At 60.5% G+C, this 115343-nt stretch carries 81 protein-coding genes and 1 tRNA gene (1 of these 82 only partly in view); 52 read left to right on the plus strand and 30 right to left on the minus strand.

Going from position 1 to position 115343, the window contains the following annotated elements; all coding sequences use genetic code 11:
• The 4 genes from NG895_RS07175 to NG895_RS07190 form a co-directional block, all read right to left on the minus strand.
• Window positions 1-2200, minus strand: partial view of a PEP-CTERM sorting domain-containing protein gene (locus NG895_RS07175; protein WP_252851790.1) — the 5' portion only. It extends 2108 nt beyond the left edge of the window; 2200 of the gene's 4308 nt are visible here — the first part of the coding sequence; its start codon is at window positions 2198-2200; its stop codon lies off the left edge, out of view.
• Window positions 2201-2313: 113 nt separating this feature from the next.
• Window positions 2314-3654 carry an alkaline phosphatase family protein gene (locus NG895_RS07180; RefSeq protein ID WP_252851791.1) on the minus strand — a complete coding sequence of 447 codons (1341 nt, stop codon included), beginning with the start codon at window positions 3652-3654 and terminating at the stop codon, window positions 2314-2316.
• Between the two features lie 365 nt (window positions 3655-4019).
• Entirely contained in the window at window positions 4020-4427 is a 408-nt protein-coding gene (locus NG895_RS07185; protein ID WP_252851792.1) for a tetratricopeptide repeat protein, read from the minus strand.
• A gap of 62 nt (window positions 4428-4489) precedes the next feature.
• Window positions 4490-5554, minus strand: a complete 1065-nt coding sequence (locus tag NG895_RS07190) for a DUF1559 domain-containing protein (RefSeq protein WP_252851793.1) — start codon at window positions 5552-5554, stop codon at window positions 4490-4492.
• A 1139-nt stretch (window positions 5555-6693) separates the two neighbouring features.
• Between NG895_RS07190 and NG895_RS07195 the strand changes: the two genes are divergently transcribed.
• The 9 genes from NG895_RS07195 (at window position 6694) to NG895_RS07235 (ending at window position 21588) form a co-directional block, all read left to right on the plus strand.
• The gene (locus NG895_RS07195; RefSeq protein WP_252851794.1) at window positions 6694-6855 is read left to right on the plus strand and encodes a hypothetical protein; all 162 of its coding nucleotides are present in this window, start codon (window positions 6694-6696) and stop codon (window positions 6853-6855) included.
• Window positions 6856-6874: 19 nt separating this feature from the next.
• A complete protein-coding gene (locus NG895_RS07200; protein WP_252851795.1) occupies window positions 6875-9556 on the plus strand; it encodes a beta-L-arabinofuranosidase domain-containing protein in 2682 nt (893 codons plus the stop codon).
• Window positions 9557-9566: 10 nt separating this feature from the next.
• Window positions 9567-10454: a dockerin type I domain-containing protein gene (locus tag NG895_RS07205; RefSeq protein ID WP_252851796.1), complete on the plus strand. Its 888-nt coding sequence runs from the start codon at window positions 9567-9569 to the stop codon at window positions 10452-10454.
• 330 nt (window positions 10455-10784) lie between these two features.
• Window positions 10785-13727 (plus strand): DNA translocase FtsK, encoded by a 2943-nt coding sequence (locus NG895_RS07210; RefSeq protein ID WP_252851797.1) that lies wholly within the window; start codon window positions 10785-10787, stop codon window positions 13725-13727.
• Between the two features lie 303 nt (window positions 13728-14030).
• On the plus strand, window positions 14031-14567 hold the full coding sequence (locus NG895_RS07215; RefSeq protein WP_252851798.1) for a hypothetical protein: 537 nt from the start codon (window positions 14031-14033) through the stop codon (window positions 14565-14567).
• Window positions 14568-14851: 284 nt separating this feature from the next.
• Entirely contained in the window at window positions 14852-15241 is a 390-nt protein-coding gene (locus NG895_RS07220) for a four helix bundle protein (protein WP_252851799.1), read from the plus strand.
• 16 nt (window positions 15242-15257) lie between these two features.
• Window positions 15258-16829 carry a citramalate synthase gene (gene cimA, locus NG895_RS07225; RefSeq protein ID WP_252851800.1) on the plus strand — a complete coding sequence of 524 codons (1572 nt, stop codon included), beginning with the start codon at window positions 15258-15260 and terminating at the stop codon, window positions 16827-16829.
• 57 nt (window positions 16830-16886) lie between these two features.
• Window positions 16887-18248, plus strand: a complete 1362-nt coding sequence (locus NG895_RS07230; protein WP_252851801.1) for an alkaline phosphatase D family protein — start codon at window positions 16887-16889, stop codon at window positions 18246-18248.
• 160 nt (window positions 18249-18408) lie between these two features.
• The gene (locus NG895_RS07235) at window positions 18409-21588 is read left to right on the plus strand and encodes a valine--tRNA ligase (protein WP_252851802.1); all 3180 of its coding nucleotides are present in this window, start codon (window positions 18409-18411) and stop codon (window positions 21586-21588) included.
• A gap of 73 nt (window positions 21589-21661) precedes the next feature.
• Here NG895_RS07235 and NG895_RS07240 read toward each other — a convergent pair whose 3' ends face one another.
• Window positions 21662-22933, minus strand: a complete 1272-nt coding sequence (locus NG895_RS07240; RefSeq protein WP_252851803.1) for a radical SAM/SPASM domain-containing protein — start codon at window positions 22931-22933, stop codon at window positions 21662-21664.
• A gap of 298 nt (window positions 22934-23231) precedes the next feature.
• Between NG895_RS07240 and NG895_RS07245 the strand changes: the two genes are divergently transcribed.
• The 3 genes from NG895_RS07245 (at window position 23232) to NG895_RS07255 (ending at window position 25063) form a co-directional block, all read left to right on the plus strand.
• Window positions 23232-23708, plus strand: coding sequence for a YybH family protein (locus NG895_RS07245; protein WP_252851804.1), 477 nt, complete (start codon window positions 23232-23234; stop codon window positions 23706-23708).
• 99 nt (window positions 23709-23807) lie between these two features.
• A complete protein-coding gene (locus tag NG895_RS07250; RefSeq protein ID WP_252851805.1) occupies window positions 23808-24215 on the plus strand; it encodes a bifunctional nuclease family protein in 408 nt (135 codons plus the stop codon).
• A gap of 17 nt (window positions 24216-24232) precedes the next feature.
• On the plus strand, window positions 24233-25063 hold the full coding sequence (locus NG895_RS07255; protein WP_252851806.1) for a hypothetical protein: 831 nt from the start codon (window positions 24233-24235) through the stop codon (window positions 25061-25063).
• Between the two features lie 2 nt (window positions 25064-25065).
• On the opposite strand, the gene NG895_RS07260 is transcribed toward NG895_RS07255, so the two are convergent.
• From NG895_RS07260 to NG895_RS07290, 7 genes are all read right to left on the minus strand, one after another.
• Window positions 25066-26331, minus strand: a complete 1266-nt coding sequence (locus NG895_RS07260; protein ID WP_252851807.1) for a protein kinase domain-containing protein — start codon at window positions 26329-26331, stop codon at window positions 25066-25068.
• Between the two features lie 33 nt (window positions 26332-26364).
• Entirely contained in the window at window positions 26365-29172 is a 2808-nt protein-coding gene (locus NG895_RS07265; protein ID WP_252851808.1) for a hybrid sensor histidine kinase/response regulator, read from the minus strand.
• 881 nt (window positions 29173-30053) lie between these two features.
• Window positions 30054-31850, minus strand: a complete 1797-nt coding sequence (locus NG895_RS07270; RefSeq protein WP_252851809.1) for an aspartate kinase — start codon at window positions 31848-31850, stop codon at window positions 30054-30056.
• A 47-nt stretch (window positions 31851-31897) separates the two neighbouring features.
• Window positions 31898-32287, minus strand: coding sequence for a GxxExxY protein (locus NG895_RS07275; RefSeq protein WP_252851810.1), 390 nt, complete (start codon window positions 32285-32287; stop codon window positions 31898-31900).
• Between the two features lie 35 nt (window positions 32288-32322).
• Window positions 32323-33555, minus strand: a complete 1233-nt coding sequence (locus tag NG895_RS07280) for a cofactor-independent phosphoglycerate mutase (protein ID WP_252851811.1) — start codon at window positions 33553-33555, stop codon at window positions 32323-32325.
• A gap of 58 nt (window positions 33556-33613) precedes the next feature.
• A complete protein-coding gene (locus NG895_RS07285) occupies window positions 33614-34018 on the minus strand; it encodes a GxxExxY protein (protein ID WP_252851812.1) in 405 nt (134 codons plus the stop codon).
• Between the two features lie 47 nt (window positions 34019-34065).
• A complete protein-coding gene (locus NG895_RS07290; protein ID WP_252852055.1) occupies window positions 34066-35358 on the minus strand; it encodes a homoserine dehydrogenase in 1293 nt (430 codons plus the stop codon).
• A 235-nt stretch (window positions 35359-35593) separates the two neighbouring features.
• Between NG895_RS07290 and leuS the strand changes: the two genes are divergently transcribed.
• The 9 genes from leuS (at window position 35594) to NG895_RS07335 (ending at window position 51609) form a co-directional block, all read left to right on the plus strand.
• Window positions 35594-38242 (plus strand): leucine--tRNA ligase, encoded by a 2649-nt coding sequence (leuS, locus tag NG895_RS07295; RefSeq protein ID WP_252851813.1) that lies wholly within the window; start codon window positions 35594-35596, stop codon window positions 38240-38242.
• A 41-nt stretch (window positions 38243-38283) separates the two neighbouring features.
• Complete coding sequence (locus NG895_RS07300) at window positions 38284-39585, plus strand: glucose-1-phosphate adenylyltransferase (RefSeq protein WP_252851814.1); 1302 nt, start codon at window positions 38284-38286, stop codon at window positions 39583-39585.
• A 185-nt stretch (window positions 39586-39770) separates the two neighbouring features.
• Window positions 39771-40640 (plus strand): toxin-antitoxin system YwqK family antitoxin, encoded by an 870-nt coding sequence (locus NG895_RS07305; protein ID WP_252851815.1) that lies wholly within the window; start codon window positions 39771-39773, stop codon window positions 40638-40640.
• A gap of 197 nt (window positions 40641-40837) precedes the next feature.
• The gene (gene ftsH, locus NG895_RS07310) at window positions 40838-43171 is read left to right on the plus strand and encodes an ATP-dependent zinc metalloprotease FtsH (protein WP_252851816.1); all 2334 of its coding nucleotides are present in this window, start codon (window positions 40838-40840) and stop codon (window positions 43169-43171) included.
• A 23-nt stretch (window positions 43172-43194) separates the two neighbouring features.
• Complete coding sequence (locus NG895_RS07315; RefSeq protein WP_252851817.1) at window positions 43195-43521, plus strand: Dabb family protein; 327 nt, start codon at window positions 43195-43197, stop codon at window positions 43519-43521.
• 343 nt (window positions 43522-43864) lie between these two features.
• Window positions 43865-46075 carry a polyphosphate kinase 1 gene (gene ppk1 / locus NG895_RS07320; RefSeq protein WP_252851818.1) on the plus strand — a complete coding sequence of 737 codons (2211 nt, stop codon included), beginning with the start codon at window positions 43865-43867 and terminating at the stop codon, window positions 46073-46075.
• Window positions 46076-46482: 407 nt separating this feature from the next.
• The gene (locus NG895_RS07325; RefSeq protein ID WP_252851819.1) at window positions 46483-47058 is read left to right on the plus strand and encodes an ECF-type sigma factor; all 576 of its coding nucleotides are present in this window, start codon (window positions 46483-46485) and stop codon (window positions 47056-47058) included.
• Window positions 47059-47220: 162 nt separating this feature from the next.
• Window positions 47221-49845 (plus strand): serine/threonine protein kinase, encoded by a 2625-nt coding sequence (locus NG895_RS07330; RefSeq protein WP_252851820.1) that lies wholly within the window; start codon window positions 47221-47223, stop codon window positions 49843-49845.
• A gap of 123 nt (window positions 49846-49968) precedes the next feature.
• Window positions 49969-51609 (plus strand): hypothetical protein, encoded by a 1641-nt coding sequence (locus NG895_RS07335; RefSeq protein WP_252851821.1) that lies wholly within the window; start codon window positions 49969-49971, stop codon window positions 51607-51609.
• Between the two features lie 400 nt (window positions 51610-52009).
• Here NG895_RS07335 and NG895_RS07340 read toward each other — a convergent pair whose 3' ends face one another.
• The 3 genes from NG895_RS07340 to NG895_RS07350 form a co-directional block, all read right to left on the minus strand.
• Window positions 52010-53341, minus strand: coding sequence for a tRNA modification GTPase (locus NG895_RS07340; protein WP_252851822.1), 1332 nt, complete (start codon window positions 53339-53341; stop codon window positions 52010-52012).
• 9 nt (window positions 53342-53350) lie between these two features.
• Entirely contained in the window at window positions 53351-55756 is a 2406-nt protein-coding gene (locus NG895_RS07345; protein ID WP_252851823.1) for a YidC/Oxa1 family insertase periplasmic-domain containing protein, read from the minus strand.
• Between the two features lie 135 nt (window positions 55757-55891).
• Window positions 55892-56644: a metallophosphoesterase family protein gene (locus NG895_RS07350; protein WP_252851824.1), complete on the minus strand. Its 753-nt coding sequence runs from the start codon at window positions 56642-56644 to the stop codon at window positions 55892-55894.
• 232 nt (window positions 56645-56876) lie between these two features.
• Here NG895_RS07350 and tsaB point away from each other — a divergent pair, with 232 nt between their 5' ends.
• Window positions 56877-57587: a tRNA (adenosine(37)-N6)-threonylcarbamoyltransferase complex dimerization subunit type 1 TsaB gene (tsaB, locus tag NG895_RS07355; protein WP_252851825.1), complete on the plus strand. Its 711-nt coding sequence runs from the start codon at window positions 56877-56879 to the stop codon at window positions 57585-57587.
• 5 nt (window positions 57588-57592) lie between these two features.
• Here the strand turns inward: tsaB and hemL are convergent, their stop codons facing one another.
• The 3 genes from hemL to NG895_RS07370 form a co-directional block, all read right to left on the minus strand.
• Complete coding sequence (hemL, locus tag NG895_RS07360) at window positions 57593-58888, minus strand: glutamate-1-semialdehyde 2,1-aminomutase (RefSeq protein ID WP_252851826.1); 1296 nt, start codon at window positions 58886-58888, stop codon at window positions 57593-57595.
• Window positions 58889-58914: 26 nt separating this feature from the next.
• Window positions 58915-59193: a nitrilase-related carbon-nitrogen hydrolase gene (locus tag NG895_RS07365; protein WP_252851827.1), complete on the minus strand. Its 279-nt coding sequence runs from the start codon at window positions 59191-59193 to the stop codon at window positions 58915-58917.
• A 181-nt stretch (window positions 59194-59374) separates the two neighbouring features.
• Window positions 59375-61168, minus strand: coding sequence for a serine/threonine-protein kinase (locus NG895_RS07370; RefSeq protein WP_252851828.1), 1794 nt, complete (start codon window positions 61166-61168; stop codon window positions 59375-59377).
• Window positions 61169-61362: 194 nt separating this feature from the next.
• Between NG895_RS07370 and NG895_RS07375 the strand changes: the two genes are divergently transcribed.
• The gene (locus NG895_RS07375) at window positions 61363-62622 is read left to right on the plus strand and encodes an SH3 domain-containing protein (RefSeq protein ID WP_252851829.1); all 1260 of its coding nucleotides are present in this window, start codon (window positions 61363-61365) and stop codon (window positions 62620-62622) included.
• A gap of 110 nt (window positions 62623-62732) precedes the next feature.
• On the opposite strand, the gene NG895_RS07380 is transcribed toward NG895_RS07375, so the two are convergent.
• Window positions 62733-63998 (minus strand): hypothetical protein, encoded by a 1266-nt coding sequence (locus NG895_RS07380; RefSeq protein ID WP_252851830.1) that lies wholly within the window; start codon window positions 63996-63998, stop codon window positions 62733-62735.
• Between the two features lie 309 nt (window positions 63999-64307).
• Between NG895_RS07380 and NG895_RS07385 the strand changes: the two genes are divergently transcribed.
• Both NG895_RS07385 and NG895_RS07390 read left to right on the plus strand, forming a co-directional pair.
• Complete coding sequence (locus tag NG895_RS07385) at window positions 64308-65189, plus strand: hypothetical protein (protein ID WP_252851831.1); 882 nt, start codon at window positions 64308-64310, stop codon at window positions 65187-65189.
• Between the two features lie 285 nt (window positions 65190-65474).
• On the plus strand, window positions 65475-66050 hold the full coding sequence (locus NG895_RS07390) for a response regulator (protein ID WP_252851832.1): 576 nt from the start codon (window positions 65475-65477) through the stop codon (window positions 66048-66050).
• Here NG895_RS07390 and NG895_RS07395 read toward each other — a convergent pair.
• Window positions 66013-67464, minus strand: a complete 1452-nt coding sequence (locus NG895_RS07395; RefSeq protein ID WP_252851833.1) for a two-component system sensor histidine kinase NtrB — start codon at window positions 67462-67464, stop codon at window positions 66013-66015. The two genes, NG895_RS07390 and NG895_RS07395, sit on opposite strands and share 38 nt — an antisense overlap.
• Window positions 67465-67963: 499 nt before the next feature.
• Between NG895_RS07395 and NG895_RS07400 the strand changes: the two genes are divergently transcribed.
• Window positions 67964-69991, plus strand: a complete 2028-nt coding sequence (locus NG895_RS07400) for a hypothetical protein (RefSeq protein WP_252851834.1) — start codon at window positions 67964-67966, stop codon at window positions 69989-69991.
• Between the two features lie 298 nt (window positions 69992-70289).
• Here the strand turns inward: NG895_RS07400 and NG895_RS07405 are convergent, their stop codons facing one another.
• Window positions 70290-71669, minus strand: a complete 1380-nt coding sequence (locus NG895_RS07405; RefSeq protein WP_252851835.1) for a diguanylate cyclase domain-containing protein — start codon at window positions 71667-71669, stop codon at window positions 70290-70292.
• A 184-nt stretch (window positions 71670-71853) separates the two neighbouring features.
• On the opposite strand from NG895_RS07405, the gene NG895_RS07410 reads away from it, so the two are divergent.
• From NG895_RS07410 to NG895_RS07430, 5 genes are all read left to right on the plus strand, one after another.
• Entirely contained in the window at window positions 71854-72978 is a 1125-nt protein-coding gene (locus NG895_RS07410; RefSeq protein WP_252851836.1) for an FHA domain-containing protein, read from the plus strand.
• Between the two features lie 46 nt (window positions 72979-73024).
• On the plus strand, window positions 73025-75382 hold the full coding sequence (locus tag NG895_RS07415) for a protein kinase domain-containing protein (protein ID WP_252851837.1): 2358 nt from the start codon (window positions 73025-73027) through the stop codon (window positions 75380-75382).
• A 619-nt stretch (window positions 75383-76001) separates the two neighbouring features.
• Window positions 76002-77543: a hypothetical protein gene (locus NG895_RS07420; protein ID WP_252851838.1), complete on the plus strand. Its 1542-nt coding sequence runs from the start codon at window positions 76002-76004 to the stop codon at window positions 77541-77543.
• A 477-nt stretch (window positions 77544-78020) separates the two neighbouring features.
• Window positions 78021-79268, plus strand: a complete 1248-nt coding sequence (locus NG895_RS07425; protein ID WP_252851839.1) for an ADP-ribosylglycohydrolase family protein — start codon at window positions 78021-78023, stop codon at window positions 79266-79268.
• Window positions 79269-79510: 242 nt separating this feature from the next.
• Window positions 79511-80443, plus strand: a complete 933-nt coding sequence (locus NG895_RS07430; RefSeq protein ID WP_252851840.1) for a hypothetical protein — start codon at window positions 79511-79513, stop codon at window positions 80441-80443.
• Between the two features lie 58 nt (window positions 80444-80501).
• On the opposite strand, the gene NG895_RS07435 is transcribed toward NG895_RS07430, so the two are convergent.
• Both NG895_RS07435 and trxA read right to left on the minus strand, forming a co-directional pair.
• Window positions 80502-82001: a coiled-coil domain-containing protein gene (locus tag NG895_RS07435; RefSeq protein WP_252851841.1), complete on the minus strand. Its 1500-nt coding sequence runs from the start codon at window positions 81999-82001 to the stop codon at window positions 80502-80504.
• A gap of 197 nt (window positions 82002-82198) precedes the next feature.
• The gene (gene trxA, locus NG895_RS07440) at window positions 82199-82522 is read right to left on the minus strand and encodes a thioredoxin (RefSeq protein ID WP_252851842.1); all 324 of its coding nucleotides are present in this window, start codon (window positions 82520-82522) and stop codon (window positions 82199-82201) included.
• A 249-nt stretch (window positions 82523-82771) separates the two neighbouring features.
• On the opposite strand from trxA, the gene NG895_RS07445 reads away from it, so the two are divergent.
• Window positions 82772-83350: a thioredoxin family protein gene (locus tag NG895_RS07445; RefSeq protein ID WP_252851843.1), complete on the plus strand. Its 579-nt coding sequence runs from the start codon at window positions 82772-82774 to the stop codon at window positions 83348-83350.
• A 129-nt stretch (window positions 83351-83479) separates the two neighbouring features.
• On the plus strand, window positions 83480-84232 hold the full coding sequence (locus NG895_RS07450) for a hypothetical protein (RefSeq protein ID WP_252851844.1): 753 nt from the start codon (window positions 83480-83482) through the stop codon (window positions 84230-84232).
• Between the two features lie 394 nt (window positions 84233-84626).
• Here the strand turns inward: NG895_RS07450 and ilvE are convergent, their stop codons facing one another.
• From ilvE to NG895_RS07470, 4 genes are all read right to left on the minus strand, one after another.
• Window positions 84627-85484, minus strand: coding sequence for a branched-chain-amino-acid transaminase (ilvE, locus tag NG895_RS07455; RefSeq protein ID WP_252851845.1), 858 nt, complete (start codon window positions 85482-85484; stop codon window positions 84627-84629).
• A gap of 604 nt (window positions 85485-86088) precedes the next feature.
• Window positions 86089-87105 (minus strand): AAA family ATPase, encoded by a 1017-nt coding sequence (locus NG895_RS07460; protein WP_252851846.1) that lies wholly within the window; start codon window positions 87103-87105, stop codon window positions 86089-86091.
• A gap of 147 nt (window positions 87106-87252) precedes the next feature.
• Complete coding sequence (locus NG895_RS07465) at window positions 87253-90333, minus strand: VWA domain-containing protein (protein WP_252851847.1); 3081 nt, start codon at window positions 90331-90333, stop codon at window positions 87253-87255.
• Between the two features lie 70 nt (window positions 90334-90403).
• Window positions 90404-91300, minus strand: coding sequence for an NHL repeat-containing protein (locus NG895_RS07470; RefSeq protein WP_252851848.1), 897 nt, complete (start codon window positions 91298-91300; stop codon window positions 90404-90406).
• Between the two features lie 224 nt (window positions 91301-91524).
• On the opposite strand from NG895_RS07470, the gene NG895_RS07475 reads away from it, so the two are divergent.
• From NG895_RS07475 to NG895_RS07485, 3 genes are all read left to right on the plus strand, one after another.
• Entirely contained in the window at window positions 91525-92670 is a 1146-nt protein-coding gene (locus NG895_RS07475; protein WP_252851849.1) for an L-threonylcarbamoyladenylate synthase, read from the plus strand.
• A 167-nt stretch (window positions 92671-92837) separates the two neighbouring features.
• Window positions 92838-93290, plus strand: coding sequence for a ribose 5-phosphate isomerase B (rpiB, locus tag NG895_RS07480; RefSeq protein ID WP_252851850.1), 453 nt, complete (start codon window positions 92838-92840; stop codon window positions 93288-93290).
• Window positions 93291-93353: 63 nt separating this feature from the next.
• A complete protein-coding gene (locus NG895_RS07485) occupies window positions 93354-94727 on the plus strand; it encodes a glycerate kinase type-2 family protein (protein ID WP_252851851.1) in 1374 nt (457 codons plus the stop codon).
• Here NG895_RS07485 and NG895_RS07490 read toward each other — a convergent pair.
• Complete coding sequence (locus tag NG895_RS07490; RefSeq protein WP_252851852.1) at window positions 94724-95632, minus strand: cation diffusion facilitator family transporter; 909 nt, start codon at window positions 95630-95632, stop codon at window positions 94724-94726. The genes NG895_RS07485 and NG895_RS07490 overlap by 4 nt on opposite strands.
• A 322-nt stretch (window positions 95633-95954) precedes the next feature.
• On the opposite strand from NG895_RS07490, the gene NG895_RS07495 reads away from it, so the two are divergent.
• Together NG895_RS07495 and NG895_RS07500 are read left to right on the plus strand one after the other, a co-directional pair.
• On the plus strand, window positions 95955-97109 hold the full coding sequence (locus NG895_RS07495) for a prenyltransferase/squalene oxidase repeat-containing protein (protein WP_252851853.1): 1155 nt from the start codon (window positions 95955-95957) through the stop codon (window positions 97107-97109).
• Entirely contained in the window at window positions 97072-97851 is a 780-nt protein-coding gene (locus NG895_RS07500; RefSeq protein ID WP_252851854.1) for a hypothetical protein, read from the plus strand. Before NG895_RS07495 ends, NG895_RS07500 begins: the two co-directional genes overlap by 38 nt.
• A gap of 217 nt (window positions 97852-98068) precedes the next feature.
• Here NG895_RS07500 and NG895_RS07505 read toward each other — a convergent pair whose 3' ends face one another.
• Complete coding sequence (locus NG895_RS07505) at window positions 98069-99574, minus strand: DUF1598 domain-containing protein (RefSeq protein WP_252851855.1); 1506 nt, start codon at window positions 99572-99574, stop codon at window positions 98069-98071.
• A 431-nt stretch (window positions 99575-100005) separates the two neighbouring features.
• Here NG895_RS07505 and NG895_RS07510 point away from each other — a divergent pair, with 431 nt between their 5' ends.
• Window positions 100006-102492 carry a DUF11 domain-containing protein gene (locus NG895_RS07510; RefSeq protein WP_252851856.1) on the plus strand — a complete coding sequence of 829 codons (2487 nt, stop codon included), beginning with the start codon at window positions 100006-100008 and terminating at the stop codon, window positions 102490-102492.
• An 81-nt stretch (window positions 102493-102573) separates the two neighbouring features.
• The gene (locus tag NG895_RS07515) at window positions 102574-102951 is read left to right on the plus strand and encodes a DNA polymerase ligase N-terminal domain-containing protein (RefSeq protein ID WP_252851857.1); all 378 of its coding nucleotides are present in this window, start codon (window positions 102574-102576) and stop codon (window positions 102949-102951) included.
• Between the two features lie 27 nt (window positions 102952-102978).
• Here NG895_RS07515 and NG895_RS07520 read toward each other — a convergent pair whose 3' ends face one another.
• The gene (locus tag NG895_RS07520) at window positions 102979-103743 is read right to left on the minus strand and encodes a hypothetical protein (RefSeq protein WP_252851858.1); all 765 of its coding nucleotides are present in this window, start codon (window positions 103741-103743) and stop codon (window positions 102979-102981) included.
• A 304-nt stretch (window positions 103744-104047) separates the two neighbouring features.
• On the opposite strand from NG895_RS07520, the gene lysS reads away from it, so the two are divergent.
• From lysS to NG895_RS07580, 12 genes are all read left to right on the plus strand, one after another.
• Window positions 104048-105652, plus strand: a complete 1605-nt coding sequence (gene lysS, locus NG895_RS07525; protein WP_252851859.1) for a lysine--tRNA ligase — start codon at window positions 104048-104050, stop codon at window positions 105650-105652.
• Window positions 105652-105987 (plus strand): hypothetical protein, encoded by a 336-nt coding sequence (locus NG895_RS07530; RefSeq protein ID WP_252851860.1) that lies wholly within the window; start codon window positions 105652-105654, stop codon window positions 105985-105987. Before lysS ends, NG895_RS07530 begins: the two co-directional genes overlap by 1 nt.
• Before the next feature lie 113 nt (window positions 105988-106100).
• On the plus strand, window positions 106101-106499 hold the full coding sequence (locus tag NG895_RS07535; RefSeq protein WP_252851861.1) for a DoxX family protein: 399 nt from the start codon (window positions 106101-106103) through the stop codon (window positions 106497-106499).
• Window positions 106500-106639: 140 nt separating this feature from the next.
• A complete protein-coding gene (locus NG895_RS07540; protein ID WP_252851862.1) occupies window positions 106640-108163 on the plus strand; it encodes an ABC transporter permease in 1524 nt (507 codons plus the stop codon).
• A gap of 66 nt (window positions 108164-108229) precedes the next feature.
• Complete coding sequence (locus NG895_RS07545; protein WP_252851863.1) at window positions 108230-108955, plus strand: ABC transporter ATP-binding protein; 726 nt, start codon at window positions 108230-108232, stop codon at window positions 108953-108955.
• A 252-nt stretch (window positions 108956-109207) separates the two neighbouring features.
• Window positions 109208-109387 (plus strand): hypothetical protein, encoded by a 180-nt coding sequence (locus tag NG895_RS07550; protein WP_252851864.1) that lies wholly within the window; start codon window positions 109208-109210, stop codon window positions 109385-109387.
• Between the two features lie 64 nt (window positions 109388-109451).
• A complete protein-coding gene (locus NG895_RS07555; RefSeq protein WP_252851865.1) occupies window positions 109452-110345 on the plus strand; it encodes a DUF58 domain-containing protein in 894 nt (297 codons plus the stop codon).
• A gap of 85 nt (window positions 110346-110430) precedes the next feature.
• A complete protein-coding gene (locus NG895_RS07560) occupies window positions 110431-110838 on the plus strand; it encodes a hypothetical protein (RefSeq protein ID WP_252851866.1) in 408 nt (135 codons plus the stop codon).
• A 55-nt stretch (window positions 110839-110893) separates the two neighbouring features.
• Window positions 110894-113068, plus strand: a complete 2175-nt coding sequence (locus NG895_RS07565) for a vWA domain-containing protein (protein WP_252851867.1) — start codon at window positions 110894-110896, stop codon at window positions 113066-113068.
• 227 nt (window positions 113069-113295) lie between these two features.
• Entirely contained in the window at window positions 113296-114639 is a 1344-nt protein-coding gene (locus tag NG895_RS07570; RefSeq protein ID WP_252851868.1) for a Gfo/Idh/MocA family protein, read from the plus strand.
• Window positions 114640-114732: 93 nt separating this feature from the next.
• A tRNA-Leu gene (locus tag NG895_RS07575) sits at window positions 114733-114814 on the plus strand.
• Between the two features lie 87 nt (window positions 114815-114901).
• A complete protein-coding gene (locus NG895_RS07580) occupies window positions 114902-115330 on the plus strand; it encodes a hypothetical protein (protein ID WP_252851869.1) in 429 nt (142 codons plus the stop codon).
• The last annotated feature ends 13 nt before the right edge of the window (window positions 115331-115343 follow it).

A 115343-nucleotide genomic window follows, 5' to 3' on the forward strand; every position in this document is an offset into this window, starting at 1 on the left:
GGACATAGGAGATCGGGTCTCCGGGGCCGCCCAGAAAACCAACTTGGAAGGATTTTAGGGGCTCGTCGAAGATGGCCAGCGTCGAGACGTGGACCTCATTGTCCTCACCGTTCTCGTCGGCAAAGAAGTGGACGAGATTCTCATTCGCCGTGGAATAGAGCGAATGCCGTCCGTCGAGACCCTGCTCGAGATGATCGAACGACCAGCTAGTACCGCCGCCATCGATCACGGTCGTAGTAAACGAAGATTCCGACGTACCAATGTCCGCCGCGAACACGAGACGATACCACGCGCCCTCTGAGACTGTTTGAGTCGTATACCCAATCTCCGCCACGCCGAGCCTGTTACTGGTCGAAACGAAGTAATCGCCGTCGTTGGTATTTCCCAGGTTCGTCTGGAAAAGTGAACGCCACGTGCTATCAGTCGATGCGGGCAAGTAAACGTCGTAAACGAAAGTGTATTCATTGACGTAATCGCTGCTTCCGCCATTGGGCGCGATATCGTGATTAGCAGTGAAATAGTCTCCTACACCAACCGAGAATGCCCCGTCTGCCCCATCAACACCTGCGGTGCTTACAATCGTACCGTTGGTGTTGTTCACGACCAGGTTGTTGCCGATAGTTGCTTGCCCCGGATTGGCAGCGTTGCCAAACTCCCAGAGACCTACCAGTTGTGCATTAGCAATTGACGTGCAGGCGACGACACAGAGGGCAACAACTGCTGCGCCCAACCGGCGCCGCATGGAGACCAGGGCCAAGCCCGCCATCGCGAGAATGGCGAGGGACGAGGGCTCTGGCACTGGAGAGCCGGCTAGCATGGCCTGAAATGATCCCGCACCATTGGCAGCATCGAACATCGACTTGAATGCGATGAAGTCGGCGTGATTATTGACGCCATCGCTGTTGAAATCTCCCTGACGGTAAGCCAGGGCGTCTGATAGTTCGCTGAAACGGGTGCCAAGATCCGCAACATAGGTATTCCAATCCAACCCGTCGACGGCGCCGTCGAAGTTCAGGTCGCCAGCAGGATACGGCACGGTTTGAGTGGTGCCAGTGAACAGTACATCGCCTTTGATCAGCTCATTGTTCTCATTGAGATACTCGAAGCTGATGTCGCTCTCGTCGAAGTACTTGAGCCAAGCGCCGTTGCTTCCATTGTCGAGCATGACTGGTGTCTCCGAGGGAATCGAACCCGTTGTGAGATGGGCCTCGCTCAGGTTGTCCGTGGCGCCGGAGGCCGTCAATTGCACCCAGCTCGAATCGCTATCGGCCAAGGGAACAAAATTGCTTTCCAAAAGAGCTCCTGCTGATGAGCGGATCGAATAGCCCTTGATGCCCTGGGCGGTGGAAAGTGGGTTGCTGATGGAAATCGCCCCCGAATCTCGATTGATCTCGACAGCGAGTACAGGATTGGGAGTAAACGCGATCGGATCTCCAGGTACGCCTAAGGCCTCCACTTGGAACGAACTCAACGGCCGGTCGAAAATGGCCAGGTTCGAGACATGAAGTTCAGCGTCGTCGCCGTCATTGTCCGCGAAGAAGTTCACGATATTCTCATTGGCCGTGGAATAAAGTGCGTGTCGACCGTCGAGCCCTTGGGCTCCGTGATCGAATGACCAGCTGGTGCCGCTTGCGTCGGTAACCGTTGTCGTGAACGACGATGGCGATGCGCCAATATCGGCCGAAAAAACAATGCGGTACCAATCTCCTGCAGAAATGGTCTGCGAGCTGTAACCGATGGCGGCTACACCAATCGTGTTGCTAGTAGAGATAAAGTAATCCCCGTCATTGGAGTTGTCGTCGCTCGTTTGAAACAAGGTTCGCCAGCTACTGTCACTGGAGACGGGAAGATACACATCGTAGACGAATGTGTACTCGTTAACATAACTGCCGCTTCCGCCGTTGGGGGGAATATCGTGATTCGCGCTGAAGTAGTCGCCAATTCCCACAGCCACGGCTCCATCCGAGCCGTCGATGCCCGCCACGCCGGCAATTGTGGCGTTGGTGTTGTTGACGATCAGGTCGTTGCCGATGGTAGCTCCGCCAGGATCGCTGGCGTTTTCAAACTCCCACAGTCCAACCAGCTGCGCATCAGCGGCGCGGCCCACGCCGAAAAACAGGGCAATGCCCAATAATACAACTCTGATGACACGTGGCCCAAAAACACCGGCGACGGAGCGACGCGTTCCAATAGTAAACATGGGCTTCAATTCCTTGATGTGACTATAAGGGCAGACACTAGTGCGGTGAATCATCCGGACCGTTTGCGGGTCGTGCGCCTTAGGAAAATCATCAGTAAACTAACAGAAAAGTATTAAGGCTCGGCGAAGAATCGCTTCGTGAGCTGGACAGACAAGCGAGGCGAGCGACTCCGGTAGAACCATTCGGATGCCAGGAAACCCAACAAGCAGATACTAAATGAAACCGCCATAGCGGGTTCTGGTACTGGATTACCGCTCAGAGCACGCGCAATGGCGAGTCCCATCGCAGGGTCCTTGGCGTTCAATATCGCCCAGTCGCCCAGGTCCGCGATGCCGTCCAGGTTCAGGTCAGCAGGGTTTGGGTTGTCCAGGCTATTTGGCAATAGCCAGAACGAGACGAATGCGGTGACGTCGTCGTGTTCAAATAGTCCAGTGCCATTGCCCGAAATCAGGCCGTCGCCATTAATATCGGCGCTGACAACGATACTGCCGTCGGCCCGCGATACCCCAGCATAGTAATCGGGGATTTCTACACCAAAGTGATCGAGGATTGTGGGCGCTGTGTCGGCATGGGAAACTTCCAATGGAAAGATCGGGAGATTGCCCTGGGTGAGGTTCTTGCTGGCGACGATGAACGGAATGGTCCGCTCCAGTGTGGATTGCCCTCCATGGCCGCCCGTGGCGAGGTGCCCATGATCGGACGTAACGACAATCTGCCAGTCCTCGTTAGCAAAGTTCGGCCGTGACGCAATGGCACTGAGTGCCTGCCCCACGTAGAAGTCCGCCGTTTCCACGGCTTGACGGTATCCGATACTGGAACTCCCACCAGCATGGCCAGCTGCATCGACCAGATCGACGGAGATGAACACGGCATCCGGGTCCAACCCGTCTGCGTCGGCAATCGCAGATGCAGCGGCGCCCACCGCATTGGCATCGTTCATGTACGACAGATGGAAGTCTACGTCATTAGTCGAGTCTGCATCCTCGTCAGGTGCGCTGACGATGTAGTCATCAATCGGCGGCCAATAGACGTAGCTTGCAGTTGTGAGCGCAGGCAGGCTCTCTTTCAGCGTCGCCAAATAGGGGGGATTGTTTGCGAAATCGCCGTTCGCGAAAGTCGAACCGTTGCCTGTGACACCGTGGCGATCGTTCCATACTCCCGTAAGCATCGTACTCCAGCCGGGGCCGGAGACCGTGATTTGCTGAGTTTCAGTCCCCAGGATCCCTCCCGCAAAGGCCGATCCGGAATACGCCCCACGGTAGCCCGCCTGCCAAGTGCCGTTGATCAAGCTTTCCATATTCGGTGTATTGGCTACACCGAAGCCCTGCTCGCCGTAACCCAGCCCATCGATGCCAAACAGCAACGACTTCTTCACTTGGGCCTGCGTATCTTGCACTATCCCCAGCAAGAACAAAAGGACCAACCACTTAAAGATTTTGGAGATGCGAGACATGTAGGATGCTGGCTTCACAGGGGATCATCTACAAACCGACTCGACTCTACCATCGGGAGGTTGGTGGCTTCCGAGGAAGGATCTCCACGTCATCGCCAGGAAACCGCCGGTAGCTGCTGGAAGGATGACCGCCCACCTAAACCGAGGAAAAGTACCTACTGTTTATAGTCGATTGGTCCGACAAGTTCAAAGAAACCGAGCTTTTTTATTTGAGATGCTCGGCAAATTGCGCATGTGTGCATGCACAGCCAGTCCCCAATGTCGCTCGGCGCGGCGGGGCTGGCAATGGCCACACCCCCTGGAGGAATGTATGGCAGGCTGATTTGGACCACGATAGCATGTGGGGCCTGCGCCGCGAGTTTCAACTACTTTTTCGCGCTTGGCGGCTGGGCAAACTTCCCCTTGAAGCGGTCGTTCGCGGGCTTTTTTGCCTCCGCAAGCAACCACTTGAAGTCTTCATTCTTGGGCTCGATGGCTAGCCCCGCTTCACAATCGGCGATGGCCGCTTCGTCGTTCCCCTGGTCGAGGTACAACTTGGCGCGTTCCATATACGCCCAGCCATTCGGCTTGGCATCGATCGAAGCTGTGAAGGATCGGATAGCGGCCTCTTTGTCGCCCTTGGCGAGCGCCTCCTGAGCGGCCAAAAAGTGCCGAGTCGCGGGCTGCTGTTCGGGACTATTTCGCTGGCCGCATCCAGCCAGTGACAGGACGATGAGGCAAAGGGCAGCAAGAATTGGTGCTTCTATGCAAATCGTCAATCGTTCATGAAACAAGGCACAAACTCCAGGTGGTTGGCGTTTGGTGCTTCAATCCGCCGATCTTAACAGCGAAATTCTCAACGTGGACCACGGGGGCCGCCCGTCGAGCCAGGCACCTGACTGGCTCGTGTCGCCAAATCGCGGTAGGCGACAGCATCCATATTCTCCTGGAAGAAATCAACGGACCCGTCAACCCTCACCCCCTGCATTCCACCAGGGTGCTCGCTACCAAAAGCTAGCTGCAACTTCTGGCAATAGGGATGGGATGGACTACTGCATGGATCCTGGTCCCGCACTTCGTTCTGGTAGTTTATGGGGACACCGGTGGAGCCCACGGCTTCGGACATGTCGTTGCCATCCCAACTATCGATGTCGTCGCTGCCTATGTACCAATGGTCCTTCCTGCTCCCCAGACGGTCTTCTCCCTCCAGGCCGTGGTCCTCAAGGGCCTGCGTATCGTGGACCGCCTCAGCAATTAGCAGCGTATTGGAGGTTCCGTCCGTGATTTGTCGCATGCTGATATCGCTCAGTCCAAAAAGAACCCCGTCCAGCCCCGTCATCGGCAGGGTACCATCTGGACCAGGCAGATTCTGATTGACGGAGATGCCGGTTGCCGATCCGAGATAAGAGCCAGGTACGCGCCGCATCACAATCCAGGGCGGGCTCCAGCTAGAAGCATCCCACTGATGCGCCAACAGGCGAGCAGAAGGGCAGCGGAAGACTGAAACCACTGTTTCGCACGCGATAATGTTGGCTTTCGTTGGATCGCCGGCAATTTGCTCATGGGTATAGGGACTGGGGTTTGCCCACTGGAAATTCCCAGACCCGTTCTCACCAATGTGCATGAATGCCTGGGTATTGGTTTCCTCCAGGAACGGAAGGATGTAATACGTCCACATCGACCCTTCCCGGTTCATTGCCCCGGACGGGAGGGCCTTGTAAGTATCGTGGTGCATCTGTAAAGCCAAGCCAAGCTGCTTCAGATTGTTCTGGCAACTCGACCGGCGGGCGGCTTCGCGGGCAGCTTGGACTGCCGGCAGAAGCAGGGCCACCAATATGCCGATGATGGCAATCACCACAAGTAGCTCAACCAGCGTGAATCCGCTGCGTTTACGTCTTGCCCGCGTTTCAACAGTATTCATGGTACTTCGGAACGCCTTCGGAGGTCTCGAATGTGCTACAGACAAAGAAAAGATGACGTCACACCCCACAAGCCCTGACAGAGAATTGGAACCGGCACCCGCCCCCTGAACTTCAGGCCTAAGGAGATTGCGCCTGCCGTCGCGCCGTTCCAAGTGGCGCGTGGAATTATGGTGCACTTTGATCCATTAGTCAAGCTTATTGCATCCTCCATACCCGCTATTCAAGAGATCGTTCCCACCAATGTTGCGGAACTAGGCATCACTTCAGGGAGGTCAGGTGTGCTCACGGAGTCTACTTCTGCCACACTGCCCTGGTCCCACAAAATTGCCCCTTAGCTGGGCTGTTTTGGCGGACCTTTCGCTGCTTTTTTGCCTGCCTGACAGGTCCGTGAACTAGGCCCAAGCCGACTTCAGAGGAAGAGCCAACCGGACTCCCCGGCCAATTACCGCACATGCATTCGCAGCGATGCGGTGGAGATCTAAATAAGCTATCGGGAGCAACACGTTGGCGGCATTCGGAGCGGATAGGTAGCCAATTCCAGTGCCAATGTCCCCGGCTCTTCGGGAGCGAGTTTGGCGGCTGCCAGACTGAGCATCTTCCGCTACCTACTTCCCGCCCGGGCTTGCATCTCCTGCGACACTGTCTACCGTCCATTAACTGCCGCTGATGTACGTCACTGCGACCAAGCGTCGCGTATTTCAATGCCTCGCCCGCATTTATTGCTCTGCTCTGCCGACGCGTCCGGACGTACGTACATGAACGCATCCGGTTCCTCAACCAATAGTTTCGCCGCGCACTCGAGTTCTTGATTCCCGACCATTCAGATCGACCGGCTACCACCTTTCGCATCGGAGATTTGAAGGTGGTGCGGCAGGCGATCATCGAGTCGGTTGTAAGCCGCGCTACGGCAAGCAGGTACACGAATCGCATTCATTGCGCGTTCAAGTGGGCGGCTCCCAATAAACTTGTTCCCGCCTCGGTCCCTGCGTCTCTGGCACTGCTGCTCCTGCAGTTGAACGAGCAGGTCGGCTAGCAGGTGTGTCTCTAAAGCTCGGGTTGCAGCTTCTGCATCGCAGGAGGCGGCGCGGACAGCCTCATCGCAAGCGATGGCGGCCATTCCTTTCATCGAATGGGCCGCTTGACGGACTGCAGCGAGTTCGCAATGCGGCGCCGCTTCGACAACCTCTTTCAGACGCACCTGAATGTCTCTCACGAACGTCTGCAGCGCGTCACCGGCGAACTGATGGTCGCCCCCGCCGCGCCCGACTTCGCGCTGCCGGCGGCAGCCGCTTATACTTGAAGTTGAAAGGAGCCTCTCCATGTTTAGCAGCAATCTGCGGGCGCATGCCCTGGGCCGAATGGTCTTGTTCTTCTCTTTTTGTTTGGCACCGATGACAACGTCGACCTGTGTGGCGGGCAAGGAACCAAGGAATCTGGCAATCGTTGCGCAGCCTTCCAGTTCGTTCACTTCGCACGACACGACCGTCAACGCACTGAACGACGGGTACGCACCGGCCTCTTCGTACGAGTGGTCGCACGGTACCTATGGAAATTATAACCGCCGGGGTACGCAGTGGGTGGAGTACCAGTGGGATGCGCCGATCACCACTTCACGAATCGAAGTGTACTGGTGGGACGACAATCGTGGCATCGACCTGCCGGCCAGCGCTCGCCTGCTGTACTGGAAAGATGGCGAGTACCGTGCCGTGCCTGGCGGCGAGCAAGTGGGAGTGACCGGCGACAAGTTCAATGTGGTCGAATTCGACATAATCACGACACCTCGGCTGCGACTGGAGATCGACTCCGATGGAGAGCATTCCACCGGCATTCTGGAGTGGCGCGTGCTCGACAATGGCGAGTCGCCCGCCTTTCCGCCGCGAGTTGTCGGCGATGCTGACCGCATCGTGATGCTGGACAGCAAGACTTATTTGCACGGGAACATCATCTCGCTGGACGATACAGCCGAGTTGCAGGTCCGCTGGTCAAAGCTATCGGGACCGGGCGACGTGCAGTTCGAAGATGCGCAGGCGCTGACCACGACGGCCCGATTCTCGGACCTCGGCTCCTATCAACTGCAACTGACCGTCGGTAATGACGCTGGCGAAATGTCGGCGATCGTGAACGTCGAAGTGGAGCAACCACCGACCGAAGAGCCGCTCGAAGTGGTCTACACCACGCCTTACAAGATCGATAGTCCTTTGTGGGACGGTCGTTTGCACGCGGTGATTACCAACTGGATTCCCCATTGCATCGACCTGATCGAGGATCCCGAATTGAAAGAAGGAGGGCTGAACAATTTCGCCGAAGCAGCCAAAAAGCTACAAGGCGAGCAGGCGTCCGCTCACCGGGGGTATGTGTTTAGCAACGCCTGGGTACACCAGACCGTGGAGTCGATTTGCCTGGCACTGATGGTCGATCCGAACGGAGACCAAGAGATGATCGACGCGCAAACAGACATGAAGGCGACGCTCGAGGATTGGATTCCTCAGATCCTCGCCGCCCAGGAACCCGATGGCTACCTGCAGACTGCCTTTACCCTGAACGACCGTATGGATCGCTGGCAGCCTGCCCACCGTACCGGGCACGAGGGGTACGTAGCGGGATATTTTCTTGAGTCCGCCATTGCGCACTACCAACTTACCGATGGTACTGACCGGCGGCTGTACAATGCGGCCAAGAAACTCGCCGACTGCTGGGCAACGAACATCGGCCCTGGCAAACAACAGCAGTTATGGTGGGACGAGCATCAGGAGATGGAACAAGCACTGGTGCGGTTTGGAGTGTTCGTCAACAAGGTGGATGGCCCCGGGGCCGGCGACAAGTACATTGCTCTGGCCAAGTTCCTGCTCGACTGTCGGCAGGAGGGCAGTAAGTACTCGCAGAGCCACTTGCCGGTGCAGCAGCAGTACGAAGCAGTGGGCCATGCAGTGCGGGCCGTCTATCTATACTCGGGTATGGCTGATATCGCGACGGAAATGGGCGACGCGGAGTATCGCTCGGCCGTCAAGTCGCTGTGGGACAATCTGGTTAACAAGAAGTACTACGTGACCGGCGGCATCGGTAGCGGCGAGTCGTCCGAAGGCTTTGGCGCCAACTACTCGCTGCCCAACAATGCTTACTGTGAGTCATGCTCCAGTTGCGGCATGCTGTTCCTCGAGCAGAAGATGAATCGCGCCTATCACGACGCGAAGTACATCGACCTGCTGGAAGAGACACTGTACAACGCCCTGCTCGGCTCGCTCGATTTGCCGGGGGAGAACTTCTACTACCAGAATCCGCTGGTCTCGTGGAATGGTCGCTACCCCTGGCATGTCTGTCCCTGTTGCGTGGGGAACATACCCCGCACGCTGTTAATGTTACCGAGTTGGGCGTTCGCCACGAACGACGACAATCTGTACGTGCAACTTTTCGTCGGTGGTACGTTCGATGTCGGTAAGGTGGCTGGCACCGAAGTGGAAGTTGTTCAAGAGACTCGCTATCCGTGGGACGGCAACGTGAAGATCGTGATCAACCCGCAGGAGGAGAAGGAGTTTGCCGTGCGGGTTCGCATTCCGCAACGCGACGTGAGCACGCTTTACTCCAGCACGCCCGCCGAGTTGGGCTATGATTCACTCACCGTCAACGGCGAGAGGGTGCCGACCAACATCGAACAAGGTTACGCCGTGGTGCGCCGCGTTTGGAAACCGGGCGACACGCTGGAGCTGGTACTCCCACTGCCGGTGCAACGCGTGAAGTGCGACGACCGTGTTCAGGCGAATCGCGGCCGCGTGGCGTTACGCCGAGGTCCGCTGGTATACAACATCGAAAGCGTCGACGGCAACAAAATGGATGGTGTGCTCGATGCGAGTACGGAACTCACAACCGAGTGGCGCGACGATCTGCTGGGTGGCGTAATGGTAATCCGTGGCAAATTTGCCGACGGTTCCGCACTGCTGGCCATTCCCAACTACGCCCGCAACAACCGTGGTGGAGCGTCGCAGGTTTGGATCCGCTCGCAATGACCTCAGACCGTTGTCCCTAGTTCCAGCCGACACGACGTTTGAGTTGAGCGATAGCGACAGCCGCATTCGCGGCAACTTTCTATTGCCGCTGCCGCTGCATGGTGAGTATTCGGGCCGCTACGCAGCGGTTCGTTTCACTGCCTCGCCGGGTTCGGAGCCAACCAACGAGATCGGTGGGCACGAGTTTCGATTTCTGGAGGGCCCCTCTGATCTGGTGCTCGAAATCGATCGCGCCGATGGCAGTATGACGATGCACAACAACGGCGCGACCAACGACTCCAACTCGCCCGAAAGCCTGCAGATCCGCGGTTACTCGATCAGCAGTCCTTCGGAGGCGTTGGACGACGCCAACTTTAGTGGTCTGGCCGGCAACTCGGGATTTCCGACTGGCACGGGCAGTGGGTCCGGCTGGGAGGTTGCCGGTGGATCGAACGGCGAGCAGATCATCGACGCCTACTATGGTGGCTTTCCTACCAGCTCTACCATCTCGGCCGGGGCAACCGGCCTCGATTTGGGAGAAGGCTACGACATCTACTCCTTCAGCGAGGATGTTTCCTTCATCTGGACCGATGCCATGGGACGCAAGTTTGACGGGCGCGTGGTTTACGTAGGTGATGCACCTACCGACGTGCCGGGCGACTACAACGGTGACGGCGCCGTCGACCTTGCCGATTACACTGTCTGGCGAAACACGCTCGGCGCCGCCGGTGCGGGGCTATCGGCCGACGGCAACGGTGACAACGTGGTGGACGCCGACGATTATGGCGTGTGGAAACAATACTTCGGCCGCAGCACCGCTGGCACCGTCAGTTCGGTCAGCAGTGCGGCCGTCCCCGAACCCTCAACGTTCGTACTGGCAGCGACGTGCATCGGCCTCCTGGCCGCCCGTCGCCGCTAGCGGCACAACGCTCCAGCGAACTTGAGCGATTGGCGCCGAGAGTGATTTCACCGTACCAGGGGGTCGGCTGGATCACTCTCTGGCACACACCTTAGCAGCCCGCGGTCTTCGGATCGCGGGCTATTTTTATTGGATTGCGGCTGTTGTAACCGGTATACGCGTTGTAAGCATTCTGCCGGCGGCGGAATTGCTAGCGACCGCTGCGACGAACCTCATCGCGAACCAGTTGGCTGGTCGATGCCACTGATGACTGGATGCTATTGCGCTGAGGGACCGGCGCCAACGCGACTGTTATAATCCGCCCCCCCGTTTCAAGTCGGTCCACGGTTGATGTTCGAAAACCGCAATCGCCAATTGGACATAGCTGCGCTGCTGCTGGCCGCCGTCACCCTGCTGACCGGCCTGTCTCTGTTTACGTACCATCGGGCTGACCCCGTGGCGCTGACCGATTCGTCAGCTGGCATGGTCTACCCAGTACCCGAGTCAACGCAAAACGCCTGTGGGCGGCTGGGTGCGGTGCTGTCTCACTATCTGCTACAGACCCTGGGCATTGGCGCTTTTGTGGCCTTGGCCTCGCTGGCGGTGCTCACGATATTGTTGTTCCGGCAGCGCACGATCAACCAGCCGACGCTGAGGCTGGCCGGCTGGGCTCTGGCGATGCTGGCCATCTGCACCTTGGCTTCCCTGTTGCTACCCCGCTGGACCCCAGGCCCGATGATCGGCGCCGGCGGCTACGTTGGCGCGCTGGGGCGGGCGTGGCTGGAGTCGAACTTCGCCCACGCCGGCTCGTTCATTTTCGCTCTAAGCGTGCTGGTGGCGGGTGTACTGCTTACCACCGACTATCTGATGTTCCAGGTCGCCGCCGCCACGACCCGTGTCTCGGGCCGAGGCCTGGCCAACCTGAGCCGCGCAACAAACAGCCTCCGCCCCAAAACGGACGTGGAAGACCCCATCGACCTTGGCGAAGAAGAGGAAGAGTACGAGTCGGACGAATACGAGTACGAAGACGACGAGGCCTGGGAGGAGGATTACGAAGAGGAAGACGACGAGGACGGTGCTGGGCTCACCGTTCGCACGCCTGGAGCCAAAGCGACAGACGAAGTAACCGAAGTCGAGGAAAAGGCGGCCGATTCGGCCAAGAAGAGTCCACTAGGCCGTATGGCAAAGCGACTTACCGCTGCGCTGAAAGGCGATACCGAAGATGAATCAGCCGAGGAGGAGAGCGAAACACCCGCAACAGAAGTTGCCGAACAGGCACCTCCGCCAGCCGAACCTGCTCCCCGCTTCAAGAAACCCAAGCCCAGGAGCGAGCGAGACGAGATTATCGAGCAACTCGAAGCCGCCGACCAGGACGGCACTCCATCGCTGGACTACGAATTGCCATCGGTCGAACTGCTCGATCCGCCCGAGGACGTGTCGTACGAGGAACACGAGAAGGAGGTTCGCCGTAAAGCCAAAGTGCTGGAACGGACCTTCAAGAACTTCGGCTTCAACGTTCGCGTGGTCGAAATCGAAACCGGCCCGGTCATTGCCCAGTACGAGGTGCAACTCGAAGCGGGGCTCCGACTGTCGAAGATTACCGGTCTGGCCGACGACGTGGCCATCGCGCTGCGAGTGCCGAGCGTGCGCATTGTGGCCCCCATCCCGGGCAAGAACACCGTGGGCATCGAAGTGCCCAACGAGACTCGTCAGTTGGTCCGATTGCGTGAAGTGATCGAAGAGACCGACAACAAGGCCTCGCGGATGAAGATTCCCATCTACCTGGGCAAGGACGTCGCCGGCAATCCCATGGCGGTCGACCTGGCTGCGCTGCCACACTTGTTGATTGCTGGTCGTACGGGTACCGGTAAGAGTGTGTGTTTGAACTCGATCATCGTGTCGATGCTGATGACCCGTGGCCCCGACGAAGTGCGGATGCTGATGATCGACCCCAAGATGGTCGAGCTATCCGGCTATCGCAAGCTGCCGCACCTGATGCACCCGGTAGTGACCGATATGAAGAAGGCCGAGGCCATCCTGGCTTGGGCGGTCGACAAGATGGAAGAGCGCTACACTCTGCTGGCCCGCGCCGGCGTGCGACACGTTAGTGTGTACAACCAGTTGGGCGAGGAAGAGCTGCGCGATCGCATTCAGCCCGCCAGCGAAGCCGAATGGGAAGAAGTGCCCAAGCAGCTTCCGTTCATCGTAATCGTGGCCGACGAAATGGCCGATCTGATGATGACCGCGGGCAAGGATGTCGAGCAACACATCATTCGCCTCGCCCAGAAAAGTCGTGCCGTCGGTATCCATCTGATCCTCGCGACCCAGAAGCCAACGGTCGACGTCATTACCGGTTTGATCAAGAGTAACCTGCCGGCACGCATTGCGTTCCAGGTTGCCAGCCGTACCGACAGCCGCGTGGTGCTCGACGAAATGGGCGCCGACAAACTGCTGGGCAACGGCGATATGTTGTTCCTCTCGCCCGGTACCAGCATGCTGTTGCGTGGCCAGGGAACGTTCCTTTCGGACGACGAGATCACCCGTGTGGTCGATTGTATTGGCACCGACGAACCGCAGTTTGCCGGCGAGTTGATGCAACTGAAGACCAAGGAAGAGGTGGAAGCCACCGCGGGCAGCTTGAAGAATCGAGACGAACTGTACGAAGCGGCTATCGAAGTGGTGGTGCGCGAAGGCCGCGGCAGTGTATCACTACTGCAACGGGCACTTGGCATCGGCTACGGCCGCGCCGCGCGGTTGATCGACTTCATGGCCGAAGACGGCATCGTCGGCCAGTACAACGGTTCGCAAGCCCGCGAAGTGACCATCACCATGGCCGAATGGGAAGCCATGCGTGATGGCGAAGGGGGTGGCGCCACGGACTCTGAGGGAAGCAGCGCAGCCGATAACGGCGGCGGCCAGAATGCCCCTCCGCCCACGACGCTGCTGGACGAACCTAAGCCCAAACGGTCGAACCGCATCGCCTATCAGTCGGAGTCGGAAGAGGAGCAAGACGACGAGGAGGATGAAACGGCCCCTTGGGAAGACTCCGATACCGACCAGTCGACTGAAGACGCCGAGCAACCAGAGGAAGAGTACGAGGAAGCCTACGAGGAGGAGTACGAAGAAGAGGAAGAGGAAGACTACGAACCGGACGCAGAAGCCGAGGAAGAGTACGAAGAAGAATACGACGAGTCGTACGGCGAAGATGGCGTGTGGGACGAGGAAGACGACACCGAAGAGGCTGAAGAGGAGTGGGACGAAGCAGAGGAAGACGAGCGAGAAACCGTCGCTTGATGACACGTCGCACTGCGATCGCCCGGCTCCTGTAAAAAGCATAAAAGCACTTAAAACAGGCTGCTTGCGGAGGTTCTCACCGCAAATTACTTGTTACTCCAAAAGTACGAATTAGACTGAAAGTGGGATTCCGAATCGCGGGGAGAAGGCGGCTTCTCATCGCCTGCAAAGCCCACCCCAATTCGTCCTGCCTACTGAATTCTGCTTCTGGAGTTGCTGATGTTCTTGGAAAACCAAATGGGGCGAGGTGCGCTTATAGGGCGTGCTTTTTCTTCTTGGTTGGCTCTCTTCTTTATAGCCACATTGCTGAGTTTCTCTCCGAGTGCCCACGCGGGAATGATTGTCGGAACCGGCGGAGGTAACGGCGGAAACGATACCATTGGCGACGTGATGGACGTCATTGACGACTACAACGCCAACAACGACCCCGCACTATCGACCGATATCATGTTCTTGGCGAAGTCGGACGAGGTCAGTTTCGACTACGGCATGGGCAGCGACTTCATGTTCTTTGAAGACGCCGACGGATTGAATGCCGTCACGAGCGCCAGCGAGTTGACCAGTCTCGACATGGCCTATTTCAAGTACACCGGCGAGGAGAACCTCTTGTTCTATTCGGTGAAGGGCCCCAGTCAGGCAGGATTCACCCTGTATACGTATATGCCGGTTATGCTCAATCTGATGGACCTCTCAAACAGCTCCGCCGAAATTTCCCACGTATCGTTCTGGAAGGGACCGGGGGGAATCGATCCGTTCGGCAACTCCATTCCCGAACCCTCCGCACTGGCCCTTCTGGGGACCATACTGGCCGCGGCCCGCGGGTATCGCCGGCTGGCTTGACCCTCGGCGATCAGCAGCTAGACTTAAGCTGTTGAATTTGCCCATTCTCCCCTGGAAACTGCCGAAACACCCCAGTCATGATTCACCAGCCCACCAACTTCGGCGTGCGAATCATTATTATTGCGGGACAACGGCGGTCTTAGGGCGGTTCGACCAAATCCGGTACAATCTCGACCCTGAGGCCAAAAGCCTCGGGGTTTTTTTGTTTACCGAGGGTCCAGGGGTGAGGATTCGGGGGTCAGGGAGGCAACGAATACAGACGGAACACCAGGCGGGCTAAGATAGTGAAAATTGAAAGCTTTAAGGACTTGAAGGTTTGGCAGCTCGGGATGGAGCTGTCCGAGCGGGTTTACAACATGACCAAGACATTTCCCGATGAGGAAAAGTTTGGGCTAACCAGCCAAATGCGCCGGGCGGTAGTGTCTGTTCCCGCGAACATCGCAGAAGGTCATGCCCGAAATTCAACGAAAGAATACATGAGGTTCCTTTCAATCGCAGTTGGTTCCTTGGCCGAAGTCGAGACTTTTGTCGAGCTTTCCATCCGGCTGTCGTATGTCACTGCAGAACGAACTTCCCAGTTGCTCGAATCCATTGCCGAACAGCGCAGAATGCTGAGAGGACTCCAACGCTCCCTCTCGGATAAGAATAACGAATCCCTGACCCCCGACCCCTGATCCCCGAATCCTTCCAATGAAAATCGAACTTTACGACACCACTCTTCGCGACGGCGCCCAAGGCGAGGGCGTGAATTTTTCGTTGGAAGACAAGGTAATGATCGCGCGGCGGTTGGACGAAATGGGGTTCGACTACGTCGAAGGGGGCTACCCGCTCTCGAATCCCAAGGATGCCGAGTTCTTCCAAAGACTGGCAGCCGAACCGCTGAAATACAGCAAGGTCTGTGCGTTCGGCATGACCCGCCGCAAGGGAGTGGCACCAGCGGACGACCCCGGTATGAAGGCCTTGGTCGAGTCCCAGGCACCCGTCATCACCATCGTTGGAAAGACCAGCGACTTCCACGTGCACGAAGTGCTCCGCGTATCGCTGGAAGAGAACTTGGCGATGATCGGCGAAACCGTGGAGTACTTTGTGAAGCTCGGCCGCCAGGTGGTGTACGACGCCGAACACTTCTTCGACGGCTGGAAGGCCAACCCCGAGTACGCCGCCCAGACCATTCAGGCTGCTTCACAGGCCGGTGCATCGCACATCGTGATGTGCGACACCAACGGCGGCAGCATGCCCGAGGAAGTTGTCCGCATCGTCAAAGAGGCGGCCGCCAAGGTCACTACGCCGCTGGGCATTCACACGCACAACGACTGCGACCTGGCGGTGGCTAACTCGCTGGCCGCCGTCGACGCCGGCGCGGTGCAGGTGCAGGGCACCATTAACGGTCTGGGCGAGCGATGCGGCAATGCCGACCTGGTCTCGGTCACAGCAAATCTGGCCATCAAGAAGCAAGGTTACGAGGTGCTGGAGCGGGGCGAGCTCGAACACCTGACCGAGCTGTCGCGGTACGTGTACGAAATCGCCAACATGAGCTACCGCATCAATCAGCCATTCGTCGGACCGAGTGCGTTCGCCCACAAAGGTGGCATGCACGTGCACGCCGTGAACCGCGTGGCCGAAAGTTACGAGCACATCGCGCCCGAGAGCGTGGGCAACGAACGCCGGGTGCTGGTAAGCGAACTGTCAGGGCGATCGAACATCATCGCCATGACCACCAAACACGACATCGCCGAAGACAAGCAGTTGATGGACAGCATCCTCCGCGAGGTGGTCGACAAGGAGAATAAGGGCTATCAGTTCGAGGCGGCCGAGGCGTCGTTCGATTTGTTGGTTAAGCGAGCAGCAGGCAGCTTCACACCCCACTTCGAGTTGGTAAAGTTTCACACCTCGGTCGAAAGCCGCGGCGGCCAACCAGTCACCGAGGCCACTGTCAAACTGCTCGTGGGCGACGAAGTGCGTCACGAAGTGGCCGAAGGCGATGGCCCGGTGAACGCTCTGGACGCCGCGCTCCGTAAGGCGCTCAACGGGTTGTTCCCGAACCTCCGTGGCATGCATCTGGTCGATTACAAGGTGCGCGTTATCAACAGCGAGGCCGCCACGGCGGCCAGTGTCCGCGTGGTGATCGAAAGCCGCGACTCGGACGGCGAGGTCTGGGGCACCGTGGGCGTAGACGAGAACGTAATCCAAGCCAGCTGGGACGCCCTGGTCGACAGCATCGAGTACAAGCTGTGCAAAGACGAAGGAAATCCGGCCAGCTAACGGCGGATGCGGCCGCTGCCCCCACCGACACATATCTCGGAGGCTCCGATCAATCGAATGTGCACCACCAGTCAAGTTCCAACGGCACTGGCAGCTTTTGTCGCCGTCGCCATGCCAGCACTGGTCGCTGAAGCGGCGACCAGTGCGGAGCAGCCGGTCTGCATGAATACTGGCATCAAGATCGCGGAGTTGAGCGACTCGTCGGTCGTCGTGTGGACGCGGACCACTGATTCAAACGGTCATGCCCAAGCAGCCCAGGTTCAGGTCGCTTGGCGTGAATCGGGCACGGACCAGCCGTGGAACACCACGAAGTGGGTCTCTACCACTTCGGAGAGCGACGCCATCCATCAGGCGAGGCTGGAGGGACTATCGTCTGGCACCGGATACCAGCTTGAAGTTAGAAGCCGCTCGACTGCTGGCCAGGCGGGGCAAACGATCGAATCGGTATTTCGCACCCATCCCGAGACAACTACGCCGAGTGACGTCACTTTGGTGATTGCCAATTGTCAGCAGTACGAAGATCGCGACGATCGGGAGAACGGATTTCGGATCTATCAGACGATGTTAGGCCTGCAACCAACTTTCTTTGTTCACACTGGCGACGTTGTGTACTACGACAAGCCGCCGCTACTTGGCAAGAACGTTGCTAACGCGCGGGAAAAATGGCGTCGCATCTACTCGATGCCTTGGCAGGTTGAGTTTCACAATCGTGTGCCGGCTTACTTTTTGAAGGACGACCACGACATCTTGAAGGACGACTGCTGGCCCGGCCAAACCTATGGCGAATTGACCTTTGATCAGGGTGTGTCGATCTTCCGCGAACAAACAGCCGCTCCGCCAGTTCCCTACCGAACCATCCGGTACGGCCGCGATCTGCAACTGTGGCTGCTCGATGGTCGCGAGTTTCGGTCGCCCAACACGATGGAGGATGGCCCCCAAAAGACCATCCTGGGCCGGGAGCAATGGGAGTGGCTAGAGAGAACGCTGGCCGACTCGGAGGCGACGTTCAAGCTGGTGATCAGTCCGACGCCGATCGTCGGCCCGGACCGCGAAAACAAGCACGACAATCTTGCGAACAAGGACTTCCAGCATGAAGGGCAGCGATTGCGTGAGTTGCTCTCCGGCCACAAAAACTTGTGGGTGATTTGCGGTGACCGGCACTGGCAGTACGTTTCGGTCGATCCTGAGTCGAAGTTGCGAGAGTATTCGTGCGGTCCCGCCTCGGACCAACATGCCCAGGGTTGGAAGAAGGATGAATTTGTGGAGGGAATGCATCGATATCTGCGCGTGGCCGGGGGATTCATGTCGGTGGTGCTGAGTGATTCCGCCACCACTCCGCAGCTGGCTATTCGGCATCATGCCGTCGATGGCGAGGTCAAGCACGAGGAAATCTGGCCGTCCAGGACCGAATTGCCGTAGACATTCGCCTTCGCGGATCGCCCACGATCACCCTTTGCGCACCGGCTGATTTGCGGGAAAATCGTCTGTTTGGTGAACTCGCTCGCCACTTGCCATTCGTCACTACCTCCGACCGACCAGGGGCCTCACGGACCCCGCTCGCCTAGCCCCAGCCGCATTTATGAAATCTCTCTCCGCCCAGTACGATCACGCCGCCGCGCAGGACAAGTGGTATCCGTTTTGGGAGAAGCAGGGGTATTTCCACGCCGACCCCAAGCTGTCGCAGACGGTCGACGGGAAGCCGCCCTACACGATCGTCATCCCCCCGCCCAACGTGACCGGGGCCCTGCACCTGGGGCACGCCCTGAACAACACGCTGCAGGACATTCTGATCCGCATGAAGCGGATGCAGGGCTACAACACGCTATGGATGCCCGGCACCGACCATGCTGGCATCGCCACGCAGGCGGTGGTCGAGCGACGGCTATTGGCCGAGGAGAAGGTCTCCCGTCACGACCTGGGCCGCGAGGGCCTGGTCGACCGCATCTGGCAGTGGAAAGAGCAATACGAGAAGCGGATCCTCGGCCAGCTCAAGCAGCTCGGCTGCAGCTGCGATTGGGAGCGGACCCGCTTCACGCTCGACGACACCTGCGCCCGGGCGGTCCGCGAGACGTTCTTCAAGCTGTTCAGTGATGGCAAGATCTATCGCGGCAAGCGGCTGGTGAACTGGGACACCTACCTGCAGACGGCCGTGAGCGACGACGAGGTGTTCCACGAAGTGGTGAAGGGACACTTTTGGCATTTCCGCTACCCGGTGATCGACGCGAAGCCGGGCGAGCCAACGCATGTGACAATTGCCACCACGCGTCCCGAGACGATGCTCGGCGACACGGCCGTGGCGGTGCATCCGCAGCCGGCCACTCAGCTGGCCAAGGTGAAGAAAGAACTCGAAGAACGCCTAGCCGCCGCACCGGCCAAGGAGAAGCCACCGATCGAAGCGCAACTCGAAGCGCTGGCCGAGCGGGAGAAGACCAAGCTCGACGAGTTGCAAACGCTCGCCGAAATGGCCGCCCGTGGCGTGATGCTGAAGTTGCCACTCACCGGACGGAAAATCCCCCTCATCGCCGACATCTGGGCGAAGCCTGAACTCGGCTCGGGCTGCGTGAAGATCACGCCCGCGCACGACGCCAACGACTACGAAGTATGGCAGCGCAACCAAGAGATTGGAGCAATCAACATTCTCAACCCCGAGGGGACGCTGAACGAAAACGTGCCCGAGAAATACCGCGGCCTTACCATGAAGAAGGCTCGCGAAGCGGTGGTCGAGGATCTGGTGGAGCTCGGCCTGCACGATCCCGAGACCGATCGCGAAGACCGCGAGATCGACCTGGCGCACAGCGACCGCTCGAAGACCCCGATCGAGCCCTACCTGGCCGACCAGTGGTTCGTGAAGATGGACCAGCTGGCCCAAACCGCCATGGACGCTGTGTCCAGCGGCAAGGTGAGAATCGTCCCCGAACGTTACATCAAGACCTACCTCGACTGGCTGAGCGAGAAACGCGACTGGCCGGTGGGGCGACAGCTTTGGTGGGGTCATCGGATACCCGTTTGGACTCGACAATCCACATTTGATGGTTTTCCCGAGGGAGCACTAGGCCCAATTATCGCTACAGCGGAAAAGGGCGTGTCCACTCACTTTGCCTCCGACAAGAAAAGCCATTTGACTCCGCAGAATCACTCGGTTCGGTATGAAGTGAATGAGGCTGAACGCACGGTGAAGACGTATGTCAGCGTTAGTCCTGGCAATCCCAAGGCCGAAGAGCAGCTTGAATCTCCATCGTGGGGCTACAAGCAAGACGAAGAAGTCCTCGATACCTGGTTCAGCTCTGCCCTCTGGCCGCACTCCACCTTGGGTTGGCCTGAGGAGACGGACGAGCTGCATGCGTTCTATCCGACTACCACGCTCATCACGTCGCGCGACATCATTACGCTGTGGGTCGCCCGCATGGTGTTGATGGGCGAGTACAACATGGGCGAGGTGCCATTCCACGAGGTGTACATCCACCCTAAGATCCTCGACGGCTTCGGCGAGACGATGTCGAAGTCCAAGGGCAACGGTATCGACCCCTTGGACGTGATCCAGAAATTCGGCGCGGACGCCCTGCGGTTTGGCATCGCGTACCTCACGACCGAGACGCAAGACGTCCGCATGCCGGTGGAGTTCGAGTGCCCGCACTGCGATGCGTTGATCAAGCAAACCAAGAAGAACCGCATCCTGCCGCGGATCGAGTGCGACAAGTGCCACGAGCCGTTCAGCACGCAGTGGGCCGAAAAGGACGAGGACAAAGCGCTCAAGCGTGGGGCGGTGGTCAGCGACCGCTTCGAGCTGGGCCGCAACTTCTGCAACAAGGTGTGGAACGCCTCGCGGTTTTCGCTTTCGAACCTGGAAGATTACACGCCAGGCGAAGTGAAGACTGAGGAGCTGTTGCTCGAAGACCGCTGGCTGCTGTCGCGGCTGGCGACCGTGACGCGGCAGGTGACCCACGCCCTGAATACCTACCGCTATGCCGACGCCGCGCGGACGCTGTATGACTTCGCGTGGGATGAGTTCTGCAGCTTCTACATCGAAATGACCAAGGCCCGCTTCGATGTACCCGAGCAACGAGCTACCGCCCAGCGGGTGTTGGCTCACGCACTCGACACGCTGCTGCGGCTGCTGCATCCGATTACGCCGTTCTTGACCGAAGAGATCTGGCAGCTCTTGAACGAAGTGGCCCCAGTTCGCTCGCTCACAAACCCCGACCGCGAAGCGACTGAGAGCATCTGCATCTCGCCCTGGCCCGAGTGGCACGATGGGCACGTCGATTCAAATATCGAATCGCAGTTTGCCGAGTTCCAGGCCGTGCTGGGTGCGGTGCGGGAGATTCGCAGCCGCCAGAACATCACGATGAAAGAAGAACTGTCGTTCAACGTGAAGTGCCCCACCGAGGTTGCCAAACGGCTCGAAGCGATGCAGCCGTACTTCGCCAAGATGGCCAACGCCACGGCGGCCGAATTGGGTCCCACGATCGCCCCGCCTGACATGGCCGCCAGCATTCCGCTGGCCGGCGACCTGGTGGGCATCGAGGTGCACGTGGACGTCAGCAAGTACATCGACGTCGACGCCGAGAAGAAGCGGCTCACGAACGAAGAGGAAAAGCTCACAAAGTACGAGCGTTCGATCGAGGGCAAGCTGAAGAACGAAAAGTTCGTCGCCAACGCCCCCGCCGAAGTGGTCGAGGCCGAACGCGACAAGCTGGCCGATGCCAAGAAGCAGCTGGTCAGCATCCGCGCAGCACTCCAGAAGCTCGCTGAGCTGTAGCTTCGATGGCAAGCGTCCCCTCTCCCGGGGCCTCAAGTGGGTGAGGGCCTGGGAGAGGGGACGCACGCAACGCTCAGGCTACCTGCAAATCGCTGAAGAAGCGGGGCAGCTCGCCGCCGCTGCAACCTGCGCACAGGTCGGCCGCCTCGTCGCCCACCAGCGGCAGGGCCTTGCCCTGCAGCTGCTTGGCTACCGTCCGCGCCAGGCACGTGGTCCGCGGTGCTTTCGCGATGCAGTTCATCTTGCGGTACAGTTCGGCGACCGGTTGTTCGAGCACGTTACCGAACGACGCCGGCACGAAGTCGCACGGCCACAGCTCTCCCGTCGAGCTGATGTAGGAGTGCATCACCCCTGCCCCGCAGCCAAACTTGTCGGGTCCTTCGGTGTAGGTGAACGAACTGACCTTCGGCAGGTCGGGACGGCCCTCGTTCACCTCGAACTGCAGGTAGTACAGCATCTTGATGTCGTCAGGCGTGTAGAAAACCTCTGTGTGCTCCGCCGGATCGGCCAGTTCGCCACTCGGCACCGGCTGATGGATGCGGACCTCGTGAGCGCCGTGCTCCTTCGCGGTCTTGAACAGCTTCACCAGATTCTCACGCGTTAGCAGTCGCTTCAGCACCACGGCCGACACGATGGTGTAGAGCCCCGCCTGCGAGGAGTTACGAATGGCCGTAAGGGCGTGCTCGAAAGCGCGCGGGTTGCGGCGGAAACGGTTGTGCTCCAACTCGTCGGGCGAGTCGAGACTCACCGCCAGGTAGAAAAGCCCCGCCCGCTTGAGCGACGCCGCCCGCTCGGGCGTGAGCGCCCGGCCGTTGGTGAACAAGAGTGTCGTGCTGCGATCGTCGATCGACGCGAGGATGTCCTCCAGGTCGCGCCGCAACAGGGGCTCGCCTCCCGAGATGCCAAAGTAAGCCACACCCAGGTCCTGCAGATCGGCAAACACCTGCTGCCACTGCTCGAGCGACAATTCGCTGCACTTATCGGGCGTGGTGGCGCCACAGTGTTCGCAGCGATACTGGCAACGGGTCGTGATGCAAACATGCGTGGAAAGTGGTGCCGAACGTTGCCCTGCGGAAAGGTCGGAGTACATCTGTTCCTTCGACTTGGCTCCTTCGAGAAATGTCTTGAAGGCGTTCGATGGCATCGGTGGAAAGAACGAGCTCACGACGTACTTGTCTTCGAACGGAATGATCCGCTCGCCACGTGCAGCGCCTTGCAGAATCTTGATCTGGTTGCGCGATCTGTAGGCAGGATCGCTGCGAAGTTGGCGATCCATCTCGACGACAAACTTCAAGTACTTCGGATCGGTGAGCATCTTCTGCACGTCTTGACGGTGGGTAGGCATCGCTACTACTCCTGAATCGTTAGTAGGTTCTCGGCAGGCAGATCACGTTGTCGTTTCATCACGAGAAAGCTTGTTCGACGATGGTCTTCGCCAACAGTTTCTTGTGTGATTATCGGGAGTGGCGCTATAGAAATCGATACCTTTCGCACAATCCTAACCGGTCGAAATACGTGCGTCAGAACCGCACACTGGCGACATTCACCATGGGGACACTTTGCACCGATTGGATGCGACATGGTAGACTGCTGGCGTGCCTCGACTGTGCCGCATCGCACGCTTGCTTTAGGGAGAAAAAATTATGGCTCCGCGTCTGAATTCGGTTTTAGTGGTCCTGACGATCGCCTGTGTGGCGGCCACTTTGCCCGCCCGTTCGGCCGAGGAATCGGACCCCAATGAAGCGTTGACCAAGCAGATTACTGTGCTCCTTGAGGAGCAAAAGGAGTACTGGAACGCCGGCGACATCGATGGCTTCATGCGCTACTATTGGAAGTCGGACGACTTGACCTTCAGTTCAGGCGGCACGACCCGTCGCGGTTGGGGCAGCACCTTGCGTCGTTACCGCGAACAGTACCCTACGCCTGAGAAGATGGGTAAGCTCGCCTTTTCGGACTTAGAGGTGCGCCCCATCGGTAGTGCGGCCGCCCTGGTGCTGGGCCGCTGGGCGCTGGAGCGGGAACCCGATCCGGTGGGTGGAAACTTCACCTTGGTGCTCGAGCGACACTCGGGTAGGTGGCTCATCATCCACGACCATACTTCGCGGTTGGCCGACGAGTAGGCCTGCTGTCCCGCCACACGCAGCGTGATTACAATAGAATGGGTGAAGACGTTTCGACCTTCGGCTCATCCCCGGAACTGCATCAGAAGGAATCGCGGCATGCCCGTCGCTATGGAGCTTTCGCGGATTATCATCAGCGAGATCAATGATAGTCAGGTGATCTACCTCAAGGAGATCGATGGCACACGGACGTTTCCCATCCTGATCGGCATCTTCGAAGCGACCAGCATCGATCGCCGAGTGAAACACATCGAAACGCCACGCCCACTGACCCACGACCTGCTGGTCGGCGTGGCCGAGGCATTGGGCGGCGAGTTTCAGGACGTGGTGATCAGCGCGCTGAAGGACCACACCTACTACGCTCAACTCCGCATCCGGCAGGAAGGCGAACTGGTGGAAATCGACGCCCGGCCGTCCGACGCCATCGCCGTGGCGGTAACCTGCGAACCACCGCTGCCCATCTACGTGGCCGAGGACGTGCTGACCGATCTGGCTAACGAACAGTAATTCCGGAGTCTAAGGTCATGGACGATTGCCCACGGTTCACCACCGAACAGGTACTGCGCGGGATTCAGGCGTACGTGGATAAGCAGTTCGGGCATGAGTTTCCGCTCGACCCCGATGCTTCGGTAAGCGTCTATTACGAGACGGTGCAGAAGGAGATGGGGTGCTCGCTGGAGTTCCTGACGGAGATCGGTCACTACTTCGGCCTGCGATGGGATCATCGGCGGTGGCAGGTATGGTTGCGTTTGCCGCGTGAGAAACGAGGAGAGAAGATATCGTCGGCACAGGGTCGGCAGCTTTGGCAGGAGTGGCTCACGGAAACGAGTCAGCCGCTCACCATCCGCAAACTTGCCGAGTTCATTGCTCGCCACGCCCACGGCGCTCCCATGAATCCGACGACAGTCTTTGGTGTTCCATGTGCACCGGCCGGAGCGTTTCGCGGGCTCTGCCAACTGCCAGAAGTGCGGGGGCGTCGAATTGCTCCCTCCACCAAACTTCGAGATGTACTACGCGGTGGCAGATTGAGGGCATTTTGGAGCAGGTCAACGTGGGCCAGCGGTATAGAGTTACCGTTGCTTTCGCCGACGAAGGCCGAAACTTGGCTCGGGCGATCTTATGGCGCCGCCCTATTTGCCGGGCTAGCGCTCGCTACCATGACTGGTGGTATGATTCTGGGCGACTGGAATTTATCAGCACTGTGCCCCGCGTTCATTGCTGCCATCGCGTTGCCCAGCGTCTTGTTCTGCTTTACAGCGGCCGCCCTGGACTGCGTGCGAGATCCCCTGCCCGATGGCGTCAGGACGTTCGGTGACCTGGCAAGATTGATTGCCAACGCTCAAACCGGCGCGTAGGGCTACGCTTCGCTTTCTTTCTTCCGCCGCTGCGATTCCAGCCGGCCTTTGAGGAACTTGCGGATCGCGGCGCCGAATTCCCCCGCCGTGGCGTAGCGATCTTCTGGCTTGTGAGCCAAAGCCTTCATCAGAATCTGCTCGACCTCGCTGTTGAACTTGGGGGTAAGTTCCTTGGGGCTCCGCGCCTGTCCCTCGGCGATCTCGCGAATGGTCTCCCAACGGTCGCTGTGATTCACCTTATGAGGGTGTTTGCGAAGCAGCATCACGTACAGAATGATTCCCAGGGCGTAGATGTCTGAACGGCCGTCGAGCGCTTCGACATCGCCGCGAGCCTGCTCGGGCGACATGAACAGTGGCGTGCCGATCACGGTGCCTTCCATCGAGCATAAGGCCGAGCCCGACTCCGTGGTTTTAAACATCGAGCGAGCCAGACCAAAGTCCACCAGTTTCGGCTCGCGATCCTTGGTGAGCATAATGTTCGAAGGCTTCAGGTCGCGGTGAATCACTCCTTGGCGATGGGCATAGTCCAGGGCATCGCACACCTTGGCCGTCATCAACAGTAACAGCGCCGGCTTGGGCGAGTGCCGCTTGACGTACTGTTCGAGCGTCCCCCCTTCGAGCAATTCGACCGCGTAGTAGGCCAATTTCTTGTCGATTTGGCTATCGAGTATCCGGGCGATGTTCGGATGATCAAGCTTCTCCATCAGTTCGATCTCACGGGCAAATCGACCGAATACCTCGTCGGTCGCCAGGTCGACTCGGATGATCTTCAGCGCCACGATCTCGCCTGTCGCTTGTCGTTTGGCGCGCCACACCGTGGCGAAGACACCTTTGCCAAGCATCTCCTGGACTTCGTAGCCTTCGATTCTCGGAACGGCCCATTCCTTGGGGGGAACCAGCTTGACGATACGCTCCGCGGCGCTCAGTCGGCTATGCAGCACCTTGGGATCAATGGGCTTGGTCAGGTAGTCGTCGGCCCCAGCGTCGAGCCCCGTCACCATGTCCTCCTGCGCATCGCGGCTGGTGAGCATGATTACGTAGGTGAAAGGATGCTCCGGATCCCGCTTCACACTGCGGCACACATCAATGCCATCCAACCCGGGCATCTGCCAATCGAGTATCACCAACCGCGGCGAGCCTTCCTCGTTCAACGCCTTTAGCGCCTGCAGGCCATCTTCGACGGCCACTGGTTCATGTCCCCACGACTCGACGTTGCTACACAACACCTTGCGGTACATCACATTGTCTTCAGCGATTAAAACCTTCATTTCGCGCTCCATGCACCTTCGGTGGGAAGGCCTTTAACCGATTTTTGCTTTGAGAGCCCTCAAGGCATCGAGCAAATCTTCCACCAGTGATATAAGTTGCTTCCACTGTACCGGGAATTCATCGAGCACGCCGTCGCGCCCCATGTACTCGATGCGTTTGGCTACCGCTGCTGCCGAGTCGGCCGCAAACAAGCCCACCGTGCTCTTTAGGGTGTGGGCCGAACGCATTACCATCTCGCAATCGCCAGCCTGGTAGGCTTCTTCGATGTCGGACATTTGCTTCGGACACTCAACCTCGAACAGGTTGATCATCTCCAGCAACAGAGCCTCTCCTCCACCAACGTTCTCCAACGCCCGCTCGTAATCGAAAGACGGAGGCGCGGGTTTAGTGATGGTGATGGACTCGGTGGTCTTCGGCGAGGTAAGTTCGGCTTCCCCGCTGGCCTCACCTGCCGGCACGTTCTCGACGGCCGCAAACAGTTCCTGCGGGCGGAACGGTTTTGCCACGTAGTCGTCCATGCCTGCTGCCATGCACCGCTCGCGGTCGCCTTTCATGGCATGGGCTGTCATCGCAATGATGGGGGTGTGTCGGCCGGAAGTTTTTTCCCACGCGCGAATGGCGGCCGTGGCGTCGAACCCATCGAGCACCGGCATCTGGACGTCCATCAGAATCAGGTCGAACTCGCTCTGCCGCGCCGCTTCGACGGCCAACTGACCATTCTCCACAGCGGTTACCGTGTGGCCCCGCTTCTCGAGCAGGCTAGTCGCCACTTGGCGATTGACGACGCCGTCTTCGGCCAGCAGGATGCGACGGCTAACAAATTTCTGCCCCCGCCGAGCGATCACGCTGTCGGAGGGAGATTCGTCGGCTCGGGCGATCCCCACGGCAATGGTCACCGCGTTGAGCAGGTTGGATTGGGTAACCGGCTTCGTCATACAGCGGGCGATGCTTAACCCCTTGGCACGCTGCTTGTCTTCAGGCCTATCGGCCGAGGTGAGCATAATGATCGGCATGTTTTGCGTATCGGCGCGCTCGCGCAAGCGGCTCACGAACTCGAACCCATCCATGTTGGGCATCATCACGTCGACCAGGGCCAGACGGAACGGTGTGCCGAGCCGCGCCCTTCGTTCGCACTCTTCCAAACCCCGCTGGCCACTCTCGACGACCAAGGGGCTCATGCCCCAGTTGTTCAGCATCTCTTCGCAGATAATGCGATTGGTGCGATTGTCGTCCACCACTAGCACCGGCAGTTGATGCAACGTGGCCAGGTGACTGGCAGGGACCTCGGGGGTGAGCTGTGCGCGCTCGAACTCGACTGTGAAGTGGAACTCGCTTCCTTGACCATGCTCGCTCTCCACGTCGAGCTGCCCGCCCATCAATCGAACTAGCTGGGCGGAGATGGTAAGCCCCAGTCCCGAGCCACCATACTGGCGGGTGGTCGATGCATCGGCCTGGGTGAACGATTCAAAAATCTTCTCTTGCTGGTCCGGCGTGATTCCGATGCCGGTATCGCTAACGGCAAGGCGCAATTTCGCCCGGTCCGGCGACAGTTCTACCGGCGCCACCCGCACGACAATCTCCCCATCATGCGTGAACTTAATGGCGTTGCTCACCAGATTGACGACAATCTGCCGCAGGCGACTGGCATCGCCCATGAGGTCGTCCGGCACGTCAGACAGAATGTGCACCGCGAGTTCAATCCCTTTCTTTGCCGCCCTTGTCGCCAGGGTGTGTAGCGTATTGCCCAACGTGTCGCGCAGCTTGAAGGGCAAATCTTCGAGTTCGAGCTTGCCAGCCTCGATCTTGGAAAAGTCAAGAATATCGTTCAGCAAAGCCAACAGCGCTTCGGCCGAACTCTGAACCAGAAGCTGGTACTCACGCTGTTCTTCGCTGAGTTGTGTGTTGAGCAGCAACTCGGTCATACCGAGGATGCCATTCATAGGCGTGCGGATTTCGTGGCTCATGTTCGCCAGAAAATCGCTCTTCGCACGACTGGCCGATTCCGCCTGATCGCGGGCTTCGGTCAGCTCGTTCTGCATTCGCTTCAGCTCCGTGACATCTCGCGAGATGCCAAACGTGCCGACGATCTCGCCATCGCTGTTCTTCAGCGGCATCTTGGTGGTCGAGACCCAACTGTCTTCGCGATTCTCCCAGGTCTCTTTTTCTACCTGAGCCACCAACGGAACGCCCGTCCGCATGATTCGCTTCTCGTCTTCCAGCGCCTGCTCAGCGTGCTCGGACGAGAACATGTCGGAGTCGGTCTTACCGATCGCATCCGAGGCGTTCTCGAGTCCGAACTTCTCCGCCTGCGAATGACTGACTCGCAAAAAGCGGCTCGCGCGATCCTTGAAATACACCGCGTCGGGAATGTTCTCCATTAGCGACCGCATCAGATCGCGTTCCAGGTCGAGTGCTTCCACGGCCTGGACCTGCTCGGTGATGTCCCAGAAAATCACCACCACGCCGACGATCTCGCCGGCATCGTTGCGAAGGGGACCTTTGATCCGTTCCACTCGCACCGTGCGACCATCGGCCGTGGTGCGTACCTCGGTACCTCGCAGTTGCTCGCCGGTCCGCAACACGTGGAGGTCGTCCTCGCGGTACTTCTCGGCAATTTCTGCGGGAAAGATATCGAAGTCGGTCTTGCCGCTAATGGCCTGAAAGTCGGACTCAAGCGACGCCAAATAGTGCCGGTTGGCGTAGACGCGTTTGCCCTGAGTGTCCTTGATCACCAGACTGAGCGGTAGCAAGTCGATCAGCGAGCCAACTACCGATGCCGCGGTGCCCGTGGTTTGTTCCTCCGAACCGTGACCTGTGCATCGACCACAAAGTATGGACAACCACAGGTCCAAAGTAGAACCACCCGAGGACATCAGCAAGCCTCGCAACGAACAGACAATTGATGAGAAATGCACCGCCTCCGCGGCCTAATGCTCCTGAGAGCCACTGTCATTATTACCAATTACGCTCCAAAGGCCAAAACAATTCGCCGAGCTTCGAGGAGTTGCACACATCCGCCGGGCAGGAAGGCCGTTGTGACTGGTGAAGCCGTAACTTTATCCAGGGTCAGCGCGATCGGTTGACTTTGCCAACCGATCCGCGTTGCCATGCTGGCAGGTGACGGTGCGCAAAAACCGCCTGAACCAGGCTCCGGCAACGGGGTGATGCCGAGTGCTGCGTGCCTCGGTTGCTACTTCTGAGCAGACTGTTATTCCCCTGCCTGACGGGGTCTATGCTCAATATCTTCCCCAATGCATGTAGCTATTTGACACTCGTTGAGGGAAAATGCGGAGTTCGGAGGAGTGGCGAGAACAATTCATCTTAGCCACCGTCCGCCCAATGGCGGGCAACTGGGGGAGAAGCGTTCTCGCCGAGGACGCCATAGGCCGTTCAAACTCTGGAGGAGCGTGGCTACGGGAAGACGGGTGCTGGATCGCGGAGCGACTTGTCACGATTGGAGTTTTGACACAACTCCATGAACAGCTGTAGAACAACTCAGAGGGTTTTGGGCCAATGCAATTCAAATCCATTCGAAGAACACAGATGCTTTTTGCGCCCAGGGGGACAAAACTCCAGGAGTTTTGGGCCCATATATCAACTGGGGAAGAAGGGTGGCAATACCCCAGTTTTGGGCCCACCAACTGTATTCACGGACATCCGGACCAGACGGAGGCCCGCCCATGATCTGGAGCACAAGCTGCTGTGGCTGAGTGGTTTCGCTCTAGCTCTCCAGGACGTCGGCGAACGCCTGTTTGAGGGCCGCCAGGCCGGCGTCGCCCTTTTCGGCGTCGACCACGACGTTCACGCGGACTTCGCTGGTCGAGATCATCTCGACATTGATCCCCGCGGCGTTCAGGGCCTGGAACATCCGTGTGCCGACGCCGGTATGGCTGCGGATGCCGACCCCAGTAACCGTGAGGATAGCGATCTTGTTGGTGCTGTTGACTTCGCCACCGACCCGGTCGATCAGCTCGGTCACAGTGGTCGTGGCTTTGGCCAGGTCGTCCTGTGGAACGGTAAAGCTGAGGTTGGTGTGCCCCTCTTCGCCGACGCTCTGCACGATCATATCGACCAGCACCCCCTCGCGCGCCACAGCCTCGAACACCTCGGCAGCGATGCCGGGCGTGTCGGTCACGTTCGTAAGCGCAACACGAGCCTGCGACGGGTCGAGCTCGATGCCGTGGATGGTGAGCTCTTCCATCTGCTGCAGCCGATCGACCACGTCGACGGCACTGTGCACCCGGACCGGCGAGTTCGCGACGGGCTCGCCAAACGTCGAACGCTCGTGTGGGGGTCGGTCGAGTTCGAACTCGCGATGCACCGCACGCAGGGCGTCGGTCATGCGGGGACGTTCGACCAACACCGAGACCTTGATATCGCTGGTGGTGATGGCGGTGATGTTGATGCTTTCCTCGGCGAGCGCACGGAACATGCGATCGGCCACGCCGCTCTGCGTGGCCATGCCCAGCCCCACGATAGAGACTTTCGCCACGTTCGAATCATGCGAGACATCGCCTCCGCCCAGTTCGGCCACCGCCGATTCCACCGCGGCCACGGCTCGCTTCAGGTCGCCCTCGGGCACCGTGAAACTGATATCCGCGGTACCACCGGCACCAACGTTCTGCACAATCATGTCGACCGCCACATTCTTGGCCGCCAGGCTCGAAAAGATGCCGAAGCTGGTACCAGGTTGGTCGGGCACGTTGCGAACGGTGATGCGAGCTTCGTCCTTGGTGAGCGCGGCACCGCTTACCGGCCGGTCTACCGACTCGCTGTCGGGGCCAATCACCGTGCCGGGTTCGTCGGTGAACACCGCGCTGTTCTTCACATGGATGGGCACGTTGAACTTCTTGCCGAACTCAATCGAACGGCTGTGCATCACACCCGCTCCGAGGCTGGCGAGCTCGAGCATTTCGTCGTGACTTACACGGTCCATCTTGCGAGCCTCGGCCACCAGGCGTGGATCGGTGGTGAACACGCCGTCGACGTCGGTGTAGATCTCGCACTGGTCGGCGCCCAGCACTGCGGCCAGGGCCACGGCCGAAGTGTCGCTGCCGCCACGCCCGAGTGTGGTAATGTTCCAGTCATCGTCGATGCCCTGGAATCCGCAGGCGATCACGATGTTGCCATCGTCCAGCAGCTTCTTCATCCGCTCGGTGGAGATCGAGCGGATGCGGGCCTTGGTGTGCGAGCTGTCGGTGCGAATGCCAATCTGTCCGCCGGTCAGGCTCACGGCCTTGGCGCCCAGGTCGTGAATGGCCATCGCCATCAGGGCGACGGATACTTGCTCGCCTGTGGAGAGCAGCATGTCCATCTCACGGGCCGCGGGCTCAGCGCCGCCGGCACAAACCTGGTTGGCCAGGTCGACCAGGATGTCTGTGTTCTTGCCCATGGCACTGACAACCATCACCACCTGGTTACCGGCCTGATGAGCCCGAATCGCCCGCCGCGCGGCCGTGCGAATCTTCTCCGCATCCGCCACGCTTGTACCACCGAATTTCTGAACAATGAGTGACATAGTTTCTTGATTTCGAACCGCCAAGGACGCCAGGAGCGCCAAGGACATTAAGTTGACACAATGCGTTTGATTCCGCCGTCTTTCAGTTTCAACACGTTGAAGTTTATTGGGAGGCCGAGCGTGTGACCGGTTGCTTTTAAGTAGTTGATAACTTGAGCTTGATGTATCGGATGGATCGCTTCTACAGCTTTCAATTCAACGACAAGGATTCCACCTACCAGAAAGTCGAGCCTCGCCTCACCGACATTTTGTCCCTTGTATTCCAGAGCGATTGGTGCCTGTCGCACAAATGAAATTCCACGCTCCAGGAACTCGATTGCCAGTGCTTGCTCATACACCGACTCGAGAAATCCGGCGCCCAGCAATCGATGCACCTCGATCGCAGCACCGATTACCTGATGTGCAAGTTCATCAACTTCCGAGGACGGTTCCTTCATGGCGATTTCTTAGCGTTCTTGGCGTCCTTGGCGGTCTAATCGTCCGCTACGAACCACTGCATGGCGTCCCAGCCTTGGTCGAAGGCGAGCTCCGACTCCGCGGCGTTGGTATCGCCATAGGCGGTGAAGTTGTCGGCTTCGATGCCGGCGCCGGCCATCGCCACGGGGACGTAGCCGTGCGTGTGTTTCTTGGTGCTGAGGAACGTCGGGTGGTCGGGGCTGATCATCATCCGCCAATCGCCCCGCTTGGCGAGCGCCTCGTGCAGCGGGCCAACGATGTCGCGGTCGATCGCCTCGATAGCTTTCACCTTCTCGTCGCCGCGCCCCTCGTGCGATGCTTCATCGGGGGCTTCGACGTGAACGCAGACCATATCGTACTTATCCAGGGCGTCGATTGCATAGCGGCCCTTGGCGGCATAATCGGTGTCCAGGTAGCCCGTGGCGCCCGGCACCTCGATGCGGTCCCAGCCGACCAGGGCGGCGATCCCCCGCAGCAGGTCGACCGCGGTAATCATCGCCCCGCGGGGGCCGTATTTTTCGGCAAACGGCGTAAGGCTCGGTGCCCCGCCCTGCCCCCACAGCCAGACATTGGTCGCCAACCGCCGGCCGGCTTGTTTGCGAGCGAGGTTCGTCGGGTGGTGGGCGAATAGTTTGGCCGAGGCGGTCATCAGTTCGTCGAGTATGTCGCTCCCTGGGCCTCGGGGAAACGCATCGGCAATCGGCAGGTCGGTCCAGTCGTGCGGTGCCTCGGTGCGGGTCTCGGCAGTGAACGGCGCCGGCAGTTTGTCACCCCGCCAGATCAAGAGGTTGCGATAGCTGACACCCGGCACAAACTCCAGCGCCCCGTTGAACTTGGGATCGGTGGCCACCTGTTCTTGCAGCGTCTTGAGTAGCGAGGTCGACTCCTCGGTCGCAACATGATCGGCGGTGAAGTCGATCATGATCTGCCCATCAGTTGTCTCGCCCACGGTGACAACGTTACAGCGGATGGCCCAGTCATTCGGCGCCAGCTGGATGCCCTGGGCGGCGGCCTCCATCGGCGCGCGGCCGGTGAAGTGCTCGAACGGGTTGTACCCCAGCAGGCTGAGGTTACCGATTTCCGAGCCCGCGGGAAGCTCATCCGGCGTGTGACAAGCCCGGGCGACCACGCCCTCACTGGCGATGGCGTCCATGTTAGGCGTCGCGGCCGCTTCGAGGGGAGTCTTTCCACCAAGGGATTCTTGAGCCTCGTCCGCGGCCCCGTCGGGGATGATGATGACGTATTTCATAGTTCTATATCAGCTAAGAGTTAACCACGACGAAACGACGGAACTACGTATTGATGTGTTAACGGACGATTCGCCTAATACCCTCTTTGAGCAGAGGAACGTCGAAGTTTATGAGGAAACCCAACCTGTTTTGGGTAAGTTTCAGATAAGTAAATATCTGAGCTTCATGAACCGGCAGCAATTGCTCAACCGCCTTGATCTCCACGATGACTTTTCCTTCAACCAACATATCCAGACGCAAGCCCGCGTCGATCGTATGTCCATCGTAGGCAATGGGCAGGACCACCTGTGTCTCGACGGATAGACCGCGCTTTCGAACTTCGTAACTTAGGCACCTTTCGTAGACGGACTCTAGTAGTCCTGGTCCCAACTCTCGATGCACCTGGAATGCGGCATCTAAAACCAACGTGGCTAGTTGTTCCACTTCGGCAGGAACGGGGTCAAAAGCCTGCTTTTCGTCCATCTTTGTTCCGTCGTTCCGTTGTGGTTCACCATTTATGCATTTGAAGATCAATCCCGGACCCACATTCTCACTGGGGCGCCGCTTACGCATTTCAGCGATGCGATCGCTTCGCACGCTTTGGCCGCCGCGCCTTCGGTCGTGGCGTGCGTCATCACGACTAGCGGGATGTCGTCGCCGGGCGTGGTGGCTTCGTGCTGCAGGACGGACGAAATGGAGATCTCCTGGTCGCCCAGCGCCTTGGTGATCTGAGCCAGCACGCCGGGGTGGTCTTCCACGTCCACGCGGAGGTAGAACCGGCCGCGGGCGTTGGCGTAGTCGGCGGCCGACACGCGGGCCGGGCGATTCGACCACAGTTCGAGCGTCTGGAAGGTGAGCTTGGTGCGGCCAACGGCCGTGTCGATCATGTCGGCCACGACGGCGCTGGCCGTGGGCATTTGCCCCGCGCCCGGACCGTAGAACATCAGTCGGCCTACGGCGTCGGCATCGACCCGCACGGCGTTGAACGGACCACTTACCTCGGCCATCGGGCTGCCAGCCTTCAGCAGCGTGGGCGAGACATGCAGCTCGAGCCCACCATCGACCAGTTCGGCCACGGCCAGCAGTTTGATCTTGTAGCCCATCTCGCCAGCGTACTCGACGTCGGTCACGTCCAGCGTGTCGATACCCGTGCAGGGTATGTCCTTCCAGTGCGCCCGGGCGCCAAACGCTAGGTGGGCCAGGATCGACAGTTTCTGCGCGGCGTCGGTGCCGTCAACGTCCATCGTGGGATCAGCCTCGGCGTACCCGAGACGCTGGGCCTCGGCCACGGCAGCGGCGTAGTCGTCGCCTTCTTGCATCCGCGACAGGATGAAGTTGCTGGTGCCGTTCAGGATACCGTGCAGTGAGCTGACCTGATTGGCGCTGAGGCACTGGCCGATGTTCGCGATGATCGGGATGCCGCCTGCCACCGAGGCCTCGAACGCCACGCTACGGCCCAGTTCGCGGGCGGCGTCGAATATCTCCGCGCCGTGCTCAGCCAGCAGGGCCTTGTTGGCCGTGACGACGTCCTTGCCCGCCTTGAGCAGCCTGAGCATGATGGTCCGCGCCGGCTCGATGCCACCAATCAGTTGGGCGACAACCTGGATCTCGGGGTCGTTAATCACCTCGTCGACGTTGTCGGTCAGAATGCCCTGGGGCAGGTCGCAGTCGCGGTGCTTCTTGAGATCGCGGACCACTGCCTTCTCGAGCCACAGCACTCGCCCCGCGTGCCGGGCGGTGCGGTCGCCATGGTCCAACAGCAGCTGTGCCACGCCGGTGCCAACGGTGCCGAGTCCAATGATGCCAACTTTGGTCTTTTCCACGATGGTCGCCAAGGTCTGAGGAGTGGGAATCGCCGAGCGTGTAGGTGCTCTCCGGTGGCCCGCGAGCAGCCCTGTATAGTAGTTGGCCCGTCGCCCGAACGTCAACGGGCGCGGCGGTTTGCGCTCAGGGGGCGAACCGGTAGAATCGGTGGATTGTCGATAGTGTTCCGACGAAGCGTAGATCGTCGGCCAGGCGAATACCCGCATTCCCAACTCCGCTTTCCGCACTGCATCCATGCCCCGCTACAACCCTGCTGTCATCGAGCCCAAGTGGCAAGCCTTTTGGGACCAAAACAAGACGTTTGCCGCGCCCACCAAGCCAGCCGAGGGGCAAGCGAAGTTTTACGCCCTCGACATGTTCCCCTACCCCAGCGGTAACGGGCTGCACGTCGGCCACCCGGAAGGGTACACGGCGACCGACATCATGTGCCGCGCGGCCCGCATGCAGGGTAAGGCCGTGATGCACCCGATGGGGTTCGACTCGTTCGGCCTGCCCGCCGAAGAGCACGCCATTAAGACGGGCGAGCACCCCCGTGTGCAGACCGAGCAAAACATCGATACCTTCCGTCGGCAGCTTAAGATGCTCGGTTTCAGCTACGACTGGGACCGCGAGATCGCCACCACGGACGTCGAGTACTTCCGCTGGACGCAGTGGATCTTCCTGCAACTGTACGACACGTGGTTCGACGAACGAGAGCAGCGAGGCCGCTCGATTGGAGAGCTCGAAGTGCCGGAGCACGTCGCCGAGATGGGGGACGACTTCGCCCGCACGTGGGTCGACGAGCAGCGACTCGCATTTCAGAGCGAAGCACCGGTGAACTGGTGTCCGGCGCTGGGGACGGTGCTGGCCAACGAGGAAGTGATCGACGGCAAGAGCGAACGGGGTGGCCACCCCGTGGTCCGCATGCCGCTGCGGCAATGGATGCTCCGCATCACGGCCTACGCCGAGCGGTTGGAAAAAGACCTCGAACTGCTCGATTGGTCCGAAGGCATCAAGGCGCTGCAGCGAAACTGGATTGGCAAGAGCACCGGCGCCGAGGTCGACTTCTTCATCGGCGACGACTTCGAAGCGTGGAAGACCTCCCGCGCGAAGTCCGGATACCCCAAGAAAGCCGGCGCAGACGTCCTCCGCATCTACACCACGCGGCCCGACACGCTGTACGGGGCGACCTACATGGTGATCGCGCCGGAGCATCCGTACGTGGAACGTCTCACCACGTCAGAGAATGCCGAGGAGGTTGGCAAGTACTGCGAGGCGGCGGCGATGAAGAGCGACCTCGACCGCACCGAGCTCGCTAAAGACAAGACGGGCGTCTTCACCGGCAGCTACGCCGTGAACCCGGTGAACGGCGAGCAAGTGCCGATTTGGGTCGCCGACTACGTGCTGATCAGCTACGGCACGGGAGCCATTATGGCAGTGCCGGCGCATGATGAACGCGACTTCGAGTTCGCCGAGAAGTTCGACATCCCTATCCAAGCGGTCATCCAACCGGGGAAACATATTGCGGACGAAGACGCCAAGAAGATCCTTGCCGGCAAGGTGGTCTACACCGAGCCGGGCGTGGCCATTAACTCCGGCGAGTATGATGGGCTTAAGACCGACGGGTTCAAGAAGAAGATTGCAGCTGATCTGTCCGCAGGTGGCCTCGGCCGCGAAGCGGTGAATTACAAGCTCCGCGACTGGCTGTTCAGCCGGCAGCGGTTCTGGGGCGAGCCGTTCCCGATCCTGCACGAGCTGGACGAGGACGGTAACAAGACCGGCCATGTGATCGCCGTCGACGAGAGCGACCTGCCGGTCGACTTGCCGCACCTCGAAGATTTCAAACCGCACGGCCGACCCGAGCCACCGTTGGACAAAGCGCCCGAGGAGTGGCTGTACCCCGTGATCGACGGGGTAAAGTACAAGCGCGAGACGAACACCATGCCGCAATGGGCCGGCAGCTGCTGGTACTACTTGCGGTTCCTCGACCCCAAGAACGGCGAAGCGGCTGTCGATCCAGAAATCGAGAAGGCGTGGATGCCGGTCGACCTGTACGTCGGCGGGGCCGAGCACGCCGTGCTGCATTTGCTGTACGCCCGCTTCTGGCACAAGGTGCTGTACGACCGCGGCGTGGTCTCCATGCCCGAGCCGTTCCAGAAACTGGTGAACCAGGGCATGATCCTCGGTGAGAACAACGAGAAGATGTCCAAGAGCCGCGGCAACGTCATCAATCCCGACGACGTGGTGAAGGAATACGGCGCCGACTCGCTCCGGTTGTATGAAATGTTCATGGGGCCGCTTGAAGCGACCAAACCGTGGAATATGCAGGGTGTTTCGGGTGTGTACAACTTCCTTGGTCGCGCGTGGCGCTTGGTGGTTGACGAACGAGCAGACAAGTTGGCTCTGGCCGGGAATATCACGGATGCCGAGCCCACTGATGCGCAGGCACGCACATTGCATAAGACTATCAAGGCAGTGACCGAGGACATCGCCGGGTTGTCGTTCAACACTGCGATTGCCCGCATGATGGAATTTGTGAACTTCTTCACCAAACAAAAGGAAGTACCGCGAGCTTGCGTCGAGCCGTTCGTGCTGCTGTTGTCTCCTTTTGCCCCCCACATTGCTGAAGAACTGTGGCACGTGCTCGGGCATCGAGATACACTAGCCTATGAAGCGTGGCCGGCGTTTGAGGCGTCGCTCGCCCAAGACGAGTCGGTAGAGATTCCCGTTCAGGTGAACGGTAAAGTCAAAGCCAAGGTCAGCGTGCCGGCGGGGGCGGATAAAGACGCAACCGAGTCGGCGGCGCGATCCGACGCCAAGGTGGCCGAATTGATCGGCGGGAAGGACCTGGTGAAGCTGATCGTCGTGCCCGGCAAACTCGTCAACTTTGTAGTAAAAGGCTAGCCGCAGGCAGTCCCTGCAGCCAGTCAGGAAGGATACCAACGATGAGAAGCATCGCTGCAGTTATATTAGGTGGTGGGCGGGGAACGCGATTGCAACCGCTCACTACGCATCGCTCGAAGCCCGCCGTACCGCTGGCGGGCAAGTACCGCCTGATCGATATTCCGATCTCCAATTGCATTAACAGTGGCATCAATCGCTGCTTTGTGCTCACGCAGTTCCTGTCGGTCAGCCTGCATAGTCACATCCGCGGCACCTATCGCTTCGATGCCTTCAGCGGGGGCCTGGTGGAGATTCTCGCCGCTCAGCAAACGCTGGCCACCGAGGACCACACCAGCTGGTATCAAGGCACCGCCGATGCGGTGCGGAAGAATATTCGCTATTTCACCGACCATAACACAAAGTACGTACTCATCTTGTCGGGCGACCAGCTCTATCGCATGGACTTCAGCGAGATGCTGAAGACGCACCAGGAGAGCGGCGCGGCCATCACCATTGCCGCCAAGCCAGTGCACCGCCACGAAGCCACCGGGCTGGGCATCATGAAAGTGGATGAGACGGGCCGGATTAATGGTTTCGTCGAAAAACCAACCACCGACGCCCAATTGGACGAGGTGGCCATGGATCCCAGTTGGATCGACTCGTTAGGCGTTACGGCCAATGGCCGCGAGTGCATGGCCAGCATGGGAATCTACCTGTTTTCGGTGGATGTGCTGGTCGAGGCGCTCAATGCGACGTCCGACTCCGATTTTGGCAAAGAACTGCTGCCGCGCGCCATCGCCGAACAGCACGTGCAACTGCATCCGTTCGATGGCTATTGGGAAGACATTGGGACGATCGGCTCATTCTACGACGCCAATTTGGCCCTTTGCCGCCCAGATGCTCCATTCTTCCTGGGCGAAGCGGATGCCCCAATCTACAGCCGGCCACGCTTCCTGCCCCCCACACGGGCCGATGGGGCCGAGATCAAAGGCAGCCTGATTGCCGATGGTTGCACCATTCATCCGGGGGCGAAGATTGAGAACAGCATCATCGGCTTGCGGTGCCAGATTGGCTCGAATGTGACGATCCGCGACTCCATCGTGATGGGTGCCGACTACTTTGAAACACCCGACCAGGTCGCTCAAAACGCTACTCGAGGCGGCACCTGGCTCGGCATCGGCGAAGGGGCTGTGGTCGAGCGGGCCATCGTTGATAAGAATTGCCGCATCGGGGCGGGCGCCAAGGTCGCGTGTAACAGCACCGAGGACATCGATGTGGACCAAGGCTGCTGCGTCCGCGACGGCATCCTGGTGGTGCCCAAGGAAACGGTCATTCCTCCCGGCTGGATCGCCAAAAGTGTCTGAGACGCCCACCGGCTGGCCGCACAATCGTTGCAAAAGTCCTAAAACCTACTTGTTCGACTCGAACGTGGACGCCTCGTGGCACGTATGGCATATTAGAGATTAGCCCGGTGGCCCCGCGTTCGAGGTGCGCCGCTGCGGCCGGCCCTTTTCGACAAACTGCCTCCCCGTACGAGACACGAAACACTATGCGTATTGAGTTGTTAACGCTGTTGCGACAGGCTCCCAAGGCGAGCTTGCTGACCATGCTGCTCGCCGCGATTCTGGCCGGCTCGCTGGCTTCCGCTCAGGCCCCCTCCGAAGAGGAGGGCACGAAGGACGATACCCCCGAGATCGTTCCTCAGCGGGAGAGTGTGAACATCGAACCCTACAAAGGTCCGCCTATCTTCCTGCCCGAACCGCCCGAGCCGCCCCCCGCCACGCGGGTTGAAGCGAAGGCGATCACCGACTACTACGATCCCGACACGAAAGAAAAGCCGTACGTTGTCCGCAACGTGGTGCGTTTTTCGGACGACAGCATCAAGAGCGATGGCGCCTATAAGGAGTACTATCCTGACGGGCAGTTGTTCGTGGAGGGGCAGTACCGATTGGGTGCCCCGACCGGGGAGTGGAAGTACTACCACCCCGATGGAAAGACCGCGAAGACCGTGAATTTCGACGATGGCCAGCCGGAAGGCGTCGTCGAGGTGCATCAGGCCGATGGTACGATTAAGGCCAAGCGTGAATACGCGGACGGGCGACGTCAGGGCGAGTGGGTCGTATACGGCGACGACGGGGAGCAGAAACTGCTCGAAAGTCACTATGTCGATGGCAAACGAGACGGCGTCTGGCAGATGTGGTACCCCAACGGACAACAGCGGACCCAGATTCCCTTCGTCGACGGCAAACGAGACGGCACCGTGATTGAATGGGATCAAGAGGGTAACAAACGGACCGAGATTGCCTTCGAGCAGGGCCTGCGAGACGGCATCACGCACATCTGGTCCAAAGATGGGCGTCAATTCGAGCGAGAATACCGGGAAGGCAAGATGGTTTCGAGCAAGGAAGTAAAGAACTAACTTCCGTCGCATTCCTGCTTGTCGCCCCAAAATGGCCAAATTAGGTAGACTCGCCCGGTATACTCCACGGGCCCTCCAGCGCTACAATACAGCGGCCCAAGGCGAATAGCCTGGGCCGCGTGTTTTTTAGCGGCCAGCCGAAGTCGCTTCTATCACGAGCCCCGTGTATTTCATTTCCCCGAGTTACTGACTGATCCATGCCGGAAAAGCCCAACGCCCCTGCCCCCAAGCCCGGTGGACCCCGTCCGGCCGGCCAGAAGCCCGAGGCGAAGGGTCCCGGCCGCACTACGCCGCCACCCAGTTGGCTGCTGATTATTCTGGTGCTGGCCAGCATCCTGCTTCTGCTCAACCCGCTGGGCTCGACCCGCTCGGAAATTACCTACCAGTTCTTCCACGAACAGGTGCAGAAGAACAATGTCCGCTCGCTGGAAGTGCGGGGACAGCAGGCCATCGGCCAGTTCCGCATTCCCCCGCTGAAGTCGGAACTCGAAGCTTCCAAAGCCCAACAGGCGGCCGGGACCGAGCAACAGGAGCAATCGCCCAGCGACCAGGTCTCCACGTCGGACGAGAAACCATCCGACCAACCTGCAAGTGGCGAATCAGATCCTTCGACCTCGGAGGCAGGTGAATCGACAGAGACTCCTTCGGAGGAGCCCGCTGCGAACGAGGACGAGGCACCCTCCGAGGCGTCGACGACCCCCAATGAAGAAGATCCGCAGCAGGATTCCGCGAAGCCCGAGTCGGAGGCAACGGATACTAAGCAGTCCACAGACTCGCAGACCAAAGGCGATTCGCCCTCCGACACTTCAAAGGAACCTGAGGACGGCGAGGAGCGACTGGAGAAGGAATTCGTCGTCACGCTTCTGAACCCCTACATCGAGCACGACGTGGCCCAGTTCTGGTTGGATCACGGCGTCGATGTGCGTGCCGAACAACCCACCGACTATGGCGCCCTGCTGTATGCCATTTGGTTCGCTGTGTTCATCGCGTTCATGGTAGGCATGTGGTTCTTCATGCGACGCACACGCGATCAAATGATGGGCGGCGGCATGCTGGGCAACGTCACCCGCAGCCCGGCCAAGCGATACGAGATTGGCGAAGGCCCCCAGATTACCTTTGACGACGTCGCCGGACTGGATGGCGTGAAACGCGACTTGGAAGAAGTGGTCGACTTCCTCAAGGATCCCGAACGATTTCAACGCCTGGGCGCCCGCGTGCCCAAGGGCGTGCTGCTGATGGGCCCCCCAGGCACTGGCAAGACGTTACTGGCCAAGGCCGTGGCCGGCGAAGCCGGGGTGCCGTTCTTCTCGATCAGTGGCTCGGAGTTCATTCAACTGTTCGTGGGCGTCGGTGCCAGCCGGGTTCGCGATCTGTTCAAGACGGCCAAAGCGGCCTCGCCGGCCATCCTGTTCATCGACGAAATCGACGCCGTGGGCCGCCAACGTGGCGCCGGCTTGGGCGGCGGACACGACGAGCGGGAACAGACGCTCAATCAGATACTCAGCGAAATGGACGGCTTCACGCCCACCACCAGCGTGATCGTCATGGCGGCCACCAACCGCCCCGATGTACTCGATCCCGCGCTCCTGCGTCCGGGCCGGTTCGATCGCCACATTGCGGTCGATCGCCCTTCCCTGGAGGCTCGCCGCGAGTTGTTCCGAGTGCACACCCGTGAATTCCCGCTGGCCGAGGACGTCGACTTCGACCGCCTGGCTCGGGCTACGGTGGGGCTAACCGGCGCCGACATTCGCAACCTGTCGAACGAGGCTGCCCTGTGGGCCACCCGGCACAACAAGAACCATGTGAGCATGGATGACTTCGAGTTCGCCCGCGACAAGGTGCTGATGGGGGCCCCCCGCGACGACGTGCTTACCGACGACGAAAAGCGGATCACAGCCTACCACGAGGCGGGACATACGGTGGTCGCCTGGAAGGTGCCGGGGAACGATCGGGTGCATAAAGTCACCATCATCCCGCGAGGCCGCGCACTGGGCGTTACGCAACTGGTGCCGCAGGCCGATCGCCACAACATGAGCGAATCGTCCATGTATGCCATCCTGGCCATGGCCCTGGGTGGACGGACAGCCGAGAAGATTACGTTCGACGAATACAGCGCCGGTGCCGAGAACGACCTGAAACGAGCCACTGAACTCGCCCGCCGTATGGTGACCCTGTGGGGCATGAGCGAGCGTTTGGGCCCCGTGGCGTTCCAGCAAAGCGGCGACAACCCCTTCCTCGGTCGCGAGATCGTCCAGGAACACCGACACTACAGCGAGCACACCGCGCAGGTAATTGACGAAGAGGTGGCGAAGATTCTGCACAACGCTGCCGACCGTGCAAAACGGTGCCTGACGGAATATCACGATCAGCTTGTTGAGTTGTCTGAAGCGCTATTGGATCGCGAAGTGTTGGACGAGTACGAAATCGCTTCCATACTGGGACCTTCCCCCAACAGCGATCAAGGCGCCGAGCGGACCGTCGAAATCCAGCCTCCTGCGCCCGCACCGGCTACTACCCACGAGCAAACCTAAACCTTCAACCTCTCCATCCCACGATGTCCGACACCGCCCAGCGTCCCGTCAGCCACTGCGTCTACTTCAAACTCAAAGACCGCTCGACCGAAGCGGTGGAAGCGTTGGTTGCCGAGTGCAAGGAGAAGTTGGACGGCCACCCCGGCGTGCTGGCATTCAACGTGGGAGTCGTGGGGACGGGATTCGATCGCCCCGTAAATGACAACGACTGGGACGTGGCGCTCTACTTGCTGTTCGAGGACCGCGCCGCGCATGATACCTACCAAATGTCCGAGCGTCACCAATCGTACATCGCTACGAACAAGGACAGCTGGGCGGAGGTGCGTGTGTTCGACGCCGAAGTGGTCTGAGCGGGCACTTCAGGCCGATGCGACCGCGCCGACCACCTTGGGGACCGTAGCACGGTACCGATTCTTCTCGATTTTCTCCCGACAACCGCTCGAAACCGGCAAAATCGCCCCAAATCGCGAAAATCGCCCAAGTCCCCCGGCTCCAATCGGCGGGCTACACTGGTACTATGTCAGACGAGTCTCTTCGGGCACACGATTCTCCCGGCGGTCCGAACCGATGGGCGCCAATCGCTGATGGCAGCCCCAGAGAATTCGGTTTGACACGAGTCGAGTACAAAGGTCGCCACCGTGGAAGACAGTTGGCGATGGGGCCAGTTCAACGGCATGCAAGTTGGCGTCGGAGATGAGCAACACACAATTCCTTCCCGAACACGTGATCAACCGCGAGTTAAGCTGGTTGGAGTTCAATGCGCGGGTGTTGGAAGAAGCGCAGGATGTATCAAACCCGCTGCTGGAACGCGCCAAATTTCTGGCGATCTTCGCGTCGAACCTGGATGAGTTCTTCATGGTGCGTGTGGCGGGTCTGCGCGAGCAGACGTTTGGCGGCATCGCGCCGCAGGATGTGGCCGCCGATGGCCTGGAACCCATCACGCAGTTGCAGCACATCTCCTATCGCACCCGCGAACTGGTAGGCGAACAGTACGCCTGCTGGAACGAGTCGATTCTGCCCAACCTCGAGCGAGCGGGCATTCACCTGCTGAATTCCAAGGACCTGAACTCCGTTCAACAGAAATCGCTGGACAAGTTCTTCACCCAGCGAGTGTTTCCGGTGGTCACGCCGATGGCCATCGATCCCAGCCACCCAACACCCCGATTTCACAATCGCGGCCTGTACCTGGCGGCCAACCTGAAACGGCGAGCGGGCATCGGGCCAGCCAGTATGTTCGCCGTGGTGCAGCTGCCGCAGGTGCTGCCGAGGTTTGTACCGGTCGACCCAGACAGCACTAGCGAGTTCATTCTGCTGGAAGAGGTGGTTGGCACGCGGCTCTCTCAGCTATTTGGTGGCTACGACATCGAAGAGTACGGCACGTTCCGTGTCACCCGCGACATGGACGTCGACCTGCTCGAGCAAGAGGGCGACGACATGCTGCGGTCCATCGAAGCCCGCCTGCGAGCCCGGCAACGCAGCGAGGCGGTGCGACTGGAGGTCTCCAGCAACTTGAGCCGCACGCTTCGCAACATGATTGTCGAGAAGGAGCACATCCACAACGGATCGCAGGGCGAATCGCGCGGCTACGACGAGGTTTATCCCATCGACGGCATGCTCGACATGACTGGTCTGATGGAGTTGCAGAAGCTGGTCAACCGCGACGACCTACTCGATCCGCCCTTCACGCCTCGCTCGCCCGAGGGATTGAGAACCGGCAATGACCTGTTTGCCACCATCGCCGAACGGGATATCCTGCTGCACCATCCGTTCGACTCGTTCGGGCCGGTGGTCCGGTTTGTCCAGCAAGCGGCTCGCGACCCCGACGTACTGGCCATTAAACAAACGCTGTACCGCACCAGTGGCGACAGTCCGATCATCAAAGCCCTGATCGAAGCTGCCGAAAATGGCAAGCAGGTCACGGCGCTGGTAGAGTTGCAGGCGCGGTTCGACGAAGCGAACAACATCTCCTGGGCGCGGCAGATGGAACGCGCCGGTGTGCACGTGGTGTACGGCTTTATGGCCATGAAGACCCACAGCAAGCTGGCCATGGTCGTGCGGCAGGAAGGCAAGAAAGTGCGCCGCTACGTCCATCTGGGCACCGGCAATTACAACCCCACGACCGCCCTGCTCTATACCGACATTGGACTGTTCACGGCCGACAAGGACATTGCCGACGATGCCACGGCCCTGTTCAACTTCCTGACCGGCTACTCGCAGAACTACGACTGGAAGAAACTGATCATCAGTCCGCTGGATCTGCATCGTTACACGATCCAACTGATTGACGAGCAAGCTGAACGGGCCAAGGCAGGTAAAGGGGGGCGGATCCTGGCCAAGATCAACTCGTTGGTCGACCCGGCAACCATCCGCGCACTTTATCGTGCCAGTCAGGCGGGCGTGGAAATCGACCTGGTGATTCGAGGCATCTGCTGCTTGAAACCGGGGCTTCCAGGAATCTCGGAGAATATCCGCGTGCGGAGCATCGTCGATCGCTTCCTCGAGCACAGCCGCATCGCCATCTTCGGTACGGGCGACTCGCAAAAAGTATTCGCTTCGAGTGCCGACTGGATGCCGCGCAACTTCGAGCGGCGGGTGGAGGTAATGTTCCCCATCGAAGCCCCCGAACTACGGCGACGGATCGTCGAAGAGATCATGCCGGTTTACCTGGCCGACAATCAGCGCGCACGCACGCTCAGCGCCGACGGAACCTATCATCGCGTCGTTTGCAGCGGTGAGGAGACGCCTTGCCGCAGCCAGCTGGATCTGCTCGGACTGCCACGACTCGATGTCAAACCAGGCCCCCCCAAATTGGCCGACGTCTCAGCCAAACCGGCAAAGGCAGGCAAATCGGGCAAATCGAAAAAGGATACCAAGAATAAATCGCGGGCTCGCAAGCGAGCTTAATTGCTGCGCAGTCCTCTAGCCTCCTGTGGCATCGGCCCGCCGAGCGCGGGGCGCTCGGCGAACCAATGCTGACCGGCGAATTCGTCGCAATTGGGCGATGTCCGCCAGTCGAACCTCCCCCAGAGCAGCTTGTTGGACAACCCGCCGCCCCGATCGAGGGGTGAGCGGCTTGCCTGATTCCACCGAATACCAGCGGGTCATCGGTCCTTCCCCTTCTGCTGGTGCCTTGTTCCGTTAGCTGCCTGTCAACTAACCAAGCGAAGAGAGAGCTCCCCAGGGGCAAAGGTTCTCAAAAAAAGTCTGGTGGACCCCGATGTCCTGATTCCTTCAAATCCCTGTAGCTAACTGGTAAAATCGCAGCATTGGGGCGCAAGTCGTGTCCTCCTTAAGGTTGGGAATTTCTGTCGATGAGTGAAGAGCCCACGGAACTGACGCTGCTTTTGCACCAGGCGTGCCGAGGGGATGAGGACGCGCGCAGCGATCTGTATCGCGAGGTCGAGCAAAAACTGCATGCCATGGCCAAGCAACGGCTCCGGCAGGAAAACCCCGGCGTCACGCTGCAGGCCACGGCCCTGGTGCATGACGCGTTCATCCAGCTTATCGGCCGCGAGGAGGCCATCGACTGGAGCAACCGTAAGCACTTTTACGTGATGGCGGCCAAGGCCATGCGGCACATCCTGGTCGACCATGCCCGGAGCCGCAGGGCCCTGAAGCGGGGGGGCGACCGTCAGCGGGCCGGCGACGACATCGGCCAGATTGCCGACCGCAATGCCGAGATCCAACAAGACGTGCTGGCATTGCACGACGCCCTGAAGCGACTGGCCGAACTCGATAGTCGGCAGGCACAGATCGTCGAGCTGCGTCACTTTGGGGGCTACACTGTCGAAGAAACGGCCGATCTGTTGGACGTCTCGCCCCGTACCGTAAAGGCCGATTTTGCCGCCGCCAAGGCATGGCTGTTTCGCGAACTCTCGCCTGGCTAGAGAGTGCGATTCCCGCAGTTCGACAGCTTCGGCGCGGGGGCATTGGCTCGATGCGCGGAGTTCGATCGCGGCAAAATGGTATCCTTCGATACAGGCCGACAGATCAGCCGGCCGTCCCAACAAGCCTTCGCGGTACTCCGACAGATGAAAGCGTTCTAGCCGATGACGCCCGAGGAAATCCAACGCACCAAGGAGTTGTTTGCCGAGGCCATCGACCTGCCTCCGGAAGCAGCGCAGGCGCTGGTAGAGCGGGCCGGCCGCGAAGAACCCGAAAGCGTGACCAGTCGTCTCCGCGAAATGCTCAACGATTTCTGGGCCGCCGAAGAGGCTGGATTCCTCCAATCGCCCGCCGTTCCTCCCAATGCATTCCAGGATACCGTCGCCGAGGCCCAACGTTCTCCCCACGAAACGGTGGACTTCGTCACAGGCGACAGCTATACGCCGCGGCAAGCGGGTGAGCAGCGGCCCGGGTTGCTGGCCGACGACTACGAAATCCTCGAGGAGCTGGGCAAAGGTGGCATGGGCACCGTGTACCGCGCGCATCAGCATAGCCTGAACCGCGACGTGGCCATCAAGATAATTCCCAAGCAGTTCATCCACTCGCCCCAGGATGCCGCGCGGTTCTATCTCGAGGCAGAAGCCGCGGCCAAGCTCGACCATCCGGGCATCGTGGCCGTGCAGGACGTGGGCGAGCGGAGCGGAGTGTATTACTACACGATGCCGCTGATCACCGGGGGCGGCCTCGACCGCTTTGTCGACCAGGCCGAGCGACTCACCCGCCAGCGGTCGGCCGAGTTGATCGAAGCGGTGGCGCGGGCCGTGCAGTACGCGCATGACCGGGCAGTGATCCATCGCGACATCAAGCCCGCTAACATCCTGCTGGACGAAGTGGGCCATCCACGGCTCACCGACTTCGGATTGGCCAAGATGACCAACGCGGCCGAGCAGCTCACGATGACAGGCCAGGTGATGGGCACGCCCAGCTACATGGCGCCCGAACAAGCCGAAGGGGACACGGCCGCCATATCCACCCACACCGACATCTACTCGTTGGGGGCCACGCTCTACGCGCTGCTCGCGGGCAAACCTCCCTTTGCTGGCAACACGCTGTTTCAAACGCTGGAACAGGTTCGCCGCTTGCCGCCAGCTACGCTGCCCGACTCGGTGCCGATCGATCTGCGTACGATCTGCCAAAAATGCCTGGAGAAAGACCCGCGCGATCGATACGCCTCGGCCGACGACCTGGCCGACGATCTGCGGCGTTACCTCGATGGTTTTCCCATCGCCGCCCGCCCGACCAGCCGTCTGCGTCAGGCCACGGCCTGGGCCCGCCGCAATCCCATGGAGGCCGTGCTCTGGAGCACCGTGGCTGCCCTGCTGGTGGCGGCCACCGTTGTTTCGACGCTGCTCTACCTGCGAGCCGAGCATCATCTCGACCTCGCCGAAGCCGAGGCCGACAAGCTCGAAGCCGCCATCGACGACACCCTGGTGCTGGCCAGCGAGGAGCTGCTGGTTGATGCTCCAGGGATGGACGCCACACGGCGGACGCTGCTGCAAAATGCCCAGCAGTACTTTGAGGGGCAGCTTGCCGATGGGCGGCTCGCCCCTGCTAAGGTAGCCGGCATTGCCGCGCGGCTTGGCAAGACGCAGGTTGCCCTGGGCGAACTCGACGAGGCGGAGCTGTCGTTCCAGCGGGCCATCAAGCTGTACGAGCAGCAACTCAAGACCGCCCCGCCCGACGACCGCTGGCGATTGACCGCCGAGCTGGCCCAGGTGCATCGCGAGTACGCCGAACTGGGTCAAACGCGGATGACGATCGCGCGAGAGTTCCAGGAACTGGACGAACAGCAACTGGCCCACGGATTGACGACGTTCGCCCAGCAGACCGAACGCTGCTACCAACTGCGGAAAGAGGTTGCCGACGCCAAGCCCGATGACGTCGAAGCGCAACGCCTGCTGGCCAACGCCGAGATGAACCTGGCGACCGCTCACAGCGCACAGTATTCGCAGAACAGCAACTCCGAGTTGCTGGACGCGGCCACCACGCTGCTCGACTCGGCGGAGGAGCGTCGCTTGGCCATGGAGGACTCCCACCCCGAACCGGCCAAGGTGAAGCTCGATCTGGCGCTGGGTCACGAAGCCCGCGCTCAACTGCTGCTTCAACAGGCCCAAGAAAAGTCGGAAGCCGAAGCCGATCCCCTGAACAAACAAGCCTTGCGCGAACGGTTGGCGGCCGTTTCCATCCTTGGTGCGCTGCCGGCTGCTTCGCTCAATCGCCAGGCGGTTCATCTCGCGGCCACGGCGCTGCAGAACTGTGGCGAGAGTTACCACGAGATCGGACGCGACCAGGACGCCATCGAGTGTTTTCGGCGCATGGAGGCGTATCGCAAGCAACTGCTGGCCAGTAATCCAGGTGTGACGGACTATCGATTGGGCCTGGCTCGGGCTCACTACGATCTGCACGACTTGCTGAGGGCATCCGACAATCACTTTGCTGCTCAGGCCGAGTTCCTGCAATGCGCCCAGGTGCTGGCCGAGGGGATGATTCCCCGCCCGGACGACGCCCAGCCGCTTGCGCTGCTGCAGGAGTTCACTGATCACTCGGCCCGCCAATTGGTACAGGTGGGATTGATCGAGCAGGCATTCGACCAGATTAACGTCGCCAACGACGCACTACACGAGTTGCCACCGTCGCGCCGCGAGCTGCCCAGCGTGCAGCAGGCGATCGAGCGTCTCAAAGACCTTTCAAACGAGCTGGCACAACAGCTCGAAGCCAACGAGGCCTGAGTCACCGACGGGCCCCTTGGTGCTTGCACCGTTAGCTGCACAACTTCTCTAACCATCACAGTCCCTACGGTCGATACAGTTTGTAAGCTTGTCTAAAACTGCGCCACGACCGGGGGGACTATCGTGGTTTACGCTGCCATTCCAACTTACCTGCGGACCGCCGTGCTGCTTGCGTGCGCGGTGGTGGCCGGCGTCGCGCGGTCGCAGCCGCCCGCCGTGGGCCCCGATCCCACCAGGGCTCCGACGTTGCGGCCCGCCGGGCCGCGAGTGTTTCCCAATCCGGTACCGCGTTCCAGCAACGTTACCGAGGTGCAGGAGGACGACGAATTTGCCCTGCCCGACGTGCTGGACCCGACACCCGGCCCGATCGAGCGGCTGGGTCCCGACTTCCGCAATCCCAACGGTGTTCCGGCACGGCAGGCGATCGACCGCCCTGCCCCGCCGCGAGCGACTGGCCAGTATCAGGTTCGCTTGACGCAGGCCCCCAAGATGCTGGGCGACTTCTTCAGCAATACCAACAACTGCATCATCGTAGGCCAGCAGTATGGCATGGCCGTCCATCAGGCGGTGGGCAGTGGCTCGATCGGTGCGGCCGACAACTTGCGGATGATCTATCACGACGCTGGCTCCGATACCTGGGTGTTTGCAGGTGGTTCGAACAACACGGCCCAGGGCACGTACTTCACTCCTTCGCTCGATGCACCGCTCGAGGGAGTGATCACCGGGCTCAGCGGTAACGGACTCGACCAAACAGGCAACTTCACGGCCGTCGACGCCGGCGAAGTGATCGACGTGTTCGACAACGATACCGACACGCTGGCGAGCATGACCGGCGTCGAAGCCTACCAGATTTTCGAAGTGAACAAGCTCGTGCTGCCGGCCGCGAATCCGGGCGACCTCGTCGGCCGGGTACGGATACAAGACAACAACAGTGCGTTGCCGCAGGATCGCGTGTACCTCGACTACAACTACTTCCACAATGCACGCTTCACCGATGCGGGGTTTGGCGTGAACCGTCTCACGCCAGGCATCGAACGGACGTTCTGGGGTGGTATGGCCTCGATTGAGTGTCGCATTCCCGTGGCGGCCACACTCAACAGTGAAACCACTTTCGGCGAAGGATTCGATACCTCGAACGTCGAGTGGGGTAACCTGACCATCGCTCCCAAAGTACTGCTGTGGGTCGACGACCAGCAGGCACTCGCCGCCGGACTGGGGATCGCCCTGCCCACGGCGGACGACCTGGAGATTTTCTCCACCGCCGGCCCCGCGCTCATGGTGCGAAACGACGCGGTGCATGTCATTCCGTACCTGGCCTATCTACGGATGCCGCAGCGGTCCGATTTTTTTGTGCACTCCTTTCTAACTGTCGACGTCGATACCGGCGGCAACGAGGTCTGGGCCAACACCACTGGCGCAGGGCTGCAGCAGGTTGGCGGCGTACGCGACCAAACCTTGCTTACGGCCAGTGCCTCGCTGGGCAAGTTCGTCTATCGCAACTTTCATCCCGGGCCAGGACTCAAAGGTCTGGCCTGGACCACCGAACTGCACTACACCGCGACGCTCGACGATGCCGACGTCGTGCAGGCCGGTCCATTCCAGGTCGGCACGCCCGACTCCGATCTGTCGCTGCTGAACGCCACCGTGGGCGGCCACCTGTTCGCCGGCAACTCGATCCTCACCGCTGGCTACACGGTTCCCGTGAATTCTGACGAGCGAGTTTTCGACGGCGAGTTCCGATTTTTCATCAATCGCCTGTATTGAGTTTTGGTCCCACCAGGCGTTTTTTGGGACCACATCGGGGGATCTACATTCGCGGGCCCAAAACTCGCAGGGTTTTGTCCCCCACGAATACCGGAATCCTCTGTTTTTTTCGAGTATTTTTCATCCGCACCGGCCCAAAACCCTCCGAGTTGTTCCCCACCTGGTCGGCGAGTTGTCCCAATACTCTTTAAGTCCCCACTCGCCCCGCAGCCCGTCGCTACGCTCGCCAGAGCCTGGATCGGCGCGAACGGCCAGTTCGGCAGCATCCACCATCCGGCGACGCCAGGCTATACGGAGCGTAGGTGGCCACGGCGGCAGTCGCATCCGCACCCCACATTCTCCCACGCTCTTTGTAAGAAAACTACAAACTCTGGGGGAGAAAGTGAGATTCCGCTCTCCATCACTTCCCGATGCAGAACCGACTAAACACGCGATCTAAGATATCGTCGGTGTACACCTCGCCTGCGACTTGCGCCAGTTCGTCGAGGGCCAGGCGCAATTCGGTAGCCACCAGTTCTTCCGATTCGCCGCAAGCGGCCAGGGCTTGAGCGGCGGTTACCGCTTCCAGGGCCAGATGCAGGCTCCCGCTGCTCCGCACCGCGGTGCTGGGAACCAGGTCGCCGGTGCCGGCCGTTAGTCGTTCGGCAATGGCGGTGGCCAAGGAGTCGAGGCCTGCGCCGGTGGCAGCGCTGGTGTGGATCGCAGAATGCATCGGGGCCGAGTCGCTCGCCAGGTCGCACTTGGTTCGCACCAATAGCTCGCCAGCGGTGTCGGCTGGCTTCTCGGCCGCGTCGCTGCAGCGCACGATCAGGTCGGCCGCTGCGTACACTTCTTGCCGCTTGGTCTGGGCGGCCGAGCGGGGGGAAGGATCGCCCGCGACCAGTTCCGCCCCCGCGGTGTCGACCAAAGAGCACTCCACGCCCTCGAGCTTCACGCTGGCCGACAGGTAATCGCGCGTGGCACCAGGCTCGGGCGACTCGATGGCCTCCACAGAATTCGAATGGCTGCCGTAGCGTCGCACCAGGGCATTATACAGGCTGCTTTTACCAGCGTTCACCGGGCCCGCCAGCACCACACGGGGCACTTCGTCGGCGACGCCGCGACCTACGAGTTGCTGGACCAGGCGGCCGATGACCGCGGTAACCGTCTCGAGACGCTGGGCCAGCACCTCGGGGGCGATGAACTCGATGTCCTCGTCGGCGAAGTCGAGCCCTGCTTCCAAGTCGGCCAGCAGCAAGAGCAGCTCTTCACGCAGCTCGGCCAGCGGCGTAGCCATTCCGCCCGCCAACTGGGCGAGCGCGGTCTGCAGGGCGCGGTCGCCACTGGCGTCGATCACGCCGAGCACGGCTTCGGCCTGTGTCAGGTCGATCCGCCCGGCCAGAAATGCCCGCAGCGTGAACTCGCCGGGCCGCGCCAACCGTCCGCCCAACACGCAAGCCCGACTGACTACCAACGACAGTAGCGGCGGCGAGCCCAGGGTGTGAATCTCGACGGTCGGCTGCCGGGTGAAACTCCGTTCGCCCGGCCAGACGAACAGCGTGGCTGGCAACTGGCGATTGGCGTCCAGCGGAATGAGGGCTTCGATGGCCGTGGCCACCGTTAGCTCAGGCAGCGAGCCCCCCACCAGATCGCCGGCAAGAGCCACGGCCCGGGGGCCACTGATCCGTACGGCGCCTCGCGGCGAACCACCAGCGGCGGAAGCGATGGCCACGATGGTATCGTCGAGGTCCATGCCAATTGCTTACCGCTTCTTGTTCTTCTTGTTCTTGGCTGCCTTGGCGACGTTGGGATTCGGCGTGCCCTTCTTGCGCTGCGGGGGCAAGTCGCTCGAAGGAGTGGGCCCAGTGGCCAGGGCCGCGGTGCCGCCCATGCTCGGCTTGGGCACCAGCTTTCGCTCGGCCATGCCCCACAAGCTCGAGGCGATGAAGTACAAGCACAATCCGGCGGCGACCTTGAAGAACATGAAACTCATGAACAGCATCATGAACTTCATCACCTTCTGCATCATCTCCTGTTGCTCGTCCGCCGGCGGCGGCATGAACATCTTTTGCTGCAGCAGGAACAGACTGACGGTCAACAGCGGCAGGATGTTAAGGTACGGCCCCAGGGCGAACATGCCTTCGCCGTTGAGGAACCATTGCGGCCAGATGAAGTTCCTCCAGCTCATGAACATATCGGGCGCGGCCAGGTTCGAGCACCACCGGATACCGGGAATGAGTGCCGCCTCGCGCAGGTCGACGTCCACCATCAATGCCCGATACAAACCGATGAAGATCGGCAGTTGGATGAACATCAACAGACAGCCACCCATCGGGTTGTAGTTGTGCTTCGACCACAGCTCGCGCTGGGCCTTCATCCGCGCCTCTGGATTGTCCTTGTATTTTGAGGCGATGTGATCCATCTCAGGCTTGAGTTCCTGCATCATCGCCATGTTCTTGGCCTGCTTGCGGCTGAGCGGCATCATGCAGCTACGCACAACCACCGTAAGCAGGATGATCGCCAGGCCGTAGTTTCGCACGATGGAATAGAACAACGTGAGAATCCAGACCATCGCCTGGGGGATGCCCAAGTTGCCGAACCAGCCGTAGTAAACGAACCCGCTGAGGGAATGATTGGGGGCGGCCGGCGACTGGTACTCTGCCAGCAGGTCCGGGTGCTTGGGGCCGGTAAACATCTGATTCGTGCGGCCAACGGTATCTCCCTCCTCGCCGGTGGGCGCCAGAGCGAGCGGACGGCTGGTGAGCGTGAAGCTGGCGTTCTGGTACTTCTCCTGATAGCTGCTCTTGGCTTCGAGTTTGGTGCTGGCCAAATCTGGCTCGAAGCTCACGTACCAGCGAGCCTCTGTATCGGGCTTCTGAGGAATCATGGCCGCCGCGAAGTACTGCGCGTCGACGCCGATGTAGGCCAGCGACTCGCCATCGCCAAACGGATCGATGTCGTCATCGGCGATGTTGCGGCAGGAATAGTCCCGCTCGCTACGACCGAAGGTCCGCATCACGACGTCGCGAATACCGTATCCCGACCAACCACGACCAACCTTCTGGGAGTACCAGAAACCCTCGATCGGCAGGCCATTGGGCCCCTGCAACTTGTAGCTAACCGTTTGCGGTGTAGGCAGCAGGTTGCGCACCGACACATCCACGTCCACGTGGTAGGCCATGTAGTGCTTGTCGTTGAGCTGCTCCTCGGGCACGGCGGGTATCGAGAACCTCTTGATAACTTCCAGCCCCAGATCGGGCAGCACCATGCTGAAGCGAAGCTGGTCGGCCTTCGAGGTGTCGACCGCCCAGACCCCCGTGCGGAGTTGCTCGTTCGCCTTGGCCAGCACTCCGGCGGCTGGCTCCTTGGGCCCCACCGAGGTGAGCGAAATTTCCATCGACGGGTGCTGCACGAAGTCGTCCGGCACGGTCTTGCTGTGCAGCAGGATGTTCTCTTGTTCGGGGCGAATGACATCGAGCGGCTTGCGAATCAACGTAGCCGACAGCGATTGCTTTTCGCCACCCCGCGTGACGCTGAGCGTAACACTCTGCCCGGGCCGGGTTGCCTGAAGCACTCGGCTGAGATCCTCAACGGCGTTAATCTCCACCGGCTGGGCATCTCGCACCTGGATAGCCGTGATCAGGTCGTCCGTCTTCAGGCCGGCGTTAGCGGCGGGGCTGCCCGGCACAACCACCTGCACCTTCACGCCCCCCTGCGAGGGAATGAGCTCGAGTTGTCCGAGGAAGCCATAGCGTTCGTGTAGGTCGCGATAGCTGAGGCTGGAGAGTTCCAGTCGATGGATCGTCGCCCCGTGGCTATTGAACGTGGCCGCAAAGCGATATTTACCGTCGGGAGCAATCGATCCGAGCGTCAGAAAGGGAGGAGAGTTGACCACGGGGGCGGCGATGGCCGGCTGCTGGGGTGGCTGCGCGTCGGGGTCGGCAGCCTCGTCCTGGTCGCCCTCTGACTCCTCAGAAGCGGGTTGCTCGTCTTCTTGCGCAGCAGGCTGCTCGTCGCCCTGCTGCTCGGCAGGCTTGGCGTCTTCCTGCTGCTCGGCGGCGGCCACCTCGTCTTTCTTCTCTACCGGCGGACGCGGCGGAAACCACATCTGCCAAAGCATAATGATGGCAAACGACGCGGCAAAAAACGCGATGTATCTCCGGTCCACTTGGGTTACTTCCTCTGCAAGCTGTTGGTTTGGTAGCGGTGGGGGTCGCGGACCGTGAGCGGTCAGCAGGCAGTGGTCGGTGCCAGGTCCATCCGCGTGATTCGCTTCTCTAAGCCAAATCTTGGCTTGTGCCGCTTAGCGGCCTTGCTTGATGCGATCGCCCAAGAAATTGTCGAGGTCCGGGATGTCGTAGATCTTGCCCGCGGTCGTATCGCGGTCGTAATCGATGCGGTGGAACGTCACCTGGTGAGGTTCCTGCACGACATAACACGAACGGTTGTCCCCGTCGCGAGGTTGGCCGACCGACCCGACGTTGATCATGAACTTCTGGTCGGTCACGTGATACACGTAGCTGGTTTCTTCGGGCGATACAAAGTTGCGGCTTTCGGTGAACACACCCGGCACGTGGGTGTGCCCCTGGAAGCATCCCAGGGTGATCAAACCGAACAGCTTGTCCATCTTCTTCTGGTTGTAAATGTCCTCGGGGAACACGTACTCGTTCACCGGGTTACGAGCCGAGCCATGCACGTACAGCCAGTTGCCGTCGCGGTGTACCCGTGGCAATGCACCGAGAAAATCCCAGCGTGCGTCGGTAGCATCGCGATTGCCGGTACCGTTTTCCAACTGGCTGCGGGTCCAGAAGATGGCACGTTCCGCACCACTGTTAAAACCCTCAGGATCGAACAACGCGCCCTGGTCGTGATTGCCAAGGATGCAGACGCTGCAGTTCTCGATCACCAGATCCAGGCACTCGCACGGATTGGGTCCGTAGCCAATAATATCGCCCAGGCAAAAAACTTCGGTGATCCCTTGGCTGCGGATGTGGTCCAGCACAGCCTTCAGGGCCTCGAAATTGCCGTGAATGTCGCTGATGATCGCCCGCTTCATCACGCGTTTTGCCTCGCGCCAGTTGGTGCACCATTAGTTAAGCCCGCGATTTTGGCAATCAGCAGGACAGAACCGTGAATATAACGAATAAACTGCTTTCGCCCTAACCCCAGGGACCATTGGACGGCGCTCGTGGCGACTCCGGCGGGCGCTTGCTTTCGAATCTCCTTCGAAAGCCTCCGCGAAACCCTCAAATCTAAGTCTCCATTGGACTTGCGTCAAGCCGCACAGCATGAACTACTCTCCCCTACTCGCTTTGGAAACCTCGGGTCGCACGGCCTCACTGGCGCTGTTTTGCCAAGAGACTTTGTATCAGCAAGTAACGCTGCCGGCCGGCGAGCGGGTGGCCGTGGGGCTGGTGCCGGCCACCAAACAGCTGCTGGCCGGGGCTAACATCGCTCCGGCAGGGCTCGCTGCGGTGGCGGTGGCGAGCGGGCCAGGGTCGTTCACTGGACTCCGCATCGGCATTACGGCTGCTAAAACTTTGGCCTATGCCACGGGTGCCCAGCTGGTGGGAGTGAACACATTGGACGCCCTCGCCACGCAGGTGGCCAATGCGAGCGAGGAGCCCTCCGATGGCCACATCTGGGCGGTGCTCGACGCCCAGCGAGGTGACGTATTTGCCGCCAAATACGATCGATTGGCCCTCGACCAACTCGGTGAAACCGATCGCACGCAGCTGCTTGCAGGCGCCCAGTGGCTCGAGCAACTGCGACCAGGCGACGTGGTCGTCGGCCCTGTGACCGATCGATACCGAGAGCGGATTCCCGAAGGGGTCGCCCTTGCCACCGGCGAGCAATGCCAGCCCCAGGCACGCTCGGTCGGTACGCTGGCTCTGTCGCTGCTGGGCCGCGGTATTACGTCCGATCCGTTTCAATTGGTGCCCCACTATCACCGCCTCAGTGCCGCGGAGGAAAAAGCCCGGGCCAGCCGCGCTGGGTGAGTCGCTCACACGGCCGCCAGCACCTCGTGGGCAGCGGCGATCGTGTTGTCGATGTCCGCTTCGGTATGGGCGGCCGACACGAACAGGGCCTCGTACTGACTGCACGGCAAGTAGACACCGCGGTCCATCATGCCCCAGAAGTACTTGGCAAATCGCTCGGTGTCGCACTTGGCAGCCGACGACCAACTGGTGACCGGCTCGCCGCTGAAGAACAACGTCAGCATGCTGCCCACGCGGGCAAGCGAGGTCGGCACGCCAGCCGCGGCCGCGGCTTCCTCGAGTCCTGTCGCGAGTCGCGCCGAAAGGGCTTCGAGCTTCTCATAGGGCGGATCGTCCCGCAACGTGCGCAGCGTGGTAGCGCCGGCGGCCGTGGCCAGGGGGTTGCCACTCAGGGTACCGGCCTGGAACACTTTGCCCTCGGGCAGAACATTGCTCATCACTTCGGCCGAACCACCATAAGCGCCCACCGGCAGGCCACCGCCGACGATCTTGCCAAGCGTCGTAATGTCGGGCTGGATGCCGAGTCGTTGCTGCGCGCCACCTGGCGACAGGCGGAAGCCGGTCATCACCTCGTCGCAGATCAACAGCGCGCCGTTCTGCTTGGTGAGTGTCTGCAGCGCGTCAAGAAAATCCTGACTGGGTGTCACCACGCCCATGTTGCCACATACCGGTTCGAAGATTACTCCGGCGATCGTGTCCCCGTGCTCGGCGAAGGCTGCCTGCAGTCCGGCGGCGTCGTTGTACTCGAGCACTAGTGTGTCGGTCGACGAACCGGAAGTTACGCCTGGCGAGTTCGGTACCGCCAGCGTGGCGGCGGCACTGCCGGCGGCCACCAGCAGGCTGTCGACATGCCCATGGTAGTTGCCTGCAAACTTGACGATGCGATCGCGTCCGGTGATGCCCCGCGCCAGGCGAATGGCGCTCATGGTGGCTTCGGTGCCGGAGTTCACCAGGCGGACCTTCTCGACCGACGGCACCAGTTCGACGATCAGCTCGCACAGCTCGTTTTCACCCGGTGTCGGCGCGCCGTAGCTAGTGCCGCGGTCGACTGCGTGGTGCAATGCCTCGACGACAGGTGGGTACGCATGCCCCAGGATCATTGGCCCCCAAGAGCCGATGTAGTCGATGTACTGATTGCCATCCACGTCATACAGGTAAGCGCCCGCGGCGTGGTCGATGAAGATTGGCTCGCCCCCCACTGCACCGAACGCTCGGGCGGGACTATTCACGCCGCCGGGCATCAGTGCCTGGGCGCGGGCAAACGCTTCATGACTGTTGGGACGACTGACTACAGGTGGCATTTCCAGGTTCCTCACAAGCGGATTTTTTATGTCGATCGCATGCCCCGCGGCACGCCGATTCGATGGTTGAGTCGTTCGTTATCGCAGTGGATCAGGTCGAAGTTCGAGTCGCGGATGGTGGGCAACTGGAAACGTGCCTGGCGCACTTTGGAACAGTCCAGGTCCGCCACGATCAGTTCTTCCTGTTGCTCACCGATGGCAATAGTTTTACCGTGCGGACCGTTGATGCGACTACCTCCCCAGAACGGAAGGGCCGTGTCCAATCCAGCGGGATTGGAAAAATCGAGCCCCAGGGCCTCGCGCAACCTAGCGATGGGACTGCACCATAGCGTGGCGCCGTATCGCTTTCACATGCCGTCGGGTCCAGGGCAATGCGAAACCACACATCGATAACACGCCTGGCCGCAAGTAGTTGACCAGGCGCATGGTAGCAGATATCCGACTGGAGTGCTTGATCCGTTGAATTCAAGCACACGGCGTGGACCGCTATTTCTGCATTTCTTCGAGCAGGTGCTCGGCCCTGTCGACCATGTCCGCGGCCCAAGGCTGATCGTGATAGAGTTGGATCACTGCATTGCAAATGGCCTTTGCTTGCTCGGCGTCCTGGCCTTGCAGTTGTTCGGCGGCGTCGAGTCGGGCAGAGATGGTCGCCAGGTCGATATCGCTCTGCCTGGCCACCACCAGATCGAGTTTCTCGAGCCGACGACGCGCCAACTCGACAACCGCCGCAATGCGATCCTGCTCCGCTGGCTCCGCATCAAGATCCCCCGAACCAAACAGCCCAACCAGGCTTGTCAGTTCGGCGGCCGCCTGTCGAGGATCGCGCTCGGCTTTTTGCAAGGCCGAAAGATAAAGCCGTTCGGCGGTTAACAGCCCTCGATCATCGCCGCGCCCGCGGGCGATGGCTTCGAAGCGTCGTTGCTCGCGGTCGAGCGCCAATTCGTCCTGGTACTCACGCATTTGATCGGCGCGTGGATCGTCGGGAAAGCGGGAGACAAACTGATCGACTTCGCCGGAGTGAGAACGAAGTTCGTCGACCGTGGGACTCTCGTTTTCGGCGTGAATGATCTGGTACAACGTATCGGCATCGTACGGACGGGTAAGTTGGTACACCAACCAGACCGCGGCCAGCACCATGGCCACCAGCCCAATGGCTGCCGCCCACATCGAAGGAGTGAATACTGGCAGGGCGTGCCCGCGATCGGGTCCGACTTCGGTGAAGTGACCGTAGGAAGGACCTGCCAGGTCGGTGGCGGCCGGCTCTGGTGTTTCGGTGCTGTCGATCGTCTCGGCATTGCGCAGCGAAGTGGGCACCACCTCGATGTCGATCGACTCACCCAGGTCCGAAACCGGCTGCTGGGCGGTGTTGGGGCGAGTGGCTCCCAATGAAACGGGTGGCACCGGTGGCGGAGGGCTCTCGGGTATCTCGCCGGGCATAGGCTGCGACACGTCGAACGGACGACTCAGCGCCCGACGCATCGCCTCCAGGTGCCGGGCCAGCACCAGCGTATTGGGAAAACGATCGGCCGGGTCTTTCTTCAGCAACTGGCCAATGCAGTACTCCAACTGCTCGGGGGCTTCGGGTGCGTAGCGGCGTACTGGTTCGGGCTCGGCAAAACGCTGCAGTTGCAGCATCTCGGGCAGGCTCTTCGCTCGAAACGGCGGTCTTCCTGCTAACAGGGCGTACATCACGCAGCCCAGGCTGTACTGGTCGCAGCGCTCGGTGACGGGTCGGCCGTCGGCTTGCTCGGGCGCCATGTAGTCGGCCGTGCCAAGCACGCCCCCGGCCATGGTGAGCTGGGTGCCGCCGAACAGTCGGGCGATGCCGAAGTCGGCCAGCTTCACGTGTTCCTCTTTGTCCAGCAGGATGTTGGCCGGCTTGATGTCGCGGTGGATGATGCCGTGGTCGTGGGCATGTTTCAGAGCTTTGCAGACCTGAATGGCAATGTCGACCACCTCGCGCCAGTTGAATCGCCGACCTGCCTTCAGTTCCTCCTCCAGGCTGTGTCCCTCCACCAGTTCCATGGCATAGAACAGAGTGCCCTTTTCCTCGCCGTAGCCGTAGAGTCGCACTATACCTTCGTGGCGAAGCGTCTTGAGCGACTCGATCTCGGCCTCGAAGCGTTCGCGAAAACCTTCACTGGTTGCTAGCTGCGGCGCGAGCGCCTTGATGGCGGCCACCTGGTGGGTTTCGACGTTCTCGCCACGATACACCGAGCCCATGCCACCTTTGCCCAGGCGGGGACCAATCTTGTACGGGCCGAGTTGCGTGAAGTCCATCAGGCGGGCGAAGCAAATTGTGGTGCGGGGCAGAAAAAGAATGCTAGCAGGGTTCGGGCGGGAATCTCTTCATCCTACCTGCCAGGTGCAACGCTCGCTAGCAATGCTCGTTGGTCTTGAGCGGCCAGCGGCGATGTTCTACAAGCCAGCGTGAGACTCCCCTTCACGCAACTCCCACCGACAGTGAGACAGCAATGCGTCCCACGAGCGATACGAAGCGACCCTTTTTTGCCCTGTTGGTTCTGGCGGTATCCGTCGCCACAACACAGGCCAAAACGCTCGAACAACCGTACAGCGTGTGGATCGGACCTACTGGCGCCAAAGTATACAGCGGACCAGGCGACGACTATTACGCCACGCAGCGGCTGCCCGAAGGCACCGAATGCGAAGTGTACGAGGAACTTCGCGATGGCTGGCTGGCCATCCGTCCGCCGGAAGGAAGTTACAGCCTGGTGCTGGCCTCGGCCCTGGGGGACGAGCAGAACGGAGTCGCCGAGATTCGTCGCGACAATACTCCGTCGCGCATTGGTAGCGTAATCAACGAAAGTTGCAGCTCGGTGCACGTCCGGTTGAAAAAGGGCGAGCCGGTCCAAGTTCTCGACCTGAAGGCCACGCGCGATACGCAGTGGGCAACCATCGCTCCCCCCGCGGGCGAGTTCCGCTGGGTCCGCTCGGTCGACGTGACGCGCGTCGCGCCCAGCCGAGTGGCCACGCTGCCGGGCGACGACTCGGGCAGCGACTGGCGCGGCATCGAAGTCCAAGCTGCCGACGATCCGGACAGCGAGCAGGAAGTGATCCGTGTGGTCACGCACGACGACCCCCAAGTCCCACTGGACGACACCGCGCCGCTCGACGATACAGCTGCACCACTCTCCGAGTCGGCAATCCGCGAAGCGCCCCTGCCGGCCAATGCACCCTTCACCAAGCGACTCGATCGCTTGGAGATTCAGCTCTCGCGCCGCGTAGCCGGTCCGGTGAATCTATGGCGATTCGACGATCTGGAACGGGAGGCGTCCATGCTACTGGGCGAGGCCACTTCGGCCAGTGAGCAGCAGGCCGTCACGAATCTGGCTGGCCGACTAAGCCGCTTTGCCGCGATTGGCGAGCGTTACCGCAGTGCCAAGTCGAACAACGGTTCAAACACTAGCACTTCTTCGCGCAGCATTGCCACATCGAACGCCCCTGCTCCAACCGACCCTGCCCTGGCACAGTTCGACGCGGTGGGGGTACTCCGTCCGGTGGTGGCCAAAAACGGCAACGCCCCGCCATACGCCCTGGTGGACGACTCGGGCCAGGTGGTTACGTTCATCACGCCATCGCCTTCGCTCAATCTGCAGCAATTGCTGGGACAGCGCGTCGGCGTGAGCGGCACACGTGGATTCCTGCCCGAGTATCGCAGCCGCAACATCCAAACCGCCCGGGTGGCGCCAATCGATGGCACGTTGCGAAGGTAGACCTCGACACCGTCGAGTGTTTGCACAAATCGTCCAAGGATCGAACCCGTTGCTCTGACGATTCAGGACCTTGGCGCAGGTACCGCATTCAGCAGGTGCAGCAGCGGTTCTTAACGGAGGTGCTTTTTGAGAAGCTCCGCCTGGTGAGCGACGCGAGGATCGGTGTCGCGGAGGGCCAGATCCAGAGTTTCGGCGATAAGCTGGCGATCGGACGTCGTGGCGATGCTCGCCATGGCCGCCGCACGCACTTCGGCTGCCGGATCGTGCGCCAGTCGCCACAGCCAGGCGCCCGGCTCGAGCCGCGACGACGTAAGCGATAAATCGACCAGAGCCAGCCGGTCGGCCATGCTGGCCGAGACCGCCATCCGGGCATCGCGATGGGTTACGAGACCGTAGCCCAGCTTCTCGAGCTCTTTTGCTGCGGTACGCTGCGAAGTTTCGTCGCCCGTGGCTAATTGGGCAAACAGTTGATCGGTGGCCGACCCGGAATCGCGATTCGTCCCGTCGTCCTCCGCGCGCTGCCGCTGCGTGCTGGCCGAGTGAGCCGGCACCTGTGAACGCAGGCCCTTGCGCAGGCGGTCCACCGCCCACTGCTGATTCCACTGCTCCAAGGAATCGTCGTCTTCCGCTTTGGTTTCCAGGGGAATGGCCTCGAGCACGATGGTTTCGCGATCGGGCTGTTGCTTCTGATCGCTAGCCACGGCTGCTTTGGCCGACTCGCTACCAGGTTCCCGCGGTGGCAGCGTCAGTTCGAACGCACGGGGCTCGCTGACGAATGCATTCTCTGGCAGCGGCGAGCTATTGGGCGCCGGAAGCGTAAGTCGGTACTCGACGTTGGGCTCGAATGCTAGCGGCGGTTCGTCCGCAGGCAGGCTCGAGAGCGCCCGATCGCAGATTCGGACCAGCGCCACGCGTTGTTCGAGGTCTTGCTGTTGGGCAAGTTCCACTAGCGCGGCCAGAACACCTCGCGCCCAGTTGCGACCACTGACCGTTGCATTGGGCAGCTGCCTCTCGATGGCATGCGCCAGTGGCAGGGCGTTTCGTTGAAGCGAAAACGTGGCTGGGTGCAGGAAAGCCTGCTGCTGCCAATGGTCCACCAGGCGGTCGACTTCGGCACGGGCCGCCAGGGCCACGGACGAGCGATTGGAGTTGGCCGCCGCCAGCAACGCAGGATAAGCCGTTTCGCCAAACGCGGCGAGCTCTCGCACCAGTCGGCCCGCGGTAGCATCGTCCGACGTGCGAACTCGCGAAGCGACCCTCTGTACGGTAAGCCATTTGCCGGTGCGGGCCGCTATCACCACAAACGCCACCGCCGCTAGCAGGACGGCAGTGCCACGAAGGATTAGCGTTCGGCGGGACAGAGCGGATTTAGCCATGGTGCGGGATTCTGGTGAGTTGATGCCGTGATCGCAAGAGCAATACAGGAAAGCAGCCACTTGGACCAGTCGCAATCATCACCTGAAGGTCCTAATTTTCAGGCTCTGCGGGGCAACGTGCCGGCCTTCGCCCCTCACGCAGCGAGACTGGCAGCGGGATTTCGCATCGTTCGCTCCCACTGCTAGCGGGCTAAACTTCCTGTTTCGCCTGACCTCGGCCCCCGTCGCGCGCCGAAATAATCGTTGAGATCGGCAAAGGTTGCCAACTATGGGGCACCGCGCGCCCAACACCTGGGGGGAACAGGGATGATGCAAAGTGGAACAAGGCTGGGGCAAATGGCCGGCGTGATGCTGTTATGCATGACGCTGCAGTCGGGGGTGGCCCAAGCCGAATCCGACGCCATGGCGGCCACGAGTGGGCGAGCAGCTCGCGACGAAGCCATGCGATCCATTCCCTGGCGTAACCTCGATAACACCGAGCGGCGGGCCGTCGAGTACGTGGTCCGTAACGCCACGATGTATCGCCGCATGCCCACCCGGGTGATCGACTGCGACCCGCAGGTGTTCAACTTCCTGGGGCAAAACCCCGAGGTCGTGACCGAGCTGTGGAAGCTGATGGGAGTGGCGAATCTCGACCTCGAGAAGATCGGCCCCGATACGTACCGCGCCAAGGACGATGCTGGCACCAGTGGCACCATGAAGTTTCTGTCGGCCAGTTGGAACGACAATGCCCAGAATACGGTGCTGGTGTTCTGCGAAGGCACTTACCACGGCACGCCTCTGCCGGCCGACGTGACCGCGCGTAGCGTACTGTTGCTGCGGAGCGGCTCGATGGTGGAAACCGATGGCAGACCCTACGTTACAGCACGGCTCGACTCGTTCGTGCTGGTCGATCGCTGGGGTGCGGAGATGGTGGCCAAAACCATCAAACCGCTGTTGATCAATACGGCCGATCACAACTTCACCGAGACCATGAAGTTCGTCGGCACTTTCTCCAAGACGGCCGAGAGTAATCCCGCCGGGATGCAGCGTCTGGCCGATCGACTGCAGAAGCTCGACAACCCCACCCGCCAGGGAATGGCCCGTGTGTGCGCCGCTACCGCTGCCCGCTACCAGGCCATCGGCCGCGTGCACCAGGACGGCGAAGTCCGTCTGACGGCGCGTACCGAAGAGGCCACCCCGCGGCAATAAGCGGCGCGGATATTCTCGAATGTGGAACACCACATCCACGGGATGTAGATGGTAAAAAACGCGTATACGACTCTTGCTGGGTGTCGTAAACAGGCTGTGGGCACGGCGATTGTCTCCGGCTTGAGGTGCTTCGCCCAAATTCCAGCATCGACAAGACTCCGCCCAACTGCATAATAGGCGCCTGCGTTGCACGCTTCTCGACTTGGCATGAAGCCACCGTCTTTTGAGTCTCGATCTCCGCTGGCATAGGACTTGCCTCGGCCCTCTCGAGCAAGGACCCGATTGATGCTCGTCCTATCGCGCAAGCCCAACGAGTCGATCATTGTTACGGGAAAGTGTCGGATTACTGTCTTCAACTCCAACTGCAAACTTGGAATTGAAGGTCCCGCCAAAGTGGTTCGCGCGGAACTCGAACCGCAGCCGGTACGGAAAACGGGCGAAAAGCCCATGGTCCATATTTTGGACGACGACCTGAACCTGCTGCGAGCCTACCGGACTTACTTGGAAAACTCCGGTTTCCGAGTGGAGACTTTTCGGCACGGTGGCGAGTATCTCGACAGCCTAAGCGAGAATTGCGATGCCTCGGCAGCAATGTTCGATCTGCGATTGGCGGAGGAGGATATCGACGGACTACAGGTCCTCCAGCAGTTGCGGGCACGGAGGTACGACTTCCCCGTGGTCCTGCTTACCGGCTACGGCGACGTGGATACTTGCCGCCGGGCGTTCCACAGTGGGTGCTACACGTTCTTACAGAAGCCGGCATCGCCCGAGGATATCCTGACCAAACTTCAATTGGCCACACGGCAGTACCTCAACGGCGAACTCAGCTATCCTTACGATCCGGCAATGATGGCAAGATGACTTCCACGCGGGCACCTTGCGACCGCTGGGAGGCGTCGATACGTCCGCCAAGACGCCTGACAATGGACTGGGAAATGGTCAGTCCCATGCCCAGACCACCCTGCTTGGTGGAGTACAGCGGCTCGAATAATCGCTTCGGGTCATCTGGCAATCCCGGCCCACAGTCGTCCACGCGTATCACCACTTCGCCGTTGCTTTGTTGGGTGCTCACAGTCACGGGGGGGCCTGCCTGATTGGCATTGCGGATCAGGTTGGAGATCACCAATTGCAGTTGAATGGGATCGCCCAGTACTTGCGGCAAATCGTTCTTCAGCTCCGTCCGCACGCTGCTCCCCACCTCGCGATACATGAATGTCAGCGTGTCGCCAATCAGGGTATTCAGGTCGATGGGCTGATTCACCATGTCGCGACGAATCACTGCATCGCGCAGCCGGCGGACGATGTTACTCAACTCCCTGGATGCCGAGATCATCCCTTCGACCGGTTCTTGGATCGTATCGGGTGGATCTCTGAACTGGAGCACCCCGGCCCACATCACAATCCGCTGAATTGGCGTATTCAGTTCGTGAGCGAAGCCGCCAACCACCTCGCGAAGGCTCAGCGCGTGGCTCAACTCGGCCAGCTCTTTCTCGCGACGTTGCTTGTGCAACGTTTGGTCGACCATGCAAGCCAACACCACCGGTTTGCCATGATGTTCAAGGGGAGTCAAACCAATTTCAACCGGCACTTCGTGCCCGGCCTTGTGCATGCCGGTCAGTTCGCGACCTTCCCCCAACTGGGTGACAGTTGGCTTATCGAAGTAAGAACCGACCAGCGCCGGATGGTGCTCGCGATACCGAGCCGGCACGAGCATGTCGACGCACTGACCAATCAGTTCGTCTGCCGTGTAGCCAAACACGCGCTCGGTGGCCAGATTCACCATCAGGATCTTTCCCGTGTGATCGGCAACCAACATGGCGGTGGGGGCGTGCTGAATAATGGACTGGATGTCGTTCAGACGACTCGGCAGCGCAAGGGCTTTGGGCAGCGTGGGAAACAACGCCAGCACGGTGGCCCACGACACGATGGCCGTGATCACCTTGGTAACGGCCGACAACCGATAGACGGGCCACCAGAAGATCGTGGCTTCCACCAGGTGAATCGTCCCACAAGCCAGGATGAATGCCGCAAACAGCCACCACACGGCCGGAAAAGCCCGATCCGAACGCTTGCGGGCAAATGCCAGGATGATCAAGGGAATGGCCGTATACGCCAGCCAAATCGCCAGATCGGCGACAATGTGCGTCCAACCCAGCGTTGACGACCAATTGCCACAGTACCAGCGTGGTGGAAAACCAGTCGGGTCGAACACCCCCAAGGCGGGGTGAAACAGCAGGGCGATGAACACCGAAATCAGCGCGGCGACGAGCAGCATCCGAATTGTCTTGCTGCTGAGGCGCATTGTTCCGTTCGCTTTTCCGCAGGCCACCCATCCACCGGTGCCTGCGCTACGCTGGCAGCGGCCATTCATTTCTTCCTTTGCATTGAACGCGCTGGGACTGACGCCGTCAAGCTGCACAGACGGGATGTTTTTGCAATCCAGGGCTCGCCTGCTAAACGCAACAACCACCAGTGGGGGGAGTTGCTTGCGCAATAGGATTCGCCGCCCGTCCATCAGTTCCACTCATGATCACCAGAGTGGGTTCGCTCGAGTGCTCATGCCGTACGCAGAAAAGATCATCCAACGGGCCATGTTTGGAAACCACCAACCGTGCCGATGCATCGGTGACGGGTTGTAACGATTCTGCGGTCCGTATCGTGCCGCGCTGCCAATTGGGACAACTCGCTTCAGTATGCCTGTCGAGCAGGCTCTGTGAGGTAGGCTTTTGCTGGAGATACGGTCAGCTAAATCCAAAAACAGAGGCACCTCGCCGATGCACACAATCGAACACCCCGAAACGCTTCCAGCCGAGGAGCAAGCGGTCGTTCAATTGGCCGCCAAGAACCGAGGCTCGTTTGAGATCATGACTCGGTCCGACACCCGTGGACCTGCCGTCCGTGGCGGACGGGACAAGCTATACGACCCGAAGGACCCAGATTACGCCATGCGATGCTGCGAGGTGATTCCACACCTCATCGAACTGCAGCTGATACGGCAATCGGGTAGTCCCAAGCGGTTCGAGCTGACCAACTACGGCTGGCAACTAAGTCGAAACCTGACAGCGAAACTCAAAGAGCAACAAGGAGACGTGGTGGAGCAATCGCAGGACTCAATCAACGTAACGGCACCGATTCAACGCTCAGCGGAGCCCACTTCGGAGCCACCACCGATGATGGAGAACGCGTTGACCTACGCCAAATCGGCAATATCGGCGGAACAGGAAAACGAGGAACAACCGTCGTCGGCCGAAACAACCTCACCTGAGGGTTCGGACTCGATCGAAAGCATGATGACCTACGCCCAGTCGGCCGTAGCGGCTGAACTGGCTTCCGATTCGGATCCCCCCCCCGGCGAAGCGGCTCCACCGCAGGAGGAGGAAGCGGCATCAGCACGCGATTCTGCCCCCATCGCCCAACGCGAGGAGCAAAACGAGGTCGACCGCGGGGCTGGAGCTCCTTCGGCGCTGCCCCCCGATTTTGGCGGAGGGTCCAAGAAGATCGATAGCGGGCTGGTCGCAGCCCTGGGACTCGACGACGGTTTCCTCCCCCCCGAGCCACGCTCGCTGGAGGAGACCGGCTTGAGCGGCGCGATCGTGGAAGACCTGATCCTGAAAGTGGTAGCCAACGCCGGTTCGAAGACAGGACGCCAAATCTCGGAGTCGCTTTGTCTGCCGCTACCGATTCTGGAAGACTGCTTTACCACGCTCCGCAACCGCCAGCACTTGGCGCCTACCGGCTCGGCCATGCTGGGCGATTACGTCTACCAATTGACCGACAAGGGCCGAGAACGGGCCCGCCTGGCGATGAAGGAATGCGCCTACACCGGGCCCGCGCCAGTACTGCTGGAAGACTATGTCGACTCGGTCGAGGCCCAGACCATCCGCACCGAGAAGCCAAAACGCGACCGGCTGGAGCAAGCCTTCTCCGACATCAACGTCGAACCAGAGATGCTCGAGCAGCTAGGCCCCGCCATTAGCGCCGGTCGCGGCATGTTCATCTACGGTCCGCCCGGCAACGGCAAGACCACCATCGCCCAACGAATCACCCGCTGCTTCGGTCAGAACGTCTTGATCCCCTACGCTATTGTCGAAGATGGCCAGATCATCAAACTGTACGACGCTGCCTGCCACGAGCGTGTCAGCTCGGAGCTCTCGAGCCTGCTGAAGGACAACGAACACGACCAGCGTTGGGTGCGTATCCGTCGACCGACCGTAGTGGTGGGTGGCGAACTGACGATGGACAGCCTGGAACTGAAGCACGATCCCGTCAGCCACATCAGCGAAGCCTCGCTGCAACTGAAAAGCAACTGTGGCAGCCTGCTGATCGACGACTTCGGGCGGCAACGCGTCAATCCGACCGACCTGTTGAATCGCTGGATCGTTCCGCTGGAAAACCGCATCGACTATCTGAGCCTGGCCAACGGCAAGAAAATCCAGGTACCTTTCGAGCAGTTGATTATCTTCTCGACCAACCTCGAGCCTCACGATCTGGCCGACGACGCGTTCCTGCGGCGAATTCCGTTCAAGATCGAGATTGGTGCTCCGACCCGCGAGGAGTTCATCAAGTTGTTTGGCATGTTTGCCGGCAAGCTGAAAGTCGACTGCCCACTGGAGTCGCTGGAGTACCTGCTGGCCGCCCACTACGAGTCGTGCAACCGGCCACTGCGTCGGTGCCAGGCTCGCGACTTGCTGGATCAGGCGCTACATTACTGCGAGTACAATGAGCTGCCCATCGTAGCGACGCCCGAGATCCTCGATCACGCGGTGCACAACTACTTCACCGCCATGACTGGCGGGGAGTAGGCGTCGAGCACCAGCGTATTTTCCGACTGGGTGTGCCAGTTGGGCGTCGGTGCGTTGCTTCGCCGCGCGGAAGCCGATGCGGGCGAATGGCCATTTGTCGATGCAGGCCAGTAAAACAGCGGGCCAACCTCGCAAGCCCAACCGGAACGCCAAGAATGTAAGTGCTCCAAGGGTCGGTAGCGGTCACGGTAAGATCAGCCGAGGCTCTACGCCTCGTTCCAAGGGTTCCGGACGGCACCAAGCTCGGCGCAGATCATGCAACGGAAAGGAGAGACCCCAAGAGTTTATGTCGCGTGCCCTAGTGGGTTGCTCCCGCCATGCGGGACGCCCCCGCCCGGTTGGGGACTACCGGTACCACCAGCGAGGCGGTGGTGGGCTCGGCCGCCTCGGGCGAACGATAGCGATCGGCATGCATCTGATCGAGCACCAGGCTGGCCAGGCCTTCGCAGGTCAGGTACCCGATGGGCCGTTGCTGCTGGTCGACCACTACGAGGTAGTCGCTGTCGGTCGTATTGAATGCTTCGAACAGGTCGCTCAATGGTTGGTGGTGCTCGATGGTGTGTGGCTGACAGGTGGAACTGGGCAAACCAAGCTGGGCGTCGGCAAAATGCAGCACGCTGTCGAGCTTTCCTTCCTCGTCCACAATGGGCAGGCAGGGCAGTTGCAAGCTGGGTGCAGAGATAGACGACTCGTAGCCATTTTCCACCTGATCGCGGGTGAGGATGGCAGGAAACAGTTCCATCATGTCCTGGGCCACGGCGTCCTCAAACGGTACTCCGGCGTCCATATCGGCACGCCACTCGGCGATGCGACCCTGAACGTCGGCGGCCATAGCGATGTAATTGCCGCCAAACCAGCGAACCTGCTGCAGGGTCGACTCGCAACGGTTAAGCTGCTCGCCGGCGGCAACGCTCTCGTCCCACTTGGCGATGATGGCAGAAAGCGTCGGCAGCGAGCGGATTTCCCGCACCAGGGTGTCGCTGGCCGAAAAAGTGGTAGCAATGGACTCGGCAAATTGCCGCGCGGCTTCGATGCCGCGGCTCAACGTTACGAGCAGGGCATTGTCCTCCAGTACGCCGCATAATTCCCCTTCCTCAACCTGGTCCTGTACACAACGCCCCAGCATCGACATCAGGTGCCGGGCGGCATGATTGCCGTACTGTTGATGAATCTGGTCGAGGTAGTCGATGCCGAACACCACGCAAGTTGCTGGGGGTTGGCTCGATTCGCTGAGCAATTTCGCCATGCCGCGACGGGTAAGTAGCCCGGTCAGGGCGTCGCGGCGTCCGCGACGTGCCAGGCGATGCTCGAACTCCAGCCTGCGGACGCCCGCCCGCAGGCGAGTGAGCAACTCGCCCGTGTTGACGGGGAAGCGAATCACATCGTCGGCTCCATCGAGCAGCAGTCGTTCGGCCGCATTGGGTTTGTCGATCGCGATGCGGTAAACGTATTCAGGTGTGCGGGGAAGCGCCAGTACTTCGGCCGCGGCGTCGCTGTCCCGGGTATCCAACAGTAGCAGTCCAGGCTGCTTACTCCGCCGGCAGGGGCTTTCGTCGCTGTAGTCGCAGGTTGCGGTTACCTGGTACCCAAACAGCGAAAGCGTCCACGAAAGGTTGCACAGCAACTCTCGATCGGTCGACACGATGGTAATGGCCAGATCGGTGGTAGGGATGCTCACGGCCTGACGGCTCCTGGTAGTAAGAGAAAATCGCTCGGACACATACGGAAGTCTAGCATTCATCCACAGCAGCAGCGCCTGACGGAATGCAATGAGCTAGAGTTTTCATGTGCGGAGGTGATTGCGCGATGGGATTATTGCGCTCTCCGGCACGACTTGTCCGCATCTCGACGAGGAATACCCGGTGTTTTCGACAACACATCCGGACGGCGATGTTCGACCGCGCTTCGAGTACTACCCACTCGACAGCACCAAATTGCAGACCGTTGAAATCAACGAGTTTCCGTTCGTTGTTGGTCGGTCGGCTGCTGCCTCATTCCAAATTAATTCGACATCGGTTTCGCGCGAGCACGCCGAGGTTGTGCGTACGCCCACGGGTTTCTGTGTCCGCGATCTGGGCAGCACCAACGGCACGACGGTGAATGGTTGCCCGGTGCGCGAGACCCCCATCGTGGATGGCGACTCGGTGAGCTTTGCGGACGTGGAAATGACTTTCGTCTGCACGTCGATGAATCGGCTGCAACGAACGCTTACCAAACCACTGCCTCGCAAGAAGCCAGCCGCGGAGTTACCCGGCGCTTCGCCCGAACTGGCCGCCACACGCAGCTTGAGCGAAGCCTTGTTACTGCAGGCGATTCCGCTGGAATGGCAGCGCCTAACCGACACCGACAGCGGTGAAGTGTTGATGAACACGGCGCGGGTGATGCCACCGCTGGACGATCAGATCGGCCAGGCGGATGCCAAGGTTCCCACCCGCGTGGCCGCACGACTGGAACTGCTGGCATGGCACCTGGCCGCTGAGCAGATGGACGACCGCGCCGATTCCGAGGCCCTGCTGCTGTGCGTCACGCAGCAGGAATCTCTGGACGAACGGTTGCTGGACGCCGTGGATGAGGTGGCCGGAGTGCTGCGGACCACCCGCCCGCTGGGCGTGGTGGTCAACTGGGAATGGGCCACAGCCGCGCCCGACGCCCTGCGTCACCTGAGTCGTTTGCAGCGTCAAGGTTACCGCGTGGTGTACAACGAGTTCGCCGGCGGGGGAGGTGGCATTGAATCGATGGAGACGGCAGTGCCGGAATATCTGGTCCTGTCCAGCGCCATGGTGCACGACGTCGTTAATCAGCCACGGCGGATGCAGCGGCTCGAGATCGTGCGGGCGGCCTGCGCTGCTCAGCGCATCAAAGTGGCCCTGCCTGCGAACATCGCGGCCGCCGACCAACAGGCCTGCTGCAACCTGGGGATTCACTTTGCCCAGCAATGCAACCCATCAGCTGCCAACGATCCACTGTTGGCAGTTGCTCCTGCCTGAGATGCACGGCCACTAACTGCTTCCTTTGCCTAATGCCGAAATGACTATGTCCACCTCCTCATCTCCTGCCATCCAGCTTCCTGACGGTTACGTCGCCATCGACCGAATCGGCTCGGGTGGGTATGGCGAGGTATGGAGGGCCACCGCGCCCGGTGGTATGGAAAAAGCGGTCAAAGTGGTTTTTGGTCAGTGCGACGACGAACTGGCTGAACGGGAACTAAAGAGTCTCGAGCGTATTCGCGAAGTGCGCCATCCTTTCGTGCTGTCGCTCGAACGGTTCGAAGTGGTCGGCGGGCGACTGGTGATTGTCACCGAGCTGGCCGACATGAGCCTGGATGATTGTTTCCGCAAGTACGTCGCGAAGGACGAAACGGGCATCCCCCGCGATGAGTTGATCGTCTACATGAGGGATGCCGCCGAAGCACTCGACTGTCTGGTCGAACGTCATTCGTTGCAGCACCTGGACATCAAACCCGAAAACCTGCTGGTGGTTGGCGAACACGTAAAGGTTGGCGACTTTGGCCTGGTGAAGGAACTGGCCACGCGGACGCTCAACTCGATGATGGGTGGCATGACGCCACTGTACTCGGCGCCAGAGGTGTTCGACGACAATCCTTCGCCGCGCAGCGACCAATACAGCCTGGCGATCGTTTTCCAGCACATGCTCACCGGCCATCCACCGTTTCCCGGCCGGACCCCAGCTCAACTGGCCAAGCAGCACACCCAAGCCGAACCGATTCTGCAAGGTCTCTGCGATGGGGACCGGCAGGTGGTTCGCAAGGCGCTGGCCAAACGTCCCGAACAACGATTCTCCTCGTGCCGCGAGTTTGTGGCGGCACTGGCCGCTGGAGGGTTGCACCCACCCAAGCCAGTCGTCCCCAAAGCACCACAGCGCAAGCCGGCTGAACCAGCACGCAAAGACGACGATACCCGATCGAACTCCATCTTTCCCACCCAACGAGCTGGTGAGGACCCCCGCCCTGCCGCGCCCAGCCGTCCAAGTGGAACCGCTGCCCCATCCGGCGCAGCCAGCTCGCTGCAATTCCCAGAAGTCAATTCCAAGGTCGAGGACGTCGAGTGCCCGGAGATCGATCTGCAGGACGCGATCACCACGCCCACGATGTTCATCGGTTTGGGTGGATTGGGAATGAAGCTATTGAACACCGTCCGTGGCCGGATTCTCGAGACGCAGGACCCCGAAACGTGTCGGGCGCACATTGGTTGGCTAGCCATCGACACCGATCGGGAAGCCCTGAAGGAGGCGGCCAGCCACCTGAAGGAAGACATCCTGCACAGCGACGAGATGCTCTGTATTCCGCTCCGCCGTCCCAAGGAATATGGCGAGCGTTCGCGGCAACTGTTGAGCTGGGTGAGTCGGCGGTGGTTGTACAATATTCCCCGCTCGCTGGAAACGCGTGGCTATCGACCCCTCGGCCGTATTGCCGCGGTGGACCATGCCGAAGCAATACTCAGCAACATCTACACCAAGCTGTTCCAGCTCATCGATAAGAATCCCGGCGTAACTTCACTGCGGGTTGTGGTGCTTTCCAGCACCAGTGGCGGCACCGGTGCTGGCACTGTGATCGACATCGGCCAGGCTGCCCGTTCGCTGGCGGCCGATCTGAATGTAAGTATCGAAGTCGATGCGGTGTTGGCGATGCCCGAGCGCACTGCGGGAACGGCCGAGTCGCTATCGATTGCCAACACGTTCGCGCTGCTGACCGAGTTGGCACACACGCAGCGCCAGGGCAACGCCGGCCTGTCCCCAGCCACTGGTCCTGCTGCACGCTACGAATCGGCCGCCGAGCCATTCGACACGGTGTTCTGGCTGCCGATTCCACCACGCAACCAGTCCAACGACTACAACCAGACATTTGCCTCGATTGGCGAAACTCTCGCATTCGAAGCCAATGTGCCCGAAGCAGCGATGTCGCTGAAGAAGTGCCGCCAATCGGGTGCGGCGGCCGATTTCCGATTGCAATCGTTCGCGGCCGCACTAATCGGTCCTTCGGATTCCGCGGCCGACCTGCTCGAACGTTGCCAGCCGAACCTCCACGGGTACGGCTACCAGCGACGCCGGCTCGCCATCGGACTTTCGATTGATACGGTGGCCGAAGTGCTGCGTGGTGACTTGCCGACCCTTGGAACCTGCGAGGCATCTTGTGCCCGAGCCGTGTTCGTCTCCATGGCTTCGGGCATCGATCCACTACACATTGCCGCCAACCTGGCGGAATTCTACCCCGATATCTCCGAAGCCGCCGGAAGGCTTCATGCGCGCGAAGACATCGAATGGACCGACCTGCGCACGACGGCTGGCGCCGCGGCCGAGAAGAAGCCCACTCCCGTGGCGGCCCCCGCGCTGAATACCGACCATCCGACAATGCAACAACCGGCAACCGCTTAGCACTCCGCAGAGCAGCGCAGCAGGGACTGCGACGTTGCGAGCATTACGCGTTGCCGCAGTTGGCTGGGCGTTACATCTTCGCTGGTTGTTAGCTTCGACACATGGCGATTCGAGCGGCCGTGTTTGCGGACATCGACGTCCGGAATGCATGTCCTCTATCTGGCCCTCGTGCGGCAAAAAAAGTTGGGCCTAAATCGAAGCGTGTGCCCGCTCAGTCCAATTGCGCGCAGGGTGAATTACTAGTCGCTCGATCGAAATACATCAGACCGCAGAAAACATAGAGGAAACGGACAACGCAGTTTTTCTGGGCACCATGAGCGTTAACGCACAGTTGTACGGCTCGTAATCAGCAATGCAGTTGCTCTGCAAGTGATGTCCCTAACACCTTTGCAGATAATGTGCAGAAAACGGGGAACCGGGAACGAAACTAGGTACTACTTCCAAGTTGACCACCCTTGCACCTTCCTCCAATCCACCCACCTTGCTTCGGTAACCTGCAACCGTCTGCGACCTGTGCTGGTTGCACATAGATTCGTACCACTACCAGAGCATGGATTTGCGCGCTCGATTCCCCCCACGAAGCGTGCGCGCCCAAAGTTCGAGACTCAGGGGCTCCATGATGACTTCACAGCGATTCGCGCGACGTTTTTGCTGCGTCGGGACGGCGACCTTGTTCTGGTTGTTAGGGCTGCACACTTCTGCCGTTGCCGATACCCCTACGACCCCCTACTGGCTCCACTCGACCACCAACGTCGTCTCCGTGTCGCAGCCCATCGAACAGACGATGCTGGAGCCGACGGATTCCGTGGCCGACGTCACCGGGCCGGTGACGCCACCACCTCCACCCCCAACAGCGGCGATGGATCCCTTGGAATCCGTGCCGGATCCAGCGGCGCATTACGACCAGGAGTCGATCGAGGCGATCCTGCTCCGCTTGGAACAACTCGAGCGATCAGTGGCCGCCGCCGGCGGACCTGACGCTCTGCCCGCGGACGGTCCGGCGCCCGATACGTGTGGTGGCGGCATCGAACCGGCTAGCGATTGCTCGCAGTGTGCCGGCTACGACAAAGGATTCTACATCCGAACTACCGACGGCAACTTCATGCTGAAGATCAACGCCATGATCCAGGCGCGCTACTTCGCCAACTGGCGGAATCTGGACCCAGGCGACGGCGACGAGACCGAAGCCGGCTTCGTGCTGGCCCGCTCGCCGCTGATCTTCAGCGGCAATGTCATCTCGCCCCAACTCACCTACTGGATGATCCTGCAGAGCAGCGGTGTGGATGGTCGCACCTTCATGGAGGAATGTCGCATCAATTACGAGTTTGACAATGGTCTGTTCGTCGAGATTGGCCGCTTCCGCGACCCGTCGTTCATGCGAGAACTCGACATCAGCTACGCTCGACAGATGGGAGTCGATCGCTCGTACCAGTACGCTATTTTCTCGACCGGTATCCAGGAAGGCATCTGCTTTTCGAAGCAGAACGATGATTATCGCGTGCTGACCTTCATCACCGATGGCCGCACTTCAGGTAATCCTGGCGTCAACAAAGACTTCTACCAGGATGCCTGCGACTTCGCGGTCTCGTCGGGTATCGATGTGAAGTTCATGGGCGACTGGACTCAGTACGGCGACTTCGCTTCCTGGTCGGATGAACCCGCCGCCGCGTTCCTCGGCGCCGACATCCACTACGAGGGTCCCGAAACGGGCGACGACGTGGTCGCCAACAACATGAATGAATACTTCGCCTGGACGGTCGATGCGACCTACGAGCGATGTGGCTTCATGGCGTTCGCCTCGCTGGTACAACGCCATTCGCTGGCGGAGGCCCAGGACATTACCCAATCCGGCGTGGAGTTCATGACGGCCTACCAGATCATTCCCGACAAAATTGAGCCTTTCTTTATCTACCAGTACGTCGACTTCGACGGTTACACCAACGTCGGCTCGAAAGCCCTACCAGTGGCGGACAGTTCGGTGAACATCGTCAACGCCGGCGTCAACTGGTACTTCAAACGCCACGCCTGCAAAGCCACCTTCGAGGTATCGCACGCCTTCGACCCCATTCCTATCGCCGTGCCGTACACGGGCTTCCTGGAGGATGTCTCGGGAAACAGCGGTCAGACGGTGTTCCGTACACAGTTGCAGTTGCTGTTCTAGAACTACACTCTCACGCACTGGGCGAGGGACGATGTCGTCGCCAGCCGGTTACCAGGATCAGGCCGGCGGCGGCGACAAGGGGCAATCCAATTGCCTACGGCACCAGCTAGCCTGAAGCGTGCCACCTCGTTCCTCTGTTGACAGAATAGGCCTGACGGGTACATGGTGCCCAACGCAAAGTGGTCTGCCACGTACTTGCAAAAGCGCGTGAACAAGGCTTAAAACTACCAACATAGATTGACGCTGAGTTTCGGCTGGTCTGTCAATCAACTTCTCTGCAAATTCATGGCGTTTTCGCTAATTCGGCGGGAGAGCCCATCCAAGGTGCAAAATCAAAGACGGAAGTCCTTAAAAACAGGGTCCGCACAATCACCTGAGAAGGAAAGACCGTACCGAATCCGCAATTCCAGGTAACTTGCTTCACCCGCCAGAACAAGCAGCGGGGACCGGCAACCACCATGACGAAGGAAATGTGCCATGCGAACTCTCCTGACTGTGATTGTGTTGACCACGATGGTCACCACTGGCTGGGCCGAGCCAACACGACGCCTGTCGCTAGATCAATACGTTGACCGCATGCAAGCTGGTTGGATTGGCCAGATGGTGGGCGTTGGCTGGGGCTTTCCCACCGAGTTCAAATTCAACGGCCGCATCATTCCCGCTGATCAGATGCCGAAGTGGGAACCGGCCACCGTGAACCAATTCCAACAAGATGACTTGTATGTCGAGATGACCTTCTTAGCGACGCTGGAGCAACATGGACTCGACTGCTCGACACGACAGGCTGGAATCGATCTGGCGAACAGTCGCTACGAGCTATGGCACGCCAACAAATTCGGCCGGCAGAACCTCCGTCGCGGCATTGCCCCGCCCGCGTCGGGACATCCTCGCTTCACTCAACACTCCGACGACATCGATTACCAGATCGAATCGGACTACAGTGGGTTGATTGCGCCGGGAATGCCCCAGGTGGCCATCGAACTAGGGGAGAAGTTTGGCCGGTTGATGAACTATGGCGATGGAGTTTATGGTGGGCAGTTCGTGGCCGGCATGTACTGCGAGGCTTTTTTCGAGCAGGACATCCACCGCATCATTGAAGCAGGGCTGGCCTGTATTCCCGCTGAAAGCCAATACGCCGAAATGGTCCGCGACATCGTAGCCTGGCACCAGCAGTATCCCGACGACTGGCAAGCGACCTGGCGACGGGTGGAAGCCAAGTATCATAATCATCCCGACTACACCCATGGTCTTTGCTGTGGCCCGGGCGGCGTGGACCATTTCTCGATCGACGTGAAACTCAACGGCGCATACATACTGATTGGCCTGCTGTATGGTGACCGCGATCCGGATCAAACGGTCATCATTGCCACCCGTTGCGGGCAGGACTCTGACTGCAATCCTTCCAACGCGGCGGGCATCCTGTTCACGACCATTGGCTATCAGAAGTTGCCCGAGCGATTCGTCTCCGCGTTAGACCGGCAGACGAAGTTCGCGCACACGAAATACAACTTCCCCAAGTTGTGCGAGGTGTGCGAGGCGCTCGCCCTGCAAGCCGTCGAACGTTCCGACGGTCATGTCGAAGTGACTGACGATGGCAGTCGGGTGCTGGTGATTCCTCGTCGTCCGCCGACCCCCAGCCAGCTGATGGCGAGTTCTGCGGCCGGCCCCATGGAAGAAATGCAATTTACGCCGGAAGAAATGGCCCAAATCGAGGTTACCGAGTAGGAGCGGCTCGCCGGACGCCCGGGACGGCAGATTTGCCCGCGTTTCGAGCGAATTTCGGTCCCAGACAGGGCCGGGGCGGGGCTGGCCAGCCGTCAGGAATAGTTTGGCAGGCGACCTCCGAGAGATTATGCTAACAGTGGTGCCTCGCCGCATTCCGAGCTGGGATTGCGCCGCGGAGCCACGTTTCTACGGACCCCCCCCCACATATTTGCCCGCACAACTCGCCCGCCGGAGCGAAAGCCATGTTTTCCACGTTCAGTCGTTACGCTGCCCTATTCGCCCTGGTGCTGTATTCCAGCGCCCCCTCCTTCGCCGACAACGCTGCCGAACCCGAAGCAGCCAAGGCGGTAGAGGCCGCTGCGGAGCAGAAGGCTGCCGCAACTAGCGAAGTTCGCGACCTGTTCGAGGCCCGCGACGCCGGCGACATCGAGGTGAAGTTCATCGCCAAGAACGACCACCAGGGCCGCATCCTGATCACCAACAATAAACTGCCGGAGGGCGTGAAGATTCGCATTCCCGACGCCTTTATTGGCGATCCCGTGGTCGCTCAATTTGGCGGCGGTGGCGGCGGCAACTTCGGCGGTGGTGGCGGCTTCGGCGGCGGCGGCGGTGGTGGCAACCAGAGCGTCGGCGGTGGCGGTGGCGGCTTCGGTGGTGGCGGCGGTGGTGGTAACTTTGGCGGCGGCGGTGCCTTCAGCATTCCGCCCGATCGTGTTACCAAGATCGACGTTCCACTGCTGTGCCTGGACCATGGCAAAACCGATCCTTCCAGCAGCAAGCCTTACGAATTGCGTCCGGTTAACCAGAACGACCGCCCTGAGGTTGTCGAACTGCTCAAAGCCTTCGGCAATGGCGACCTGCAGCACAATGCGGCCCAAGCTGCCGTCTGGCACCTGAACAACGGGTTGTCGTGGCAGGAACTGGGGGCCAAGCTAACTGGCACACGCCGCAACATTAGCCGCTCGCCTTACTTCAGCCGCTTCGAACTCGAAGCTGCCTACGCCTATGCCAACGAAGCCGTGCGACGTGGCAATCTGGCTGAACAGCCAGCAGAAGTTGAATCCCCCGGTTACACCGAAACCGAGGTGGATTCAGTAGCCGAGGCTGAAACGGAATCGGCAGGTCAAACGGACGCCGTGAGTGAAACGGAAACCGCGACCAGCGAAGCGGAGTAGTCCGGGGCGACGACCTGTCTAAAGGGTTGATTGCCGCCTGCCTGCCGAAGGCGAATGACTAAGCCACAGCTTCCAGGATTCCCTTGCGCAGCTGCGTCAGCAGTTGGCGGATCTCCGCGCGATAGTCGTCGCGTTCCAACCGCCACTTAGCCTCCATGGCTTCGTAGTGCATCTGCTGGCGGTCGAGTTCCTGCTCGCGGGCAATCAGCCGGCCAGCTTGTTGTTCGACTTCGTGTTCGCGTCGCCGCTGCCATTCCTGGAACTGCGAGCGCCGGGTTTCCAGCTGCACGTGCTCCTCGGCTAGCTCCGCGCGGAACTGCTCCAGTTCGTCGCGTCGCTCGCAAAGCTGCTGGACCTGATGCTCGTAGTGATCGGACAAGCGGGCGCGGGTCTGGGCAATGGAGCGGGTCAGCGCCGCCGGGGCCAGGGCACCGGTTAGCTGGGCCCAAGTCTCCTCGGTTGCTAAACGCATCTCGAGCACCTCACGCTGCGATCCCTCAAGTTCCAGCCGCAGTGCCGAAAGCGACTCTTCCCGTTGGTCGAGTTCGTTCTCCCTTTGGTTGAGTTGCTTGGTGCGTTGGGCCGCCGACTGGGTGAAGGTTTCCCGTTCGGCGATCAGCTTTTGCCGTTCGGTGCGAATTTGCTCCATCGCCCCGCGGTGCTCGTCTTCCAACTCGCCGCGGCGTTTGGTGAGCTTCTGCGTGTCTTCCTTCAGCAGTTGTTCTGCCTGATCCAGATAGCGCGAACGGGTTTCAAACTCGGCGGCCTGCGAATCGAGTTCCTGCATCCGCTCGTAGGTGACGCCCAACTTCTCGAACCGTGCGACGGCCGTCTCGATTTCATGCCTTCGGAACGCCATCTGGGCTTCGCGGCTGCGAAGTTCGGCGTCGCGAGTTTCGAGTTCCTCGGTACGGCGATGCAACTTGGCCCGCCGTTCGTCGAGTTCCTGAATTTGCAGCACCAGGTCTTCGCGTTCGTCGGACATCGACTTATGGCGTCGCTCCACGGAGTGTTCGAACTCCTTGAGCTGTTGCTCGAGCGCTTCGAGTCGCTCGGTCTTCTGTTGGACGTCGGCCGAACGCTCGGAGAGCTCCTCGATCTTGCGATAGAGTTCCGCCTGCCGGACGTCGAGTTCCCGCTGCCGCTTCTCGATGGCCTGCTTTTCGCTTTCGAATTTGTCCGTGTTCTCCGGCGCAGGGCGGGGAGAATCGAGCTCTTGTTCGCGGGCTTCAAGTTCCCGGTGCCGATCTTCAATCCACAATCGCGCGTGGCGGATCTTGTTTTCGATCTCCGCTTCTTGAGCGGCCAGCATCGCTGCACGGCGATCGAGATCCGACTGCCGCCGCTGCAATTGCTCGGCCAGTTCCGCAGCATGCCGATCGATCGGCGGCGGAGGTACCGATGCCGCAGGCGTGGATGCGCCCTGCGCGGCCGACGAGTCAGCGACCACCGCAGCCGGCACTGCCGCTGCAGCCTCGCTACGCACCGGTCTCAAGACGTGCGGAGCATCGATCCGCGCGGTGTTTTCAGTCGTTGGGTTGTTGGGGGAGTCGCTCATGCGCCGAGTCCTTCCGCCGCAAAGTTTCGCTAACTGCGATGATCCGTATATTCCCCCTAGAATGCCATCGACCAATTGGAGTTGCCGACTTGAATGGCGACGCGCAGGAATATTGCAAATACACAAAAAAAAACGAGGCCGCCCCCCAACGGGAAAACGACCTCGTGAAAGCTGGTTTTGCTAGCGTTTAACCGCCGCTACACGCGCGCGGCATCGATGGCCTGCTGCAGCTTGGCCTTGGGTTGCGGACCAACAAAGGTCTCGACCGGTTCGCCATTCATGAACACCATCAGGGTGGGGATGCTGCTCACGCGGTACTGTTCGGCCAGGTTCGACGAGTCGTCGATGTTCAGCTTGGCCACCTTGGCCTTGCCCTCGTTGTCGCCGGCCAGTTCTTCCACCAAAGGAGCAATCATGCGGCAGGGACCGCACCAGGGAGCCCAGAAGTCGACCAGGACCGGTTCGCTGGACTTCAGCACTTCGGCTTCAAAGTTCGTATTGTCAAGTTCGAGAAGTGCCATGTGTGTTGCTCCTCTGCACGCGGGGGGATGTGTTTATGAATAGTACGCCTGCTGCCTGCAAAAGGTTCATTTGGCGCGCTGTGTGTCTTGCGCGATTTGCGCAAAGTGTTACGACGCCAGATTATAGGGCAACAACGGGAAGTGTCAACGCAGCCAGGGCGCGACCGTTGCCAGGCCGTGGGGCATTCGCAATACTTCCAGCAGGCTCTGCGTAAGACGACACCCATTCTTCCCACGAGGTTCCCTGCAATGGCCCGAACTCCCAGCACCATGCTGCCACTAGGCACCGAGGCGCCCGATTTTTCGCTCCCCAACATCGACGGAAGCACGGTTTCGCTGTCCGACTTCGCCGCTTCGCCGGCACTTGTGGTGGCCTTTGTCTGCAATCACTGTCCGTTCGTAAAACACCTGGCGGATGAGTTTGCGGCTTTCGGCAACGAATACTCCGAAAAGGGCGTGGCCGTGGTGGCCATCAGCTCCAACGACGTAGACAATTACCCCGACGATTCGCCGGAGAAGATGGCCGCCGAGGCCCAAGCTCGGGGCTACAAGTTCCCCTACCTGTACGATGCCACGCAAAACGTAGCCAAGGCTTACGCCGCGGCCTGCACGCCTGACTTCTATGTGTTCGACAAAGAGCGCAAGCTGGTATATCGCGGCCAGTTCGATGGCAGTCGCCCTGAAAGCGGTATCCCGGTCACTGGCGAGGACCTGCGGGCGGCCGTCGACGCCGTGCTAGCGGGCAACGCCCCCAGTGACGAGCAGCACCCCAGCATTGGCTGCAATATCAAGTGGAAACCGGGTGCCGCGCCCAGTTACTTTGGCTAGCCGCCAGGCCTTGGCTAGAGTCGCAGGCTGTAGGCAACGCAGTAAATTCTGGGTTTGGCGTTTACAGATTTGCCACAGGCTCCTAATCTTCGCGCGAACGATCTACGCTCGAACCTTGGGAGCCTCATCATGCTGCGCGGAATTACCTTCTCACTGCTCGCCATCGCATCGATGCCCGCCTGGGGTATCGACTTTCGCATCGAGACCAAGGTGTACCGCGGTGATGAGGAGTTGCCGATCACGCAGAACACCACGTTGTTTCAGAACGGGGTGATCTACGACTTCGTGGAGTCGACCGGCCGCGTAGCCATCTACCGTCATCAGCGGGGCGAGACGCCGGGCCAGTTCGTGCTGATCGACCCCGTGCGGAGTGTGAAGACCGACATCACCATCGACCGCATGGACTCCGCCATCGAGAAACTGCGGGCCTGGTCGCGCACCCAGCGCGACCCGCTGCTCGTGTTCGCGGCCGATCCGAAGTTCGATCAGTTGTACGACGAAGAGACGGGCGTGTTGACGCTCGAGAGCCCTTCAATGACCTACCGCCTGGCCACCGTGCCAGTGGAACGAACCGAGGCCTGGAAGGACCTGCGAAATTACTTCGACGGGTACGCCAAGTTGAATTGCATCCTGGCATCCAGCATGCCCCCGATGCCCCGCCTGGCGGTGAACGACGCCCTGGAAAAACGCAATGCCGTGCCAGTGGAAGTAAACCTGAAGATCTCGGACGACGAGGACCAGCAACTGCGGGCCGAGCACCTATTCACCTGGATGCTCTCCAAAGACGACCGCGCCCGCATCACGCTGGTTGGTGAACAGATCGTCAATTTCCGCGATATCTCGAACAAGGAATTCCGCGGCGACTCGGTGGCCTCGAAGTAGGGATTCACCACGGAGATCACAGAGGCCGCGGAGTAGGAATTCTACGCGGATGAACGCGGGTTTTAGCGGATCGTCGCGGATCGATTCAGTGCGAAGCAGGCCAATCGAAGCCATTCTTTCGTGAGATACAGAAGGGAGACCACTGCTGTGGAGGATCCCAGCAGTATCTGCCGGTGATGACGTCGTGGTGTGAGAGCACCACCCCTTCGGTCCACGGTGTCGGCTCATCAAAGTGCAAGTGAGGAGCCACTTCCCCCAACGCAGGTAGACCTGGAAGGATGGCCCAACTCATGGCACGCAACCATTCTCGTAACACTTGAAAGAAGATCCGCGAGAATCTGCCGAAATCCGCGCAGATCCGCGACTAATTCTTCTCCTGTGCCACTGCAATGAACTAACTACGCACCAACTCATGGAATGCACTGGTCAGTCGCTTGGTCATGGGGCCCGGTTTGCCGTTGCCGATGGGGCGGCTGTCGAGTTTCACCACGGGCACTATCTCCGCGGCGCTGCCGGTCAGGAAGCACTCGTCGGCCACGTAGATGTCGTGCTTGGTAAGTGCGGGCTCGGCCAGTGGGATGCATAGTTCCAGTGCCAGGTCCATCACCGCTTCGCGAGTGACGCCTGCCAGAATGCCGGCATCGAGCGGGGGCGTGAGCAGCCGGCCATCTTTGACGATAAAAATGTTGTCGCCCGTGCACTCGGCCACTTCGCCCTTGTGATTGAGCATTAGGGCCTCGACGCAGCCGGCCTGCAGTCCTTCAATCTTCGCCAGAATGTTGTTCAGGTAGTTCAGAGACTTGACCCGCGCGCTGAGGGCCGCTGGATGATTGCGGATCACGCTGACCGTGACAATCTCCAGACCATTGTCGTAGAACTCCTGAGGGTAGAGCGTGATGGTATCGGCGATGATGATCACCTGCGGATTGCTACAACGATTGGGGTCGAGTCCCAACGTGCCCGAGCCACGCGTGATCACCGCTCGCACGTAGCCATCGGACAGCCCGTTCTTGGCGACCGTTTCGTTGATGGCATCCGCCATTTCGTCCGGCGTCATCGGAATCTCGAGCCAGATGGCCCGGGCCGATTCGTACAGCCGCTGGATGTGCTCGCCCAGTCGGAAGACCTTGCCGGAGTAAATCCGCAGGCCCTCGAACACCCCGTCGCCGTACAATAGACCGTGATCGAAGACGCTGATTTTGGCGTCCTCTTGGGAGAAAAATTGACCGCCGATGTAAATCTGTTTTGCCATGAAAATAGCGACGCGGAAGGCGCCGATGAGGTTCAGCGAGTGACACAAACTGGACTAGCTGCCGGGAAAAAACGGGGTAACCGGAATTCTCACCGCTTGTGGAAGTGTAGGTTACGGGCTCGCCACGGCAGTCCTAGATTGTGGCCTAGAATCGGCTGCTGGAGAAGGTGGTGTTTTAGGGGCTGAAGTAGGAAAAACAGGGTGATTAGGGATGAGTCGCACGCTAGCCCCCTGCGGCCTGACTGGGCGATAGCAGGAGGTGGGCAAGAATCACGGCATACACGACCAGGACGAGCCATTCGACTGGCGTGAAGAACCACTACCGGTTCGTGGTGGACCGAGGCTGAGGCTCTTGGGTTGTCCGGGGCGACCGGTACGGGTTCGCTGGTTGTTTGAGCTGGCAATCGCGGAGCCGAACACATTACAGTAGAACTAGCAGGAACAGGGTGAGGGCCAGGAGTCCCCCAGCAATGGTGAGGTCAGCCCTGTTGATTGCCCAGATATTCGTGATCCGTTCTTTTGGTTGCGGTGTGGGTCGAGACTCGGGCGACTCGTACGGATTCGTGGCTTGGCTATTCAACGCAATGAATTCCGTTCTACGGGTTCAGGCCGCGGCGCTGTCGTCGGCCTTCTCGGGCACCTTCTCCAGCAGTTCCAAGAGCACGTTGTCCGGATCGATGCTCTCGGCCTCGGCCTCGAAGTTCAGGATCACGCGGTGCCGCAATGCGGGAAGTACGACCCGGCGGATGTCGTCGAAGCTCACGTTGTACCGGCCCCCCAACAGCGCTCGCACTTTGGCGGCCAGGGCGATAGTCTGCGCGGCGCGAGGGCTGGCGCCCCAGCGGAGGTACTGATTGGTCACCGGCGGGGCAAACTCGCCCTCGGGATGCGTGGCCAGCACCAGCCGGCAGATGTAGTCCTGCACGTGTGGAGCGATGATCACCTCGCGGACCAACTGCTGCCACTCGACGATCTCGCGGCCGTCCATCACCTTCTCGGGCGTAATCACTTCGCCTTTGGTGGTGCGGTCGAGAATCGTGTTCAGTTCGGCCCGGCCCGAGTAACCGACTACCAGTTTGAAGAAAAAGCGGTCGAGCTGTGCTTCGGGCAGCGGGTAGGTACCTTCCTGCTCCAGCGGGTTCTGAGTGGCCATGACGAAGAACGGCAAGTCGAGCTTATAGTGGCTACCGCCTGCAGTGACGGACTTCTCCTGCATCGCCTCGAGCATGGCCGACTGGGTCTTGGGCGTGGCGCGGTTGATTTCGTCCGCCAGGCAAATCTGGGTGAACACCGGACCGCGTTGGAACTCAAATCGCCGGCGTCCATCAGGGTCTTCAACAATCATGTTGGTGCCCAGGATATCGGCCGGCATCAGGTCGGGCGTGAACTGGATGCGCGAGAAGTCGAGGCTCAAGGTCTCCGCCAGGGTTCGCACCAGCAGTGTCTTTCCCAAACCGGGCACGCCTTCCAGCAGGCAGTGCCCCCCCACGAACAGGCAGGTCAGCACGCCATGCACGATGTCGTCGTGGCCCACGATGACGCGGGCAATCTGGTCGTGGACAGCCTGATAACGGGTGGCAAACTCTTGCGCGCGTTTTTCAATCGATTCGGCGAGACTCATTTGTGGAGGCTGGGGGCTAGGGACTGGGATTTGAATTCAAAGGCCGCACTCACTTACTGGCGGCAACAGGGAATGACCAATGACAGATTAACAATCACCAACGGCACTAGAACATGGGGAATTGGTGATACTTCATTGGTCATTTGCTCACTGTTTGTCTTTCCAAACATCTTTCTTGGCTTTGAGCAGCCGCGAGGTGTAGCTTTCTTCTTCCTTGTCGGCCTCTCCCACTTTGGGGGCGGGGGCCTGGGTGGGTCGCTGAGGTGCGGGGCCGTCCATTTCGTCCAGGGGCGAGGGATCGCCGGTCGGCTCGGTCTCTTCGGGTGCTTCGAAGCGGGTCTCCGCGCGACGCGACTCGTATTGTTTCTGCACCTCGGCCTTGCGGCTTTGCAGGCGGCTCATCGTGGCGGGCACAGCGGCTTCGTGCTGGCGGCCCAGTAGCTTCTCGTCGATATACACCCACATCGGCTTGAGCCACTCGAAGCCCACCTGCACGCGGCGGATGAACACATCGCCAAAAAACAGCGTGGAGGCCAATACCACCATCCATGGCCAGATGCTCTGCGTCGACACGGCTGGCGGCAAGTCGCGTCGGTAGGGATCGAACGAGAGCAGGTTTGTCAGGATCTGCGGGTCGCCCGTCAGCATGGTGTTCTGCTCGGACCCAACCAACACGCCGGGTTTCCCCTTGTTCGGCTCGAGACGGGCCATCGTTTCCAGCAGCGGCAAATTGGTTTCGCGGTCGCGGAACTCCTCGCTGTAGCCGACATTCACGCCCGTGCGAATCATCCCCTCGTCGCCACCAGGCTGGACCGACAGCATGTAACTGCCCGGCACCATCGAGTCGAACTCGCCGATGTAGCGGCCAGGTGCAACCTGCTCGATTACTAGCGGAATCGATTCCATGTCGGGCCCCACGACCGTGGCGTTCATCGACGCGACGTTGATGAACTCCTCGTCCTTGTCCAAGGCGTCGATGATCACCCGTGTTTTGCCATCCTCGGTGGTGGTGGCGACGCTGAAGTTACCGGTGTCGCCTGTGGGACGCATTGACCAGCGAATCATCTGGCTGAAGAACTGATCGTAGCGATCCCAGCCGTCCCAGGCCTTGGCCAGTTGCCGCCCACCATCGGAGGTAAACACCACCGTCTTGCCCAAGCCATAAGGCCAGGCGGCCAGCAGCGTGCTGTTGGCTTCGATGCGTGGTTCGGGCGAGCGAAGGATCACCTCCACCAAGGCGCTGTCCTTCACGGTGGTGAGCACATAGCCATTGATGGGGGGAAACTCCTCGGGCCCAATGCCACGGACAATTTCGTGCTGCGAGGTCAGAATCGGCTTTTGCGGCGGGTCCAGGTCTTTGACTAGCGGCCGGGCCACGCGACGGGCCTCGCGCTGGTAGATGCGAGGCAGCGCCTTGGCGTTGCGGACCTTGTAGTACTTGCCCCCGGTGGCCTGGGCGATGTCGCGCATGGTCTTGGTACCCACGGTGCCATGCGCACCAACGGCCACGGTGGTAATCTTCACCTGCATCTTCTTGAACTGCGCAATCACCTGCCGACTGGGGGGCGAGGGATCGCCGTCGGAGATGATGATCATGTGCTTGACGGCCGGCTTGTTGGTCAATTGGTCGAGCCGGGCGAAGCTGTTGGCCACCTTCTTCATGGCGCCTTCGAAGGCCGGCATGTCGCCCACCGCCATGGTGTCGACCCGGGCGAGCATCATGTTGCGATTCTCGCCCACGGTCAGCATGCCCCCCTGCGACTGGCCCCACAGCCATTGGTCGGTCATGTTCCACTGGATCATGCCGGCATAGTCGCGATCGCCCAGGACCTTGATCGCCTCGATGGCAATGCGTTTCTGCCAGTAGTTGCCCTGCGACATCTCGCTGGCGTGCATCATCAGGGCCAGTGCACCCACCGGTACCACCTTGGCGCTTTTGATCTGGAAATCGACCGGCATGGCCTTTTCCAGCTCGGTGTTGGCCCAGCCACCGGCTCCCATGCTGTTGCGGCCGCCAATCATCACCAGCCCGCAGCCGAGCTCCTCGGTGTTGCGGACCAGCATGCTGACCTGGGCGTCGGAGAAGTTGGCACCGCTACCATCGTCTTCGAAGTCCGCGTCGCTGCTGCTGCGAGGCACGTTGGCCAATACTACGGTGTCGTACCGCTGCAGGTCGGCCAGCGTGCTGAACAGCGCGTTGCTGGGCATCACCGTGACTTCCAGGCCACTGGTTCGCAGCCGATCGACCATGTAGTCAAACTGCCCTGGCTCGGCAAAGTCCTCGATCACCAGCACGTGCCCCTTGCCGCGGACGTGCGTAAATGCCGTGCCAACGTTGTTTTGGGCGGTGCCGTCGCTGCTGGGATCGGCGGGGAAAAACTGGGCTTCGTAGGTGTAAAAGTCGGGGCGCTCGATGGTCTCGGTCACTGAGAACCGGCTCTTGCCGGGTGGCAACTCGACGGGTCCCTCGGTCAGGGTCTCCTGATAGTCGCCCGTCTTGCGAACGATCTTCAACGTACCGGGAAGCGGCGGTGCACCTTCGGGGGCGTCGTGATTCAGCACGACACGCAACTCGAAAGGCTGCCCCTGACGAACGTCGCTCGGCAACGTAACCTTCTCGACCGAAGCCTCACTACGCACGGGTAGATCGACTGGCAACACATCGATGCTGATGCCGGCATCGGCCAGGGCCCGGGCTTCGCTCAAGGCATCGCCCAGGTTCTCGTTGCCATCGGTCACCACGACGATCCGCCGCGCGGTCTCTTCGGGGAACAATGCCCGGGCGCGCTGCAGGGCACTTTCCAGATTCGTGTATTGCGGGTCGAGCAGGCTGGTGAGCTTCTGCAGATCGACAAAATAGTCGAGCGGTGGTGTTTCGACTTCGGCATCGCGTCCAAACACGATGACGCCCACCCGGTCGTTCTTTTCGGAGCGGAGGTGCTCGTCGACCGACTCGTTGACGAACTCCATCATCAGTTCCCGACGATCCTCGGGAATGCTCATCGACTGATCGAGCAGATAGAGCACCGTCATCGAGTCGTTCTTCTTGCGATACTGGATGTCGGCCAACGCGAACACCAAGAGCGCGAACACCAGACTACGCAAGATGATGGCCGTCAGCCGACGCCAATGCCCCAGCCCCGCCAGGCTGCGATAGCTGGTAAACCAGATCACTGGCAGCAGAAGCAGCAGCAACAGGTACCACGGGCTGTCGAAGGCGAAAGGCATGATGGGGATGGATGAAGGACGAAATGACGTGTGCGGCGACTCTCGCCTCACTTACTCACTTACCCGCGGCTCAAATAGTGAATCGCTGAACTCGATGATTGTAGCTATCCAGTACGAATGTTTTACCTCGTGAATCCTGCACGATGGACCAAGGGTTGTGCAACTGGCCCGGTTCGCGGCCCTGGGCCCCCCAGGTGGCCAACGACTTGCCCTGCTGGCTGAACTTCTGGACGCGGCTGTTTCCATATTCGCAAACCAGCACGTGATCTTGCGCGTCGATCCACATGCAATAAGGATACGAAAGCTGCCCCGGTTCGATTCCCTCCTCGCCCCATTCAAAAAGTTGTTGGCCTTGTCCGTCGAAGACCTGCAGCCGGTGGTTGCCGGCGTCGCACACCCAGACGCGATCCTGGGTATCGACCCACAGATTCTGCGGGCGGAGGAAGTGCCCCGCCTCGTTTCCATGAGTGCCCCATTGTAGGACAAAACTGCCGTCGGGGGCGAATTTTTGGATTCGATCGTGCTGGCCATACTCCGAGACGAACAGATTTCCGGCCGAGTCGCGGACGATGTCGGTGGTCCACCCCAATTGCCCAGGCCCGCTCCCTTCCTCGCCGAAGCTCTCGTCCTCCAGCAACTTGCCCTCGGGCGTATAGACCAGAACCCGAAAATAGTGCGTATCCGCGACGTACAGCTTCCCATTGATGAACGACATGCCGGTGGGGCGGCCGTTCTTGCTCTGGGGGGTTCGCCAGCCACGGAGAAACTTGCCGTCGCGGTCGAAAACCTGGATCCGGGCGGTAATATCGACCAGGTAAAGTAGGTCGTCCGGGTCGATGCACATGGCCCGGGGCTTCTGCAGCTTGCCAGGAGAAATTCCACGCTCGCCCCACACCTTTTCCGGTCGCGAACTGCCCGAGGCCGAGGAAAAACAACCGGCAAAGGGGCTGAGCGAGGCGGCTGCCAACGCTCCATGCAGGAAGTTCCTCCGAGAGATTCGGTTAGAAGGACCGCCGGCGGATGGGGACAAGTTGCGCTTCACCCCATCAATTACAACCGCTGGACGTGGTGCTTGGCAACACTTGTCGGAATTTTTCGCCAGGAACGAGCCAGCGGACGCGGTTGCCCAGACCGGTTGAGAGCTTTATAACTTGGGATGCTTTCCCCAGTTGCCCCCGTTTTCTTTTCGCTATGCCACCGCTTCGCATCGACGTCCACCGCACCGACGATCTGCGCGACGTGGTCCACCGCGCTGTCCAATCGCTGGTCGAAGGCAAACTGGTAGCCTTTCCCACCGAAACCGTGTACGGCGTGGCGGCCAGCGCCTGCAATGCGGAGGCCGTCGATCGGCTGCTGGAGGCCAAGAATCGCAACCCGGGCGCCCCGTTTGCCCTGGCCATCAAGAGTGCGGCCGAGGCCCAGGACTATGCCCCCGATATGGGCCCCCTGGCCTGGAGGCTGGCACGGCGGTGCTGGCCTGGCCCGGTCACCCTGGTGCTGGACTGCGATCCCCAGCGGGGACTCACCGGGCGACTGGACGAAACGGTCTGCCAGGCGGTCTGCCCCAACGGCACCGTGGGCCTGCGGGTGCCTGCCAATCAACTGCTGCTCGACGTACTATGTATGATTAATGGTCCGCTGGCGCTAACCAGTGCCAACCTGTCGGGCCAATCGGACGCCGTGAATGCCGACGAAGTGATCGCGGCACTAGGCGACCGCATCGACCTGGTGCTGGACGATGGTCCGGCGCGATATGGCCGCCCCAGCACGGTGGTGCGGGTGCATGGAAATCATTTCAACATCCTGCGCGAAGGCGTAGTGGGAGCAGCTACCTTGGAGCGACTTGGCCGATACATGGTGGTGATGGTCTGCACCGGTAACACGTGCCGCAGTCCCATGGCCGAGGCGCTACTGCGCAAGGCACTGGCCGACGAGCTGGGCCTGTCGGACGACGAAATGGACCAAAAGGGCGTGCAGGTACTGTCGGCCGGCCTGGCCGCCGCACCGGGTGCCCCCCCCAGTTCCGAAGCGGTAACGCTCATGCATGAGCATGGGCTGGGAATCGAGGAACATCGCAGTCAACCGCTCACCGACCAGTTGCTGCGTCACGCAGATTTGGTGCTCACCATGACTCGGGGCCATCTGCAAGCCATTGTGCAGTCGAGCCCCGAGTGGGCTGCCAAGACCGCTCCCCTGATGCCCGACGGCGACGACGTGGCCGATCCGATTGGGGGTCCGCTCGAGGTGTACCGGTCGTGTGCCACCCAGATTGCCGAAGGTGTCTCGTACCACGCCAAGAGAATCGCTGAAACGTTCCGAAAATCCGAGGGCAGCTAGCGCGAGGTCGAGCCTCGAAGAGTGTGGCTAACCGCGTGAGGCCCCCAAATGGTGGTGCCCCCTCATAACACAACGGCGTTCGTTCTGCTATAATCCAGGGGCTAAGTCGCTTGGCTGGACGTCTGCTGGGCGTCTACACACTTGGCGATTCCAAAAGGCCACTCTCCATGCGTATTTCTGTTGCCAGCGACCACCGCGGATTCCAAATCAAGGAGCAGATCTGCCAACTGCTCCGCGATAAGGGGCACGAAGTGGACGATGCAGGGACCTGCGGGCCTGAAAGCGTCGACTATCCCGATTTTGCCGCGATCGTGGCCAAAAAAATCAGCAACGATCAGGCCGATCGTGGGATTTTGATCTGTGGCACCGGCATCGGGATGGCGATTGCCGCCAACAAGTTCCGCGGCGTCCGGGCGGCGCCCTGCACCGACGAAGTGACCGCCGAGATCAGTCGCCGGCACAACGATCTGAATGTGTTGTGTCTGTCGGCCGATCTGATTTCGCCCCGCACGGTGGAGCGGATGATCGAGACCTGGATCAATACCGATTTCGAAGGAGGTCGCCACCTCCGCCGGATTGAGAAGATCAACGAACTCGAAAAGTGCAAACACGACGAGTAGCGTATTTAGAGCCCGCCCCGACCCTGGCGAACGGCATCCCAGCTACAGGCGATTGGCACCGCGATGTCCCCTGCCCAGCAACTGCGTCGTGACGCCCTGCGTATTTGGCAAGCCGGTATCGAAGCCGTGCTGCCCGATAAGCTTCTCGAGCGAGAGATCAGCGTCGCCGCGAACGCACTGCGTATCGGCGATTGGGAGTCGCCGCTAGATTCCATCGGCCGCATCCTGGTGGTCGGTGCTGGCAAAGCCGGCGCGGCGATGGTGCGGGGACTGGAATCGGCACTCGGCCCCGAGGTGATCGCCAAACACCAGGTCGGCGGCTGGGTGAACGTGCCGGCAGGCACGGTCGAGCCGACTTCCGCCGTGCACCTGCACGCTGGCCGCCCGGCTGGTGTGAACGAGCCCCGTCCCGAGGGGGTGGAAGGCACTCGCCAGATACTGCGTGAAGTCTCCACGCTTGCACCGCGTGATTTATGCATCTGCCTGCTATCGGGCGGTGGCTCAGCCCTGCTGCCCGCACCGGCGGCAGGAGTGACGCTGGACAACAAGGCCGCCATCACACGACTACTTTCCGCCTCGGGCGCCACGATCGACCAGCTTAATTGCGTGCGTCGGCAACTCAGCGACATCAAAGGAGGTGGGCTTGCACGAGCCTGCACCGCAGGCACGTTGCTAACGCTCGTGGTCTCCGATGTGCTGGGCGACCCGCTGGATACGATTGCCTCGGGGCCAACTTATCCTTGCCACGAAGGCCCCGAACAGGCGCTCGATGTGCTCCGACGTTTGGACCTGGCGGAGCACGAAGATGCACGGCCCATCGTGGAGTACCTCCAGCGGCGCATCGAAGCGGGCGATGGCCCGCCGGCCGAACCATCGTGCCATGTCGAACACCTGGTGCTGGCCAACAATGCGACGGCCGTCGATGCGGCCGGCATGGAGGCCGAACGGTTGGGCTACAACCACGCCATGCTGTGCGCCACCGAATCGGAGGGGCCGGCCGAAGACGTAGGCCAGCATCTGGCCGACATGGCGCTGGCAATGCGCGATCAACCGGGCCCCAATTGCTTGATCACCGGCGGAGAGCCCACCGTTACGCTGGCCCCGCCCGAGCGTCGCGGCAAAGGAGGGCGCAACCAGCAACTCGTACTGGCGGCGCTGGAAAAGCTGGGCGACTGTCACGGCGTTGCGTTGCTATCCGGCGGCACCGATGGCGAAGATGGCCCCACCGACGCCGCGGGGGCGATGATCGACGCCGACGTGGTGGCCGCCGCCAGCAAGCAAGGCTTAGACGCTGCCGACTTTCTCGACCGTAACGACGCCTATCACTTCTTTCAGCCACTCGACGCCCTGGTAATCACGGGCCCCACAGGCACCAACGTGTGCGACATCCGCGTGGTGGTGGTCGATCAGCAATCGCCAGCGAATACCGACGGTTAGTCGTGGTCGTGGTCATCTGCTGCGTGCTCGTCTGGTTGCTCGGCCCAGCACGACTCGCCCTCCAGCTCGACCTCGATCGTCACATGATCGAACGCCTGCGACTTGAGCATCTGGTGCACTTCTCGCTTGGCCGCAACAATCTCGTCGCGCGCGGTTCCGGCTTGCATCACCAAATGAGTTGAGAACACATGGCGTTCGCCATCGAGGGTCCAGGTGTGCGTGTGGTGGGTGTCGATCACACCTGGAATCTGGAGCAACTGCTCGTCGAGCGCAGCGGGATCGAATTCGGGTGGCGCGCCTTGCAGAAAGACCAAGCCAACTTGGTAAAGGTTGCGGACGACATTCCACAGCACAAAACACGATATGCCAATCGCCAGCAGGGGGTCGATCAGGTAGCTATCGGTCACCAGCATGATGCCGCTGCCGACCAATACGGCGATCCATCCCAGGGTGTCTTCCAACAAGTGCCAACTGGCGACTTTCTCGTTAAGCGAGGTACCGCCACTCAGCAGCCAGGCCGCGCCGCCGTTCATCGCAACGCCCAAGATGGCGAGGCCCAATACGCCCTCCGCATTTACAGGCTGGGGGTCCTGCAGGCGACTTGCGGCACTCCAGACCACAACCACCAGACCAATCAGCAGCACCACGCCGGTTGTAAGAGCGCCCAGGCTGGAGAATCGCCGGTAGCCGTAGGTGAAGCGGGCATTGGCCTGGCGCGAGGAGAGCCGCTGCAGGTACCAGGCCATGCCGAGTGACAGGCAGTCGCCGCCGTCGTGCAGGGCGTCGGTCAGAATCGCCACGCTGTTGGTCCACAATCCGCCAGCGATTTCGATGAGCACAAACGCCAGGTTCACCAGAAAGGCGATGGCCAGATTGCGGGCGGCGTGATGGTGCGTGTGAGCCATGTATCTCGCGGAGTGTACGATCTGGATGATTACTGACGAACGATGTCCGGGTGGGGCTCTGCTCTTTCCGTGCGGCGGGCGGGCCGCCGTGGGCCCGATTCTCCTCCAACTCTAGGCCGGCGCACATCCTCCTGCTGTCTCAGGAGGCGTGTTCACAAAATCGACAGCCGCGTCTAGCCGAGCGACACCAGTCTACCGAAGAGAGGGCTGAATTTGCGTGTATCCCCGCAAAACCTAGCATTCTCTGTCGCAGAATTCGGTCTGGTGTGGCAATTGCACGAACTTCCCCATCCCCACTCAAATCTTCGAAGGAATCCCTACAATGAAGCGCAGACCCGCTGCATATTGGCTTACCACCGTCGCTGCTCTACTGCTGATCGTCCCCTCCTCGCAGGCTCAAGAGGCGGTGGACGGCCCCAAGCTGAACGACGTCGTCCAAAACGGGCTTACCTACCTGCGGGACCAAGGGCAAGACGACAGTGGCATGCTCTCGCCCCGTGCCGGTTCGGGCATTACCTCGCTGGCAGTGACTGCCGCCCTCCGCCACGGTTGCGGACTCGACGATCCGCTGGTGGCCCGCGGCCTCAAGGCCCTGCAAGGCGTGGTCAAGCCGGATGGTGGTATTTACGCCAGCGATCGCCTGCGAAACTACGAAACCTGTGTCGGCATCATGTGCTTTGCTGAGGCCAACAAGGTAGCTGGCGACGGGCGCTACGACGAAATTATGAAGAATGCCGGCAAGTTCGTCCGCGGGCTGCAAATTGGTGCCGAAGGCGAAGTGAATGAAGACGACGTTCAATTTGGCGGCGTTGGCTACAGCGGGAAGGAACGGCCCGACCTGTCGAACACCTCGTACTTACTGGAAGCCCTGCATTCGCTCGACGCCGGTGCCGACGATCCGACCGTGCAGCGGGCCCTAGTTTTCGTGTCTCGCTGCCAGAACCTGGACTCAGAATTCAACGACACCGAGTTCGCCGGCAAAGTGAACGACGGGGGCTTCTATTACGTAATTCCAACCGAGGCGGTCGATCCATCGACCTCCGAGCGCTACACGGCCAACGGTGGTCTGCGTAGCTACGGTTCGATGACCTATTCGGGCTTCAAGAGCCTGGTATACGCGGGCCTGACGAAAGACGATCCGCGGGCCAAAGCTGCGCTCACTTGGATCGCCAAGAACTACGACCTGGAGCAGAATCCGGGCCAAGGCTCCGCCGGGTTGTTCTACTACTACAACACCTTCGGTAGCGCCCTGGCCGCCACTGGCAATTCCCTGGTCACCACCGCCGATGGCGACAAGCACCAATGGCAGGAAGAGTTGCTCGCGCAATTGGCGAGCACCCAACGCGACGACGGTTCGTGGGTAAACAGCAATCGCCAGTGGTTCGAAAACGACGCCAACCTGTGCACGGCGTTCGCCCTGATGTCCCTTTCCTACTGCGATGAACCACTGCAAACCGATGGAAAAGACGCCGAATAGCAACTTGCGGAGGTCGCTGCGGGCGATGTTCGCCGGAGCCTGGATGGCCAATCTAGCCCTCTGGATTGGCGTCGCTTGGTGGATTGCAGCAAGCGGCACCTCGATTCGCACCATCGACGCCGCCAGTCGTCAGGCACTTCGACTGACGACTGGCAACGGCGAACCCTCCTTCAGCGACCCTGGCTGGGTTGTGTTGTGGGTGCCCGTGGCGGTGGTGGCGACGGGTCTGCTGATGTTCATCAGCGTGCTGCTGGGCCCGCGGCCATTTCGCACCATTCGGTACTGGCTGCTGCTGGTGGCGGCCTTTGCCGCCTGGGCATCGCTCGGCACCGCCCGGCAGGACCTGCACTGGGTAGGGCAACAACACCGCCTGGCGGGCAAATTGCCGGCCGCCAGTCCGCTGGTCGATCAATTGCGGCAGGACTGGCCCGTCGACGAATCGGGCACCGACGTCCTGGGGCCCTATCTTGCGTACCCCAAGCCAAATCCCACGACGTTGCTGCTGGCCACCAATGCCCCGCTGGAGGGAACCGACCTAAGCATTTCGGCAGTCGAGCGGTCGCCGGCAGGTGCAATTTGTATGGAATTGGCGGGGAATGAAAGTCCGGCATGGCTCGAGTGGCGTCCCTCGGACGACGAGCCTCACTCGTTTACCAGCGGCCTGGAAACTCGCTACGAAGTGGGACAATTCGCCCGCCTCGCACCTCACTGGTATTTGGTCCGCTACGGGATCGTTCGTTAGCAAGCCTTTCCCAGAGCTGGGCTGAAGCGGCCGAACAAGTTAACGAAGCTGCCAGCTCCCACCCCCCATTCCAACGATACACGGGGAACGCTCAGCCACAGCGCCCTGACATCGGATCACAAAAAAAGGCCGCGAAGCGTGACTGTCGTCACCGCTTCGCGGCCTTCTGCATTTTCGTTCTGGCAGCTCCAACTAAGCTGCTCGGCTGGGCCGAGTATCAGTCCCACCACCACTGGCCTTCGTCCAGGCCGGTGGGAGCCAGCTTGGCGTGCTGGGCCGCCACTTCGCCATCCTCGTCGGCGAGAATCGCATCGGACTCCAAGGCCTTGGTGGGCCGCATCTCGACGCCACCACCGATGGGAGTCATCAGCGTGCGTCCCTTCCAGATGGCATTCACGGCCGTGGCCACCTGCTCGGGAGCGTTGCAGACTTCGACAGGATACTTCTCTTCGCTGGCAAATACTTCCGGTGTCCAACCCACCATGCCGTACAGGTCGCGTTGCTGGATGAACGCAGCGGCGATGGCCATGTCGATGCAGTTGCGAAGCTGAGCGTAGACGGGCGCCTTATCGGCCAATTCGGGATACATCTTCGTGAAGGCAGCCGTGTATTGCTGGCTGGCACGATTCACGCTGCCAGACACCTTGCGGCCTCCCTGCGAATTGATCAATTCGTTCTCACCAATCAGCTTCACACCCTGACCAACAATCTGCATCGACTTCGAATCTTCCGCCACGCGGACGCACTCGTAATCGGGCACAAAGTACCAACGCTCCATGGCGTTGCGGGCCACGGCAGCCGGGTTGGCTCGGTCGACGTAGCTCTTCAGCCGTACGGGCGGCCGTTCGAGGTTGATGCCAATCAGCTTCATCCGGTAATCGGCTTCCACCATGACCTGGGCGAAGTGTGTCGTGGCAGGAATGCCACCGACGGTGATCACTTGCAGGCCCATCGCTTCTTGCAGTTTATCGACGATCACCTGGGTTTGGTTCGGCGTGGCCGAGCGTCCGAACTGACGCAGGAAGTTCTGCATTCGTTCGAGACCTTCGGTAGTCGGGTCGATGGAACAATACAGAGTGGGAGATTTGCCCGTTTCCTGGGGCGGGAAGGCCCGCAGGGCGGTGATCATGTCTTGCAGTTCCACCACGGGACGGCCCGAGGCGATACCTCGCATACGACCCGACAGGTCTTCGGCCCATGGCTCGGCCGGCCCCGCAATCACGATGTCGCCGGTTTCGGGATAGCAGAAGACGTACTCGATGCGGGTTAGGCCCGCGAGGTTCTTCATGATGTTGTCGGGCCCACTGCCGGCGGCAAGCTTAGCCTCGATGGCTTTCTCCAGCCGAGTGAGCGATACCTTACGCAGTTCGCTAACTTGAGCGAGATTGCCTTCCAGCCCGGCCATAGCGTTCTGGATACGGGCCTGGGTCAACTGGCCGGTGGGGTCGTTGACGAAGTTTCGGGCGAGCACGCCATCGGCGTCCACCATCACACCACCAGCGCGGGTGCCCTGCTGGTTACCACCGCCACCGCCGCCGAAGCCGCCACCACCTAAGCCGCCGCCGCCGAAGCCACCACCGCCGAAGCCGCCACCACCACCGCCAAAGCCACCACCGCCACCACCAAATTGGGCGCTAGCGGGAAGGCCGATCGTGCAGGCCATGGCCAGGAGGAGTGCGACGAATGTGTTTCGCACGAGCTGTCGGGAAAGTCTTAAGTCCATCGGGGACCTCTGCTGTCTTGGGAGTGCCTTCTTCGGTTCACGGGGGCAAACGCGGACGAGGCCGCCAGCGTCGCCGGGTACGGAAACACCTTGGGCGGAGCGGCGGAAATTTGCCCTAACTTGATGGTAGTCGGGCGCTTTGGGCAAAGCAAGCAAACCGCGACACATTGCCCAGAAGAGATTCGCCGCCGAACCCCACCGTTCTTCCCCCCTTCTGGCACCGGTAGTCCGCAATGCCTTTCGCCCGGAAGGCCGGCCTCCCTGGCCCGGCGGGGGGCACAGTCGTCACGATCGCTGCAAACCGCCCTGGATGTTGCGAAATGTCACCGGTGGTTGTTGGAAAACAGCATCACAGTGGTATGTAGGCGGCATATTTTAACACGCCATCCCCGCCATGGATCCGTCGATGGCGAAGTTACCCCCAAATCCCCATGTCCCAGCCGACCCCTCCAATCCGTCTGCTGCCCGTCCTCGCAATCGCCCTGGCGATGGTGCTGGTGGGGGGCTGCGCGTCGAATCGGCTGCCTCGGATCGATCCCACGGGCCAGCGAATGTTGCTGTGGCCCGACGAACCAACGCCCCCCATCACGGCCCCTCCGCAAGCGTTGGCCCCCACCCTGGTTCCAGGCGCTACGGCCGCCCTGCCCCCGGCGCCGGCTAATGTGGAAGCCCCCCCCGTGCTGACCGACCCGTTCCTGCCCGGTGGCCCCGGCAACACGACCACCGATTGGCTCGGGCGCCCCGTGGTGGTCGGCCCACCGGTATCGAGCACTACGGGTCAGCCGGTGTCCGGAGCGGTAGCTATGCCGACGGTACCAGGCGAAGCACTTTCGATTACGCCGTCGAGGATTCTCGCGCCCGTGGGCAGCGAGGTCATCTTGATTGGCGGCGTATGTGCCGAAAACGGATACTTGCGCACCAATGAGCGAGTGGAATGGATGCTCGACCGAGCGGGCACCGGGCAGATTGTCACGGTTGGTGGTCGCGGCGAACTGGATATGTTCCGACTGCCGCAGAATACGCCCCGCAAGGTCGATAACTTTTTTGCTATCACCGCCACGTCGCCTTACAGAGATTGCCTCGACCGCGGCACCCCCGATCCCAACGATGACGTGCAAATCCGTCGCGGCGACGCCTGGATCACGGTCTCTTCGCCCACCGAAGGCACCAGCTACGTCACGGCCTACGCCCCCAACGTACCGAACTGGGCGGGGCGAACCGCCAGAGCGACCATCTACTGGATCGACGCCCAATGGGCTTTTCCCCCGTCCGTGACGTTGGCGCCCGGACAGAGCCATACCCTGACCACGAGCATCACCCGCCAGAGCGACGGCGCGCCGATCGCAGGCTGGATCGTCCGCTACAAGGTGGCCGGCAACAGCGCCGGCTTGGGCTACGAAGGGGGGCAGACTTCCGACGTACCCACCGACGCCCAGGGCCGCGCCAGTGTCGAGATCACGCCCACCGACGACCGGGCCGGCGTCACCAATGTGGAAATCGAGATCATTCGCCCCGAGCAGGCCGGCTTGGCCGCCAGCCCCCGGGTGACCCTGGCGACGGGCGCCGCGAGCATCTCGTGGGCCGATGGAGGCATCACCGGCACACCCATCCCCACGGGGCCACCTCCCTCGTTGGAACCGACCCCCGTCACGCCACCCACCGACAGCTGGAGTTCGCCCAACACACCTGAGCCGACGCCCGAGCCGACCCCTGCCGAGGGTCAGCCGGACCTGGTGCTCAATATCGAACAAGTCTCGCCCGGTCCGTTCCGCGTGGGCGACACGGTGGAGTTCATGGTGACAGTTAAGAACAACGGCAACGGCACCGCCCGCAACGTACAGATTCGGGACGACTTCGACGTTGGGCTCTCCAGTTCCGTAGCACCGGCCGGTCAGCAGTTCATCGTCGGCGAGGACATCGTCGACATGGTGCCTGGCAAGGAAATTGACCTGCCGCTCGCATTTCGCATCACCTCTGCGGGCCAGCTGTCGCACACCGTCACCGTGACGGCCGACAACGCCCTGCAGAATAGCAAGCGCGCTTCGATCAACGTGGAAGGAACGGGCGGCGCCACAGGCGGCGAAACAGGCGGCGGCTTCATCGCCCCGCAGTTGCGGGTGACGCTCGATGCACCGCTGCGATGCACCGTGGGCGAGGTCCGCCAGTTTAAGGTGATCATCGAGAACCTGGGCAACACGCCGGCCCGCAACGTCGTGGTCACCTTGCTCCGCGATCCGGAGCTGAAGGCCGTGGGCATCGACCCCAACCGGCCATACGACGAAGCTGAGTTTCGTAGTTCTGGCAAGATCCGCTGGACCACTCCTGTGATCGCTGCCAATTCCAAGGAAGTCTACTTGTTCGAATGCGAATGCCTGGCCGGTGAGCCGCAGCCTCGCGCGGAAGTGCAGGTGACGGCCGAGGGACTCACCGAACTGAAGTCCGATCAACGAGTGGTCGAAATACGACCCCAGCTCGGCGGCGGGGTTCCCGCCGCGCCCCCGCTCGATAACGGCGGCACCTCGACCGCGCCCCCTGCAACGGCCACCGAGGCCTTCGAAATCGCCGTCTGGGAATCGAAGAATCCTGCGCGATTGCAGGACCGATTTACGATTAGTGCGCGGGTTACCAACACCAGCCAGTCGGTGCAGCGGAATGTCCGCGTGCGGGTTTACCTCCCGCCCAACTTGCGGGGGGACTTCCAGCAAGTTCAATCGGCCCAACCAGCCCACACCGAGCCGTGGAACGAAGGGGTCGGGCTATTCGTCGACCCGATACCCCAACTCGCGGCAGGCGAGTCGTATCAGATCATGATTCCGGTCGACGCCGTGTCCCAAGGCAACGTCAAGGTCTACGTGGGCGTTGGCTCGGATGATGCGCCGCAGGAGCTGACCTTCGTCCGCGACATCCAAGTGCTATAACCACCGGCCCACACCGTGGGCAACGAGCCGAGGGCAGTATAGTCTGAGGAGTGCCAACTCCACCGTCCCAGGGCTCGCCACATGATCACCCGCTTCGCCTTGCTCCGCCACGCGGTACCAGCCGACTTCCGCCGCGGAAGTCACTGGGATCTATTGCTTGAGCGCGAAGAAGTGTGCTGGACCTGGGCGCTCGAAGAACTGCCCGCGGGAATCGAAGGCGACCAAGGGCCAACGGTGGTCGAGGCGCTGCGGCTGCCGGATCATCGCAAGCATTACTTGGAGTACGAAGGCCCAGTGAGCAAGGACCGAGGCGTCGTAACTCGTGTGCTCGAAGGTCAGTGCCAATGGCAGGAGTCCACCGATCAGCGGATCTGCGTGCAGCTCGCTTCTGAGCGCGGCGTCCGCGTGCTGCTGCTGGAGTCGAGCTCCGGCGAACGGTGGCAACTGTCCGTTCGGTAGCCGCCGGGTAGGCCAACGCCGCGACGTCTATCGCGACAGGCTCTCGCTGGCCCGCCCTGGAACGACCGGTTCGCGGGCAGTTTCCACTTCCTCCACCTGCACTTCCTCTACCTGCACTTCCTCCACCTGCACCTCTTCGGTACGGCCCGTCAGGAACATTTCGCCTTCGGCCAGTTCAATGGCTTCGAGCGTACGGTGCTGCGAGATGTCGCGATCCCAGAGTTCTCGATCGACGATCATCACGGTGTTCGGACCATTGCGGGTCCAGCGGATCGGCAACCCGGCCCGGCGGACTCCCCTTTGTAGACGATCGACGATGTCCTTGGTGGGCACTGGTAGCATACCGGCGAGTACCTGCTGCAGCTCGATCGCCAGGTCGCCGTCTTCGGTGACATACGGCTCGACCAGCACGCTCACCACGGTATCAACACCGGCCACATCCGATCGGGCGGCCAGGATCAGTTGGTTGGGCGTAATCGCGACACGTGGGTCGCGGATCTCCTTGGGCAGTAGATTGGGGAACGACTCAGGCAGCTTGTACGCCAGCCAGCCGTTAACCTCATGGTCCGACACTACGGTCCGCCAATCGCCTTCCAATTCCAGATCGCTGGATAGCGTCGTGAAGCGGCTTTCGAGCTGGCGGCTTCCTTCTTCCAGCACCTCGGCGGGTTCTTTCAGGGCCGCCATGTAGTGCGGCTGGCTGCTGGTGACCGCCCAGTACATGCTACCCGCCCCTAACAGTAGCACCGTTACCACGGACAGTAGAACCAGCAGAATCACTCGTTTGATCATACGGTTGCCTGTCGGGGACCTGAGGGGCGGGCGTCTGGGTCGAATGTTAGGGCGACGGGCCGTGCCGGTCAACGCAAACGAGGTTTTCGTATTTCCCCGAAATTGCCACGTCGTGTACCGCCAGCCGAATGTCTCGAGCCGGCCTGTGCAGAGGACGATAGTCTCTCCCTCCGCGGGAAACCTGCCCGCCCATCGCTCCGCGGTGGCAACTCGCGCGCCGATGCCCTGCCATCCTTTCTCGAACCGCTTGCCCCCACTAGAATTACGGCTTTTCCCGCCCCTTGGTTCTGCAAGCAGTGGTGTCATGGCCGACGATCCCGCCAACAACGACGAAAACCTCACCGATCCCCGCGTAGCCCGCCGCAAGAAACTCGAGGCCATCCGGGCCCTGGGGCACGATCCCTGGGGCGGACGGTTCGAGAACCATCAATCGGTCGCCGCCATCCGTGGCCAGCTGGACGAAGTGGTTTACCGAACCGAGGACGGAAAAACCGTACCGCTACCCGACTTTGCCGCCCAGCCGGAAGATTTCAACTTCCGCGATTGGAAGCGTGAACAGGGCCAGGGCGAGCTCGTGGGTCCCAAGGTCCGTGCCGCTGGACGCATCGTGCTGCACCGCAACAAGGGCAAGCTGCACTTCATCGACCTGAAGGACATGACCGGCAAGATCCAGTTGATGGTCGGGCAAAAGCAGGTAGGCAACGACTGGCAGGTGGTCGAACAACTCGACCTCGGCGACATCATCGGCGTCGACGGTACTCTGACCGTCTCGAACACCGGCGAGGTCTCCATCAGTGCCGAGCGGGTGCACTTCCTCACCAAGACACTCGATCCGCCGCCAGAAAAGCACCATGGGCTCAACGACCCCGAGTTGCGTCAGCGGATGCGGTACGTCGATTTGATTCACACCGATGGCGTGATGGATACGTTCCTCGCCCGCACGCGAATCGTCCGTAGCATCCGCGACACTTTGGCCGAACGCGACTTTGTGGAAGTCGAAGGTCCCACGCTGCACTCCATCGCCGGTGGGGCGGCAGCCCGGCCCTTCAACACGCATCACAATGCACTCGACATTCCCCTGTTCTTGCGGATCGCGCTCGAATTGCACCTCAAGCGACTATTGGTCGGTGGTATCGAACGCGTCTACGAGCTGGGCCGTGTCTATCGCAACGAAGGAATCAGCCCCAAGCACAACCCCGAGTTCACCATGCTCGAGGTGTACGAAGCGTACGGCGACTACAACACGATGATGGACCTGACCGAGGCCTGCATCGTCAACGGCATCAAAGCGATGCGGGCTGGCCCGTCCCCCAGCCCGGCGGAAGAGAGCTTGGTCCTGCCCTGGAAGGAGACCACCATCGACTTCACGCCACCGTTCGCCCGCAAGACGTACGACGAACTGTTCGCCGAGCACACGGGGGTCGACCCCCACGACACCGCGGGCGTGGCCGCGCTGGCCGAGAAGATTGGCTTCGAAACCAAGGGTCGCCACCCCGATGTGATCAAGAGCGACGTCTTCGAGGAGAAGGTTGAAGATGCCCTGGTGGGCCCGGTGTTCGTAACCGACTACCCGGCCAGCATCTGCCCGCTGACCAAGCGGAAGCGGGACAATCCCAACGTCGCCGAGCGGTTCGAGCTGTTCATCGACGGCATGGAAGTGGCCAATGCGTATACCGAGCTCAACGATCCGGACCTGCAAGAGGAATTGTTCAAAACTCAGCTCGATGGCTTGAGCGAAGAAGATTCCATGGCAAAGATGGATACCGACTTTATTCGCGCCCTGCGCAACGGCATGCCGCCTGCCGGCGGCCTGGGAATCGGCATTGACCGGTTGGTAATGCTGCTGACCAATTCGCAGACAATCCGCGACGTGATTCTGTTCCCGCTGCTGCGGCCGGAAACTTCCTGATGAAATTGCCCATCCGGTTCTCGCTTCGCGACATGATTCTGGTCACGGTCATTGTCGCGCTCGGTCTGGCGTTATGGCTTACCCAGGAGCAGGTTTCCAGCCAGCAGCAGATTGGCCAGTTTCCCGATGGCGGTCCGCAAACCACCATCGAAGGTCCGCTGACGGTAAGCTATCGCGAGCGGACTTCGCCCAACAGTACGACTGGCAGCAATGGATTCCGGCTGCAGTCGCTGCACTTCATGGGCGACGAAATCGTCTTCGAATACGAAGATGGTCGCTTTCGCTGGTTCCCGAAGTCGCGTCTCGAGCATCTCGAGTGGCTTCCGGCTGAGTGATTGCTCTTTGCGGCCGAGTCGCGATCCGCAAGAATCGTCCCCCCCATGTTCGGATTGACGTCGGCCCGGTGGCCGAGCGTGTCGAATACTCGAACCCCCTGCGTGCTGAATTCATGGAAGATACTGGAAAACTCATCCTGCGCGTGACGCTGGGTGTGCTGATGCTGCCCCACGGCATGGCCAAGGCCAGCTCCACGGTGTTGAACTACCTGCAAGGAATGCTGGTCGACCATGGCCTGCCAGGTTTCCTGGCCTATGGCGTCTACCTTGGCGAAGTGCTAGCACCGCTGTTGATGATCGTCGGCTACTACACTCGCCCCGCAGCGGTGGTGTTCGCCATCAACGCGGTTCTGGTGATCTACCTGGCGTACAGCCGCCAATTGCTGCAACTCGAACAGTACGGCGGCCTGGTGCTCGAGGCCAAGTACATGTACGTGCTCGGCGGCATCGCGGTAGCGCTGCTCGGTGCGGGCAAGTACTCGATAAGCGGCGGCAAAAGCAAGTGGGACTAGCGCGTCAAATCCCCAGCTTGCTAGCACACTAAACCGCTCTGGGCGCGGAACACCCGTGGCCAGTATGCTGCGGGCCCCACCGGTTGCATGCACATCCACGATGGAGCGCATGTCTCGACGACTTCAGCCACGGATTGGCGATGTACAAACTGCTCTTATGCTGGCGGTACCTACGGACACGGTACATTGCGCTAGCCTCGATTATCAGCGTTACCCTCGGTGTGGCCACCATGATTGTGGTCAACAGCGTGATGGACGGCTTCGCCCACGAAATGCAGGGGCGGATGAACGACGTGCTGTCCGACGTCATTATCACCAGCCGCAGTCTCGAAGGGATGGCCAACCCCGAATGGCACATGGCGGAGATTCGCAAGGTCGCCGGCGACGACGTCGTGGGCATGACCCCTACCGCCCAGGTGCCGGCAGCGCTCGCCTACTACTTTCGTGGTCAGTACTTCACCCGCCAGGTAACCGTGATCGGCATCGATCCGGAAACGTACTCCAGCGTCAGCAAGTTCGGATACTACCTGCAGCATCCCGAAAATCGCGAGCACCTCGACTTCCAACTCAAGGAAGACGGCTACGACGTGATGGATCACCAGGCCGAGGACATGCGGAAGGTGAAGCCCCGCGAACAGATGAAACAGGCCGGCTGGAAGCACCGCCGCGCGAACGCCGAATTCGAGAAGCGAATCGCAGTGCAACCTCCCATCCAGACCGCGGCCCAAGAGAATGCTGCGGCCACCGACGACAGCCCCTTTGCAACCGCACCGGCGCCGGTTCAGGAAACTTTTGACCCCGCCACCGAACAACACGCCGGCACCGTGCTTGGCATTGGGTTGTGCAGTCACCGCACCGCCGACGGCACCGACGTGTTCCAACTGCTGCCGGGCGACGACGTGGAGATTCACTTCCCTTCGTGTGGCCGTCCGCCCGAGTTTCGTAGTTCGAAGCTCACCGTTACCGACTTTTACGAGAGCAAGATGGCGCAGTACGACATGCAGTACATGTTCATCCCACTCGACAAGTTCCAGGAAATGCGGGGCATGATCGACCCGCAAAGCGGCATTCGCTTCGTGAACGCCATTCAAATCAAACTGGCCGAAGGGGCCGACCTGAATGCGGTGCGCGACAAGCTCCGCGAGCATTTCCAACTGCACCTGTACGATGTGAGCACCTGGCGCGACATGGAAGGCCCGCTGCTGGCAGCCGTGCAGACCGAAACCTTGGTGCTCAACGTGCTGCTGTTCCTGATCATCGCAGTCGCCGGCTTCGGCATCCTGGCCATCTTCTTCATGATCGTCGTGGAGAAAACTCGCGACATCGGCATCCTGAAGAGCCTCGGCGCGTCGAGCGAAGGCGTGATGGGCATTTTCCTGACCTATGGCTTCAGCTTGGGCATCGTGGGCGCTGGTTTGGGCATCGTCGGTGGGCTGCTGTTTGTCAAATACATCAACGAAATTGCCGACCTGTTGGGCCGGGCCACCGGCACACCGGTGTTCGACCCGGCCGTGTATTACCTGTACAAGATTCCAACCATCGTCGAACCCTTCACCGTGGGCTGGATCGCGATCGGGGCCATGCTGATCGCCGTGCTGGCCAGTGTACTGCCGGCAATACGCGCCGCGAAAATGCATCCCGTGCAGGCATTGCGATTTGAGTAAACAGAGCGTTCCCCTACTCCGCTAACTGTTCCGACAGTCAAGACTCCAACTTTATCGACCAAAAACATGTCGACGACCAAATACCAGCCATTGCTCTCCGCCAGCGGAGTGAGAAAAGTCTACAGCAAGGGCGAGGTGAAATTGCCCGTGCTCAAGGGGGTCGACTTTAACGTTGCCCCCGGCGAGTTGGTTTCCATCGTCGGCCAAAGTGGCAGTGGCAAGAGCACCCTGTTGCACCTACTAGGTACACTCGACCGACCGGACGGTGGCGAAATCTACTTCGAAGGCAATCGTATCGACAATTTGGCGGCCGCCGGGCGTGACATCCTACGGAACCGGCACATCGGCTTGATCTTCCAGTTCTATCACTTGCTGCCAGAACTGACGACCATCGAAAACGTGCTCGCGCCGGTTATGATCCGTCACTCGGTCTTGAGCTACTGGGCCAAACGCCGCGAATACCAGGAGCGGGCTAAAGCACTACTCGAGACCGTCGGCCTCGGGCACCGCCTGAACCACAAACCGCGCGAGCTATCGGGCGGCGAGATGCAGCGGACCGCGATCGCTCGGGCGCTGATTTCCGAGCCCCAGTTGCTGCTGGCCGATGAGCCGACCGGCAACCTCGATCGCCAGACGGGCGACGAGATCCTGGAAGTGCTGCGCCGGCTGAATGCCGAGCAGAACCTGACCATTGTGATGGTCACCCACGACCCGAACATCGCCGCCGGCGCCGACCGAACTGTCCACCTGGCGGAAGGTCGCGTGCAAGCGGCTAGCCAGGCCGCCGCTTAAGCTCCTGTCTTTGCAGCATGGCCGCTGCGGAAAAAGTGCTCCCTCTCCCCCGTACGCTTGTCGGGGCGATCTCTGTTTACACGCAGGTCGTGCTCCCAGCCCCGCTCCTCAAGGCATTCGCGGCGAGGTTCCCTCCCAAGAATCCATTCGCACGCACGAATGGGTTGGGGGCGAGACAACTATCCTGGGTGGCCCGATTTGCGGTTCTCCCGCTCCGGCGGTATCCTTGGATATCTCCCCATCGAGCAAGCCATGGACCCACACGCCGAACCAACGCCTAACGCCTTCGCGTCGCCCACGTCGGAAGACTACGTTGAAGAGCGCGTCGCCGATAACCCGCCAGGGCTCCAGCGAAAGGCGGCCCTGGGGTTGGTGCTGTGGATCGCTTGGTTGTTGGTGGTGCTCACCTTCATTGTGTGGTTGGTAGGATAATCTCGCCCGTTGCAAAGGCCGGTAGTGCGGCCAGGCAGCAGGCACCTTTGGAACACGAATCGACATGCCGACCGCCGAAATTCAATCACTTCTCGATCCACAGCTCATGAGCCAGCTCGAACGGATGGAGCTGGTATCCAGGAAAATCTTCCGCGGCCGCATGAAGGGCGAGCGGCGTAGCAAACGCAAAGGGCAAAGTGTCGAGTTCGCCGACTTTCGCAACTATGTGGCCGGCGACGACCTGCGGACGCTCGACTGGAACCTCTACGCCCGCCTCGACAAGCTGATCGTCAAGCTGTTCCTTGAAGAAGAGGACCTGCACTTCTACACGCTGATCGACTCGAGCCCCTCGATGGGCTTCGGCGACCCCACCAAACTGCAGTACGCCAAACAACTGGCCGCCGCGCTGGGCTTCATCGGCCTGATTCGCAGCGACCGCGTGGTGATCGAGTCGCTGGGGCAGACCGTTCGCCAGCGCGGCCCCGTGCTCCGCGGCCGCCGCAGCGTGTGGCGGATGCTCGACACGCTCAATGCCATGGAACCCACCGAAACCGTTTCGCTGGCCGAGGGCGTCAAACGGTTCTGCCTGCGAAACCAAGGCAAAGGCATCGTCGTCTTGATCAGCGACCTGATGGATAAGGAAGGCTACGAAGCCGCGCTGCGATACCTGGTCGCCCGTCGGGTGGACGTGTACGTAATGCACATCCTTAGCCAGGAAGAGATCGACCCCGACGTGAAGGGCGACTTGAAACTGGTCGACTGCGAAGACCAGGACATGGCCGAGATTACCGTGAGCGCCCCGCTGCTGGCCCGCTACAAAAAAACGCTCGACGCCTTCACCCGCGGGGCACAGGACTTCTGCAGCCGCCGCGGAATGCACTACCTGCTGGCCCACAATCAATTGCCGGTGAAGGATTTGATGAGTAATTATTTGAGACGTCGAGGACTTGTAAGGTAGGTGTGTCACGCAGAGACGCAGAGACAGCAGAGGTACCAGACCAGGAAGTATCGAGTTTGCAGCGTGACAAGGGTGAGCGGTCGAGATGATTAGAATCGAATCCTACAGCAAGTCCACTGAATCGAACTACACGCAGTTCGTACACCGCTGCATCGACGAAGTGACCTTGGATGCAACCCATGTCTGTGGCCCTGTTGAGCGTTTTGAATTGCTTCCTTCGGGTAGGCACAAGCCAATTGATGTCAAAAGAATAGCCGAAATAGCCTCGCTGAAGGATCCGTGGACACGAAAGGCGGTATTCCACTTAGCGCCCTATAACGATTTATCTGAACCAAACATCAGCTTGCAGTTTCAGAATGATGGCCATGTTTGTCATGCAGAAGTCAGTTATACCGGTCCTGAGTTTACTGAGTCTGCCATGGATGAACTTTGCCAACTACTCGAATCGCAGGACTGGGTATCTTACGCTGATATTGGCGAGCAAGTTAAATGAGTCCAGTAAGCCCGCTCTGCGTCTCCGCGTCTCTGCGTGACATAATCATCCAACTATGAACTCCCTGTTCCGCAACGCACTCGAACCTTACTGGCTGTGGCCGCTCATGGCCTTGTTGCCGTTGGCGGTGCTTGCGCTGTATTTCTTGAAGCTCAAGCGCGAGCCCGTGGAGGTGCCGAGCACCTATCTGTGGCGGAAGAGTATCGAAGACCTGCACGTCAACAGCCTGTGGCAAAAGCTGCGGCAGAGCTTGCTGCTGTTCCTGCAACTGCTATTACTGGCGTTAGCGATTTTCGCCTTACTGCGGCCTGGCTGGGAAGGCGACCGGCTCGAGGGACAGCGGATCATCTTTGCCATCGACAACTCGGCCAGCATGGGTGCCAAGGACGTCGAGGCCGAAAACCGCCTGGCCGAGGCCAAGCAGCATGTCATCCAACTGGTCGAGCAGATGGAATCCGACATGCTGGCCATGGTCATCAGCTTCAACGACGAAGCCCGGGTGGTGCAGAACTTCACCTCCAACCGCCGCAAGCTCCGCGAAGCGGTGGAGAAAATCGAGCTCACCTCGCACACTACCGACCTGTTAGGCGCCCTGCAACTGGCCGATGGCCTGGCCAACCCGGGGCAGGTCGTCGAGGTCGAGTCGAATGTGGCGATCGACGTTGGTACGGGCGAGAAAACCACGCTGTATATCTTCAGCGATGGTCGGTTCGACGACGTGAAGGATTTCTCATTGGGCAATCTCGAGCCACAGTTTTTCATTCCGCTGGGCGAGAGCGACTCGGGCAACTTGGCGATCACCGCGTTCAGTACGCGTCGCAACGAAAACCGCCCCGACGAACGCCAGGCGTTCGCCCAGGTGAGTAACTATTCGGCCGAGCCGCAGACGGCCGTGGTGGAGCTGTCGCACAACGGCAAATTCCTCGACGCCCAGGAAGTGGAGATCCCGGCCGGCGACGCGCGCGGCGTGACCTTTTCGCTCATCGGTGTCACATCCGGCAAGTTGGAAGCGAAGCTCGCCAGCTCGGCCCTCACGGCAGTGGGCGACGCGCTGGAAGTCGACAATCACGCCTACTCGGCCGTGAACGATTCGGCCACTGGCCGCGTGCTGTTGGTGACGCCCGGCAACCGCCTGCTCACCACGGCGCTCGCCACCGAGCGCATCCGCCGGTATGGCGAGATCGAGATCGCTGATCCCAGTGTGCTCACCACCAAGGAACACCAAGACCTGGCCGATAGCGGGGCGTACGACCTGATCATCTACGATCAGTGCACACCCGAGAAGCGAATGCCGCGGTCCAACACCATGTTCATTGGCACCCTGCCCCTCGACTGGCGAACCGTCGCCAAACCGACTGTGGCCAATGACACCGACGCCAGTGATGCGGAGTCCGACGAGCAGTCAACCGAGGGAGAGGAATCCGCCGACACAGAAGCAGCCGACGACAACAAAGATGACAGCGATGAAGCTACCGTGGAAATCGATCGCGTGAACAACCCGCAGATTATCGACCAGGCCCGCGAGCACCCGCTGATGGCCTACGTGGAACTGGGCGACATCTTCATCCGCGCCAGTAACATTGTGCCGCCGGCCATTGGTGGTCAGGTGTTGGTGGAATCGACTGACGGCCCCATCATCTCCATCGCCCCGCGCGAGGGATTCGAGGACGCCGTACTGGGCTTCGAGGTCTCCATCTATCAGGACGGCGGTGAGTACCCCAATACCAACTGGTATCGCCGCTACAGCTTTCCTACGTTCCTGCTCAACGCGCTGACGTACTTCGTGGGCCAAAGCCAGGAGGGACTCGATCGCACCAATTTGCCGGGTCGATCGCTGGCGCTGCGGACCAAGTCGTTGGCCAAGGAACTGACCGTCACGGGGCCCGATGGACTGAAGCAGACCGTCAAGCGAAACGCCGATGGGACCTACCTGTTCCACGATACAGACCAGCCCGGCTATTACGAAATATTGGATAAAGACCAGGTGGAAAACCGATTCACCGTCAATCTGTTCGATGGCCAGGAAAGCGATGTGCGGATCGCCACAGCACCGGATGACAATCCGGACGACATTGTCGAGTCGGCCGCCGGCTTGAAGATAGGCCATGTAGAAGTGGCCGCGCAAGGTGCCCGGCCCGCTCGCAAAGACCTGTGGCGGCCCCTGTTGTTGCTGGCCGTGGGGGTGCTGCTTTTCGAGTGGTATATCTACAACCGCCGGGTGTACCTGTAAGGCGTACTCGATCCTGCTAAGGGTCGATGGCGCAAATATTTGCGTCTAGCTGAGCAATTGGCTAGAATGACGCTCAAATCCACAGGCTGGTATTCGCGTACAACCAGTCACACGTCCCCGCCTGCCAGTTCCCTCCTTTGGCTTTACGTTGACACGCGTCTGCATCCCACGCTCGCACTCCCGCATCGTGGTTTCCAATCTTCTTAACCAAGTTACAGGCACTTCTCATGTCCAAGCCGAACAACACGCAGTCTAACCAAGGCACCGATCGCCGTCGCTTCATGGCAACCTCATCGCTAGCCGCCGCTGGCATTGCCCTGGGCACCAGCAAGATAGTCGGTGCCGCGCATCCCTTCGGAGACGACACCATTCGCATCGGGCTCATTGGTTGCGGCGGTCGCGGCAGCCAGGCCGTCGGTCAGGCACTGAGCACTTCGGACAACGTGAAGCTGGTAGCTGTCGCCGACGCTTTCCGCGATCGCATCGATGGCGGCGAAAGTGGCTGCTTGAACAAGCGGGATGTGACCCGGCACGGTGACAAGGTCGACGTGCCCGAAGAGCGACGATTCGTCGGCTTCGATGCATATCAAAAGGTGCTGGATCTGGACGACGTCGATCTGGTGATCCTCGCCACCCCGCCCGGCTTCCGCCCCATTCATTTCGAAGCGGCGGTGAACGCCGACAAGCACGTGTTCATGGAAAAGCCCGTGGCCGTCGACGCGCCGGGCATTCGCCGCGTGCTGGCCGCTGCCGAGTTGTCGAAGGCCAAGGGCCTGGGGGTGGGCGTCGGCCTGCAGCGCCGTCATGACCCGCTGTACATCGAGACCATCAAACGCATCCAAGACGGCGAGCTGGGCGACATCGGCCTTACGCGTGTCTATTGGAACGGTGGTGGCGTCTGGGTCAAAGGTCGCGAAAGCGACGAAACCGAAATGCGTTACCAGATGCGCAACTGGTACTACTTCAACTGGCTCTGCGGCGACCATATCGTCGAGCAGCACATTCACAATCTGGACGTCAGTAACTGGCTGAAAGACATGCTGCCTACCAAGGCCCAGGGCATGGGCGGTCGCGAGGTGCGGACCGGCAAGGACTATGGCCAGATCTTCGATCATCACATGGTCGAGTTCACCTACCCGGACGGTTCCACCATGCTCAGTTGCTGCCGGCACATCCCCGGTTGCTGGAGCCAGGTTTCCGAGTTCGCCGATGGCACCAAGGGCACGTCGCACGTCGGCAGCGGTAAACTGGTTGGCCGCGACGGCAAGCCACTCAACCGCTACAAGGGTCCCCGCGTGAACCCCTATCAGCAGGAGCACGACGACCTGTTCGCCAGCATCCGCAGCGGCAGCCCCCTGAACGAAGCCGAATACGGCGCCACCAGCACCATGACCGCCATTCTGGGCCGCTTGGCGACCTACTCGGGCAAGGTGGTTAGCTGGGACGAGGCTACCGCATCCAAGATCGACCTGTCGCCGGACGAGTACTCCTGGGACGCAACCCCGCCGGTAGTGCCCGACTCCAACGGCAACTACCCGGTACCCGAACCCGGCAAATCCGTCGTAGTTTAAAGCAAAGTTATACCGATCAGGCGTGGTCCCTCGGCCGGACGATTGCTTTGCCGGCCGAGTGGGCTACGATATTACACGATTGCAGACTCGCGCGGGGATGTGGCGGAATTGGCAGACGCGCTGGATTTAGGTTCCAGTTCCTCAGGGAGTGCAGGTTCGACTCCTGTCATCCCCATTGCGAGTTGACTTCGATCAGTCCCACCTTCAAGAGCCGCCCGCTGGGCGGTGCCCACCTCCATTCCGTCTGAAAAGGTAAGCATCAATGCGACGACTCTGTTTGACCTTGCTCCTGATGTGTCTTGCGACCCTCACCGCCCACCGGGCCTCCGCATTCGTCGAATTTCACAAAGAGTGGGTAAACACCTACATCGACGATACGGACGAGTCGCAAGAGATGAAGGACTACCAGAAGCTGGTGGCGAAAGGAAAGTACCGCTGCCTGGTCTGTCATCAAGGCAAGAAGAAGGATAATCGCAACGCCTACGGTAAGCAGTTCGAAGGCAAGATCAGCAAGGACGACAAGAAGGATACCGCGAAGATCGCCAAGGTGCTGAAGGAAGTAGGCGAGATGAAGTCCGATCCGGACGACGAAGACTCGGCCACCTACGACGAGTTGATCGCCGACAAGAAGTTCCCTGGTGGCGAGTTGGAAGACCTGGAGAAGGAACCCGAGACCGAAGAAGAAGAGTAGTCATACTACTCGG

It is taken from the genome of Aeoliella straminimaris (genome assembly GCF_024054565.1).
GTDB lineage: Bacteria > Planctomycetota > Planctomycetia > Pirellulales > Lacipirellulaceae > Aeoliella > Aeoliella straminimaris.

Excerpts from the sequence above, each read along its gene's own strand:
- NG895_RS07395 (WP_252851833.1), bottom strand. The coding sequence starts at position 67,464 with ATGCTGCTCGTCGCCGCGCTGATTTCGGTGTTCATCGCCCTGCTGTTT.
- NG895_RS07200 (WP_252851795.1), top strand. The coding sequence starts at position 6,875 with ATGTTTAGCAGCAATCTGCGGGCGCATGCCCTGGGCCGAATGGTCTTG.
- NG895_RS07255 (WP_252851806.1), top strand. The coding sequence starts at position 24,233 with ATGGACGATTGCCCACGGTTCACCACCGAACAGGTACTGCGCGGGATT.
- NG895_RS07415 (WP_252851837.1), top strand. The coding sequence starts at position 73,025 with ATGTCCACCTCCTCATCTCCTGCCATCCAGCTTCCTGACGGTTACGTC.
- NG895_RS07495 (WP_252851853.1), top strand. The coding sequence starts at position 95,955 with ATGAAGCGCAGACCCGCTGCATATTGGCTTACCACCGTCGCTGCTCTA.
- NG895_RS07400 (WP_252851834.1), top strand. The coding sequence starts at position 67,964 with ATGCACACAATCGAACACCCCGAAACGCTTCCAGCCGAGGAGCAAGCG.
- NG895_RS07210 (WP_252851797.1), top strand. The coding sequence starts at position 10,785 with ATGTTCGAAAACCGCAATCGCCAATTGGACATAGCTGCGCTGCTGCTG.
- NG895_RS07180 (WP_252851791.1), bottom strand. The coding sequence starts at position 3,654 with ATGTCTCGCATCTCCAAAATCTTTAAGTGGTTGGTCCTTTTGTTCTTG.
- NG895_RS07300 (WP_252851814.1), top strand. The coding sequence starts at position 38,284 with ATGAGAAGCATCGCTGCAGTTATATTAGGTGGTGGGCGGGGAACGCGA.
- NG895_RS07250 (WP_252851805.1), top strand. The coding sequence starts at position 23,808 with ATGCCCGTCGCTATGGAGCTTTCGCGGATTATCATCAGCGAGATCAAT.
- ftsH (WP_252851816.1), top strand. The coding sequence starts at position 40,838 with ATGCCGGAAAAGCCCAACGCCCCTGCCCCCAAGCCCGGTGGACCCCGT.
- lysS (WP_252851859.1), top strand. The coding sequence starts at position 104,048 with ATGGCCGACGATCCCGCCAACAACGACGAAAACCTCACCGATCCCCGC.
- NG895_RS07230 (WP_252851801.1), top strand. The coding sequence starts at position 16,887 with ATGTGCACCACCAGTCAAGTTCCAACGGCACTGGCAGCTTTTGTCGCC.
- hemL (WP_252851826.1), bottom strand. The coding sequence starts at position 58,888 with ATGCCACCTGTAGTCAGTCGTCCCAACAGTCATGAAGCGTTTGCCCGC.
- NG895_RS07535 (WP_252851861.1), top strand. The coding sequence starts at position 106,101 with ATGGAAGATACTGGAAAACTCATCCTGCGCGTGACGCTGGGTGTGCTG.
- NG895_RS07375 (WP_252851829.1), top strand. The coding sequence starts at position 61,363 with ATGCGTCCCACGAGCGATACGAAGCGACCCTTTTTTGCCCTGTTGGTT.
- NG895_RS07515 (WP_252851857.1), top strand. The coding sequence starts at position 102,574 with ATGATCACCCGCTTCGCCTTGCTCCGCCACGCGGTACCAGCCGACTTC.
- NG895_RS07245 (WP_252851804.1), top strand. The coding sequence starts at position 23,232 with ATGGCTCCGCGTCTGAATTCGGTTTTAGTGGTCCTGACGATCGCCTGT.
- NG895_RS07505 (WP_252851855.1), bottom strand. The coding sequence starts at position 99,574 with ATGGACTTAAGACTTTCCCGACAGCTCGTGCGAAACACATTCGTCGCA.
- NG895_RS07545 (WP_252851863.1), top strand. The coding sequence starts at position 108,230 with ATGTCGACGACCAAATACCAGCCATTGCTCTCCGCCAGCGGAGTGAGA.
- leuS (WP_252851813.1), top strand. The coding sequence starts at position 35,594 with ATGCCCCGCTACAACCCTGCTGTCATCGAGCCCAAGTGGCAAGCCTTT.
- NG895_RS07260 (WP_252851807.1), bottom strand. The coding sequence starts at position 26,331 with ATGAAGGTTTTAATCGCTGAAGACAATGTGATGTACCGCAAGGTGTTG.
- NG895_RS07580 (WP_252851869.1), top strand. The coding sequence starts at position 114,902 with ATGCGACGACTCTGTTTGACCTTGCTCCTGATGTGTCTTGCGACCCTC.
- NG895_RS07475 (WP_252851849.1), top strand. The coding sequence starts at position 91,525 with ATGCCACCGCTTCGCATCGACGTCCACCGCACCGACGATCTGCGCGAC.
- ilvE (WP_252851845.1), bottom strand. The coding sequence starts at position 85,484 with ATGGCAAAACAGATTTACATCGGCGGTCAATTTTTCTCCCAAGAGGAC.
- NG895_RS07370 (WP_252851828.1), bottom strand. The coding sequence starts at position 61,168 with ATGGACTTCACGCAACTCGGCCCGTACAAGATTGGTCCCCGCCTGGGC.
- NG895_RS07350 (WP_252851824.1), bottom strand. The coding sequence starts at position 56,644 with ATGAAGCGGGCGATCATCAGCGACATTCACGGCAATTTCGAGGCCCTG.
- NG895_RS07550 (WP_252851864.1), top strand. The coding sequence starts at position 109,208 with ATGGACCCACACGCCGAACCAACGCCTAACGCCTTCGCGTCGCCCACG.
- NG895_RS07280 (WP_252851811.1), bottom strand. The coding sequence starts at position 33,555 with ATGAAATACGTCATCATCATCCCCGACGGGGCCGCGGACGAGGCTCAA.
- NG895_RS07340 (WP_252851822.1), bottom strand. The coding sequence starts at position 53,341 with ATGGACCTCGACGATACCATCGTGGCCATCGCTTCCGCCGCTGGTGGT.
- NG895_RS07275 (WP_252851810.1), bottom strand. The coding sequence starts at position 32,287 with ATGAAGGAACCGTCCTCGGAAGTTGATGAACTTGCACATCAGGTAATC.
- NG895_RS07235 (WP_252851802.1), top strand. The coding sequence starts at position 18,409 with ATGAAATCTCTCTCCGCCCAGTACGATCACGCCGCCGCGCAGGACAAG.
- cimA (WP_252851800.1), top strand. The coding sequence starts at position 15,258 with ATGAAAATCGAACTTTACGACACCACTCTTCGCGACGGCGCCCAAGGC.
- NG895_RS07500 (WP_252851854.1), top strand. The coding sequence starts at position 97,072 with ATGAACCACTGCAAACCGATGGAAAAGACGCCGAATAGCAACTTGCGG.
- ppk1 (WP_252851818.1), top strand. The coding sequence starts at position 43,865 with ATGAGCAACACACAATTCCTTCCCGAACACGTGATCAACCGCGAGTTA.
- NG895_RS07530 (WP_252851860.1), top strand. The coding sequence starts at position 105,652 with ATGAAATTGCCCATCCGGTTCTCGCTTCGCGACATGATTCTGGTCACG.
- NG895_RS07490 (WP_252851852.1), bottom strand. The coding sequence starts at position 95,632 with ATGGCTCACACGCACCATCACGCCGCCCGCAATCTGGCCATCGCCTTT.
- NG895_RS07435 (WP_252851841.1), bottom strand. The coding sequence starts at position 82,001 with ATGAGCGACTCCCCCAACAACCCAACGACTGAAAACACCGCGCGGATC.
- NG895_RS07555 (WP_252851865.1), top strand. The coding sequence starts at position 109,452 with ATGCCGACCGCCGAAATTCAATCACTTCTCGATCCACAGCTCATGAGC.
- NG895_RS07285 (WP_252851812.1), bottom strand. The coding sequence starts at position 34,018 with ATGGACGAAAAGCAGGCTTTTGACCCCGTTCCTGCCGAAGTGGAACAA.
- NG895_RS07390 (WP_252851832.1), top strand. The coding sequence starts at position 65,475 with ATGCTCGTCCTATCGCGCAAGCCCAACGAGTCGATCATTGTTACGGGA.
- NG895_RS07315 (WP_252851817.1), top strand. The coding sequence starts at position 43,195 with ATGTCCGACACCGCCCAGCGTCCCGTCAGCCACTGCGTCTACTTCAAA.
- NG895_RS07240 (WP_252851803.1), bottom strand. The coding sequence starts at position 22,933 with ATGCCTACCCACCGTCAAGACGTGCAGAAGATGCTCACCGATCCGAAG.
- NG895_RS07450 (WP_252851844.1), top strand. The coding sequence starts at position 83,480 with ATGCTGCGCGGAATTACCTTCTCACTGCTCGCCATCGCATCGATGCCC.
- trxA (WP_252851842.1), bottom strand. The coding sequence starts at position 82,522 with ATGGCACTTCTCGAACTTGACAATACGAACTTTGAAGCCGAAGTGCTG.
- NG895_RS07270 (WP_252851809.1), bottom strand. The coding sequence starts at position 31,850 with ATGTCACTCATTGTTCAGAAATTCGGTGGTACAAGCGTGGCGGATGCG.
- NG895_RS07190 (WP_252851793.1), bottom strand. The coding sequence starts at position 5,554 with ATGAATACTGTTGAAACGCGGGCAAGACGTAAACGCAGCGGATTCACG.
- NG895_RS07520 (WP_252851858.1), bottom strand. The coding sequence starts at position 103,743 with ATGATCAAACGAGTGATTCTGCTGGTTCTACTGTCCGTGGTAACGGTG.
- NG895_RS07510 (WP_252851856.1), top strand. The coding sequence starts at position 100,006 with ATGTCCCAGCCGACCCCTCCAATCCGTCTGCTGCCCGTCCTCGCAATC.
- NG895_RS07540 (WP_252851862.1), top strand. The coding sequence starts at position 106,640 with ATGTACAAACTGCTCTTATGCTGGCGGTACCTACGGACACGGTACATT.
- NG895_RS07485 (WP_252851851.1), top strand. The coding sequence starts at position 93,354 with ATGTCCCCTGCCCAGCAACTGCGTCGTGACGCCCTGCGTATTTGGCAA.
- NG895_RS07380 (WP_252851830.1), bottom strand. The coding sequence starts at position 63,998 with ATGGCTAAATCCGCTCTGTCCCGCCGAACGCTAATCCTTCGTGGCACT.
- NG895_RS07465 (WP_252851847.1), bottom strand. The coding sequence starts at position 90,333 with ATGCCTTTCGCCTTCGACAGCCCGTGGTACCTGTTGCTGCTGCTTCTG.
- rpiB (WP_252851850.1), top strand. The coding sequence starts at position 92,838 with ATGCGTATTTCTGTTGCCAGCGACCACCGCGGATTCCAAATCAAGGAG.
- NG895_RS07560 (WP_252851866.1), top strand. The coding sequence starts at position 110,431 with ATGATTAGAATCGAATCCTACAGCAAGTCCACTGAATCGAACTACACG.
- NG895_RS07460 (WP_252851846.1), bottom strand. The coding sequence starts at position 87,105 with ATGAGTCTCGCCGAATCGATTGAAAAACGCGCGCAAGAGTTTGCCACC.
- NG895_RS07425 (WP_252851839.1), top strand. The coding sequence starts at position 78,021 with ATGCGAACTCTCCTGACTGTGATTGTGTTGACCACGATGGTCACCACT.
- NG895_RS07565 (WP_252851867.1), top strand. The coding sequence starts at position 110,894 with ATGAACTCCCTGTTCCGCAACGCACTCGAACCTTACTGGCTGTGGCCG.
- NG895_RS07325 (WP_252851819.1), top strand. The coding sequence starts at position 46,483 with ATGAGTGAAGAGCCCACGGAACTGACGCTGCTTTTGCACCAGGCGTGC.
- NG895_RS07420 (WP_252851838.1), top strand. The coding sequence starts at position 76,002 with ATGACTTCACAGCGATTCGCGCGACGTTTTTGCTGCGTCGGGACGGCG.
- NG895_RS07385 (WP_252851831.1), top strand. The coding sequence starts at position 64,308 with ATGCAAAGTGGAACAAGGCTGGGGCAAATGGCCGGCGTGATGCTGTTA.
- NG895_RS07445 (WP_252851843.1), top strand. The coding sequence starts at position 82,772 with ATGGCCCGAACTCCCAGCACCATGCTGCCACTAGGCACCGAGGCGCCC.
- NG895_RS07570 (WP_252851868.1), top strand. The coding sequence starts at position 113,296 with ATGTCCAAGCCGAACAACACGCAGTCTAACCAAGGCACCGATCGCCGT.
- tsaB (WP_252851825.1), top strand. The coding sequence starts at position 56,877 with ATGAACTACTCTCCCCTACTCGCTTTGGAAACCTCGGGTCGCACGGCC.
- NG895_RS07430 (WP_252851840.1), top strand. The coding sequence starts at position 79,511 with ATGTTTTCCACGTTCAGTCGTTACGCTGCCCTATTCGCCCTGGTGCTG.
- NG895_RS07330 (WP_252851820.1), top strand. The coding sequence starts at position 47,221 with ATGACGCCCGAGGAAATCCAACGCACCAAGGAGTTGTTTGCCGAGGCC.
- NG895_RS07305 (WP_252851815.1), top strand. The coding sequence starts at position 39,771 with ATGCGTATTGAGTTGTTAACGCTGTTGCGACAGGCTCCCAAGGCGAGC.